Here is a 111992-nt window from a genome sequence, read left to right as displayed (position 1 = left end):
ACGGACGGTAGCGCAGACTCGCGCCGATTACGACCCGGGAGCTGTGCTGCGCACGGTTTCAGGCCGACGGCGGGTCGGCGAGGTCCCGGTACGCCGGCCGGAGTACGTCGACCAGGGGGATGTGCCGGACCCGGACCTGTGGGGAGTCCAGCACCCGCAGCAGCAACTCCGGTGGAACCGTCACGCGGCCGGGGCGTTCCCGCAGGCGGCTCAGCGAGATGGCCGGGGTGTAGAAGTCGCCGAGCCGGGAGTCGAGCGGCGCCTCCTCGACCGACAGCGGGTCGATGGTCTCGACGGGCTCCGGCAGGCCACGCAGGGCCGCCAGCAGCTCCGCGCGGTCGCGCCCGCGCCAGGCCAGCACCAGGAACGGGTCGTCGTCGAAGGCCTCCGCCAGCACGTACAGCACGGCGGAGACGTGCTTGCAGGGCTTGCCCCAGTCGGGGCAGGAGCAGTCCATGTCCAACCTGGACGGGAAGAGCGGAAGCCCCAGCTCCTCGAAGAGGTCCACGAGCTCGTGCGGCATGTCGCCGGCTAGCAGAGCGGCGCGGTACAGGGCCTGCGATCCGAGCGCGGCGAGAATCCTCGTCCACTGTGGCTCGTCGAACGCCGGGATGCCGATGGTGACCAGATACGGTTCCGGCCGCGAACCCTGCACCCGCCCGGCGACCCGGCCGGGGGTCAGCTCGAAGTCGATGACCTGGCCCTTGCGTGCGTACGCGCGGCCGCGCGCCAGCCGGCCCGCGTCGCAGGTGCGCTCGAGGATGTCGACGAAGCGGCGGGACCACCACTGCTCGCCGATCTTGCCGCGCTTGGCGCGCACGGCGATGCCGCCGTCCACGCGGATCGGCCCGGTCGTGGAGAACCAGCGTCCCTCGGGGTCGACGGGCATGTCAGCGCACCGCCGGGTCGAGCGAGAACAGCTCGCGCAGCTGGTCGGTGTCGAGATCCGTCACCCAGTCCTCGCCCGTGCCCACCGCCGCGGACGCCAGTGCCTTCTTGCGCTCGATCATCGCGTCGATCTTCTCCTCGAGGGTGCCGGTGCAGATGAACTTGCGCACCTGCACGTTGCGCGACTGTCCGATGCGGAACGCGCGGTCGGTGGCCTGGTCCTCGACGGCGGGGTTCCACCAGCGGTCGACGTGGATGACGTGGTTCGCGGCCGTCAGGTTGAGGCCCGTGCCGGCGGCCTTGAGGGAAAGCAGGAAGAGCACCGGCTCGCTGTCGTTCTGGAAGCGGTCGACCAGTTCGTCGCGCCGGGCCTTGTTGAGTCCACCATGGAGCCAGAGCACCGGCCGGTCGAGGTGCGCCGCCAGGTAGGGCTGCAGCATCGTGCCGAACTCCGCGTACTGCGTGAAGATCAGGGCCTTGTCGCCGTCCTCGATGATCTCCTCGGTGAGCTCCTCGAGCCGGGCCAGCTTGCCGGACCGGCCCGGCAGTCGGGAGCCGTCCTTGAGCAGGTGGGCGGGGTGGTTGCAGACCTGCTTGAGCTTGGTCATCGCGGCGATCACGTTGCCGCGCCGCTGGATGCCCTCGCTGTTGTCGATGACGGCCATCATGTCCTCGACCACGGCCTGGTAGAGCGTCGCCTGTTCGGCGGTGAGCGTGCACCAGACCTTCATCTCGTTCTTCTCCGGCAGGTCGGAGATGATCGACTTGTCGGTCTTGAGGCGGCGTAGCACGAACGGGCCGGTGGCGCGCTTGAGGGCGGCGGTCGCGTCGGCGTCGCCGCGCACCTCGATCGGCTCCTGGAACCTGCGCCGGAACCGCTTCGCGGGCCCGAGCAGGCCCGGGTTGCAGAACTCCATGATGGACCAGAGCTCGGCGAGGTGGTTCTCGACGGGCGTGCCGGTCAGCGCGAGCCGGGTGCGTGCCGGGATCGCCCGGACCGCCTGCGCCTGCCGGGTGCCGCTGTTCTTGATCGCCTGCGCCTCGTCGCACGTGACCCGTCCCCAGTGGACCTCACGCAGCGCCTCGAGGTCGCGCAGCGCCGTGCCGTACGTGGTGATGACCAGGTCCGCGGCGGCCACCGCGTCGCGGAAGTCCTCCTCGCGCTTGCGGGCGCCGCCGTGATGGACGTGTACCCGCAGGGCGGGCGCGAAGCGGGCCGCCTCCTTCTGCCAGTTGCTTACCAGCGACATCGGGCAGACGAGCAGGGTCGGCGCGACCGGAACCCCGGGATCCGACCGCTCGGCGAGCAGCAGCGACAACGTCTGCGCCGTCTTGCCGAGGCCCATGTCGTCGGCCAGGATGCCGCCCAGCCCGAGCCGCGCCAGGAAGTGCAGCCACGACAGGCCCCGCTCCTGGTACGGCCGGAGCGTGCCCTGGAAGCCCGGGGGCGTCGGCACCGGGCTCAGCCGCTCGGCGGCATGGCCCGAGATCAGGTCGCCGAGCGCGCCGTCCGCGTCCACCTCGACCAGCGGCAGGTCCTCCTCGCCGCCGTCGACCACCTGTTGCAGCACCTCGGCCGCGGTGAGCTCGCCCTCGCGGCGCCGGCCGACGGCCTTCAGCGCGGCCTTGAGCTGGCGGTCGTCCAGCTCGACCCATTGCCCGCGGACCCGGACCAGCGGCACCTTTAGCCGGGCCAGATCGGCCAGTTCGTCGGCGCTGACCGTGCCCTCGCCGATCACCAGGTCGATGCGGAAGTCGACAAGCTGGTCCAGGCCGAACCCGGAGTCGGCGGCGGCCTTGCCGGACGGGGTCCTGCTGCGGGTCCGGGTGGTGAGCTTCAGCCCGACCGCCTTGCGCCCCGCCCAGGCCGGCAGCTGGACGCCGAAGCCGGCGGCCTGCAACAGGGGCGCGGCCTGGCGCAGGAACTCGTGCGCCTCGCCCGTGCTCAGCGACATCCCCTCGGGCTGCGCCTGCAGCAGGGCCTCGTGCAGCGCCGGGAACAGCCGGACCGCGCGGCCCAGCCCGGCCAGCAGGGTCTCGTCGGGGCGGGCCGGCAGGCCGGGCATCCGGGTGCCGGACCAGAGACCGGCGGCGGGCAGATAGAGGCTGGGGTCTTCGGCGGACTGGAGGGCGAAGTCCAGCGCCCACCCGTCCTCGCCCGGTGGCGGTTCGGCCAGCCGGAAGCTGACCCGGATCGGCCCGTTGGCCTCGTGCGCCGCCCGCAGCCAGCCGACCAGCGGCTTCGAGAGCTCTGCCACGTCGGCGGGCCGCGCCCCGGGCAGCGCGGGGTCGGCGGCGGTGAGCGCGGCGATCCAGCGATCGGGCAGGGGAGCCTTCGGGCCGGGGCGCATGCCGACCAGCAGCCGCTCGGGCAGCACCGCCCGCGCGGCGGCGTCGACGAGCACCTCCACCGCGTCCCGCAGCGTCCGCCCGACCCCGACCCCGGAGCCCGCGGGCGGCGTGCCGTGATCGGCGGTGCCTCCGCCGGTCGACGCCGCGCGGCAGACCGGCGGCATCGCGGTGGCGAAGTCCCGGTAGGACGCGGCGTCGGCCCCGGTGAGCACCGGGCGCCACCGCGCGGCCGGCACCCCGGACTCCATCACCAGCTGCGGCAGCATCCGGCCGCGGCGGGCGAGGTCGCAGGCGTGGCCGGCCAGCACGCACAGGTAGCGCAGCGATGCCGCCGCGCTCCACGGCCCCTCCGGGTCCGGATCGGCGAGCGCGCCCAGCGCCGCGAGCGCGCTCTCGGCGGGCACCATCAGCGCCGGCGTCTCCCAGGCGCCGAGCCGGACGCCCCGCCCGGGCGCCTCGCTGCCCGTCTCCGGCGAGGGGAGCGGGCCCTTCGGGGTGCCCGGCAGGTGCAGGGTCACCCCGGCGCCGGCCGCCTTGGCCAGGGCGTCGCGAAGATCGTCCGAGGAGCCGGTCAGCGCGGCGGTCAGCGCCTCGGCCGGCACCGCGAAGGGATGCGGGCGGCGGCGGGCCCGCGAGGAGGTGGTCAGCGGGAGCTCGGGGTCCTCGGCCCAGAGGGCGAGCCTCCCGGGCGCGGACTCACCGGCGATCCACACGCCATGCACGACGAGCACTGGCACTCCGATTTCCGATCGATCTGTCGAGGTTAACGACCGGGCACCCCCGCGGCGCATGGGGCGGCCCGCCGGGCAGGGCCACGCGTGCCGAACGGGTCCCGGGGTGCCGGCCGGGAGCAGGACCAGTGACCCGCGCCGCTGACGCCCGCAGCAGGCGACACGTAGGCTTCGTGGCGTGACGGCGAATCAGGAGATCGACAGCATCCTGCAGCGCGGGGCCGACGGTGGGCGGATCACGCCCGAGGAGGCGCTGCTGCTCTACACCGACGCGCCCTTCCACGCCCTCGGCGAGGCGGCGGACGCGATCCGGCGCCGGCGTTACCCGGACGGGATCGTCACCTACCTGATCGACCGCAATATCAACTACACGAACGTGTGCGTCACGGCCTGCAAGTTCTGCGCCTTCTATCGGGCGCCGAAGCACGCCGAGGGCTGGTCGCACCCGATGGAGGAGATCCTGCACCGCTGCTCCGAGGCGATCGACCTCGGCGCCACGCAGGTGATGCTCCAGGGCGGTCACCACCCCGACTACGGCGTCGAGTATTACGAGAACCTCTTCTCCTCGGTCAAGCAGGCCTACCCGCAGCTGATGATCCACTCGATCGGCCCGAGCGAGATCCTGCACATGGCGAAGGTCTCCGGCGTCTCGATCGAGGAGGCTGTCGTCCGGATCAAGGCGGCCGGCCTCGACTCCATCGCCGGTGCGGGTGCCGAGATGCTGCCCGACCGGCCGCGCAAGGCGATCGCCCCGCTCAAGGAGTCGGGCGCCCGCTGGCTGGAGGTCATGGCCGTGGCGCACCGCAACGGCCTGAGCTCCACCGCCACGATGATGATGGGCACCGGCGAGACGAACGCCGAGCGCATCGAGCACATCCGGATGATCCGCGACGTGCAGGACCTGGCCGTGGCGAACGGCTACGTCGACTCGGCCGTCGAGGCCGAGGGCAGCGTCGGCGGCTTCCGGGCGTTCATCCCGTGGACCTACCAGCCGGAGAACAACCACCTCAAGGGCCGCACCCAGGCCACCACGATGGAATACCTCCGCTTCATCGCGGTCTCCCGGCTGTTCTTCGACAACGTCGCGCACCTGCAGGCCTCGTGGCTGACCACCGGCAAGGACGTCGGCCAGCTCGCCCTGCACCTGGGCGTCGACGACCTCGGTTCGATCATGCTCGAGGAGAACGTGATCTCCTCCGCGGGCGCGCGTCACCGGTCCAACCTGCACGAGCTGATCTGGATGATCCGCACGGCGGGCCGCGTACCGGCGCAGCGCGACACCCTCTACCGGCACCTCGCGGTGCACGCGACCGAGGCGGACGATCCCACGGACGAGCGCGTGGTCTCGCACTTCTCATCGATCGCGATGCCCGGCGGCGGCGCCGCCCGCACGCAGCTCCCGCTCGTGGACGCCTCCTAGGCGGCGGCGCCGCCACCACGGCGAAACTGAGGGGTGTCGATGGGCCGTATGACCGTCCGGATCGACCGATCGGTCAGGTGAGGGTCAGCGGAGCGTGCAGGGGCTGATTGCTCCTCGGTAACGAGCTGCGCGTGTCCCTGGCCAAGCGTGTTTGCGCTGTTACGTTGCCTGCGTAACACCGCAACAACTGAAGCGTCGCCACGACTCATGACCGTCGGCGGCGGGGTCGGACCCGACCGATGGCGGTCGTATATATAACGCACAAGGCGCGGGCGGGATGGTTATCCATCCCGCCCGTTCTGTGTGAGGTGGGCTTCAGTCCGGCGAGGGGTGGCGGGCGGGGCGCTCGGATGGTGCAGAGTAGGCAGGCGTGACGCGCGCAGACCTGGACAAGCAGCCGCATGAGGTCGCCGAGATGTTCGACGGCGTGGCCGAGCGGTACGACCTGACCAACACCGTGCTCTCCTTCGGGCAGGACCGCGGCTGGCGCCGGGCGACCCGGGCGGCGCTGGCGCTGCGCCCGGGCGAGCTGGTCCTCGACGTCGGCGCGGGCACCGGGGTCTCGACCGAGGAACTGGGCCGGTCGGGCGCCTTCGCGGTCGGCGCGGACCTGTCGACCGGGATGCTCCGGGCGGGCCGGCGCAGCGGCCGGACCGTGCCGCTGGTCGCCGGCGACGCGCTCAAGCTGCCGTTCCCCGACGAGGCGTTCGACGCGGTGACGATCTCCTTCGCCCTGCGCAACGTCGTCGACACCTCCGCGGCGCTGCGCGAACTGGCCCGGGTGACCCGGCCGGGCGGGCGCCTGGTGGTGTGCGAGTTCAGCCACCCGACCGGTGCGGCGTTCCGGAAGATCTACCTGTCCTACCTGATGCGCAGCCTGCCGGCCGTGGCGCGCGGCGTCTCGAGCAACCCGGAGGCGTACGTCTATCTCGCCGAGTCGATCCGCGCCTGGCCGGACCAGCGGGGGCTGGCGGCCCGCATCTCCGGGTCGGGCCCGTGGTCGCGGGTGGGCTGGCGCAACCTGACCGGGGGCATCGTCGCCCTGCACCGGGCCACGAAGAGCTGAAAAATGGCGTTTGCCCGGTTCCCTCCGGTGCGGGGTGTTTAGCTCGGGTGCATGACGACAATCGACTATCTTGTCGACGACTCCGATATCGACGTCCCGATCGACGACCGGGACGAGGGCGAGCGCCGGGCGCAGGAGCTGGCGCATCGTATCCGGATGGTCGCCGTCGTGGATCCGGAACACGCGCAGCGGCTGGTGGATGAGCTGATCGTCGCGTTGGACGTCGCGCTTGGCGGTACATTTTCCGAGCACCTGGACGGACCCGCCCGCGAGGCCGCGGAGCGGGTAATCCAGAAGAGCAGGAACGGGCACGGAGCGGGCATTTCACCGCTCGGAAACAGTTAGGGTTCCCTAACCCCTATTCGCTTCAATGGCCGTCTTAGACTCCGGACTGGGCTGGCTTGTGAACTGTTTCACGAGCCTGCGCTTGACGGAGGTGAGCCGTGAACGACCTCGCTACCGCAGGAGGAACCGTCGCCGACGAGGCCGACGTGATCGTTGTCGGGGCAGGGCCGGGCGGCTCCGCCGCCGCATACCACATGGCGCGGCACGGCCTGCGTGTCCTGCTGCTGGAGAAGACCGAGTTCCCGCGCGAGAAGGTGTGCGGTGACGGCCTCACTCCACGTGCGACCCGCCAGCTCATCCGGATGGGTGTGGACACTTCCGAGAAGGCCGGCTGGCTCCACAATCGCGGGCTGCGGGTCATCGGTGGCGGCGTGCGCCTCGAACTGGACTGGCCCGAGCTGGCCAGCTTCCCCGACTACGGTCTGGTTCGGACCCGTCTCGACTTCGACGACCTGCTGGCCAAGCGCGCGGTGGAAGCCGGCGCGCTGCTGCGGACCGGGGTCACCGTGACCGGCCCGGTGCTCGACGAGGACGGCTGGGCGATCGGGGTGCAGGCCAAGGTCGGCCCCGGTAAGGAACCCGTCCAGTATCGCGCGCCGCTGGTCATCGCGGCGGACGGCGTGTCCGGCAAGCTCCCGCTCGCCATGGGCCTCGCCAAGCGCGACGACCGGCCGATCGGGGTCGCCGTCCGGCGCTACTACCACTCGCCGTCCCGCGCCGACGACGACTACCTGGAGTCCTGGCTGGAGCTGCGCAGCGCGCAGGACCGCGACCGGCTGCTGCCCGGGTACGGATGGATCTTCGGGCTCGGCGACGGCCGGGTGAACGTGGGTCTCGGCATCCTCAACTCGTCGAGCGCCTTCGGCAAGACCAACTACCGCGCGATGCTCACCGACTGGCTCAACACGACACCGGCCGACTGGGGCATGCGCGGCGAGGACAATGCGGACGGCCCGATCCTCGGCGCCGCGCTGCCGATGGGCTTCAACCGGGTTCCGCACTACACGCGGGGCGTCATGCTCGTCGGGGACTCCGGCGGCATGGTCAACCCGATGAACGGCGAGGGCATCGCGTACGCGATGGAGTCGGGCGAGCTGGCCGCGGAGGTCGCCGTCCAGGCGCTCGCCCGGCCCGCCGGCGCCGACCGCGAGCGCGCGCTGCGGGCGTACCCGGCGGAGTTGAAGGATCGTTTCGGTGGGTACTACCGGCTCGGTGGTGTGTTCGTGAAGCTCATCGGCAATCCGCAGATCATGCGGATCGCCACCCGGCACGGCATGCCGCACCCGACGCTGATGCGTTTCGTGCTCAAGCTCCTGGCCAACCTGACGGATCCGCGGGACGGAGACGCGATGGACCGAATCATCAACGGTCTGACGAAGGTCGCACCCGCGGTATGAACATCAGGGCCACCCCGGTCGGAGCCACGCGAAACCGGATTAATAGTGTGAAGCGGCTAACAGTCGAGCAGGAGACGGCATGACGCTCAATCCTTACGTACCGATCGTCGGGCTGCTGATCCTCGGCGCGCTCTTTGCATTGTTCTCGGTGTCGATCGCGCCCATCGTGGGTCCCAAGCGGTACAACCGCGCCAAACTCGAGGCCTACGAGTGCGGCATCGAGCCGGCACCCCAGCCGATCGGCGGTGGCCGCTTCCCGGTCAAGTTCTACCTGACCGCGATGCTCTTCATCATCTTCGACATCGAGACCATCTTCCTCTACCCGTGGGCGGTGTCCTTCGAGGCGCTCGGCCTGTTCGGCTTCGTCGAAATGGTCCTCTTCATCGTCACCGTCTTCATCGCATACACCTACGTGTGGCGGCGCGGCGGACTCAACTGGGACTGAGAGGGGGCGGCTATGGGAATCGAAGAAAAGCTGCCGGCCGGCGTTCTGCTGACGTCTGTCGAGAAGCTCTCCAACTGGGCCCGCAAGTCGTCGTTCTGGGGCGCCACCTTCGGGCTCGCCTGCTGCGCCATCGAGATGATGGCCTCCGGCGGCCCGCACTACGACCTCGGCCGCTGGGGCATGGAGGTCTTCCGGGCCTCGCCACGCCAGGCTGACCTGATGATCGTCGCCGGCCGGGTGAGCCAGAAGATGGCGCCGGTGGTGCGGCAGATCTACGACCAGATGCCCGAGCCGCGCTCGGTCATCTCGATGGGCGTCTGCGCCTCGTCGGGCGGCATGTTCAACAACTACGCGATCGTGCAGGGCGTCGACCACATCGTGCCGGTCGACATCTACCTGCCGGGCTGCCCGCCGCGCCCCGAGATGCTGATCGACGCGATCCTCAAGATGCGCGAGAAGGTCATGGCCGCGCCGCTCGGCCCGAACGGCCGCAAGATGCTCGAGGCCCGCCGGGCCGAGGGCAAGCTGCCGATCGTCGCACCCGGCGCCATGCCGTCCTCGTACCGCGCGGACAAGGTCCGCCGGGCCGAGTGGACCCAGGCCGTCAAGGAGGGCCGCGAGGAGCAGCTGCGCATCGAGAACTGGATGAAGCTGCAGCCGCACCTTCGGGAGGATGGCAAGTGAGCATTTCGCAGAATCCTGAAGGAGCTCATCTGGGTTCGCCGGCGGAGCTTCCGGACAACCCGCAGAAGGGCATGTTCGGCATCGAGGGCACCGGCGACGTGTCCGGCTTCGGCGGCCTGGCCCGCCCGCACCCGGCCGTCGCGGGAAGCTCGCGGCCGTTCGGCGGCTACTTCGACGAGGTCTACGACGCGCTGGAGGAGGCCTACCCCGGCTTCGCCGACGCGATCGAGAAGGTCGTGGTCGACCGGGGTGAGCTGACCCTGCACATCGCGCCGGAGCGGATCGCCGAGGTCGCCCGGATCATGCGCGACGACGAGTCGCTGCGCTTCGAGCTCTGCTCGTCGGTGTCGGGCGTGGACTATCTCGCCTCCGACGCGCGCCGCCTGCACGTCTGCTACGAACTGCTGTCGATGACCTACCGCCGGCGGGTCCGCCTCGAGGTGGCCATACCGGCCGGTGGCAGCCTGCCGAGCGTGACCAGCGTCTACCCGACCGCCGACTGGCAGGAGCGGGAGGCCTACGACATGTTCGGGGTCATCTTCACCGGCCACCCCAACCTCACCCGGATTCTCATGCCGGATGACTGGGAGGGCCACCCGCAGCGCAAGGACTACCCCCTCGGCGGCGTGCCCGTCGAGTACAAGGGCGCCGAAATTCCGCCGCCGGACCAGCGGAGGGTCTACCAATGACGACATCGGGATACGCGACCGAGCGTGAGACCACCGAGGGGCGCGTCTTCAACGTCACCGGTGGTGATTGGGACACCGTCACCGGCGGCATCGACCCGCTCAGCAACGAGAAGATCGTCGTCAACATGGGTCCTCAGCACCCGTCGACGCACGGCGTGCTGCGTCTCGTCCTGGAGCTCGAAGGCGAGACGGTGACCGAGGTGCGCCCGGTCGTCGGTTACCTGCACACCGGCATCGAGAAGAGCACGGAGTACCGCAACTGGGTGCAGGGCACGACGTTCGTGACCCGCGCCGACTATCTCGCGCCGATGTTCAACGAGGCCGCGTACTGCCTGGCGGTCGAGAAGCTGCTCGGCATCACCGACGACATCACCGAGCGGGCCAACACGATCCGCGTGCTCATGATGGAGCTCAACCGGATCTCGTCGCACCTGGTCTGGATCGCCACCACGGGCATGGAACTCGGCGCGATCTCGATGATGCTGTACGGCTTCCGCGAGCGCGAGTACATCCTCGACATCTTCGAGGAGACCTCGGGCCTGCGGATGAACTCGGCGTACATCCGCCCGGGCGGCGTCGCGCAGGACATCCCCGACTCGGCGATCAAGAAGATCCGTGACTTCATCAAGTATCTGCCGAAGAAGCTCAAGGAGTACGAGGCGCTGCTCTCCGGCCAGGTCATCTGGCACGAGCGCACCAAGGGCGTCGCGGTGCTGGACGTGACGGGCTGCCTGTCGCTGGGCGTTACCGGCCCGGTGCTGCGCTCGGCCGGCCTGGCCTGGGACCTGCGCAAGACGATGCCGTACTGCGGCTACGAGACGTACAAGTTCGAGGTGCCGACCGCGCAGACCGGCGACGTCTGGGGCCGCTACCTGGTCCGGATGGCGGAGATCCGTGAGTCGCTGAAGATCGTCGAGCAGGCGCTCGACCGGCTCAAGCCCGGCCCGATCATGATCGCGGACAAGAAGATCGCGTGGCCGGCCCAGCTCGCCGTCGGCGTCGACGGCCTGGGCAACTCGCTCGAGCACGTCGCCAAGATCATGGGTCAGTCGATGGAATCGCTGATCCACCACTTCAAGCTCGTGACCGAGGGCTTCCGGGTGCCGGCGGGCCAGGTCTACGTCGGCATCGAGCACCCGCGCGGCGAGCTCGGCGTGCACGCGGTCTCCGACGGCGGCACGCATCCCTACCGCGTGCACATGCGCGACCCGAGCTTCGTGAACCTCCAGGCCATCCCCGCGATGGCGGAAGGTGCGCTGCTGGCCGACGTCATCGCCGGCGGCGCGTCCCTGGACCCCGTGATGGGTGGGTGTGACCGCTAAATGTCAGAAACCACGGTGGACTTCTCCCCGGCCGCCGCGCCACTTGCCGAGAAGCTCCTGGAACCGGCTCTGGAGATCATCGCGCGCTACCCGGTTGGGCGCGAGCGCTCGGCGCTGCTCCCGCTGCTGCACCTCGTGCAGACCGAGGAGGGGCACGTCAGCCCCCGCGGCGTCGCGTTCTGCGCCGAGATCCTGGGCATCAACAAGGCACAGGTCGGCGCGGTGGCGACCTTCTACACCATGTACAAGCGCCGGCCGACCGGCGAGTACCTGGTCAGCGTCTGCACCAACACCCTGTGCAACGTCATGGGCGGCCAGGAGGTCTACGACGGGCTCGTCGAACACCTCGGCGTCGGCCACGACGAGACCACTGCCGACGGCAAGATCACGCTGGAGCACGCCGAGTGCCTCGCGGCGTGCGACTACGCGCCGGTCGTGACGGTCAACTACGACTTCGCGATCGACAACACCACCCCGCAGGCGGCGGTCGACCTGGTCGAGCAGCTGCGCAAGGACGAGCGCCCGGCGCCGATCCGTGGCGCGCGGATCTGCTCGCTCAAGCAGATGCAGCACCAGCTGGCCGGCTTCGGCGACGAGCGCGAGGGCGCGGTCGCCGACGGCCCGGCCGGCGCGCCGACGCTGCGCGGCGTCAGCCTCGCGCAGGAGCACGGCATCGCGGTCGCGAACTTCAACATCGACGCTCCGATCACGACCACCAAGCCGGCCCGCGACGAGTCCGCCAAGGCCGTCAAGGACCCGGGACCGGCGCGGCAGAAGCCCGCGGAGACCGGCAAGGTCGCCGCCGCCGGGCGCAAGGCGGTTGGTGCGGTCAAGGCCGCGGCCGCGACGGTGGCCGACAAGGCGCCGCGCCGCACCACGGGCGGCCGCGGCAAGGCGAAGGCGGGCGAGCCGACCAGCGCCGGGGACGTCAAGGACCCGCAGGTGCGGACCGCCGAGCAGCGCAACCCGGACGCGTCGACGCCGGCGCCGGACGCGTCGAAGACGGACGCCACCCCGGTCCCGTCGAACCCCGCCGAGGCCGCCGGCGTCGCCGGCAACCAGCCCGCCGGCGACGGCAAGCCCGCCGGTGACAGCGTCGGTAACGAGGAGAAGAAGTGACCCAGCCACGGCGCGAGGTTCTCCAGAAGCTCACCCCGGTCCTCACCAAGCGCTGGCTCTCGCCGGACGCCTGGAAGATCGACACCTACGAGCGGCTCGACGGGTACGCGGCGGTCCGCAAGGCCCTGGACGTGCACCCCGACGACCTGATCACGCTCATCAAGGACTCGGGCCTGCGCGGCCGCGGCGGCGCCGGCTTCCCGACCGGGCTCAAGTGGAGCTTCATCCCGCAGGGCGACGGCAAGCCGCACTACCTCGTCATCAACGCCGACGAGGGCGAGCCGGGCACCTGCAAGGACCTGCCCCTGATGACCTACGACCCGCACTCGCTCATCGAGGGCGCGATCATCGCGTCCTACGCGATCCGGGCCAGCCGGGCGTTCATCTACATCCGCGGTGAGGCCGTGCACGCCGCGCGCCGGCTGCGCAACGCCGTCAAGGAGGCCTACGCCAAGGGCTACCTCGGCGAGAACATCCTCGGCTCCGGGTTCGACCTGGACCTCGTCGTGCACAGCGGCGCGGGTGCGTACATCTGCGGCGAGGAGACGGCGCTGCTCGACTCCCTCGAGGGCTTCCGCGGCCAGCCCCGGCTGCGCCCGCCGTTCCCCGCGGTCGCCGGCCTGTACGCGAGCCCGACGGTGGTCAACAACGTCGGCACCATCGCCAGCGTGCCGTACATCGTGCTGGGCGGCGCGGACTGGTGGAAGAGCATGGGCACGGAGAAGTCGTCCGGCCCGATGATCTACTCGCTCTCCGGCCGGATCGCCAACCCGGGCCAGTACGAGTGCGGCCTCGGCATCACCCTGCGCGAGCTGATCGAGCTCGCGGGCGGCATGAAGCCGGGCCACAACCTGAAGTTCTGGACGCCGGGCGGCTCCTCGACGCCGCTGCTGACCGCCGAGCACATCGACACCGCGATGGACTTCGAGGGCGTCGCCGCGGCCGGCTCGATCCTGGGCACGACGGCGATGCAGATCTTCTCCGACCAGGACTGCCCGGTCTACGCGACCTGGCGCTGGCTGGAGTTCTACCACCACGAGTCCTGCGGCAAGTGCACTCCGTGCCGCGAGGGCAACTACTGGATGGTGCGCACCTACCGCCGGATCCTCTCCGGCCAGGGCACCCACCAGGATCTGGACACCCTCCAGGACACCGCCGACAACATCTTCGGCCGCTCGTTCTGCGGTCTCGGTGACGGTGCCGCGACGCCGGTCATGTCGACGCTGAAGTTCTTCCGCCAGGACTACCTGGACTACATCGAGGGCCGGACCGCCCCGCGGCTGTCCGAGAAGGCCCTGGTAGGAGCGCACTGATATGACGGACGTTGCCAAGAAGACCGACCTGGTCACGCTGACCGTGGACGGCGTTGAGGTGACCGCCGCCAAGGGCGAGCTGGTCATCCGGGTCGCGGAGCGGATGGGCATCGCGATCCCGCGGTTCTGCGACCACCCGCTGCTGGCCCCGGCCGGCGCCTGCCGCCAGTGTCTGGTCGAGGTGGAGGGCCAGCGCAAGCCGGTCGCCTCCTGCACGCAGACGGTGGCACCCGGCATGGTGGTCAAGACCCAGCTCAGCTCGCCCGTCGCCGCCAAGGCGCAGGCCGGCGTGATGGAGCTGCTGCTCGCCAACCACCCGCTGGACTGCCCGACCTGCGACAAGGGCGGCGAGTGCCCGCTGCAGAACCAGGCGATGTCCAACGGCCGCTCGGACTCGCGGTTCCACGAGCACAAGCGCGAGTACGAGAAGCCGATCCACATCTCCAGCCAGGTGCTGCTGGACCGCGAGCGCTGCATCCTCTGCCAGCGCTGCACCCGCTTCTCCGAGGAGATCGCCGGGGACAAGTTCATCGACCTGATGGACCGCTCGTCCGGCGAGCAGATCAACGTCTACCGCGACGACTTCTTCGGCGGCGAGGGCTTCGGCGACGGCGACGCCGGCGAGGACCCGGGCGACGTGCCCTTCAACTCGTACTTCTCCGGGAACACCATCCAGATCTGCCCGGTCGGCGCGCTGACCGGCGAGCAGTACCGCTTCCGCGCCCGGCCGTTCGACCTGGTCTCCTCGCCGACGGCGTGCGAGCACTGCGCGGCCGGCTGCGCACAGCGCGCCGACCACCGGCGCGGCAAGGTGCTTCGGCGCCTCGCCGGCGACGACCCGGCGGTCAACGAGGAGTGGAACTGCGACAAGGGCCGGTGGGGCTTCCGGTACGCCACCGCCTTCGACCGCATCACCACCCCGCAGGTCCGCGACGCCGGCACCGGCGAGCTGCGCGAGGCCTCCTGGAGCGAGGCGCTGCTCGCCGCGGCCGAGGGACTGCAGGCCGCGAAGGCCCGGGGCGTCGGCGTGCTCACCGGCGGCCGCCTCACGGTCGAGGACGCTTACGCGTACGCGAAGTTCGCCCGGGTGGCGCTCGGCACCAACGACATCGACTTCCGGGCCCGCCCGCTGCGCGCCACGGGCTCGCCCCTCGGCACCGACGAGGAGGCGGAGTTCCTCGCCGCCTCGATCGCCGCCGGTTCGGACGTGACCTACGAGGATGTCGAGGACGCCCCCGCGGCGGTCATCGTCGGCCTCGAGCCGGAGGAGGAGTGCCCCATCCTCTTCCTGCGGCTGCGCAAGGGCCACGGCAAGAAGAGGCTCAAGGTCACGGCCGTTGCGCCGTACCTGAGCCGCGGTTTCGAGAAGCTCGGCGCGGCCCTGGTCGCGGCCGTGCCCGGTGACGAGGCCCGGCTGCTCGCCGCCGACGCGACGGTGACCGCGGCGCTCGGCGAGCCGGGCGCCCTGCTGATCGTCGGAGAGCGGCTCGCGAGCGTGCCCGGTGGCCTCTCCGCCGCCGCCGCGCTGGCCGCCCGCACCGGAGCCCGCCTCGCGTGGGTGCCCCGGCGCGCGGGCGATCGCGGCGCGGTCGACGCCGGCTGCCTGCCCAACCTGCTTCCCGGCGGCCGTCCGGTCACCGACGCGGTAGCGCGGGCCGAACTGGCCCGGGCCTGGGACGTCGAGGAGGGCGCGCTGCCCGGCGCCGTCGGCCGTGACACCGACGCGATCGTGGCGGCGGCCGCCGACGGCACGCTCGGCGCGCTGCTGGTCGCGGGCGTGGACCCGGCCGACCTGGCCGATCCGCGCCTGGCCGAGCAGGCGCTCGACAACGTGCCGTTCGTGGTCAGTCTCGAACTGCGCCAGAGCGCGGTCACCCGCCGCGCGGACGTGGTGCTGCCGATCGCGCCCGCCGCCGAGAAGCCCGGCACCTACATGGACTGGGAGGGCCGGCTGCGGACCTTCGAGGCGGTGCTCAACACCACCGCGATGACCGACGGCCGGGTGCTGGAGGCCATCGCGGCGCTGATGGACGTCGCGCTCACCACCGGCGACGTCTCCGTGATCCGCCGCGAGCTGGGCAGCATTCCGGCGAGCCGCTGCGACCGTCCGGCCGTGCCGGCCGTCGCCGCGGCCGGGCCGCCGAAGCCGGGTGCCGGCGAGGCGGTCCTCGCGTCCTGGCATCACCTGATCGACCTCGGTTCGATGCTCGACGGCGACGAGGTGCTGGCCGGGACGGCCCGCGCCCCGCTGGCGCGCATCGGCAAGGACCTCGCCGAGTCGCTCGGCGTCGCCGACGGCGACGCCGTCACGGTCGGCACCGACCGCGGTGCGATCACGCTGCCGGCGGCGATCACCGATCTGCCCCCGCAGGTGGTGTGGCTGCCCACGAACTCGCCGGGCTCGACGCTGCGTCGCAGCCTCGGCGTCACCTCGGGTGCGGTGGTCCGGCTCAGTGCCGGCAAGCCGGGTCCGATCCTCGCTCAGGGGGCGAACTCATGATGACCTCGGCGATCCTCGCCAACGCGCAGGACCCGACGCTGGAGACCTTCCAGAACGACGTCTGGTGGATCGTGCTCATCAAGCTGCTGGGTGTCTTCGTCATCCTGCTGCTGCTGACACTGTTCACGATCAACTACGAGCGCAAGGTCGTGGCCCGGATGGCGGTCCGGCCGGGCCCCAACCAGGTCGGGCCCAAGGGCTGGCTGCAGAGCCTCTCGGACGGCGTCAAGCTGCCGTTCAAGGAGGAGATCATCCCGAAGACCGCCGACAAGGTGGTCTACTTCATCGCGCCGGTGATCTCGGCGACCGTCGCGTTCACCGCGTTCTCGGTGATTCCCTTCGGGCCGGTCGTGACGATGTTCGGGCAGACGACCGCGCTTCAGCTCACCGACGTGCCGGTCTCCGTGCTCGTGCTGCTCGCCTGCTCCTCGATGGCGGTGTACGGCGTCGTGCTGGCCGGCTGGGCGTCGGGTTCGACGTACCCGCTGCTGGGCGGCCTGCGTTCGAGCGCACAGATGATCTCGTACGAGGTCGCGATGGGCCTGTCGATCGTGGCGGTCTTCATGACGGCCGGCACCATGTCGACCTCGCAGATCGTCGCGGCGCAGGCCGGCAGCGACCCGTCGACGAAGCTCGACATCCTCGGCTGGCACCCGACGCCACCGAGCTGGTACGCCGTCCTGCTGCTGCCCAGCTTCGTCATCTACTGCATCGCGGCGGTCGGCGAGACCAACCGGGCGCCGTTCGACCTGCCCGAGGCGGAGTCGGAGCTCGTCGGCGGCTTCCACACCGAGTACTCGTCGTTCAAGTTCGCGCTCTTCTTCCTCGCCGAGTACATCAACATGATCACCGTCTCGGCGTTCGCGACGACGCTGTTCCTCGGCGGCTGGCGGGCGCCCTGGCCGGTCACCGCGATCTGGGACTGGGTGGCGCACCTGCTGGGCCAGCCGGGCGGAGGCGCCAACACCGGCTGGGTCCCGCTGATCTGGTGGCTCGGCAAGGTGCTGATCCTGCTGTTCGGCTTCATCTGGCTGCGGGCCACCCTGCCCCGGATGCGCTACGACCAGTTCATGCGCTTCGGCTGGAAGGTGCTCATCCCGGTCAACCTGGTCTGGATCCTCTTCCTGGCCGGGGTCCGGGTCACCAACACCCGGGTCGACGGCGGCGCCCGCTGGGTGATCTACCTCGTCGCGGCGGTGCTGGTGCTCGGGATCGCGCTGCTCTGGCCGGCCAGCAAGAAGCCACGCGTCTACTCCATCGAGGAACAGCTGGCCGCCCGGCCACCGGGCAGCTTCCCGGTCCCGCCGATGGACCTGCAGGTGCCTCCCAGCCCACGGGCGCGCCGCGCGGTCGCCGAACGCCAGCCGGCCAAGGTCGGCGGCACGACCCCCAGCCCGGACGACACGTCAGACAAGGAGGTGTGACGTGGGAACGTTCACGGGCTCGTTCAAGGGCTTCGGGGTCACCTTCGCGCACATGTTCCGCAAGGTCATCACGACCGACTATCCGTTCTCACCGCCGAAGCCGGCGCCGCGCTACCACGGCCGGCACATCCTCAACCGGCACCCGGACGGCCTGGAGAAGTGCATCGGCTGCGAGCTGTGTGCCTGGGCCTGCCCGGCCGACGCGATCTACGTCGAGGGCGGCGACAACACCGACGAGCAGCGCTTCTCGCCCGGTGAGCGGTACGCGAGCATCTACCAGATCAACTACGCGCGCTGCATCTTCTGCGGCCTGTGCATCGAGGCCTGCCCGACCCGTTCGCTGACCATGAGCAACGAGTACGAGCTGGCCCGCGACAACCGCCAGGACCTCATCTTCACCAAGAAGGAACTCCTGGCGCCGCTGCTGCCCGGCATGGAGCAGCCGCCGCACCCGATGCGGCTCGGCGATACCGACAAGGACTACTACCTCGGTGCGCTGACCAACCCGGGCACCGCGGCCGGCGCCGAGCGGGCGCCGCTGACGCCGCCGGTCGTCAAGGACGCGCTGGGAGAGGTGGCCCGATGATCGCCATCGCGGCCGAGGCCGCCGGTCAGGTATCCACCGGCGAGGCGTGGGCCTTCTGGATCCTGGGCTCGCTTGCCGTCATCGGCGCCCTTGGCATGGTCATGGCGCGCAACGCCGTGCACTCAGCACTGTGGCTGATCGTCACCATGCTCTGCCTGGGCTTCATCTACGTGATCAACGAGGCGCCGTTCCTGGGCGCGGTGCAGATCATCGTCTACACCGGCGCGATCATGATGCTGTTCCTGTTCGTGCTGATGCTGGTCGGCCGGGACGTGTCCGACTCGTTGATCGAGACCCTGCGCGGGCAGCGGATCGCCGCCATTCTGCTGGGCATCGCCTTCGGCGTGCTGGTGGCGACGGGCCTCGCCCGCTCGCTGGGCGGCACCGAGGTGGTCGGCCTGGCCGAGGCGAACAGCGCCTCCGGCGGCAACGTGCAGGCGATCGCCAGGCTGCTGTTCACCAAGTACGTCTTCGGCTTCGAGGTCACCTCCGCGCTGCTGATCACCGCGGCCGTCGGCGCGATGGTGCTCGCGCACGTCGAGCGCGCCAAGGAAGAGATCGCCGACCAGGTCACGCGCATGAAGGCGCGCTTCCGGCCGGGCACCTATCCGGGACCGAAACCCGGCCCCGGCGTCTACGCGAACACGATGTCGGTCGCGGCGCCGGCCCGGCTGCCGGACGGCAACGGCGCCGGTAGCAGCATCTCGCCGATCCTGCCCGTGCGCGAGCTGACCGCCGGCGAGGCCGCACCGAAGAGGACAGAGAAGTGACTCCTGACTACTACCTTGTGCTGGCGACGATCCTGTTCACCATCGGCGCCGCGGGCGTTCTCGTGCGCCGCAACGCGATCGTGCTGTTCATGTGCATCGAGTTGATGCTGAACGCCGCGAATCTCGCGCTGGTGACCTTCAGCCGGATCAACGGCACGCTCGACGGCCAGATCATCTCGTTCTTCGTGATGGTGGTCGCGGCGGCCGAGGTCGTGGTCGGGCTCGCCATCATCATGTCGATCTTCCGGACGCGGCGCTCGGCCAGCGTCGACGACGCCAACCTCCTCAAGTACTAAAGGGGCCTTCACGTGGAACAGACAGTGGAGTATGCCCACGCGACGGGGCTGCTGAGCGGAATCTGGCTGCTGGTGGCCATCCCGCTCGCCAGCGCCGCGGTCCTGCTCCTGCTCGGCAGGAAGGCCGACAAGTGGGGGCACTGGCTCGGCGTCCTGGCGGTCGCCGTGCCGTTCGTCCTCGGCCTGTCGATGTTCTTCAGCCTGCGCAGCCTCGAACCCGAGGCCCGGTCCGCCCAGCAGAGCCTGTGGGACTTCATCGTGGTCGGCGGGCTGCACGTGGACTTCGGGCTGCTCTTCGACCCGTTGTCCGCCGTCTTCGTCCTGCTGATCACCGGCGTGGGCTCGCTGATCCACCTGTACGCGGTCGGCTACATGGAGAAGGACCCGGAGCGGCGTAAGTTCTTCGCCTACTTCAACCTCTTCGTCGCCGCGATGCTGCTGCTGGTCCTCGGCAACAACTACGTGATGCTCTACTTCGGCTGGGAGGGCGTCGGCCTGGCGTCGTACCTGCTGATCTCGTTCTGGTACGTCCGGCCGTCCGCGGCCACCGCCGGCAAGAAGGCGTTCCTGATGAACCGGGTCGGCGACGCCGGCCTGGCCATCGGCATCTTCATGATGTTCGCGACGCTCGGCACCACGCAGTACGACGCGGTGTTCAACGGCGTCAGCGCGCTCTCCGGCACCACGGTGCTGGTCCTCGGCATCCTGCTGCTGCTCGGCGCCGCCGGTAAGTCCGGCCAGTTCCCGCTGCAGGCCTGGCTCCCCGACGCGATGGAGGGCCCGACCCCGGTCTCGGCCCTGATCCACGCCGCGACGATGGTCACCGCCGGCGTCTACCTGATCGCCCGGTCCAACCCGGTCTTCTCGGCGAACACCACGCTGCAGACGATCGTGGTCAGCGTCGGCGCGCTCACCCTGCTGATCGGCTGCATCATCGGCGCGGCCAAGGACGACATCAAGCGGGTGCTGGCCTGGTCGACGGTCAGCCAGATCGGGTACATGTTCCTCGGCGTCGGGCTCGGCGGCGGCGCGTACTCGCTGGCCATCGTCCACCTGCTCGCGCACGGCTTCTTCAAGGCCAACATGTTCCTCGGCGCCGGCTCGGTCATGCACGGCATGCACGACCAGGTCGACATCCGGCGCTTCGGTGCGCTGCGCAAGTTCATGCCGTACACGTGGATCACCTTCATGATGGGCTGGCTCGCCATCATCGGTATCCCGCCGCTGTCCGGTTTCTACACGAAGGAGCCGATCATCGTCGCGGCCTTCGAGCGCGGCGACTGGACCTCCTGGCTGTACGGCGGGGCCGCCCTGCTGGGCGCCGGCCTGACCGCCTTCTACATGACGCGGCTCTTCATCCTGACCTTCCACGGCCCGAAGCGGTGGACCGAGGACATCCACGAGCCGCACGAGTCGCCGTTCATCATGACCATCCCGCTGATGCTGCTGGCCCTCGGCTCGGCCGTGTCCGGCATGCTGATGGTCACCAGCGTCCCGCGCTGGTTGGAGCCGGTCCTCGGCCCGGAGGTCGCGGAGCACGAGCCGGTGATGTCACACACCGTGATCACCGTCCTGTCGCTGGTGCTCACCGTCGTCGGCGCGGGCCTGGCGTACGCGCTGTTCCGCAGGGGCACCGCGCTGCAGGAGCAGCCCGCCGGAGTCGTGGTCACGGCCGCTCGCCGCAACCTCTACACCGACGCCTTCAACGAGGCGGTGTTCGAGCGACCCGGCATCTACCTGACCCGCGCGCTGGTCTTCCTGGACAACAGGGGCATCGACGGCGCGGTGAACGGCCTCGCGGCCACCGTCGGTGGCAGCTCGGGTCGCCTGCGCCGGCTGCAGACCGGCTTCGTCCGCTCGTACGCGTTGTCCATGCTCACCGGCGTAGTCCTGGTCGTCGGTGCCTTCCTCGCAATCCAGTTGGGATGGTTGGCGTGACCGACTTTCCGTTCCTGTCCATCCTGACGCTGCTCCCCCTGGTGGGCGCGGCAGTGGTGGCCTTCGTCCCGAAGACCAGGGCCCAACTGGCCAAGACGATCGCCCTGGGCTGGTCGCTGGTCGTGCTCGTGCTGAGCATCGTCATGTGGATCGCCTTCGAGGTCGGCGGCGAGCGCTTCCAGTTCCGCGAGTCGTACCAGTGGATCCCGATCTGGGACGTCCGGTTCACGTTCGCCGCGGACGGCATCGCCCTGGTGATGCTCATGCTGATCGCGATCCTGGTACCGGCGGTGATCCTGGCGTCGTGGCACGACGTCGACGAGTCCACCCGGAGCGTGCCGACGTACTTCGCCCTGCTGCTCGCCCTCGAATGCACGATGATCGGCGTCTTCGCGGCCGCCGACGTGTTCCTGTTCTACGTGTTCTTCGAGGTCATGCTCGTGCCGATGTACTTCATCATCGGCTCGTACGGCGGCGCCCGGCGGCAGTACGCGGCGGTCAAGTTCTTCCTCTACTCGCTGGTCGGCGGCCTCTTCATGCTGGCCGCGGTGATCGGCCTCTGGGTCGTCGGCGGGCACACGTTCGACTGGCAGCGGCTCAGCGACGTCTCGGCGGCGTTCGACACCAACACCGCGCGCTGGCTGTTCCTCGGCTTCTTCATCGCGTTCGCCGTCAAGGCGCCGTTCTTCCCGTTCCACACCTGGCTGCCCGACGCCGGTGTCGCGGCTCCCGCGCCCGCCGCCGCGCTCCTGGTCGGCGTGCTCGACAAGGTCGGCACCTTCGGCATCCTGCGTTACTGCCTGCCGCTGTTCCCGGAGGCGTCGCGCTGGTTCGCGCCGGCGGCCCTGGCCCTCGGCGTCATCGGCATCATCTACGCGGCGCTGCTGGCGGTCGGCCAGAACGACCTCAAGCGGCTGGTGTCCTACACGTCGATCGCCCACTTCGGCTTCATCGGCATCGGCATCTTCGCCTTCACCACCCAGGCCGGCACCGGCTCGGTGCTGTACATGGTCAACCACGGCCTCGCGACCGGCCTGCTCTTCCTGGTCGTCGGCATGTTCGTCGCCCGCCGCGGCTCGGCCCTGACCAGTGACTTCGGCGGCGCCGGCAAGCTGGTACCGGTGCTCGCGGGAATCCTGTTCTTCGCCGGTCTGGCGTCGCTGGCGCTGCCCGGCACCGCGCCGTTCATCAGCGAGTTCCTGGTGCTGATCGGCACCTTCACCGTGCACAAGACCTACGCCGTCATCGCCACCCTGGGCATCATCCTCGCCGCGGCGTACGTGCTCTGGATGGTGCAGCGCACCACGCAGGGCACGCTGAATCCGGCACTGACCGAGTACCCGGCCATGCACAAGGACATCACGCTGCGCGAGAAGATCGTGGTCGCGCCGCTGGTGCTCCTGCTGCTGATCCTGGGCTTCTACCCGAAGCCCGTCATCGATGTGATCAATCCGGCGGTCGAGGCAACCCTGCAGGACGTCGGCACGACCGATCCCGCACCGACGGCGGTCGCGAACGGAAAGGTGGCGCCGTAGCCATGGGAGACCTCAAACTGCCCGAGATCAATTACGGCGCCCTGTCGCCGATGTTGATCCTCTTCGGAGCGGCCTGCCTCGGCATCCTGCTCGAGGCGATCCTGCCTCGCCACCGCCGCAACGTGATCCAGCTGGGCCTGGCCCTGGTCGCCCTGGTCGCCGCGCTGGTCGCGGTGATCCTGTGCCGCGGCACCCGGACGCTGACCATCGGCGGCGCGGTGGCGATCGACGGCCCCACGCTGTTCCTGCAGGGCTCGATCCTGCTGCTCGGCCTCGTGGCGCTGCTGCTGATCGGCGAGCGCTCCGTCGAGACGGGCGGCGCGTTCGTCGCGCAGGCGGCGATCACCGTCGGCTCGCAGAAGGACCTGAAGCAGGCGAGCGGTGAGCCGGGCGCGACCGAGGTCTACCCGCTGGCCGTCTTCGCGCTCGGCGGCATGCTGCTGTTCGTATCGGCGAACGACCTGCTGACCATGTTCGTGGCCCTCGAGGTCTTCTCGCTCCCGCTGTACCTGCTGTGCGCGCTGGCCCGCCGCCGGCGCCTGCTCAGCCAGGAGGCGGCGCTCAAGTACTTCCTGCTGGGCTCGTACGCGTCGGCCTTCTTCCTGTTCGGTGTCGCCCTGCTGTACGGCTTCGCCGGCGCGATCGACCTCGCGGCGATCCACACGGCGGTGGCCAACCCGACCCGCAGCGAGGCGCTCCTCTTCGGCGGCCTGGCCCTGCTGTCGATCGGCCTGCTCTTCAAGTGCGCGGCGGTCCCGTTCCATGTCTGGACCCCGGACGTCTACCAGGGAGCCCCGACCTCGGTCACGGCCCTGATGGCGGCGTGCACCAAGGTGGCGGCGTTCGGCGCCCTGCTGCGCATCCTCTACGTGGCCTTCGAGGGGGTCCGCTGGAACTTCCAGCCGGTCCTGGGCGTGATCGCGGTTCTGACGATGCTGGTTGGCGCGATCCTGGCGGTGACGCAGACGGACATGAAGCGGCTGCTGGCGTACTCCTCGATCGCCAACGCGGGCTACCTGATGGTGGGCGTCCTCGCGCTCAACAAGGAGGGCCTGTCCAGCACGATGTTCTACCTGGTGGCGTACGGCTTCTCGGTGCTGGCGGCCTTCGGCATCGTCTCCCTGGTCCGCGACGCGGACGGCGAGGCGACCCACCTGTCCCGCTGGGCGGGCCTGGGCCGCAAGAGCCCACTGTTCGCCGGTGCGTTCTCGTTCATCATGCTCGCCTTCGCGGGCATCCCCCTGACCAGCGGCTTCACGAGCAAGTTCGCGGTCTTCGGCGCGGCGATCGACGGCGGGCAGACCTGGCTCGTCATCTTCGGCGTGATCACCAGCATGGTGCTGGCGTTCCCGTACCTGCGCGTGATCGTGATGGTGTGGCTCTCGGAGCCGGGCGAGACGACGCCGACGGTCTCGATCCCGGGCTTCCTGACCTCGGCCGCCCTGGTGATCGGCGTGATCGTGACCCTGGCCCTGGGCGTCGTCCCGGCGCCGCTGCTGGACCTCACCAACGACGCCGCACAGTTCGTTCGCTAACCGGCCGCTCCTCGCGGAAGGCCCCGGCCGGGAATCATCCGGCCGGGGCCGTTCTGTATCCGCTCGGCCATTCGCTCGACCGAAGATCAAATTCTGGATGTCGTGCCTGGTTGCATGGATCTGACCGTCGCTCCCGCCGAGACCGGGCGGGGGCGGCCAATCGCCTGGCGGCTCATGAGCGGCCACCCCCGCCCTGCCAGGTCCGTGCTCCCCAAACCCCCGAGGTTCTGCCGGGGAGGCGACCCGGCCGGCGGCGGCCTGATCGGCGGGAGCCGGCAGCCGAGCGGGCGCGGGAGCCTTGGTGGACATTTCAGGATCCGTACCTTGGCATAGTTTTTGACCTTGCAGTTGCCACCCCTGGGCCAGCCCTCGTCGGAGGCGTATGGCATCGTGAAAGTGTGGTGAGCATCGGTGACAGCGCGCTGACGTCGCTTGGCCTCGACATCGACCCGGCGGTCGACGCGTCGGTGTCGGCGACGCTTGCTGTTGTGGAGGATGCGCTGCGCAGCAATGTCGCCAGCGCCGATCCGCTCGTGGCCGAGGCCGCCCGGCACCTGATGGATGCCGGTGGCAAGCGGTTCCGGCCCCTGATCCTGGCCCTGGGCGCCCAGATGGGCGATCCGTCGCGGGCCGAGATCGTGCCGGCCGCGCTCGTCGTCGAGCTGACGCACCTGGCCACGCTCTACCACGACGACGTCATGGACGAGGCGACCGTGCGGCGCGGTGCGCCGAGCGCCAACGCGCGGTGGGGCAACTCGGTCGCCATTCTGATCGGCGACTACCTCTTCGCCCGGGCCGCCGACATCGCCGCCTCCCTCGGGCCGGAGGCCGTCCACCTGCAGGCGCGGACGTTCGCGCGGCTGGTGCACGGGCAGATCGCCGAGACCGTCGGCCCGCGCGGATCCGATCCGATCGAGCACCACCTGAGCGTCATCGCCGACAAGACGGCCTCGCTCATCGCAACCTCGGCCCGCTTCGGCGGGCTCTTCTCCGGGGTGACGCCCAGCCAGATCGAGGCGCTCACCGGCTACGGCGAGACGATCGGCATCGCGTTCCAGCTCTCCGACGACCTCCTCGACATCGCGTCGGAGTCGGTGCAGTCGGGCAAGACGCCCGGCACCGACCTCCGCGAGGGCGTCCCCACGCTTCCGGTGCTCTACGCGCTGGCCGACGACGACACGGACGTCGCGGCCGTGCGGCTTCGTGAGCTGCTCGCCTCCGGGCCGCTCGTCGACGACGTGCTGCACGCCGAGGCGCTCGGGCTGCTGCGGGAGTCCGCGGCGATGAAGCGGGCCCGCGAGACCGTTCGCACCTACGCGGAGGAGGCCCGGGCCCAGCTCGCTCCGCTTCCGGCGGGCTCGCCCCGCCGGGCGATGGAGTCGCTGTGCGACTTCATCGCCGACCGCACAAGCTGAGCCGACCGCACAAGCTGAGCCGACCGCACAAGCTGAGCCGACCGCACAAGCTGAGCCGACCGCACAAGCTGAGCCGACCGGCCTTGTGAGGCGGACGACACCGGTGTCTGCGAGATGCGCCTGGTGAAGTCTGCGGTCAGGCCGCCGCGGTCGTGACCGCGTGGCGGGTCAGCATTCTGCTTCCCACGACCATCGCCGCCGCCGCGCACAGCATCGCGATCCCCGCGGCCGTCCACATCACCGGGTAGCCCGCCGCGGCGGCCAGCGCGCCCAGCCCCAGCGGACCCAGGCACCCGCCCGCGTACACCCCGGTCTGCGTGATCGACGTGGCCGCCGCCGGCGCCTGCGGGTGCAGGCGGACCACCGCGAAGTTCATCAGCCCCGGCCACGCCCAGCCCAGGCCGAAGCCCAGCACCACGCCGAGGAAGAGCGTCGCCGGGCTCGGCGCCGCCATCAGGGCCAGCCCGACCGCCCCGGCGGCCAGCAGTCCCGCGATCACGGCGATCTGGTGTGCCGGGAAGCGGTCGGCCTGCCAGCCGCCGTACAGCCGGGCCACGACGCACACCGCGCCGCCCAGGGCCAGCGCCAGCCCCGCCGTTCCGGGCGCCAGCCCGCGAGCCACCGCCGAGTCGACCAGGAACGTCCCGAGCGCGTTCGCCGAGCCCGCGGCGAGCGTCGCGGCCACGCCGATCACGACCAGGGCCGCGGTGGCCCGCTCCCCGTTGCCCGCCTCCGGCCGCCTCGCCACGTCCCGCTCCGACGGTACGAGCCAGAGCGCACCCGCCGCCCCGGCCGCCGCCAGGACGAACGCCCACCGCCAGCCGACGGTCAGCGCCACCACCGGCACCGCGGCGCCCGCCAGCAGCGTGCTGACCGGGATCGCCGCCTGCTTCACGCCGAACGACAGGCCCTGCCGGCGGACCGGCACGTGCCGCGACAGGCTCGTGTTGCTCGCGAGCTGGCCCATCGCGTTCGCGCCCGCGCCGAGCGCCAGGATCGCGATGAGCGTCCACAGTGACGTCGCCGCCACCGCGATCGTCAGCAGGGACGCGGAGGCGAGCGCGATGCCGGCCCGCGCGACCGTGGTCGAGCCGTACCGCTCGACGAGCGCGCCCGCGGGCACAGAGGCAAGCGCGCTTGCCCCGAAGTACGCCGAGACCGCCAAGCCGAGCCCCGCCGGGGTGAAGTCGAGTTCGTCGCCGATCTGGACCGCGAGACCACCGACGAGGAACACCGGAACCGAGCAGGCGATCGTCGTCGTAAGCGCGCCGGTGGCCGCGCGCACCGGCCTGACCGAGTACGTGCTGGTAGCGGCGTTCTCGACGGGGGATGTCTGCGGCTCGGCCATCAATCGGAGGTTATGCCCAGCGGCGCCGAACTCGAGACGGTGAGTGTTAATGACCACACGTGCCGTAAAGATCGGTCATGGTCGACACGCTTGAGGCATTCCGTCGGGGGAAGATTATTCATATGGTGTAAGTCCCCGGCGTCGGAGGTGGCTGTGCGCGACCCCCTGGCGGAGCCGTCAGATCTCATCCGGAGCGTGTCACGCGCCCTGCGTGTGCTCGAATCGGTGGGTCGGGCCCCGCGTGGACTCACCGTGAAACAGATCGCCCGGCGGTGCGAGCTGACCGTCGCGACGACCTATCACCTCGTCCGCACCCTGGCCTACGAGGGCTACGTGATCCGCAGGGAGGACGGCACGTACATCGTCGGCCTGGAGATCGCGGATCGCTATCGCGAGCTGGTGTCGGCGTTCCGTGGCCCGCCCTCGGTCGGTGAGGCGTTGCGCCGCGCCGCGGTCGAGACCGGCTACAGCCACTACCTGGGCCGGTTCGTCGGCGGCCGGATCGCCGTCACCGCCTGCGCCGAGGGCGCCCGCTCGCCGTTCATGGACGAGATGGTGCCCGGCTTCGACGAGGGCGGTCATGCCACCGCGCTCGGCAAGGCCCTGCTCGCGACCCTGACCGCCGACCAGCGCGCCCGCTATCTGCGCGACTGGGGCATGCGGGCGTTCACCCCGGCGACGCTGACCTCGCCCGAGGCGCTCGAGGCCGACCTGGCCGCGGGGGAGCGGCGCGGGATGCAGCTGGAGATGGGCCAGTTCCGGCAGGGGCTGGCCTGTGCCGCCGTCAACGTCGTCGCCGACCGCGACATGGAACGCCGGCTCGTGCTCGCGTGTGCCCTGCCGGCCGCCGAGATGCTGACGTCCGCCCGGGTGGTCCGCGCCAAGCTGACGGCCGCCGCCCGGAACGTCGCGGAAGCACTGTCGGCGGGCGATGCCGTCACCGCGTGATCGTCCCGCGGCATGAGTGAACTGCAGGCCTAAGGCTCCTTTGAACCGCCCGACCCGAGCGCACGTAATACGGGTTGGAACGCGCGAGGGAGGTCGGCAGGCTTGGAGGATCAGGATGCCGAGCTGCTGCGCGCTCTGCAGGACGAGCACGGGGACGCTCTGTTCGCCCACGCCGTACGCCTCTCCGGAGGGGACCGGCAGCAGGCGGAGGACCTCGTGCAGGAGACGCTGCTGAGGGCCTGGCGCTATCCGGAGGTGCTCGACCCTGAGCGCGGCGGAGTCCGGTCATGGCTTTTCACCACCGCGCGCAACCTGGCGATCGACGCCTGGCGGCGCCGGTCGGTCCGGGTGGGCGAGGTGGTCACCGACATGATTCCCGAGCCACCGCCCAGCGCGGACGAGGCGGACCGGGCCGTGGAGGCCTGGACGGTCGCGGAGGCCCTGGGCCGGCTCTCATCGAGCCATCGCGAGGTCCTGGTGGAGTGCTTCTACCAGGGTCGCTCGGTGGCCGAGGCCGCCGCGAGGCTGGGGGTCCCGCCCGGCACGGTCAAGTCGCGCACGCACTACGCGCTGCGCTCTCTACGCATTGTTCTGGACGAGATGGGGGTGACGGGATGAGGTGCGACCACGAGCACGACGACGGCGCGTACGTCCTCGGTGCCCTCTCTCCCGCGGAGCGCGCCGCCTATGAACGGCATCTCGCGACGTGCTCCTTCTGCCGGGAGGCGGTGGCGGACATCGCCGTGCTGCCGGGCTTGCTCGGCCGCCTCGACCCCGCCGACTTCGAGAAGCTGCTCGCCCCCGACCTGCCGCCGCCGCCGAGCCGGCGTACCAGCGTCCCCGATCTGGTCATGGCCGCGCAGTCGACGCGGCGCCAGGAACGCAGGCGGGTCCGCTGGCGGGTACTCGGCTCGGCGCTGGCCGCCGCCTGCCTCGCGCTCGTCGTGGGCGTCGGCGCGGTGTTCTGGATGGGCCGCGCCGGCGTGCCGGACCCGTCGGTGAGCGGCCCGGCCGTGGCGATGACGCCGGCCAACGACCGGGTGCCGGTGACGGCGCACATCAACCTCGCCGGCGCCGCCGGCGGCACGAAGGTCAACCTCGTCTGCTTCTACAACCGGCGCAACGAGGAGTCGGAGCCATACACGATCCGGCTCATGGCGTACGGCCCGGACCGCGAGAGCGAGCAGCTCGGCTCGTGGGTCGCGTCGCCCGGCAAGGAGTTCACCATGTCCGGCGTCACGCACTTCAGCGGCGGCACGCTGTCCCGGCTGGCGCTGGTGCGTGACGACGACAGGACACTGCTCTCCTACGACGTCCCCTGACGGGTGTTCCCGTCAGCGTGGCGGAAGGACGGCGGCTGGTTCGGCGGTGGCGGCCGCTGAGGCGGCCGCCGTCCTCCCTCTGGTGGCCCGGGCGCCCCGGATGCCGTCCACGGTGAAGATGATCAGTGCGATCCAGACCAGCCCGAAGCCCACGAGCCGGGCCGGCGGCATCGGCTCGTGGAAGAGCAGCACCCCGCAGGCGAGCTGCAGGATCGGCGCGACGTACTGCAGGATCCCGATGCCGACAAGCGGCACCCGGTTGGTCGCGGCGGCGAAGAGCAGCAGCGGTACGGCCGTGGCGAGCCCGGAGAGCAGCATCAGGATCGTGTGCGTGGTCGAGACGTGCCCGAACTCGGCGTCGCCGGTTGCGTTGAGCCAGCCGAGGTAGCAGAGCGCGGGCACCGCGAGCACCGCCGACTCGACGAACAACCCCTCGGCGGGCGGCAGCCCGAGCCGCTTCTTGATCAGGCTGTACGACCCGAAGCTCGCGGCCAGCGCCAACGCGATGTACGGCAGATGCCCGTAGTCGACCGTCAGCACGGCCACGGCCAGACCGCCGATGCCCACGGCGGCCCACTGCCACCCTCGCAGGCGCTCGTTCTGCACGGTCACGCCCAGCAGCACGACGACGAGCGGCGTGATGAAGTATCCGAGCGCCGTCTCGACCACCCGGGACGAGTTGACGCCGTAGATGTAGGTCGCCCAGTTCGCGCCGATCAGCACCGCGGCCAGCGTGATGCCGCCGAGCAGCCGCCGGTCGCGGGCGATGCGGGCGAGGAAGCGCCAGTTGCGCATGGCGAGCAGCAGCAGGCTGATGAAGAGGACGGACCAGATCACCCGGTGGGCGAGGATCTCCAGCGGGGGCGAGGGCGCGAGCAGCTTGAAGTAGATCGGAAAGAAGCCCCACAGCACGTACGCCGTGAGGCCGTATAGATAGCCGCGCTGTTCCTCGCCCATGCACTCACCGTAAGGTCCGTGCTGGGATCGCGGTCCTTGCATATGTCCCAGCTCACGGTGCCAATCCTCCGGCCGTGGCCTGAAGATCGCACGGCGCCGGCGCGGCGCTCATTCGGCACGCGTCGCGGCCGACGCGTGCCGAGCGCTCGTCGCCGGCGCGTGCCGAGCGCTCGTCGCCGACGCGGGTCCCGCGGTGGTGTACCGCGGCTCAGTCCTCGCCGCGGTCCGGGACCAGCATGTTGAGCAGCCAGCTCACGACGCCGACCAGCAGCGCGCCGAGGACCGCGCTCGGCCAGAAGTCGTCCACGTGGAACGCCAGGCCGAACTCGCCCGCGATCCAGCTGACCAGCATGAACAGCAGGCCGTTGACGACCACGGAGATCAGGCCGAGGGTCAGCACGTACAGCCCGCAGCCGATCACCTTGATGATCGGGCGCAGGACCGCGTTCACGATGCCGAAGATCGCCGCGACGAGCAGCAGCGTGCCCACCTGGCCGCCGATGGACTCGGTGGTGAGGCGGATGCCGTCGATCACCAGTGTCGCGATCCACAGCGAGACGGCGGTGATCACCAGCCGGATGAGGATGCCCATGGCACGGGATGGTGCCATGATCAGTCCAGTCGTGCGGGAAACACTCCACGTTCTTGTCCCGGTCGTTGTCTGCCGGTTGCGACAAAAACCATCAACCGGCCCTTATCTCACGACCCTCGGCGGCCGGCCGGGCCGGCTCAGCCGCGGACCGGCGGGCCGATCAGCTGGGCCTCGATCGGGGTTTGTGACAGAGCGGCCCAGCGGACCGCCCGTCTGTTGATCACGCCGACCATGTCCGCGCGGATCTGGGTCAGCCACTTAGCCGCGTCGCCCAGGCCGAGGGCCGCGCCGACGAGGCTCGCCTCCTCCGGGCGCAGCGGCTGGACCAGCAGCAGGTCCGCCCGGGAGGCCACGTCGGCGTCGGCCGGGCTGAAGTCGTCGCGGACCACCAGCGTGGCCTGCCAGCCAGCGCCCGGGCGGTTGTCGGCGCCGACGGGGCCGATGTCGACCACGACGAGAAGGGGATGCAGCGCCGAACCCGGCGGGATCTCCACCGTCCGTCCGGGCGGGATGACCGCGATCGACTCGCCCGGCACCGCCGCACCCCGCACGAACGGCTCCCAGGCCTGCGGGCGTGCCGTCTGCACGACCACCCGGGCGCCGAGGGCCATCGCCCGCAGGGCGAACAACTGGGCGCAGCGGACGCCGCCGACCAGCAACGCCCGGGTCTGCTCGGGGCGGAACAGCCGCGCGATGACCGGCTCGCCCTTGCGGTTGCTGCCGATCATCAGGCCCGCGCTGCCGATCGGCAGCTGCAGGTCGTCGAACAGGTCGGCGCGGGCCGCCTCGAGGCCGGGCCGGCCGGGCAGTCCCGGCGTGGTGGGTATGCCCAGCGGCAGGGTGGCGGTTAGGCCGTCCAGGTGCTCGCCGTCCAGGCGCCGGGCGGTGGCCCGCTCGGCGGCCATCAGCTTGTGCAGCGCCTGCGTCGCGACCGAGAGTGAGGCGGTGTCCGGCGCCGCGAGGCGGATGGTCAGGTCGATCGCCGTCTCGGCGCCCGTCGCGGAGCGCGGCCCCGCGCCGAGCGCGACCGTCGTCGCGGCCGCGGGCAGCGCCAACATCCGCGACACCAGCCGGCGTGAGGTCTCGATCCGCAGGTCGGGCCAGCGCCGGAGCCGGAAGGTGGCCTGGGTCAGGCTGCCGACCCGCAGGCCCGGCCAGGTCTCCTGTGCCGTGCCGATGCCGTCGTCGTGTGCCAGCTCGGCGATGACCCGCAGGGCCGCGGCCTCGCCGAGGGGCCGGGCCGGGATCGGGCCGAGGCGGCGCGAGAGCTTGCGGACGAGGCCGGACAGCGCGCGCCGCAGGTCCTCCTCCGGCCACCCCTCGGCACGCAGCACCCGGACGGCCAGCAGGGCCCGGCTGTGGCCGAGCAGGCGGCCCTCAGTGAGCTGGCGGTAGGAGTTGGCCGGGGTGCCGCCGCCGGCCCGCAGCGACGGTGCGGGCGCGCCGATCAGCAGCAGCTGCACGCGGCAGGGCGGGTGCTCGCCGCCCGCGGGCGGCAGCAGGCCGGCCGGCGACGGCAGCATGGCGGTCTCCTCGGCGAGCAGGCCGTTCGGGTCGCCGAGCTCCAGCACCGCGGTGAGGCCCTGCCCGTCGACGATGACCGCGGCCGGGTCCCCGGCCAGCTCCGCCTGCTCGATGCGGGATCCCGGCGCGACGAACTCGAGCAGCGCACCCGGTGCGGTCGCCACGGATGCGGCGTGCCGCCGCCCGGCGAAGCGCATCCCGGTGTCGAGCCACTCGAACGCCCAGCGGCCGCGCAGCCGCAGCCAGGTGACCGAGAGCAGGATCACCGCGAGGAGTGCCCCGGCGCCGAGCGCTATCGGGCCGTTGATCATGCCGACAAGTAAGGCGACTGCCGCCACTTGGGTACTGACCACCTGACCGGTGCGAATACCGAACAATCGTCCATGTCGGACAGGTCGCGCACGAACCTTCGGCAGGGGCTGCCCGGCGCCGCTGAGCTCGGGGAAGCCGCGGCCACCCGCCAGATCTGCCGTCACCGTGCGCCCGCCTCTCTCTGGTCCGCCCCACCGCGCGGCCCCATCGTAGGACCCGGGTGGCCTGAGCAGGGGGCGGTGTGGATATCCACAGCTTGCCGGACGGGGCTACCGTGACTGCGTCCAAGCCTTTACCGTCGGCGACGGGAATGGATAACCGGCTGCTCAGGGGTGCCCCCCACCGCCTGGTGGAAAGAGCTAACCTGGTGGCCAAGTCACACGCCCCGGCGGCCGTCAAGCACGACCCGTCCACTCAGGACCCGGGGCGACGGACGATTCAAGGAAGCGGGGTGACGTCCGGGGTGTCCGAGACGACGAAGGCATCTGCGGAGGCTATGGCGAAGGCCGCCGCAGAGTTTGACCAGGTCAACCAGTCGTTGACGGAGATGTTGACCAAGCTCATGGGCCGGCTCTCCGTGCTGCAGACCGCGTGGGTCGGCAGCGGTGGCCGGGCGTTCGAGACGGTGAAGTCGCAGTACGAGGCGGACCTCACGAAGCTGAACCAGGCCCTGGCGGAAACCGCCGAGGCGATCAGGACATCGGGCGTCAGCTACACGAACAGTGACGAATCGGCGGCCCAGTTGGTGACCAAGTCTGGTGGCGGCGGCTACACGCTGCCCCTCTGATACCGAGCGGGGAGGATCACTTCATGAACGACGGCTTGCTGAAGGTCAACTTCGCGGCTCTGGGAGAGGCTGGTACCGACATCCAGAAGGCGGTGGCCGAGCTCGATTCGCGGCTCAGCGACCTTCAGGCCTCCGCGCGCCCGCTGGTGGACCAGTGGGAGGGCAAGGCCCAGGCGGCGTATTACGCGCGTCAGGACCAGTGGACCAAGGCGTCCACCGATCTCAAGAACATCCTGGCGGACATCCAGCGCGCGGTCGGTCAGTCCGCGCAGGACTACGCCACGACCGAGAGTAACGCGGAGAAGCGCTTCAGCTGAACCACGCGTTCTGTCGAACTTCGCGGCACGGCCGGAACGCCCGAAAGGCGCTGTTCCGGCCGTTGCCGTTTCTCCCGCCGTCCGGCTACCTTCGGTCATCGGGCGGTATCGCTGCGCAATGCCTGGCGCCCGCGGGGGCCCTTTGATCACGCAGATGGATCACTTCTTGGCTGTATGCATCCATCCGCCCATTGTGATCGCCGCCTGACCTTGTAGGTTGTACGCGTTGAGGTGGCCCGTTCGCCGCGAAGGGAGAGGTGGACGTGACCGAGTGGGAACCGGCTACGGACGCCGAGGTCGCGATGCGCAACGCCTTGCGCACAGACGACCAGGAGTCCTATTTCCGTATTCTCGCCGGGGTCGACCTGCTCTTGCCGGTCTCGGCGGACGCCCTCGCCGGCCTCGCCCCGCTCGGCTGGGGCACGTGGAGCACCGGCGGCCGCACACACGTGCTGGCTTTCACCTCCCCGTCTGCGCTGCAGGCCTGCCTGGCCGACTACACCGGCTCGGCCCGCCGGGTGGCCTACGCGGAGCTCGCCGACACCTGGCCCAACCTCGAGTGGTGGCTGGCGGTCAACCCCGGCCTGCCGATCGAGGGATACCTGCCGGCCTGGTTCGTGGCCCAGCTCTCCCGTGGTGATCTGCGCCTGCCGACCCGCGGCCCGGGCCGCGAGGGCAGCAACGCCCCGGAACGCATCCAGGACCTGCACGCGGCCGCGACCATGGCGGCGAACGCGGCGGCACAGGGTTACCAGGCGGCAGCACAGGGCTACCCGGCGGCCGCGCAGCCCGGCGGCCCCATGACCGACCGCCCGATGTCGGGTGCTCCGATGTCGGGTGCTCCGATGTCGGGCGCACCGGTGTCCGGCGTGCGCTCGTCCGGCGCTCCGATGTCCGACGGCCCGGCATCGGGCAGCCCCGCTTACGGCGGCTCTCCCTACCGCGGTCCGGCATCCAGCAGCCCCGCCTACGGCGGCGCGGCCTACGGCCCGCCTCCCGGCGGCTCGGCTCCGGGCGGCCCGCCTCCCGGCGGCTCGGCTCCGGGCGGCTCGGCTCCGGGCGGCTCGGCTCCGGGCGGCTCGGCTCCGGGCGGCTCGGCTCCGGGCGGCTCGGCTCCGGGCGGCTCGGCCCCGGCCGGCCCGGCCTACGGCCCGCCTCCCGGCGGCTCCGCCCCGGGCGGCTCGGCTCCGGCGGGCGTCGGTGGTGCGGCCCCGTCCGAGGGCGCCGCTCCCGGCGGGCGGCCCTCCGGCCCTCCGGTGCCCGCATCCGCGCCGGACCCGGCCGACGCGGCCGGAGGCTCGGTCGGTCCGGGCGGCCTGCCGCTACGCACCCCGGGCGGGGTGCTGCCAAGCGGGCTTCCCTCGCGCGTGCCCGGCACCCCGCAGGGCCCGGGCGGCGGCCGGGGCAACGGCATACCCGGCGGCCAGTTCAACGGCTTCGGCGTGCCCGACCGTGCCGGGGCGGCGCAGCCCGGCGACCTCGCGGGCGAGCCCGGCGGACCGCCGTCGCGACCCGGCGGCGAGGCCGGTGCCCCTGGCCCGGCCGGTGGAAGCGGCAATGTGCCCGCCGCCTACGCGCCGCCGCCCGTTCCGGCCGGCGGTGCCGCCCGGCCGAGCATGCCCAGCGCCCTCGACGCCCTCGCGAGCCGGACCGGCTCCGCTGGCGCCGCCGCCGCTCCCAGCGCCCTCGACGCTCTGGGCAGCCGCTCGGGCGCGGCCACGCCGGCGACGCGGGGCGGTACCTCCGGCGAGCCGCCGCTGCAGCGCCCGGACTCCCCGTTGCCCACCCGCACCCCGATGGCACAGACGCCGCCGCTGCCGGCCCACATCCCGCCGCCCCCGGCCGCCGAGGACGCTCCGCCGTCACCGGTGACCGCCGGCGACGAGCCGGCCCGGCCGCAGCTGGACGTCGACGCGCCGGGCAACGGCGCCCCCGCCGGGGCGTCGTCCGGCCAGGCGACTCCGCCGTCAGCCCGGTCCGCGTCAGCCCAGTCCGCGTCAGCCCAGTCCGCGTCAGCCCGGTCCGCGACCGCGCAGTCCGCGACCGCGCAGGCCCGGGCCACGCAGCCCCCGGCCACGGCACCGCGGGCCGGTCTCGCCCCGCCGGTCATCCCCGGCGCGGCCGGCGCGGACCGCTCCGCGGGCGCCGGCCCGGTCGTGCCCGCCGCGCTGGCGCGCCCCGCCGTCCCGCCGTCCGCCGACACCCCGGCGGCGCCCCGTCCCGAACCGGACGAGGACGACTTCGTCCCCGCGAACGAGGTTGAGCGCGACCTCATCCAGGCCGTGGACGACGGCAGCACCGACTCCTTCCTCTCCACCCTGCTGCTCGCCACGGTGCTCGTGCCCGTCGCGCCCAACTCGCGGCCCGGCAGCGCACCCGGTGAGTCCGGTTTCGCGTTCCGGACCGAGGAGACCGACGGCGAGCGGTTCCTCGTCGTCTTCACCAGCCGGGACCGGCTCGCCGAGCACTTCGCCGAGCCCGCCCGCACCGTCGCCGTGCGGTTCGTCGACCTGATCCGCAACTGGCCCGACCCGGCCTGGTCGTTCGCGGTCAACCCGACGTCGGTGATCGGCGCCAGGTACCCCGGCCCGCAGGTCATCGCCCTCGCCAGCTGGGCCGTCGAGGCCGGCCTCGGCGGCGATCCCGCCGACGCGCCCGCCGAGTCCGCCGCGACGTCGCCGCCGCGGCCCACCGAGCCCTCGGCGCCGTTGACCATCATGCAGAAGGCCGTGCCCGCCGAGCAGGTGGACTACTACCTGGAGCGCGGCTACGACCGGGTCGCCGGGTTCGTGCACCGGGCCGGCGAGGTCGAGCACCTGAACTCGCCGGGCGAGCTCTTCGCGGCGCTCGGCCTGCTCTACGACGGCTCGCCCTACCAGCCGGACGCGAAGGAGGCCTTCGTGCTCCGGTGGCCGGCACACCGCCCGAGCCTCTACCGCATCCCGTACGGCGGGCAGAGCGAGCAGGCATTGCGGGCCATGGACGGCTGGGTCATCGAGCGGCCCCCGTTCCGTGGCAACGGTTTCGCGCCCGGTGAGGGCAAGGACGTCATCGCGGAGTTCAAGGTGGACAGTGTGCGGCTGCCGCACGGCGCGGAGTTGTGGCGGATGGACGCCGACGGCGACAAGCAGATCGTCGCGATCTTCGACTGCGACGCGCCGGTGTGGCGCCGGGTCGGTGAGCAGTGATGCGCGACGGCTACGTGGTGACCTGGCACGGCCGGGAGTACGACGCGGCGCCCGACGGCGAGAACGTGCGGATCTACGCGCCCGAGCCCGCCGACGGCTTCGAGGAGGCCCGGCCCGGCCGGTACGTCCGCGTGCTCGAGCCCGGCGAGTTCACCGACCTGGTGTACGTGCGCACGACCTGTTCGTGGCGCGGCGAGCCGTTCATCGTCCTGGCCGAGGCCGACACCTGGCTTCGCCTCGAATACACGGGCGGCCGGGCGCCGATCGCGCGCGGCATGGGCCTGGAGGAGTTCGACTTCGGCGTGTACCAGGGCTGGGCGCCCGCGCACGAGGTCAGCGAGCTCTACGAGCACCGGGTCTAGCTAGGTCTTCAGCCAGCGCAGGATCTCGCCAGTGATCACGTCGGGTGCCTCCTGGTGCAGGAAGTGGCCGGCGTCGGGGATCAGGCGCCACTCGTAGGGCGCGATCACGTAGCGGCCGGAGCCCTGTGCCGTGCGCGGCAGCACCGCCGTGTCCAGGGCGCCGTGCATCTGCAGCGTCGGCGTGGTCAGCGGGCTCTGCATCAGCTTGACGAACCGGTAGCCCTGCAGCCGCAGCGCCGACCGGAACACCCAGCGGTACGCCTCGAGCGCGCAGAACGCCGCCTGCGGGATCTGCATGGCCTCCCGGCACCGGGCGACGAATTCCGCGTACTCGGGCGTCTCCTGCCATCTCGGGCTGCTCCACTGCCCGATCAGTTCGCCGACCAGGGCCGCGTCGTCCTTGGTCAGCACGTGCTCGTAGCGGGGGACCTGGAAGCGCAGCATCCCCGCGCTGGCGGCGAGCTGGCCGCGCGGGTCCGAGAAGAGCGCCGCGCGCAGCCGCAGCGGGTGCGCAGCGCCGAGCACCACGAGCCGGCTCACCATCTTGGGGTGGAAGGCCGCCGCGGCCCAGCCGATCATGCCGCCGGCGCCCGCGCCGACGATCATCGCCGAGCGCTCGCCGAGCGCCCGGATCAGGCCGGTGACGTCGGCCGCCATCGTGTAGCCGTCGTAGCCACGCGGGGGCTTGTCGCTGGCGCCGTACCCGCGCAGGTCGATCGCGACGGCCCGGAAGCCGGCGTCGGCGATCCGGGTGAGTATGTCGTGCCACGTCCACCAGAACTCGGGGAAGCCGTGCAGCAGGAGCACGAGCGGCCCGGTGCCCGCCTCGACGACGTGGAAGCGGCTGCCGTTGGCGCCGATGGAACGGTGGGTCCACGGACCCTCCGTCAGTACGCACGCCTCGTCTACCTGGGCACTCATGCGAAACAGCGTACGGGCCTAGGGGAAGTGCTGGATGGCGCCCAGGTTCACTCCGATGCCCTCGCCGCAGTAGATGCGCAGCTTCGCGGGGGTGAGCCGGGCCCGGATATGGTCACCGACGGCCAGTTTCACCCCGGTGTCCGAATACATCGCGTACGTGACGCCGTCGAAGGTGACCATGCCGTAGCAGGGACCGGAGCCGCCGCGGGTGACCGTGCCCTCGGTCCAGCCGGCGGTGCGGACGATGTCCGTCGGGGTCTTCGGGATCCCGGCGGGCCGGGACGGCGGTGCGCCGGTCGGCACCGTGCCGGGTAGCCCGCTCGGAACGGGCGCCGGGCTCGAGGTGGCCGGGGTCAGGCTGGATGACGGTGCCCGGCTGGGCGGGACCGGCACGGAGGTGCCCGGAGCCACGTTCGGGCCGGAGCACGCCGTGAGAAGGCCCAGGGCCAGGAGCGTTGCTGTGGCCGTACGGGAAAAAGCGATCATGACGCACCTCCGTGAGTGAGACCCGGTTCCGGGGCCGCGGGTTCCCGGGGGCGGTGGAAAGGGGCGACGCCCGGGGGCCGAGGCTCCCGGGCGTCGCTGTGGTGCGGGTCGGTCAGGAGAACTTGACCTTCAGGGAGGTGCCCTTCTGCTCCACGACCTTGATCTTGACGCCGACGGCCGGCAGCTTGACGCCGGCCCACGGGATCTCGTCGTAGAAGTACTTCTTGGTGTCGTCGAACGTCGACACCCCGGCCTGGCCGCGGATGTAGCTGGCCTTGCCGTCGAGGTGCAGCGTGAACGAGTCCGCCTTGGTGGTGCCGAACGGAGCGTCGTAGAGCTGGATCCGCGAGCGCCACGGGTCGCCGTCGAGGTTGTAGATCGGCGCCGGGTGGCTGTCGATGATCAGGTTACGACCCGAGCCCGGGTGCTGGTTGACGTTGTTGTCCTCGTACGCCGTGTCGCTGTACGAGATCAGCAGACCCTGTTGGTACGAGAAGTGCTCGACCCAGTCCGGCTTGGTGGTGATCCAGCCGAAGTTGTACGGGCCCGTCTTCAGGTACCTGTCGTACGAGGTGTAGGTGCGGTTGCCCGCGATGTAGAAGTTGTCGTACTCGGCGGTTCGCGAGGTGCCCTCGACGCTGAAGCCGGCGGCGGTCCAGGCCGGGGTGTCCTCGGCGCCGTCGGCGGCACCGGCGGTGCCGTTGACGGTGACGGTCAGGTCGTCGCCGAAGAAGCCGCCGGCGGAGGTGCCCGCGTCGGTGACGTAGTGCAGGCGGACCTGCACCGTCTTACCGGCGTACGCGGTCAGCGGGATGCTGATGTCCTTCCACGCGCCACCGCCGTCGCCGCCGAGAGCCGGGCGCGGCGGCGCCGCGCCGTCGACGCCGAGCGGGGCACCGTCGACCGTGCCGTCGAGCGCGGTCCAGTTGGTGCCGTCGGTGGAGGCCTCGAAGTATAGGTAGTCGTAGCCCGCTTCGATGTTGTAGCGGCCCTTGAGGTCCAGCGACGCCGAGGTGGCCCCGGTCAGGTCGACCGACTTGGTCAGCGTCGTGTTTAGGTTGTCCTTGTTGCCGGAGAAGTACTGGCTCTCGCCGGCGAACGGCGCGCCGAGCTCGGTGGTGACCTCCTTGTCGGGCAGGACCACGACCGCGGCCTGCGGCTTCTTGCTGTTGTATTCCTGCGGGCCGAGCTCGATTGTCTTCTTCTGACCCGCGACCAGGGTCTCGTGGTCGAGCCAGCCGAGGAACAGCTTGTTCCAGGCACCGATGTCGCCCGGGCGCGTGCCGAGGGGCTCGCCGGCGCCGGAGAGGCGGCTCTGTGCCATCAGGGTCCAGAACTCGCTGTTGTTGTTCTCGCCACCGGAGACGTCGTAGTCGTCCTTCAGGTCGAGGTCGTGCGCGTACTCGTGAGCGAAGACGCTCAGGCCGCCGTTCTCGGGCTGGATGGTGTAGTCGCCGATCCAGATGCCGGTGTTGCCGATCTGCGTGCCACCCGCCTTGTTGTCGGCGGGTCCGGCCGAGCCTCGCGAGTCCGCGAACGCGAACCACCGGTGCGCCCAGAGGGCGTCCTCGCCCTGCTGCGGGTCGCCGTCGGCCTGGTCACCGCCGGCGTGGACGATCTGGAAGTGGTCGATGTAGCCGTCGGACTCGTTGAAGTCGCCGTCGCCGTCGAAGTCGTAGCGGTCCCACACGTCGAAGCTCGCCATGTCGGCCTTGATCTGGGCGTCGGTGCGCCCGGCGGCCTTCTGGTCCGCGACCCACTTGTTTGCGGCGTCGGCGACGAGCGCCCACGCGTTGTGGTCGGTGCAGGGGCCGTCGATGGGGCAGTCGCGGCCGTAACGGGCCTCGTTGTAGTTGACCTTGACCCAGTCGGTGACCTTGCCGTCGACGCTGTAGCGCCCGGACGACTGGGTCTCGTAGTAGGTCTTGAGCGACTCGACGCCCTTGCCCTTACCGAAGTACATCTTCTGGAAGTGGGCCCGGTCGTAGTCGGCCTGCCACACCGTGCTGTTGTCCTTGGCGCGGTTCGGCGCCGGGATCTTGTTGTGCAGCGGTCCTTCGAAGGTCGTCGGGCCGTCCGTGAACGGGTCGCTGTCGACGTCCGGGTAGCTCGGGTGCCGGTCGTTGCCGAACTCGGCGAGGATCACGAAGATCCGGTCGGTCTTCTCGCGGCCGAGCTCGACGTACTGGTCCTGACCGCCACGGGCGACCCGGCGGTGGGTCTCGCCACCACCGCGGGTCTTGCCGACCTTCGCAACGGTGCTTCCGCCGCGCTTCTGGGTCTTGACGCTGCCCTTGAGGATGCCGTTCACGGCCTCCTCGCGCAGCTCGCGGCGCTTGTCCCCGAGCGGGTTCGGGAGGTCGTCGACCGGGGCTCTCTTGCTGGCCTTCGCCGGAGCCGGATCCACCGGGGGCGCCGCCGTCGCCGCTGCCGGGAGCATGATCCCGACGCTGGTGACCATCGCGGCGCCGAGTAGTCCAACGACTACTTTGCGCACTACGTACCTCCGTTGACGTGACCGATCGCTGGGTGCAGCGGGCGGCGGTAAACGGCCCCGTGAGTTCGGGGCTTACGTGAAGGTATGCAAATACAGCGATGTTTGGAAGCGCCTGTCGCAATTGAAAGTAGATCTTTACGCGATGTGACTCTGCGTCGATCGGGCAAAGAGGTCAGTCGAGCACGTCCAGGGCGGTCACCTCGAAGAGCTCGCCCGTTCCACAGTCGATCCGCAGCAGCGACGGCTCGGCCCGCACCTGGATCCGGGTGCCCTTGACCAATTCGCGGCCCCGATTCTCGTACAGGGCGAATTGCTTGCCGTCGTCCGTGACGAGGCCGTAGCACGGGCCGGAACCGCCGCGGTTGACGGTTCCGACGATCAGGTCGTTCTGCTGGAACGCGTCGGTCGGCTCGCTCGGCGGCGCGGTCGGCCGCGGTTGCGTCGGCAGCGGTTCCTGACCGGTTCCGCCCGGTTGGGAGCAGCCGCCGAGAAGCGTTGTCACCAGCACGATGATCAGGGCGCGGTTCATAGCCATTTTCATCGGACCTCCATAGGGGACGGGTGGTTCCCGTATGCGGCGGCGCCCGGGAAGGGACTCCCCGGGCGCCGCTTCGTGGAACGGTGGATCAGCTGATCTTGACCTTGAGGGAGGTACCGTTCACGTCGACAACCTTGATCTTCACGCCGACGGCCGGGAGCTTGACGCCGTGGTTCGGCAGCTCGGCGTAGAAGTACTTCTTGGTGTCGTCGAACAGCGGCTGCGCGGCCTGCCCCCGGATGTAGCTGGCCTTGCTGTTGATGTGCAGCGTGAACGAGTCGGCCTTCTTCAGGCTGAACGGCGCGTCGTAGACCTGGATGCGGGCGCGCCACGGCAGGCCCTCGAGGTTGTAGAACGGCGCCGGCCGGCTGTCGATGATCAGGTTACGACCCGAGCCCGGGTGGACGTTTGTGTTGTTGTCGACCTGCGAGGTGTCCCAGTAGGAGATCAGCAGACCCTCCTGGTACGCGTAGTGGTCGACGTAGTCGGGCTTCGCCGGCTGGTAACCGAAGAAGTACGGGCCCGTCTTCAGGTACTTGTCGTAGGAGACGTAGCTGCGGTGGCCCGCGATGTAGAAGTTGTCGAACTTCTTGGTCGAGGTGGCACCGACGATCGTGAACCCGCTCAGCGTCCAGGTGGTGGGACCCTCGGCGCCGTCGGCCAGCACGGTCGCGCCGTCCGCGGTGATGGTGACGTCGTCGCCGAAGAAGCCGCCCTCGGAGAGGCCGCCGTCCGTCAGGTAGTGCAGGCGGAAGGTGATCTTCTTGCCCGCGTACGCGTTCAGCGGGACCGCGATGTCGGCCCAGGCACCGGCGGTGCTGCCGGTCAGCGCGGGCGTTCCGCTGGCGTCCGTCGGGAACGCGGCGCCGTTGAGCGTGCCGTTCAGCCGGGTCCAGGTCGCGCCGTTGTCCTCCGAGGCCTCGAAGTACAGGTAGTCGTAGCCGGCCTCGATGTCGTACCGGCCCTTGAGCGTGACCGCCGCGGTGGTCTTGCCGGTCAGGTCGATGCTCTTGCTCATCGAGTTGTTCAGATCGTCGGCGTTACCGGAGAAGAACTGGCCCGCACCCGCGTAGGGCGCGCCGAGTTCGGTGGTGACCTCCTTGTCGGGCAGGACCACGACAACACCCTGTGCCTTCGCGGTGTTGTACTCCTGTGGGCCGAGGTTCAGCGTCTTGGCCTGACCGGCCACGACGGTCTCGTAGTCGAACCAGCCGAGCTGCAGCTTGTTCCAGGCGCCGAGGTCGCCCGGACGGGTGCCGATGCCCTGGTCGTTCTTGGCGCTGAGCCGGCTCTGTGCCATCAGCGTCCAGTGCTCGTTGTTGTTGTCGCCGCCACCGGAGGTGTCGTAGTCGTCCGGCAGGCCGAGGTCGTGCGTGTACTCGTGCACGAAGACGCTCAGGCCGCCGTTCTCCGGCTGGATGGTGTAGTCGCCGATCCAGATGCCGGTGCTCCCGATCTGGGTGCCGCCGAGCAGGTTGCCGGTCGGGCCGGTGCGGCCCTGGTCGGTGCCGTAGGCGTACCAGCGGTGGCTCCAGATGGCGTCCTCGCCCTGCTGCGGGTCACCGTCGGCCGCGTCGCCGCCGGCGTGGACGATCTGGAAGTGGTCGATGTAGCCGTCGGACTCGTTGAAGTCGCCGTCGCCGTCGAAGTCGTAGCGGTCGTACTGGTCGAACGACTTCATGTCGGCGGCGATGTCGGCGTCGCTGCGGCCCGCGGCCCGCTGGTCGGCGACCCACTTGTTGGCGGCGTCGCGCACCAGCGCCCACGTGTTGCTGCAGACGTTGCTGCCGCAGAGGTCGCGGCCGTAGCGGGCCTCGTTGTAGTTGACCTTGACCCAGTCGGTGACCTCGCCGTCGACGCTGTAGCGCCCGGACGACTGGCTCTCGAAGTAGGTCTTGACCGACTCGACGCCGGCGCCCTCGCCGAAGTACTGCTGGCGGTAGAAGGCGGGCGTGTAGTCCGGCTGCCAGACCGTCGAGTTGTCCACGGCGCGGTTCGGCTGCGGGATCTTGTTGTGCAGCGGACCCTCGAAGGTGGTCGGTCCGGCGACCGCCGGGTTGCTGTCCACATCGGGGTAGCTCGGGTGCCGGTCGTTGCCGAACTCGGCCAGGATCACGAAGATCCGGTCGGTCCGCTCGCGGCCGATCTCGACGTACTGGTCCTCGCCCGACTTGGGTACGGACTGGTTGGTCGCGCCCGAGCCCTGGGTGCGCCCGACCTTGACGACAGTGCTGCCGTTCTTCGTCACCGCTTTCGCCTTGCCGCTGACGACGTCCGCGACCGCGGCCTCGCGCAGGGAGCGGCGCTTGTCCTCGAGCGGGTTGGGCAGATCGTCGACCGGCGCCGAATTGGTCTTGGCGACCGGGGCGGGATCGACCGGTGGGGCTGCGCTGGCACCGGCGGGGGCCAAGACCCCGACGCTGGTGACCATCGCGGCGCCCAGCAGTCCTGCGACCACCTTGCGCACTACGTGTACCTCCGTTGACGTGACCGCACGCTGGGTGCAGCGGACGGCGGCAATCGGCCCCGGGTTCGGGACTCACGTGAACGTATGCAAATACACCGATGGCACGGAAGGGGTTGAAGACATTGATGGACGACAGTGGCCTGCTGTGGTTTTTCCATCACGCAAGCACCGGCATATGCCAGAAAGTGGACCGTCCACATGAAACAGCGGCAGACCCTACGATCCCAGGTCTGCCGCCGTTAATAGATAGTTGTCTCAGTCTTCGGACTTGCTCTCCTGCATGCCAGAGGAGATCAGATCCATCACGGCGGAGTCCTGCAGCGTCGTGACGTCGCCCAGCGACCGGTGCTCGGCCACGTCCTTGAGCAGGCGCCGCATGATCTTTCCGGACCGGGTCTTCGGCAACTCGGCCACAAGCATGATCTGACGCGGCTTCGCGATCGGGCCCAGCTTCTTGGCCACGTGGTTGCGCAGATCCTGGATCAGTTTCTCGCCGAGATCGCCGGAGGTGTCGACATTGCCGCGCGGAATTGTGAACGCCACGATCGCCTGACCCGTCGTCGGGTCGGTCGCGCCCACCACGGCCGCCTCGGCCACCGACGGGTGCGAGACCAGCGCCGACTCCACCTCGGTGGTGGAGATGTTGTGGCCCGAGATCAGCATGACGTCGTCGACCCGGCCCAGCAGCCAGAGCGCGCCGTCGTCGTCCTTCTTGGCGCCGTCCCCGGCGAAGTAGATCCACTCGTCGCCCACGCCGGCGCCCTTGCCGAAGCGCGACCAGTACGTGTCGATGAAGCGCTTGTCGTCACCCCAGATCGTGCGCAGCATCGACGGCCACGGCTCGCGCAGCACCAGGAACCCGCCGCCGCCGTTCGGCACCGACTCCGCCTCGTCGTTCACCACGTCCGCGGAGATCCCCGGCAGCGGGGTCATCGCCGAGCCGGGCTTGGACGCCGTCACCCCGGGCAGCGGCGAGATCATCATGGCGCCGGTCTCGGTCTGCCACCAGGTGTCCACGATGGGGCAGCTGTCGTGGCCGACGTGCTCGCGGTACCACATCCAGGCCTCGGGATTGATCGGCTCGCCGACGCTGCCGAGCAGGCGCAGCGACGACAGGTCGTGCTTTGCCGGGATGTCGTCGCCCCACTTCATCATCGTCCGGATGAGGGTTGGCGCGGTGTAGAGGATGCTGACCTTGTACTTGTCGACGATCTCCCAGAACCGCCCCTTGTGGGGCGTGTCCGGCGTGCCCTCGTACATGACCTGGCTGGCGCCGTTGGAGAGCGGGCCGTAGACGATGTAGGAGTGCCCGGTGACCCAGCCGATGTCGGCGGTGCACCAGTAGACGTCGCTCTCCGGCTTGATGTCGAAGACCGCGTTGAACGTGTACGACACCTGGGTCAGGTAGCCGCCGGTGGTGTGCAGGATGCCCTTCGGCTTACCGGTAGTGCCCGAGGTGTAGAGGATGAAGAGCGGGTGTTCGGCGTCGAAGGCCTGCGCCTCGTGCCGGTCGTCCGCACGCTCGACGGTCTCGTGCCACCACCGGTCCTTGTCACCCCAGGCCACGTCCTCCCCGGTACGGCGGACGACCAGCACATGCTCGATGCTCGGGCACTGCGCGACGGCCTCGTCGACGGTCGGCTTGAGGGCGGACGGCTTGCCCCGCCGGTAGCCGCCGTCGGCCGTGATGACCAGCTTGGCGTCGGCGTCCTGGATGCGGGTGGCGAGCGCGTCGACGGAGAAGCCGCCGAAGACCACGCTGTGCAGCGCGCCGATCCGGGCGCAGGCCAGCATCGCGACCGCGGCCTCCGGGATCATCGGCAGGTAGATCGCGACCCGGTCGCCGGCGGTCACGCCGAGCTCGGTGAGCGTGTTCGCCGCCTGGCTCACGCTCTTCAGCAGGTCCGCGTACGTGATCGTGCGGCTGTCGCCGGGCTCGCCCTCCCAGTGGATCGCGACCTTGTCGCCGTTGCCGGCCTCGACGTGCCGGTCCACGCAGTTGTAGGCGATGTTGAGCTCGCCGCCGACGAACCACTTGGCGAACGGGGCGTTGGACCAGTCCAGCACCTGGTCCCACTGCCGGGCCCAGCTGAGCCTGCCGGCCTGCTTCTCCCAGAACCGCAGCCGATCCCCGTCGGCCTCGTCGTACGCGTCAGCCTTGACGTTGGCGCTCGCGGCAAGCTCGGCCGGCGGCGGGAACGTGCGCGTCTCGGAGTACAGGTTCTCCAATGTCTCGCTCATGCCGGCGCTCCGCTTCGCTCCACGCCGTATCTGATTGTTCGCTCGCTCATGAGGGCGGCTCCTCTGCCGTGAACCGGTCGCTTCGCTTCGTGTGAACATTAGTTCCGCCGGGTGTGCCCGGCGAGGGGTGCAGGCTGTAGTGCCGTCTGGCCGCGCCGAATGGCGTTCGGCGCGCGCCGATCGGGCAAAACGTGATCGGTACTGCGCGAATCCTGCCACTTCTGAGCCGCTTCGCGCATCCCGTGTTTCGGGTCTTTTTCCGGCTACCGTTGCCCGGTGACTCCGGATCCGCTCGCCCCACTGCTCGCGCTCGCCGACGTCGAGCCCGCCTTCACCGCCGCCCGGGAGCGCGTCGACGCCGCGCTGCGGCATCGCTCGCTGCGCCGCAAGGGCGGCCAGGTCGCCGCCGAGGTCAGCCTGCGCGCCTCCGTCGCCAGCGCGGCCCTCGAGGACCACCGCTACGACCTGGAGGAGGTACGCGCCGGAACGGTCACCGATCCCGTGCTGCAGGGCGCCCTCCGGGTCGCCGAAGGCCTCGGCGGGCTGGTCGACCTGTGGCCCCGCGCGCCGCGCCAGGTCCTCGCCCGGTTGCACATGCTCGCGGCCAACGGCGTGGTGCCGGGCCCGGAACTCGGGCGGCTGCAGAGCGGTGCCGACCGCATCGATGCGCTGGCCACGCTCGTGGCCGGAAACGATCGGACCCCGCCGATGCTGCTCGCCGCGATCGTGCACGCCGAGCTGATCACTCTGCGGCCGTTCGCCGGCCCCTCCGGGATCGTCGCGCGGGCGGCCGCGCGGCTGACGCTCATCGGGCGTGGCTTCGACCCCCGCGGCCTCGTCGGCGTCGAGGCGGGCCACCTGGCCCGCGAGCCCGAGTACGTGGGCTCGGCGGGTGCCTACGCCACGGGTACCCCGGACGGCGTGCGGTCCTGGCTGCGGCACTACGCGGCGGCGATCTCGGCGGGCGCGGACGAGATCGCGGAGATCGGCGACGCGGTGCTCGCACCCGCGGGCGGGTAGTCGCGCCCGGTTGGTCCCCATCTGAATCGACGCCCGAAACGTCCTACCCGGCCCACGATCCGTAGGCATACTCGCGTGGTGGGAGACGAGTGGATCCGTCCGTACACCCCGGGCACCGGCCGCTGGCTCGTGATCGGCTGGGAGGCCGTCGCGCTCGGCCTGTTCGGCTGGTCGACCGTGGAGCAGTTCGGGCTGGCCGGGCCCGTCGTCCGCATCGTCGCCACCGTCATCGCGGCCTGCTGGGTGGTTGGCGGCTGGCGGATCTGCGAGATGGGGGTCTACGTCGGGCCGGGCGGGGTCCGGATCCGGGGGCTGCTGAGGTCAAGGACGCTGTGCTGGGCCGACGTCGCGCACGTCCGGTTGCACCGGCACACCCACCGCATCGGCCGGTGGGAGATCGAGGGCGGGATGACGGTCCTGATCGAGCGCAACGACGGGACGACGGTCAACACGGAGTTGTGGGCACAGGGTGTCGACTTCCACTCCCGGCCGCACGTGTTTCGCGAGGTCTACCAGGAGCTTCGCAATCGGCACCGGGCCGCGATCGCCCCGGCCTGAGCGACCGGTGTGGTCCGGGCCGTTCGGTCCGGACGTGAGGACGGCGCCTCCGAGGAGGCGCCGCCGCTTCGCACGGCCGGACCGGGTTATCAAGCGTGCACCTGGGTCGTTGTCGACAGTCCTGATGAGGTGCCGCCGCAACGTGCCTGCCGTGGCTGATCGCGCGTGGGTTCCCGGTGGCCGTACACGGATCCTGCACTGAGGTCCGCGTGTTCTTTCTACCCCGGACAGCGCTTGATCGCCAGGGTTCCGGCGGGAAAAAGTTACTTACCGTCATCCGTCAGACGCTTTGTGCAAAGGGTTTCACGGTCAGCTTCGCGCCGCCGCGCGACCTCAGGCCAGGGCGGCGCGAGTGCGGCGGTGCCGGCCGTAGATGGCCAGGCCGATCGCCACGCCGACCCCGACGCCGATCGCGGCCGCGGCGACCGGTACCGCGGGGCGTTCCCGCAGCCTGCGGCCCAGCGGGATGGGGTGGCGGAACTCCAGCACGGGCCACGAGCGTTCCACCGCGACCCTGCGCAGGGTCCGGTCCGGGTTGACCACGCTCGGATGACCGACCGCCTCCAGCAGCGGGAGGTCACTGCTCGAGTCCGAATAGGCGTAACACTCCGCTAGGTCATAACCGCGCTCGGCGGCCAGCTCGCGGACGCCCGCGACCTTGCTCGGGCCGGCCGCGTAGAACTCGACCTCGCCGCTGTAGCGCCCGTCGACGATGCCCATCCGGGTCGCGATCACGTCGTCGACGCCCAGCTGGGCGCCGATCGGACGCACCATCTCGTCGCCCGAGGCCGAGACCAGCACGACGTCGCGGCCCGCCGCCTGGTGCTCGCCGATGAGGACGGCGGCTTCGGCGTACACGTATGGGTTGATCAGCTCCTCGAGGGTCTCGGCCACGATCTGCTGCACCTGGTCGACCTTCCAGCCCTTGCAGAGCGCGGCGAGGTAGTCGCGGGTGCGCGCCATGGTCTGCTCGTCGGTGCCGCCGAGCCGGAACATCAGCTGGGCATAGGCGGATTTCACGACGTCGCGGCGGCTGATCAGCCCATCGCGGTAGAAAGGCCGTCCGAAGGCCAGCGCGCTGGACTTGGCTATGACGGTCTTGTCGAGGTCGAAGAACGCGGCACTCGGGCCCACGGGCCGAAAGTGTAGCCGCAAGGTGCATCGCAGCGGTCCGAGAGGCGCGCTGAGTGGTCACGGAAGTGCGACTCGGGATAGACGGTCACACTGGGTACTCGACGGTAGCCCGGTACTGAGGCATGCTTATGTTGCGACAGGGATTCATGTTGTCGGCTTGCTGTTGCGACGTTCCCGCAAGGATTCTCGGTGGTTGCGCCCCCCGCGATCACCGAGGCCGATTCGGCTCGACCCCCCCGGAGCCGAATCTCAGGGCGGCCCCCGACTCCCCCGTCGGGGGTCGTTCCCCATTCCGGGTCTGGCGCTCCGATCACGGTTCCTGTGCAGGTCGCGGGCTTGCCACGCCGCCACCGTCACCCTCGCCCGGGCAGTACAGCGGCCGACACGGCGTCGATCTCTTCGCCGGCGCGGTCGAGCGTCTCGGGTGATCGCGGATACAACCGTCTGTGACCGGCTGACTCCCGTACGGGCGGCGATGATCGTGGAACCGCTGGGTCGCCTGCGGACCGGATCGCGCGAGCGTCTTTGCGGTCGAAATTCTCCCCAGCCCCATCGGCGCGCCGTTGATGGGTGGGATGGTGGGCCAGAGGGGCCGTGGAGCGTGCCCACGGTGTGCGTTCACAGGCTCAGGTGCCGGGTTGCCGTGCCGATCGTGCGGGGTGCCGGCCGCCTCTGTTCCGGCCACGGGTCGCGTCGGCGACCCGATACGGAAGGGCCGCAGATGACCCATCACTACCCGCCCGCCCCGTCCGGCCTCCACCCGGACGGGCAATACGCGCCGAACCCGTACGCGGCGGTTCCGCAGCAGGGTGCGGCGTACGCGCCGAACCCGTACGCGGCGGTTCCGCAGCAGGGTTCGGCCTACGCGCCGCCACCGGCGGCCTTCGGGCAGTCTCCGGCCGGCGTCGCGCATTGGGTGCTGCCGACGGGTCGGTCCTGGCAGGCGGTCGTCGCGGGCTATGTGGCGTTGTTCGCCGTCGTGCTCTGGTTCCTCGGCCCCGTGGCGCTCGGCCTCGGTGTCTGGGCGCTCGTCAAGGCCTCGCGCGACCGCAGCCACGGCCGAGGCCGGGCCATCTTCGCGGTGGTCGTCGGGGTCCTCGCCACCGGAATGATGTTGGTGCTGGCCGCAACGTAGGGCCGACCCCTGAACGCATCGTCGGACCGCCCTGCATCGCCGCGCTCTGTCCACCGAGGACAACCGTGTTGCGGCGTGCGGCGAGATCGATTGGGGCGGCACCACCTGCTGGATCAACTCCGGCCGGACCTGGAGATCCTGGGTGCCGGGCCACCTCTGAGACAGAGGTGACCCGGCACCCAGGATCCGTTTTGTGTCCGGGGCAATACAGTGCCCGTTCGGCCGCGCGCCGATAGCAGATCAGCCGATCTGGTGGGAGTTATCCACAGGTAGGGGAGTTATCCACAGGCGCGTGCCCGCCGGTTGAGCGGGCCCGAGGCGGAGCGGAACGGTGGGTGTCCAACCGCCCGCCGCACCCGTGGAGCCGCGATGTCAGCCCGCACTTCCGTCCGAACCGGACCGCGCCTGCCGCTCGTCGTGACCGCCGACCCCGACCTCCTCGACGACCTGCTGCGCCTGGCCGCGGCGGGCGGCACGGAGGTCGACGTCGCCCCGGATCCGGTGGCGGCCCGCGCCCGCTTCGCGGCCGCCCCACTGGTGATGATCGGCGTGGACCAGGCGGCGGCCTGCCTGCGCGCCCGCCTCCCGCGCCGACCGCGAATGGTCATAGTCGGCCACACCCCGGCGGTGCCAGCCGCATGGGAGGTTGCCGAGAGCCTCGGTGCCGAACACGTCGCAGAGCTGCCGTCGGCCGAGCCCTGGCTCGTCGACCGCTTCGCCGAGCGCCCGGACGCGGCCCCACCGGGCCGGATCCTCGCCGTGATCGGCGGCCGCGGCGGCGCGGGCGCGAGCATTCTGGCGGGCGCCCTCGCGGTGACGGCGGTGCGGACCGGCCACCGCACGCTGCTGGTCGACGCCGACCCGGTCGGCGGCGGCCTCGACCTGGTGCTGGGCTGGGAGGGTGTCGACGGGCTGCGCTGGCCGGCGCTCGCGGGCGCGGGCGGCCGGGTCGACCCGCCGGCGCTGCTCACGGCGCTGCCGCACCGTGGTGACCTGGTGCTGCTGTCGTTCGCCCGCGACGAGGTGCTCGCGGTTCCCGGCGAGGCGATGGCCGCGACCCTGGACGCCGCGCGGCGCGGCCGCGACGTGATCATCGCGGACCTGCCGCGTCAGCTGGACGACGCCGCGGCGCTGGCGTTGGAGGCGGCCGACCGCGCGATCCTGATCGTGCCCGCCGAGCTGCGGGCGACCGCCGCGGCCTCCCGGGTCGCCGCGGTCGCCGGCCTGCACTGCCCGAATCTCGCCGTAGTGGTGCGCGGGCCCGCACCGGGCAGGCTCAAGGCGCGCGAGGTGGCCCGGTCCATCGGGCTGCCGCTGGCCGGATCCCTGCGGCCGGAGGCCGCGGTGTGCCGGGCGCTGGAGAAGGGCGACGCGCCGGCCGCGGACGGGCGCGGGCCGCTCGCGGAGCTGTGCAAACGACTGCTCAGGCAGCTGACGACGGACGAGCGGACCGGGGTCGCGGCATGACCGCGCCGCCGTTCATCCCGGGCACCGCTGCCGGGCCGTTTATCCCGGGCACCGCTGCCGGGCCGTTCATCCCGGGCATCACTGCCGGGCCGACTGCAGGGTCCTTCTCTGCCGGTGTGCCGGGCTCGCGCGGATCGGGGCCGGGTGGTCGGGCCGGGTCCGCCGTCGGGTCCGCCTCTGCCGGTCGGCATGCCCTGCGCGGATCGGGATCGGGCGGGCCGGCGCATCGGGGCGGGCCCGAGTCGGCCGGTGTCGCCGAGCGGGTGCGGCGGCAGTTCGCCAACGACGGGGTCGACGCCACGCCGGCCGCCGTGGTCACCGCGGTGCGTGGCGAGCCCGGCGCGGCGGTGCTCGGCGACACGGCCGTGCTGCGCCTGGCCGACCGGGTGCATGACCAGCTCATCGGGGCCGGTCCGCTGGCGCCGCTGCTCAAGGATCCGGCGGTCACCGACATCCTCGTCAACGGGACCCAGGTCTGGGTGGACCGCGGGGCCGGCCTGCGGCGCGCCGCCGTCGCCCTCGGCGGCCCCGACGACGTGCGGCGGCTGGCCCAGCGCCTCGCGGCCGCGTGCGGTCGGCGGCTGGACGACGGCCAGCCATACGCCGACGCGCGACTCCCCGACGGGACCAGGCTGCACGCGGTGCTGCCGCCGGTGGCGACCGGCGGGCCCTATCTGTCACTGCGGACGTTCCGGCAGCGGCCGTTCAGCCTCGGCGATCTCGTCGAGCACGGCACCGTGCCGCCGGCGCTGGCCCCGCTGCTCGCCGCCGTGGTCGGTGCGCGGCTCGCGTACCTGGTCACGGGCGGGACCGGCTCGGGCAAGACGACGCTGCTCGGCACGTTGCTCGCTCTGGTGCCGCACACGGAGCGGATCGTGCTGGTCGAGGACGCGGCCGAGCTGCGGCCCCTGCACCCGCATGTGGTCGCGCTGCAGGCGCGGACCGCGAACGTCGAGGGTGCGGGCGCGGTCGGCCTGACCGACCTGGTGCGGCAGGCGCTGCGGATGCGCCCCGACCGGCTCGTCGTCGGCGAGTGCCGGGGCGCCGAGATCGTCGACCTGCTCGGTGCCCTCAACACGGGGCACGACGGCGGCGCCGGGACCCTGCACGCGAACGCGCCGGCCGACGTCCCGGCCCGGCTGGAGGCGCTGGGCATGCTCGGTGGGCTGCCGCGGGCCGCGCTGCATGCGCAGGTGCTGGCCGCCCTGCAGGTCGTGCTTCAGGTGCGGCGCACGGATCAGGGCCGGATCCTCGAATCGGTCGGGGTGCTGCTGCCCGAGGGGGAGCAGCGGCTGGTCACCGTCGTGCCGGCCTGGCGGCGGGGCCGCGGTGCCGGGCCGGGCGCGGAATCGCTGGCCCGGCAGCTGGCCGAGCGCGGTGTGGCGGTGCCGCCGGTCCTTCAGGCGCGGCCGTGAGCTGGGCCGCCTGGGTGCTGGCGGCCGGGCTGCTCGCCGCGGCCGCCGCGGTGGCGGTCTGGCCCGCGCGCACGGTCGCCCGCCGGCTCAGGGCGCAGCGGCCCGCGCGGCGGTTGGGCGTGCCCAGCGTGGATCTCGGTCTGATCCGAGGGCGGGCCCGGGAGCTCGTGGATCGCCGGCCGCGGCGGGTCATGGGGGCCGCCGCCCTGTCCGGGGCGACGGCGGGATTGATCGTCGCGGGACCGGTGGCGAGCTTCGTCCTCGCGGCCTGCGGCGTGCTCGGCATGCGAGCGGCGGTGCGGCGGTCGGCGCGGCGGCGGGCGGCGGCGGCCCGGTCCCGCAGCCTCGACGAGCTCACCGCGCTGGCGGCCGACCTGCGCGCGGGCCTGGCGATGGGCGGCTCGTCCATCGCCTCGGGTTCACCCGGTTCGGCCGACCTGCGCGCGGGCCTGGCGATGGGCGGCTCATCCCTCGCCTCGGGTCCACCCGGTTCGCCGGGGGCCTCGGCGCGGGATCAGCGGCTCGCAGATCTCGCGGCGGCCGTGTGGCGGCTGGCCGAGCGCACGGGCGCACCCGCCGCGGATCTGGTCGAGCGGATCGAGGCTGACGCACGGGCGGACGACCGTTCCCGGGCGATGGCGGCCGCGCAGGCCGCCGGCGCTCAGGCCACGGCCTTGCTGCTGGCGGCGCTGCCGGTCGGCGGGATCGGGCTCGGCTACAGCGTCGGTGTCGATCCGCTGCAGGTGCTGCTGCATACGCCGCTCGGCGCGGCGTGCGCGGTCGGGGCGGTCCTATTGCAGTCAACCGGGCTGCTCTGGGCGGACCGGCTCGCGAACGGGCCGGGCCGATGACCGAACCGACGTGTGGCGCTGCCGCGCTGCTCCGTCCCGGCGGACCGGTGCGGGTGCCGTTCCGGCCGTGCTGTGCGGCCGCGCTGCTGCTCGCCGCGAAGACTCCCGGACCTGGGACGCCGGCGGGTGACCAGGCCGTGGCGTGCCCGCGCCGGGTGGCGTCGCTGCTCGAATTGGCTCCGCTGCCGGCTCCGCTGCCGGCTCCGCTGCCGGCTCCGCTGCCGGCTCCGCTGCCGGCTCCGCTGCCGGCTCCGCTGCCGGCTCCGCTCGCGGGTGAGGTCCTGCCGTGAGCGGGGCCGCCCGGCGGTTGTCGCGGCTGGACGGGGCGTCGCCGGTCTCGCCGGGCCGGGCTCCGCGGATCCTCATCGCGGTCGCCGCCGGCGCCGGGATTGCGGCGTTCATCGGGCGCTGGTGGGCGGCCGCCCTCGGTGTCGCCGCCGGGTTCGCGGTCGAGCGGTACCTGCGGCGCCGGGAGCCCGCGCAGGTGCGGGACGCGCGGCTGCGTGCCGTCGCCGACCTGCCGCTGAGCTGCGACCTCCTCGCCGCCGCGCTGCGGGCCGGTGCTCCCGTCGACCGGGCGGTGTCCGCCGTCGCCGAGGCTCTCGGCGGTCCGCTGGGGGAGCGGCTCGACCGGGTCGGCCGATCGCTCCGGCTCGGGGCCGACCCTCCGGAGGCGTGGGCGCACCTGGCCGACGTTGCCGGCGCGGACCGGCTCATCGCGTCCGCGGTGCGGTCCAGCGCCAGCGGCGGGGCCCTAGCCCGCGCGCTGACCCGGCTCGCCGACGACCTGCGCGGCGACCGGGCCGCGGCCGCCGATGCCGCCGCCCGCCGCGCCGGGGTCCTCATCGTGCTGCCGCTCGGGCTCTGCTTCCTGCCCGCCTTTGTGCTCGCCGGCCTCGTGCCGGTGGTGGTCGCCGTCCTCGGCGACGTCCTGTGACAACCCGACAAGAAGGAGATCCACGTGCGCAGACTCATCGCCCGCCTCGCCGTCCTGCGAGGCGACGAGGGCATGAACACCGCGGAGTATGCCGTCGGCACGCTCGCCGCGGTCGCGTTCGCCGGCGTCCTCTACAAGGTGCTCAGCAGCCCGAGTGTGCAGGCGGCCCTGACCGGGGTCATCAACGAGGCCCTGAAGTGAGCGGGCGCCGGTGGCCCGTCCGCCCGCGGGCGCACGGCCGCGATCGCGGGGCGTTCACCGCCGAGCTGGCGGCCGGGCTGCCGGCGCTCATGCTGCTCCTGCTCGCGGGCCTCACCGCGGTCGGCGCCGTGACGGCGAAGGGCCGGTGCGTCGACGCGGCCCGCGAGGGCGCGCTGCTCGCGGCCCGGGGTGGACCCGGCGCCGACGACGCCGCCCGGATCGCACCCGCCGGGGCACGGATCGATCTCTCCGGGGACGCGGACTCGGTGACGGTGACCGTCCGCGCGCCGGTGCCGATCCTCGGCGGCCACCTCCCGGCGATCACCGTCGGGGCATCCGCGACCGCCGCCCGGGAACCGGACGGCACGGGGCGTGGCGGAGCGGGCACGGCGGGAGTCGTCCGATGAGATCCCGGCGGCGGGATCGCCCGGCGACGGGCGGGCGAGACCGCGGTGCGGCTTCGATCTTCGTACTGGCGATCGGGCTGGTGCTGGTCGCGGCCGGGATCGCCGGGGCGGCCGTCGGCGCGGCGCGAACGGGACGGCACGTCGCCCGGACGGCGGCCGATCTCGGCGCGTTGGCCGGCGCGGCCCGAACCGTCGAGGGCCACGACGCGGCCTGCTCCCGAGCGGAGCGCTTCGTGACCGCGAACCTCGGCCGGCTGACCTTCTGCCGCCTCCAAGACCTCGACATCGTGATCGGGGTCGAGGTGACCATGACACCACTGCCCGGCCTGACCCGCCGGGCAACGGCGGCCGCACGCGCGGGCCCGATCACCGCGCCGGCCGGCTGACCCCATGATCTCGGCCGCGGACGGCCGAGCGGGTGCCCCGGATCGCGAACGCCCCGCGGACGGCCGGAGCGTCCGTGACACCGTTCGCGCCGGTGGCGGTCATCGTCGCCGATCTGCCCCACCGCTGGACGACGCCGCGCCGCTGGCCCTGAAGGCCGCGGACCAGTACCTGGATCCGATGCCGGACCCGCCGATCGGCGGGTCCGGCGCGCCGGTCTGCCGTGGCTACCGGCCGAGCCAGTCCGCCCCGAAGTCGGTGATGGAGTTCGGGGCGAGCGAGCAGGCGTTGGTGGTCAGGTCGCAGCGTGCGTCGCGTGGGGTGTCGTCGGAGTCGGCCTCGGAGAGCAGAACGTCGCCCGGCCCCAGCCAGGACGGATTCTGGCCGGGGACGGGCCAGGGCCGGACCTCGCCCCGGCTGAGGTCGAGGACGCCGAACCTGCTGCCGTCGTCCCACTCCAGCGACACGTACCGGCCGTCGGGGGAGACGGACCCGGCGAGGCTCCAGTCGTTGCAGTTGGCTGCGGTCACGGTCGCGTCGGCATCCAGCTTCTGCAGGCATCCGGTGGCGTCGTCCCGGGCCACCAACCCGCCGGCGACGGCGAACACGGAGCCGGCGCGTACCGGGATCTGCTCGCCCTTGCCGGTCCAGGGAGAGCGCCAGGCCAGGCTGGTCGCGTCGCCGGGCTTGCCGCCGAGCACCAGGACGGTGTCGGACGCCCACGCCACCTGCGTGAATCGGCCGGCCATCCGGTGGGTGACGCGGCCGGAGGCGACGTCGACCAGCTCCACCGCCGGTTCACTCTGCTGGCTCTTCTTGCCGAGCCAGGTGCTCAACGCCAGCGTCGTGCCGTCCGGGGAGACCGCGTAGCTGCCCACCTCGGGTGCGTGGTGGAGCGTGCGCCGGGTGTTGTCCGCGGCGACGAGCTCGAAGTCGACGTCGAACAGGCCGTCGCCGCCGCCGGTGCCGGCCACCGCGATGAACACGCCCGCGGGGCGCTGCGCGACCAGGTGCACCGCCTTCGAGCCGGAGAACCGGATCGGGCCGGCCTGGGTCACCAGCGTCGGTACCTTCGCGAGTTCCGGCACCAGCTCCGGATCCACCGTGTACGGGACCGGCGGCGTCACCTGCTGGCCGACGGCCAGCTGGTCGTACGTCCGCGGCTCGTGCTCCGCGAGGCCCAACCGCCACAACGGGTGCGTGCCATCCGCCTTTCCGACGGTCGGTCCGGTCGGCCCGGCCGGTCCGGGGGATACCGCCGGATGTGTGTTCCCGCTCATCGACGGGATCCCGACGGCGATGCCCACCGCGACGGCCGCGACGGCCACGCTGGAGGCCGCCGCCATCAGCCAGGTGGTGTGCCGGCCTCCGGACCCGAATCGCAGGGACTTGCGCGGTGGGGCGGTGGCCGGGTTGTGCAGTCGCGCGGCGACCGGGTCGGCACGCTCGCTCGCCTTGGTCAGCACGTTCGTCAGGCGCTGCTCGAGCTCGTCCATCACCGCGCTCCCTTCTGATCCTCGGTAACTGTGCTGTTGTGCTCCTCCAGCGCGGCCGCGAGCCGGGCGTGAGCGCGGTGAGCGCTGGACTTGACCGTTCCGGCGCTGACGCTCAGCACGCGCGCGATCTCTACCTCGCCCAGGTCGCACCAGTACCGCAGCACCACCACCTCGCGCTGCCGACGGGGCAAGGTCTGGACCAGCTCCCACAGCCACCCGTCCTCGATCGGGGCTGGACCGGCCTGCTCGGGCGGGGCCAGGCGCGGCGCGAACCGCCGAGCCACGGCCCGGCGGCGCAGCAGGCTACGCGACCGATTCACCACCGCCGTCCTGGCATACGCCATGGCGGTGTCCGGGCGTACGTCGGCCCACCGGCGATACAGCTCCTCCAACACGTCCTGTGTCACGTCCTCGGCATCGCCCAGATTCCCGACGAGCAGGTAGGCCAGCCTTGTCAGCTGCCGCCCGCTGTCGTGGAAGAAGCCGGTAAACGTGACCCGAGCTTCCTCGGGTGCATCACCTGCCACGTTCACACCCGCTCTCGTCTCCACCCTCATGCACCCCATACGCCCGAGCGGTCGATCAGGTTGACCGCCCGCCGACAATTCTCAATCTTTCATCCGCCGAAGACGGAAATCCCCGGCTGCTGTCCGCCGGTAGCGGGGACAGCAGCCGGGGATCGGCTCAGCGTCGTGGCGTCAGCCGAACAGCTTCTGGTCGAACGCCTGCTGCCAGGGCGGCGCGCAGATCTGCCAGGCGCTGTTGTACCGCTCCACGAGCGCCAGCTCCTCCTCCGACGTGCCGTGTTCGCCCTGGGCGATGCCGGGAGGGGCGACGTACGGGTCGAGGCTCACCGTGAAGCCCGCGCCGCTCATGCAGGCGACGTAGACCCGCGATGCCGCTTGAACCTCGGGGCTGGCCAAGGCGGCGCGCTGCGCCTCCTCAACCTTGGCGCGTCCCTCGGCTCCGCCCGACGCCTCGAAGTCGATCTGTGTGCTGCAGTCGTTCACGGCCTGCGTCCAGATCTCCTTCTCCTGGTCCGTCATGCCGGCCAGCAGCGCGTTGTTGGGATCCTCGGCCACGGCCTTCCTGTTCTGCACGGCGATTTCCGCAAGGACGTCGCCGTTGAAATCCTCCGGCGGGATGATGCTGAAGGCGTCCGCGACATCGTCATGCGTCAGGGTGGCGTCGTAGCTGAGGCTCTTGCCCTGCACACAGGCGCCAACCTTCAGGTTGGTCTTCCGGTACGTGTTGAGCAGTTGTTTGGCCTGTGCCAGCGAGTCCGTTGATGTGGCGGCGAACGCGTTGCCCACCAACTGTCCCGCGATCAGAGTCGCGGTGATTCCGAAAACGACTACGGCGTTACGAATTCTCATCTTCGACAATCCCCCGGTCAGCTCGTGACTTTCAGCTTGGCGCTGGACGCGCCGTAGATCGGCCGGTCCCACAGGCCCTTGAGGTAGGTCCGGTCAGACTGATTGATCTTGATGCAGCCTTGGGATTTGTAATTTCTCTCCGCCCAGCTCCCGCCGTTACCGCCCTGCGAGTGGATGAACAGCTCCGTGCGGTTGGTCCCGTCGCTGCACCTCTTGTTGCCCAGACTCCACACCGAACCCTTGACGACATCGCTGTCCGTCTGGTGGTTCCGCTCGTAGCGCGCCGGGTAGTCCCCGTTCGGCAGCCAACCATGGTTGGTGCGGCACGAGTCGGACGACCCGTCGCCCGATCCGGCCTTCAGCTTCACCCTGTGACGGGTCGCCATCAGCGTCGACCCGCAGTAGGCCGCACCCGTGTAGTACGCGTAGAGGGTGCCGTACGGTGCGTCCCCCTTGTTGAACGTGAAGCTCGGTTTTGCCTTGGTGCTCTGGCAGGTCGCCGTGACCTCATCGGTGTAGGCGTGGGCCTGTGTGATCTCTGCCGTTCCCATTGTCAGACCCAGTAGGGCCGCCACCAGATAGGCGGTTCCTAGTCGTGACGCGCGCAATTTCCCCCCCGTTATCCCGTAAGTGAGATGGATTTCATCCGCTCGTGGATGCGGTGCTCGGCAGCGACGCCGCATTAGCCAATGGGTTTGTGTCAAATGGCCGAACATGCCGAACGGCATGACGACGAAATCCAGCGGGGCGCACCTGTCGGTCGCCTTCGCCTCAAAGCTTTTGGCCGCCAAGACCGAAGCCGGCTCACGCCGGCACTGAACGCTCCTGACGTCTCGCCTTGCTAAAAGGTTCCTCCGTCTCGTCGGCATGACTCGCCCGCATTAGGGCGCACTGCTCCCCATTGACGCGCATGAGTTGACCGCGCCGATGAAGAGCACTGTAGATCTTCAGATCGTGCCTCGTGGCCCCGACCGAACAAAGCCGTATACTTTGGACACTCTGCATCCGCAGCGAACGGCCACGATGCTGGGCCGGCCCGCCGCACGGTCTGCCTGACCCCAACGCCTCAAACGTTCATGGTCACGGCACTAGCTTTCGACGGGTGGGAGGCTGCCGAGGAGTGCGTCCAGGACGGCGACGGCGCCGTTCTTGTCCAGCGGGTTGTTGCCGTTGCCGCACTTCGGCGACTGCACGCACGACGGGCATCCCGCCTCGCACCCGCACGACGCGATCGCCTCCCGGGTCGCCGACAGCCAGGCGGCCGCCGTCCCGTACGCGCGTTCCGCGAAGCCCGCCCCGCCCGGATGCCCGTCGTACACGAACACCGTCGGCGCCTCGGTGTCCGCGTGGTTCGCCGTCGACAGGCCGCCGATGTCCCAGCGGTCGCAGGTAGCCATCAGCGGCAGCAGCCCGATCGCCGCGTGTTCCGCCGCGTGCAGCGACCCGGGCACGTCCGGCGCCTGCACCCCGGACGCCGCCAGCAACCCCGGGGAGACCGTGAACCAGACCGCCACCGTGCGCAGCTCGCGGGGCGGTAGGTCCAGCGGCCGGGTGTCGATCACCTCGCCCGAGCCGATGCGGCGTCGCTGGTACGAGACCACCTGGTTGGTCACGTCCACCTCGCCGAGGAACAGGCCGACCGGGCCGGCGTCCACGTACTCGCGGACCGACACCACCGACAGCTCCGTCACGTCGCGGGCGTGTGTCGACCAGTCCGGCTCGGCCGCGCGGACCAGCGCCACCGCGTCCTCCAGGTCGAGGTCGTCCACCACATAGGAGGCGCCCTGGTGCAGGTAGACCGCACCCGTGTGCAGCATCACGTGGGACGAGCCCTGGTCCACCGTGCCGAGCAGGCGGCCGGTCGCCGACTCGACCACCGACACCGGGGTGCCGCCCGTGCCGCGCAGGTCGACCTCCGGTCTGCCCCGGTGCGTCCAGTACCATCCCGACGGGCGACGGCGCAGCGCACCCGACGCCGTCAGCGCCTCGGCAGCCGCCCGCGCGGGGTCGCCGCCGAACAGCTCGAGGTCCGCCTCCGTCAGCGGCGCCTCGGACGCCGCGCGGCAGAGCTGCGGGCCCAGCACGTACGGGTTGGCCGGGTCCATGACCGTCGCCTCGACCGGGCGGCCGAACAGCGCCTCCGGGTGGTGGACCAGATAGGTGTCCAGCGGATCGTCGCGGGCCACCAGCACCGCCAACGCCTCGCCGCCCGAGCGGCCGGCGCGGCCCGCCTGCTGCCAGAGTGACGCCCTCGTGCCCGGGTAGCCGCAGATCAGCACGGCGTCCAGGCCCACCAGGTCGACGCCGAGTTCCAGCGCGTTCGTCGAGGCCAGCGCCAGCAGGTCGCCCGAGAGCAGGGCCCGTTCGATGGCTCGCCGGTCCTCCTTCAGGTAGCCCGCGCGGTACGCCGCCACCCGCTCTCCCAGGCCCGGTACCGCCTCGTCGAGGCCCCGCCGGGTCATGGCCGCGACGACCTCCGCGCCGCGCCGGGAACGGACGAACGCCAGCGTCCGGATGCCGGCCACGACCGCGTCCGTCAGCAGATCGGCGGTCTCCCGCAGCGCCGAGCGGCGTACGGGCGGCATCTCGATCTCCAGGTTCTCCAGGGACGGGGGCAGCAGCGGCGGCTCCCACAGCACGAACGTCACCGCACCGCGCGGCGACGCGTCCTCGGTCACCGGCGCCACCGGCAGCCCGGTCAGCCGGGATGCCGCGTCGCCCGGGTCGCCCGAGGTCGCCGACGCCAGGATGAACGTCGGGTCGCCGCCGTAGCCGGCCGTCACCCGGCGCAGGCGGCGCAGGACGTGCGCCACGTGCGAGCCGAAGACGCCCCGGTAGGCGTGGCATTCGTCGATCACCACGTACGAGAGCCGGCGCAGGAAGGTGGCCCAGCGGGCGTGCCCCGGCAGCAGCGCGTGGTGCAGCATGTCCGGGTTCGTCAGCACGAACCTCGAGTGCCGGCGGATCCATTCGCGCTCCTCGCGCGGCGTGTCACCGTCGTATGTGGCCGTCCGCACCCCGTCGAGGCCCAGCCGGGCGAGCGCGCGAGACTGGTCCGCCGCCAGGGCCTTGGTCGGCGACAGATACAGCACCGTCGCTCGCGGGTCGTCCAGCAATTTGCTCAAAGCGGGCATTTGGTACGCCATCGACTTGCCCGAAGCGGTGCCCGTGGCCAGGACGACGTGGCCACCCTCGTGCGCCAGCGTCGCCGCCGCGGCCTGGTGCTCCCACGGCTCCGCGATGCCCAGGCCCTCGTACGCGGAGATCAGCGCCGGCGCCGCCCAGCCCGGCCACGGGGCCGTACGCCCTGGTCGAGCGGGTTCCCGCCGCACGTGGGTGACCGGCGAATCACCCGCCGGGGCGACGGCGTGTGCACGCAGCCGGTGCAGCAGTTCGGCGGGTCCGAGCCCGGGAGTCGCGCCGCGTGCGGCCGGAATGCCCGGGACGGTCGTGGTCACAATCTGCACTGTGACACCGCTATGGCCCGAACCTCAAACGGGTACGACGGAGGTGCCGACGCGCCGGTCCCGGAGCGGCGGTGGTTAGATTCGCTGTGGAGATCGGCTGCCTGAAGGCTTGCCCCCGAGGGAGGAGGACCGATGGAGCTGTCGCTGACGACCCGGGCTGTCGGCGAGCACACGGTGCTCGACGTCGGCGGTGAGGTCGATGTGTACACCGCGCCCCGCCTGCGTGAGCGCCTCGTCGAGTTGGTCGACGGCGGCTCGCGCAACGTGGTCGTGGATCTCGCGCGCGTCGACTTCCTCGACTCCACCGGCCTCGGTGTGCTGGTCGGAGCGTTGAAGCGGCTGCGGGCCGCGAACGGTACGTTCGGCCTGGTCTGCTCGAAGGAGCCGCTGCTCAAGATCTTCCGGATCACCGCGCTCGACCAGGTGTTCCCGATCTTCCCCTCCGTCGAGGCGGCCATCTCGACGTCGGCCGGAGATGGCGACGACATCCACCCGTCGGCGTGATGGCAACGGTTCGGCTGTCGTTCTCTCCCGCGCCGGTGCATGTCCGCACCGCCCGGCTGGTCGGCGTGGCGGTGGCCCGGCGGGCGGGGGTCGCCGAGGAGCTCCTCGATGAGGTCCGGCTGGCGATCGGCGAGGCCTGCACCCGCGCGGTCGCCCTGCACCGCCAGTACAACCTGCCGGACCTGGTCATGGTGGAGATGTCCGACTCCGACGCGTACACGGTCCGGGTCGTGGACCGCGCGCCGATCGAGGCGAGCGTCGGGCTGGCCAAGCTGCCGCCCGACGAGTTGGCCGACGAGTCGCTGACCGATGAGGCGCTGACCACCGGCGTCGGCTTCGCGCTGCTTGCCGGCTTCGTGGACGACCTGCAGGTGCGCCCGGTCGACGAGGGCGCCGGCACCGAGGTCTGCATGGTCTGGCCGGTACACCGCCGCTGACCGCGAATGACAGGGTCCGCGCGGGTGAAATTTCCGCGGAGATCCGCACTTGGCGCGGGGCCGGGTGACACCGGACAAGGGAGCGGAGCCTAGGCCGTAACCGATTCCGGCGCCAACCACTAACACAGCGGTAAACATCACCACGACACGGCCGGATCCGGGTGTGACCACTGACACGTCTGGCCGATACAGTACGCCGGTAATCAGCTACTGCTCCCTGGTCCCGCGTCCGCGGGCCCGGGTGTCGTCTCCCCGAGCAGGGAGTGCGCCCGCGGTTTCGTCCGCTGTCGGGTGCGTTCGGCGTACAGGAGGACATGGATGTCCGGGACCTCCGTATACCTCGCCGCGGAAAGCGGCGGGGTGTCCCTCAGCAGTGAAAACGTCACCTACGTCATCGTCGCGATCGCCTTCGCGCTGGTGGCGTTGGCCTTCGCTGCTGTTTTCGTCAAGACGGTGCTCGCTGCCGGCCGCGGCACGACCAACATGCAAGACATCGCGGGGGCGGTGCAGGAAGGCGCGTCCGCGTACCTGTTCCGGCAGTTCAAGACCCTCGCCATCTTCGTGGTGATCGCGGTCGTGCTGCTGTTCCTTCTGCCGGTGCACAACACCGACAGTGAAATGGCGGTGAAGATCGGCCGGTCGCTGTTCTTCATCGTCGGTGCGGTCTTCAGTTCGTTCATCGGCGGCGCGGGCATGGCGCTGGCCACGCGGGCCAACCTGCGGGTCGCCGCGGCGGCCGGCGAGGCCGGCGGCCGTGAGAAGGCGATGGGCATCGCGTTCAAGACCGGTGGCGTGGTCGGCTTCCTCACCGTGGGCCTCGGCCTCTTCGGTGCCGCGCTGGTCGTGCTGATCTACCGCGGCGACGCACCGACCGTGCTCGAGGGCTTCGGCTTCGGCGCCGCGCTGCTGGCCATGTTCATGCGGGTCGGCGGCGGCATCTTCACCAAGGCCGCCGACGTCGGCGCCGACCTGGTCGGCAAGGTCGAGCAGGGCATCCCGGAGGATGACGCGCGTAACCCCGCGACGATCGCCGACAACGTGGGCGACAACGTCGGCGACTGCGCAGGCATGGCGGCCGACCTCTTCGAGTCGTACGCGGTCACGCTTGTCGCGGCCCTGATCCTCGGCCAGGCGGCATTCGGCCAGGACGGCATGATCTTCCCGCTGATCGTCTCGACGGTCGGCGTGGTCATCGCGATCGTCGGCGTCTTCATCACCCGGCTGCGGGCCTCGGACAAGAACGGCCTCACCGCCATCAACCGGGCGTTCTACATCTCGGCCGTGCTCTCCGCCGTCACCGTGGCGATCGTCAGCTTCGTCTACCTGCCGAACAGCTTCGCCGGGTTCGACAACGCCGCCAGCATCGACCCGCTCGTGGTCGCCAGCGGGCGCAACCCGCAGTGGGTCGCGATCGGTGCCGTCGTCATCGGCATCGTGCTGGCCGCCGCCATCCAGGCACTGACCGGCTACTTCACCGAGACCGAGAAGCGCCCGGTGCAGGACATCGGCAAGTCGTCGCAGACCGGCGCGGCCACCGTCGTGCTGGCCGGCATCAGCGTCGGCCTCGAGTCGGCCGTCTACTCGGCGCTCCTCGTCGGCGCCGGCGTCTTCGGCGCGTACCTGCTCGGCGGCACGTCGATCACGCTGTCGCTGTTCGCGGTCGCGCTGGCCGGCACCGGCCTGCTGACCACGGTCGGCGTCATCGTCGCGATGGACACCTTCGGCCCGATCTCGGACAACGCGCAGGGCATCGCGGAGATGTCCGGCGACATCGACGAGAACGGCGCGCGGATCCTGACCGAGCTCGACGCGGTCGGCAACACCACCAAGGCGATCACCAAGGGCATCGCGATCGCCACGGCCGTGCTGGCCGCGACGGCGCTGTTCGGCTCCTACACGAACACCCTGAGGTCGTCGCTGGCGGACGCGGGCCTCTCGGCCGAGCAGATCGGCGCGGAGGTCCTCGGACTGCTGAACATCTCGAACCCGCGCAACCTGGTCGGCCTGCTGATCGGCTGCGCGGTGGTGTTCCTCTTCTCCGGCCTGGCGATCAACGCCGTCTCCCGCTCCGCGGGCGCGGTCGTGATGGAGGTACGCCGCCAGTTCCGCGAGTTCCCGGGCATCATGGAGCGCACCCAGCGCCCCGAGTACGGCAAGGTCGTCGACATCTGCACCCGGGACGCCCAGCGCGAGCTGCTCACCCCCGGTCTGCTCGCCATCCTGGCGCCGATCGCGGTGGGCTTCGGCCTGGGCGCCGGCGCGCTGGCCTCCTACCTGGCCGGTGCGATCGGCGCGGGCACCCTGATGGCCGTCTTCCTGGCCAACTCGGGTGGCGCGTGGGACAACGCCAAGAAGCTCGTCGAGGACGGCGCATACGGTGGCAAGGGCTCTGAGGCGCACGCCGCGACGGTCATCGGTGACACGGTGGGTGACCCGTTCAAGGACACCGCCGGCCCGGCCATCAACCCGCTGCTCAAGGTGATGAACCTGGTGTCGTTGTTGATCGCACCGGCCGTGGTGACCCTCACCATCGGCGATGATCAGAACAATGCGGCGCGGATCACTCTCGCGGTCGTGGCGGCGCTGATCGTCGCGGGTGCGGTCATCTGGAGCAAGCGCAAGCCCATCTCCATGGGCGAGGACACCCCGGCCGCGGAGAACCACTCGGAGCGCATCAGCGCCTGATCGGATCGACGCGTCAGGAGGGCGCCCGGCACTCGCCGGGTGCCCTCCGCCGCGTGATGGCCGTACGCTGCAAACCATGCGCACGGCCCGCTTCGCATCCTCACTCATCGTTCTTTCGCTCGTCGTGACACTGGGTGGTTGCGCCGGCGGTCCCGCACCCCGCGCCTGGGCCGCCTCGGTCTGCACGGTGCTGTCGCCCTGGCGCAGCGAGATCGGCACCCTGGCGACCCGTACCCAGCAACAGATGACCGCCGAGACGACGCCGGCACAGGCCAAGGAGAACCTCATGCGGCTCTTCGGCGGCGCGGAGTCGGCCAGCGAGAAGGCCCGGGCCGGCGTGCAGCGGGCCGGCGTGCCCGACGTCGACGAGGGCAAGGAGGTCGCGGACGGCTTCACCGCGTCACTCGGTGCGATGCGCGACGCGTACGGGCGGGCCAAGACGGGGGTCGAGGCGCTCGCGACCAGCCCGTCCAAGGACTTCTACGCCAAGGTCGCGTCGGTGGTGGAGGTCCTGAACACCGAGTACAGAGAGAGCGAGCTGGACACCAGCCGGCTGGACTCCGAGGAGCTCAAGAAGGCGTTCGACGAAGCGCCGGAATGCCGATGACGGAGTGCCGCTGACCATGGCCGAGCCCGGGTGGCCGCTGATTCCGCGCGAGGTGCTGCCCGCGCCGGTTCAGCCCGCCCAGCGGGGCCGCCGTCGCACGGTCACCACGGTTCCGGCCGGACGGCAGTTGTCGATCTTCGGGGTCGAGGCGGCGGACCCGTCGCTGTTCGACCTGGTCGGCCTGCTGGCCGGCCCCGGCCGGCTGGGCCGGATGGGCGGTACGGCGCGCGTCTCGGTCCGCGTCGACGCCGCCTGGCGGGTGCACGTGCTGGTGGACGAGCTGGTCTCGCGCGGCCTGGTGGTCAACTGGGCGCCGGTGGCCGGCGACGAGCCGGACGAGCCAGTGGCCGAACTCACGGTCGAGCCGGTGGAGCAGACGATCGCCCCCGACGGGCCGCACGTGCCCCCGGCGGAACTCCCCGAGGAGGACGTCGCGGAGGCGCCGGTAGGTAAGAAGGAGAACGCGGAGCCCCGTACCGTCGCCTTCGAGGTCCGGACCGCGTTCAGCAGCAGGTTGAACGCCCTCGCCCGGGCCTGGCCGCCGGCCGCCGACAAGCTCTTCCTCGGCGGGCCGCGGCTGCGGCTCTGGGTCGCGGCGGCGGGCGAACCGCGGCCTCAGGGATACGCACTTGGTCTGGATCCCGACGGTTTTCTTGACAGGGCGACCGACGCCGCGCTGACCCGGGCCGGGCTCGCGGGCACGATCCAGGCCGGTCCGGCGTACGTGATCGCAGGTCACAGGCGTCTCGCGCGTCTCGCGGAGCTGGTCGGCGAGCGGCCCGCGGCGGCGCCCGAAAGGCTCTGGCCGGGCGGCGCGGGTGCATGATCTTCCCCGATTGTGTACGACACGACGCCATGTTCCCGGTGTACGGTGTCGCCGTCGGACGCATGCGGTGGCCGGACCGTTACCATCCGACTTCTGCATGCCCGGGGAATGTGAGCTCGTCCGGCGCGTTACGTTGAACGTCCGCACGTCCGTCGTCCGCGACGGGCCGCCGAGCGACCGAAAAGTATGGGAGTGCCGTGCCGGAGAAAGCCAGGACGACCCGTCTGGTCATCGTCGAGTCCCCGTCGAAGGCCAAGACGATCGCCGGCTACCTGGGGCCCGACTACTTTGTCGAGGCCTCCTTCGGGCATGTCCGTGACCTGCCGCGCAACGCCGCCGACGTGCCCGCCAAGTACAAGGGCGAGCCGTGGGCGCGGCTCGGCGTCGACGTCGACAACGGCTTCCAGGCGCTCTACGTCGTCTCCTCCGACCGCAAGCAGCAGATCGCCAAGCTGACCAAGCTGGCCAAGGAAGTCGACGAGATCCTGCTCGCGACGGATGAGGACCGCGAGGGCGAGGCCATCGCCTGGCACCTGGTCGAGACGATCAAGCCCAAGGTCCCGATCAAGCGGATGGTCTTCCACGAGATCACCAAGTCGGCCATCCAGGCCGCCGTCGCCAACCCGCGCGAGATCGACCGGGACCTGGTCGACGCGCAGGAGGCCCGGCGCATCCTGGACCGCCTCTACGGCTACGAGGTCAGCCCCGTCCTGTGGAAGAAGGTGATGCCCCGCCTGTCCGCCGGGCGCGTCCAGTCCGTGGCGACTCGAATCGTGGTCGAGCGCGAGCGGCAGCGGATGGCGTTCCGCTCCGCGGAGTACTGGGACATCAACGCCCAGCTCTCGGTGCAGGGCAAGGTCGAGGGCACCCGCAACTTCCAGGCGACGCTCATCGCGCTGGACGGCGACCGGATCGCCACCGGCCGCGACTTCGAGCCGACGACCGGCCGGGTCAAGCCCGGCGCCGGCGTCGTGCACCTCGACGGCGACGGGGCCCGCGGGCTCGCCGCGCGCCTCGAGGACCGGCCGTTCACGGTCACCCGGGTCGAGGAGAAGCCCTACCGGCGCCGGCCGTACGCGCCGTTCATCACCTCGACGCTGCAGCAGGAGGCCGCCCGCAAGATGCGCTTCTCCTCGTCGCAGACGATGCGCACGGCCCAGCGGCTGTACGAGAACGGCTACATCACCTACATGCGTACGGACTCGGTGAACCTCTCCGAGACCGCCATCACCGCCGCCCGCCGCCAGATCGCCGACCTGTACGGCCCGAACAACGTGCCGCCGCAGCCGCGCCGCTACACCGGCAAGGTCAAGAACGCGCAGGAGGCGCACGAGGCGATCCGCCCCGCGGGCGACAACTTCCGCACCCCCGGCGAGGTCGCCGGCGAGCTCTCGGCCGACGAGTTCAAGCTCTACGAGCTGATCTGGCGCCGCACGGTGGCCTCGCAGATGACCGACGCCGTCGGTAACTCCGTCTCGGTGCGCATCCGCGCGGTCTCCACCGCCGGCGAGGAGGCCGACTTCGGCGCCAGCGGCAAGACGATCACCGACCCCGGCTTCCTGCGTGCCTACGTCGAGTCGTCCGACGACGAGAACGCCGAGGCCGAGGACACCGAGCACCGCCTGCCGAACCTGGCCAAGGACCAGCCGCTGACGGCCGAGGAGCTCAACGCGGTCGGCCACCACACCTCGCCGCCCGCCCGCTACACCGAGGCCTCGCTGGTCAAGGCCCTGGAGGAGCTGGGCATCGGCCGCCCGTCGACGTACGAGTCGATCATGCGGACGATCCAGGACCGGGGGTACGTGGAGAAGCGCGGCCAGGCGCTGATCCCGTCGTTCATCGCGTTCGCGGTCGTCGGCCTGCTCGAGGGGCACTACCCGCGGCTGGTCGACTACAACTTCACCGCCGCGATGGAGACCCAGCTCGACGACATCGCCGGCGGCGACCACGCGGCGCTGGACTTCCTCACCTCCTTCTACTTCGGCAGCGACCTGGGCGCGGACGACTCGATCGCCAAGGCCGGCGGCCTGAAGAAGATGGTGACCGAGAACCTCAGCGAGATCGACGCCCGCGCGGTCAACTCGATTCCGCTCTTCAAGGACGACTCGGGCCGCAACGTGGTGGTCCGCGTGGGCCGCTACGGGCCCTACCTGCAGCGGGCCCTGCCCGATGCCACCGAGGACGCGCCGGAGGACCGGGTCTCGATCCCCGAGGGGGTCGCGCCCGACGAGCTGACCGTCGAGAAGGTCAACGAGCTCTTCCTCGGCGGCGGCGGCGAGCGCAGCCTGGGCGACGACCCGGCGACCGGCGAGCCGGTGCAGCTCAAGTCCGGCCGATACGGCCCGTACGTCTCCAGCGGCGAGCGTAAGTCCTCGCTGTTCAAGACCCAGGCGCCGGACACGCTGACCCTGGAGCAGGCGCTGCGGCTGCTGGAGCTGCCGCGCACGGTCGGCAAGGACCCGGAGGGTGTGGAGATCCTCGCGGCCAACGGGCGTTACGGGCCGTACGTGAAGCGCGGCGACGACTTCCGCTCGCTGGACAGCGAGGACAAGCTCTTCACCGTCACCCTGGACGAGGCGCTCGCGCTGCTCGCCGCCCCGAAGCACCGGCAGCGCCGCGCCGCGGCCCCGCCGCTGCGCGAGATGGGCCCGGACCCGGTCACCGAGAAGCCGATGGTGATCAAGGAGGGCCGCTTCGGTCCGTACGTGACGGACGGGGAGTTCAACGCCTCGCTGCGCCGCGGGCAGACGCCCGAGGAGCTGACCGTCGAGCAGGCGTCCGAGATGCTCGCCGAGAAGCGCGCGAAGGGACCGGCGCCGCGCAAGAAGGCGGCCGCGAAGAAGGCACCGGCGAAGAAGGCGGCCTCCTCCGCCGAGGGCACGCCGGCGAAGAAGACGGCCGCGAAGAAGGCCCCGGCCAAGAAGGCCGCCGCGAAGAAGGCCACCCCGGTCAAGCGGGCCGCCAACGCCTCCCCAGCGGCGAAGAAGGCCACGCCGGCGAAGGCCCGGGCCAACGCCGAGTAGTCCTGTGGACGGGCCTGTGGATAACTTTCCTCAGGCCCCGAGGACCCGGTCGAGGTATGCGTTGGTGAAGACCCGTCCGGGGTCCAGCTGGTCGCGGACGGCCAGGAAGTCGTCGAACCTCGGGTACGCGCTACGCAGCGAGTCCGCGTCCCGGTAGTGCAGTTTGCCCCAGTGCGGGCGCCCGCCCAGCGGCTCGCAGACCGCCTCGAAGGCCCGGAAGTACGGCTCGTACGGGCTGCCGCTGAACTGGTGCACGGCGACGTAGGCGGAGTCGCGCCCGTAGCCGTGCGACAGCCAGGCGTCGTCCGGGCCGGTGAACCGCACCTCGACCGGGAACTGCACCTTGAACGGCAGCTTCTCGATGATCCGCGGCAGCACCGACAGCACCTCGGGCAGGCACTCGCGGGGGATCTCGTACTCCATCTCGGTGAAGTGGACCCGGCGCGGCGTACAGAAGACCCGGTCGGAGCGGTCGGTGTAGGTCCGGGCCGTCAGGGCGCGGGCGGAGACCGCGCTGATCGCCGGCACGGCGGCGGGGATCGCCCGGCCCAGCCGGCATGCGCCCTGGAAGACGGTGTTCGCCAGGAACTCGTCGTCGAGCCAGCCGCGGAACCTCGACAGCGGACGGTCCGACACCGGCACCCTGTTGTTGCGCTTGAGCTGGGCCCGGTCGGTGTACGGGTACCAGTAGAACTCGAGGTGGTCGTTGCCCGCGATCTGTTCGTCCAGCCCGGCGAGCACCTCGGCCAGCGGCAGCGGCCGCTCGTCGGCGAGCAGCGTGAACGCCTCGACGCAGCGCAGGGTCACCTCGACCAGGACGCCGAGGGCGCCGATGCCGAGCCGCGCGGCGTGGAAGAGCGGTGAGGTCGAGTCGATCCGCTGCACCAGCCCGGCGCCCGTGACCAGCGTTAGCGACTCCACACAGGAGGCCATCGTCGAGTGATCGCGGCCGCTGCCGTGCGTGCCGGTGGAGATCGCCCCGGCGACGGTCTGCTGGTCGATATCGCCCAGATAGGGCATCGCCAAGCCGTTGTCCGCGAGGATCTGGTTCAGCCGGTGCAGCGGCATTCCGGCCTGTACCGTGACCAGATTTCCGGATATCTCCACCAACTCGCCCATGCGGTGCAGCAGGAGCCGGCGGTCGTCGGCCACCGCGATCGCGGTGAACGAGTGTCCGCTGCCGACGGCCTTGATTTTCTGTCCGGTGGCGGACGCCTCCTTGACGAGCGCCGCCACCTCGTCAACGCTGCCAGGGGTCAGCACCTCGACGGCGACGGACTGCTGGTTGCCGCCCCAATTGAGCCAGTGACGCGCGGCTACGGGGGGTGAATTGTCACTGGTCATTACGGCTGAGTCCTCCCGACGAGCGGACAGTCGCACAAAACCGGGAATGCCGGGTGTCGTCGGCGTCCCGTCGATGCTTCTCGCTCGTTGATCCGAGTAACGTTCCGATTATCACTGCTGAGAGGGAGTGGCGACGCGTGTCGACACCAACCGTCACCACCGGACCACTGCGCCGGGTTCCGGTGCAGGGCAGAAGCGTTGCCCGGGTCCAGCGCATGCTCGACGCCTGCGCGGAGCTCGTGGACGAGGTCGGGTACGAAGGCCTGACCACGACCCTGCTCGCCGAGCGGGCCGAGGTCGCCATCGGCTCGGTCTACCAGTTCTTCCCCGACAAGCGGGCCATCGTCCAGGCCCTCGCCATGCGCAATATGGACGCGTACCTGCAGAGTCTGTCGGCACGCTTCGCCAACGAGACGTTCGCCCACTGGTGGGACGGCGTGGACGCGGCGATAGACGCCTACATTCACATGCACCGCAGCGTGCCGGGCTTCCGGACGCTGCACTTCGGCGACGTGGTCGACCTGCACCTGCTCGACGCCGAACGCGACAACAACGCGGTCATCGCCGACCGGCTCGCCGAGCTGCTGGTCGACCAGTTCCAGCTGATGGACCGCGCGCGGCTGCGCTTCGCGCTGCTGATCGCGGTCGAGGCGTCGGATGCGCTGATCAAGCTGGCGTTCCGGCGCGACGTGACGGGCGACGAGGCCGTTCTCACCGAGGCCAAGGCGCTGATCAGGGAATACCTGCACCGCCACGTTCCCGCGTGAGGTCCTAACCGAGGAACGCATGTCCCTCTCCCCGGTACGTCGGGGTCGGCGTGGCCGTGTCGCCGTCGACGAGGTGCACCTCGTTGACGTGCTCGCACAGCTCGCCGGCCTTGGCGTGGCGGAACCACACCCGGTCGCCGGGCCGCAACCGTTCGGCCGCGGCGCCGATCAGCGGCGTCTGCACCTCGCCGGCGCCCTCGTCGCCCCGTAGGCGCAGGCCTTCGGGCAGCCACGGCATCGGCTGGCGCGACGGTCCGGTCGGCCCGGAGGCGATCCAGCCGCCGCCGAGCACGGTCGCGATCCGCGGCGCGGGGCGGCGGACCACCGAGAGTGCGAAGAACGCCGACGGCGTGGGCTGCCAGTTACGGTACGTGTCGAAGAGGGTCGGACCGTAGAGTCCGGAGCCGGCGGCGATCTCGGTGACCGACGGGTCCGCGGCGGTCGCCGCCACGCTGCCGGTGCCGCCGCCGTTCACGAACTCGAGCTCGACGTGCTCGCGGACGGCACGTACCGCGGCCATCCGGCGCTTGAGCAGCTCGGGCAGCGAACGGCGCTGCATCATCCGGATGCCCCGGGCCAGCACGGCCTGGCCGCGTGGCTTGTCGCCGAGGCCGGCGATCTGCGCCTCGTAGGCCATCATGCCGACCAGCCGGAAGCCCTGCCGCTTGACCAGCTTGGCGGCGAGCGCCCCGGCCTGGGCCGCGGAGTGGACCGGCGAGCGCCGGACCCCGACGTGCAACGGCCCGGCGGGGCGCCAGGAGGCGTCCAGCTCCAGGCAGATGCGCACGTCGGGGCGCTGCCCCGGCGCGGCGACGTCGTCGACCAGGTCCAGGTGCGCGGGGTCGTCGACCATGATGGCGATCGCGGCGGCCAGCTGCGGATCCGCGGCCAGCTGCGCGATCGCGGTCCGGTCGACGCTCGGGTACGCGACCAGCACGTCGTCCGTGACGCCGCTGCGTACCAGCCAGATCGCCTCCGGCAGCGTGTATGCCATCACGCCGGACCAGCCGGGACGGGCGAGTACGCGCTCGAGCAGGGCGCGGACCCGTACCGACTTGCTGGCGACCCGGATCGGCTTGCCGGCCGAACGCACCGACAACGCGGCGGCGTTCGCGTCGAAGGCGGCCAGATCGACCACGGCGAGCGGCGTTTCCAGCCGTCTGGTCGCGCGGTCGAGGCGTTCGTGCAGCGCACTGCGTTCGACGATCACGCCAGCAACCTAACCGTTGACGCGCGTATGCGAAACACCTTCATTTTCGCGCCACCCGGATGAGCGCAACCGCGGTGAGCTGCTGCCGCCCGTTAGAGTGCTTCGAGCAGTGACCACGGGGAGGTAAGGCCATCGACACCGAAACGAGTACGGCGCGCAAGGAGGCAGGTCCGGTAGACCTGTCCGGCGCGGCTGCACTGCGTTCCGTCCTGCGGATCCGTCCGTTTCGGCGGCTCTGGCTGGTGCTCAGCGTGGCCTCGTTCGGCGACTGGATCGGCACGCTCGCCACCGCCCTGTTCGCCTCTCAACAGGTGACCGGCAGCGTGGCACAGGGCAGCGCGTTCAGCAGCACGATCGCGATCCGCCTGCTGCCGGCCCTGCTGCTCGGCCCGATCGCGGGCGTGTTCGCCGACCGGTTCGACCGGCGGTACACGATGGTCATCTGCGACATTCTGCGCTTCTTCGTCTACGGCTCGATTCCCGTCGTTGCGCTCCTCAGCGACTCCGGCGGCCTGGTCGTCACCTGGGCGGTCATCGCCACCTTCATCGGCGAGACGATCACCCTGCTGTGGATCCCGGCCAAGGAGGCCGCGGTTCCCAACCTGATCCCCGCGGCCCGCCTCGAGGTCTCCAACCAGCTCACCCTGATCACCACGTACGGCATCACGCCGATCCTCGCCGCGCTCGCCCTGGCCGCGCTGGACGGCGTCGTCCGCGGGCCGATCGGCGGGCTGCCCGACTGGGCCGAGCCGGTGCAGATCGCGCTCTGGATCAACGCGTTCTCCCGGGCCGCCACCGCGGCGGTGGTCTTCTTCGGCATCAAGGAGATCAGCGCCGGCCACCGGGAGCGGCGGGAGAAGGCCGCCGAGACCAGCATGTTCCGCCAGTTCGTCGAGGGCTGGAAGTACATCGGCGGCACCCCGTTCGTGCGCGGCCTGGTGCTCGGCATCTTCGGCGCGTTCGCGGGTGCCGGGATCGTCATCGGCACCGCCCGCTTCTTCACCGCCTCGCTGGGCGCCGGTGACGCCGCCTTCTACCTGCTCTTCGCGACGCTCTTCATCGGCCTCGCGATGGGCATCGGCCTGGGCCCGATGGTCGTCAAGGAGCTGTCCCGGCGCCGCTGGTTCGGCATGAGCATCGTGCTCGCCAGCGGCGCGGTCGGTTTCCTGTCCGTGGCGTTCCACCTGTCCATGGCGCTCTTCGGCGCGCTCTTCGTCGGCGCCGGCGCCGGCATGGCGTTCCTGGCCGGGGTCACCCTGCTCGGCGGCCAGGTCGACGACGAGGTACGCGGCCGGGTCTTCTCCGTGGTGCAGATCGGTGCCCGGCTCGTCCTGCTGCTGGCCATCTCGCTCGCCGGCCTCCTGGTCGGCCTCGGCAGCTCCCGCACCATCTCGGCGGGCAGCGTCTCCGTCGACATCTCGTCGACCCGAATCCTGCTGCTGGTCGCCGGCGTCATCGGCGTCTGGACCGGCGTCAGCGCGTTCCGGCAGATGGATGACAAGCGTGGCGTGCCGGTCCTGGCCGACCTGTGGAGCTCGATCCGCGGCCGTCCCCTTTCCGCCGCCGAGGAGTTCACCCGGCAGGGGATCTTCGTGGTCTTCGAGGGCGGCGAGGGTGCCGGCAAGTCCACGCAGGTCAACCGGCTCTCGGAGGCGCTGCTCAAGGCGGGCCACGACGTCGTCGTCACCCGCGAACCGGGCGCGACCGACATGGGCTCCCGCATCCGCAGCCTGGTGCTCTCCAACGGCGAGGGCGCGGACGCGCCGTCGCCGCGCGCCGAGGCGCTGCTCTACGCCGCGGACCGCGCACACCACGTGGCCACCGTCGTGCGCCCGGCCCTCGGGCGCGGCGCGGTCGTGGTCAGCGACCGGTACGTGGACTCGTCGCTGGCGTACCAGGGCGCCGGCCGCACGCTGCCGGTACAGGAGATCTCCTGGCTGTCGTCCTGGGCGACCGGCGGGCTCAAGCCCGACCTGGTCGTGCTGCTCGACGTGGATCCGTCCGTGGGCCTCGGCCGGGTCGACACCCGCGGCGTCGGCCCGGACCGGCTGGAGAGCGAGTCCCGCTCCTTCCACGAGCGGGTGCGCTACGCGTTCCTGGACCTGGCGTCGGCGGACCCGAAGCGGTATCTCGTGCTGGACGCGGCGCGGCCGGCGGACGAGATCGCCGACGTGGTGGCGACGCGGATCAACGGGCTGCTCAGCTCGGGGGACGACAGCCACCCGGCGCCGGCGTCGACGGCGGTTCCGCCGGGGCCCGACCTGAACGCGCCGGACCTGACGGAGGCCGCGGCGCCGCCGCGCGCCGACCCGGACGAGACGATGGTGATTCGTCCTGGCTCTTCCGTTCCCGGGCCGGACGAGACGATGGTGATTCGTCCTGGCTCCTCCGTTCCTGGGCCCGACGAGACGATGGTGGTCCTGCCGGGTGCCGGGCCGGACGAGACGATGATCGTGCGTCCCGCCACCTCTGTTCCCGGGCCGGACGAGACCATGGTGATTCGCCCTGGCTCCTCCGTTCCCGGGCCCGACGAGACGATGGTGGTCCTGCCGGGTGCCGGACCGGACGAGACGATGGTCGTGCGTCCCGCCACCTCTGCTTCCGAGGCGGACGAGACGATGGTCGTGCCGACCGGTTCGCCCGACTCCTCCGAGGGCGGTGCCGACGACGAGCGGGACGCTCACCCCGACTCCGTGGACGAGGCGGTGACGGAGGACCGGGCCGCCGCCGGGGACGACGAGCCGCCGCAGGTGGGCACCAGGCCGTGAGCGAGCGAGAATCGACGCCATGAGTGTGTTCGCGGACCTGGTCGGGCAGGACGAGGCCGTCGAGACGATGCGCCGGGCCGCCGCGGCCGCCGCCCGGATCGTCGCCGGTGACACCGTCGCGGCGAACGGCGCCATGACCCACGCCTGGATCTTCACCGGGCCGCCGGGTTCGGGCCGCTCCGTCGCCGCCCGCGCGCTGGCCGCGGCGCTGGAGTGCGAGCGCGAGGGCACCGGCTGCGGCGAGTGCCACGGCTGCCACACCGTGCTCGGCGGCACCCACGCCGACGTGCGCTTCGTGGTTCCGGAAGGCCTCTCGATCGGCGTGAACGAGATGCGGGCGCTGGTGCTCCGCGCCGGCACCGCTCCCTCCGGCGGGCGGTGGCAGGCGGTGGTGATCGAGGACGCCGACCGGCTCACCGAGGCGGCCGGAAACGCGCTGCTCAAGGCCATCGAGGAGCCGCCACCGCGTACGGTGTTCCTGCTCTGCACCCCGTCGACGCACCCGGACGACATCTCGGTGACCATCCGGTCGCGGTGCCGGGTCGTACCGTTGCGGCAGCCACCCGCTGAGGCCGTCGCCGAGGTTCTCGTGCGGCGCGACGGGGTCGCCTCAGACGTCGCCGCCTGGGCCGCGGCCGCCGCGCAGGGTCACGTCGGCCGCGCCAAGCGGCTCGCGAACGACCCGGATGCGCGCAGCCGCCGCGAGGCGGTGCTCGCCGTGCCGCGCCGGCTGACCGGCGTCGGCGCGTGCTTCGATGCCGCGTCCGCGCTGATCGAGGCCGCGGAGGCGGAGGCGGCAACGGCGTTCGCGGAGAACGACACCACGGAACGCGCGGCGCTGGAACAGGCCCTGGGCGCCGGCGGTACGGGCCGGGGCGCGGCGGGCGCGATGCGCGGCGCGGCCGGGCAGATCAAGGACCTGGAGAAGCGGCAGAAGTCCCGCGCGACCCGCTCGCAGCGCGACGCCCTGGACCGTGCTCTGGTAGACCTCGCCGGCTTCTACCGCGACGTGCTGGTGACCAACCTGCGCGCTCCGGTCGCGGTCGTGCACACCGACACCGCGGCGTCGTCGTCGGCCGCGGCCGGCAAATGGACGCCGGAAAGCACCCTGCGCCGGCTGGAAGCGGTCCTGGCCTGCCGCGACGCCATCGAGCAGAACGTGAAGCCGAGGATCGCCGTCGAGGCGATGATGCTCAACCTCTGGCGCGGGTAATCCACAGGGGACGAAGAAGGGCTGCGCGCGGGTCACCCGACCGGGTACGGTTCGGTGTCGCACCGCGACCATGGCGGCACGCCCGGTAAGGAGCCTGCGGATGCCCCGCGAGATCGACGAGGCATGGATCGACGAGGCGATCGAACGCTACCGCCGCCTCGACGTGCTGCGGGCCGAGTTCGAGAAGGCGGTCGCCGGGCACGTGGTCTCGGTGCACTCGCCGGACGACTCGGTCGAGGTTCTGGTGACCGCGGCGGGCGAGATCACCGACGTGCGCATCCGCGGCAGCCTGCAACACCGCAGCGCCGCCGAACTGGCCCGGGAGGTGCAGGCGGTGGTGACGACCGCGACGGAGGCGGCGCGCTGGGCGCGGCAGAAGCTGCACGACGAGGTCTTCGGTGCGTTCCGATCGCTGGGGGAGCGCTGACATGGAGAAGCTCGCCGAGCGCCTGGAGTCCCTCGCGGACGCGCTGACCACAGTGGATCGCTCGCTGCCGGCCTACGGTTCGTCGCCGGGCGCGTTCGGCGCGGATGACGAGGGCGTCCCGGGCCGCCTGGGCCGCCTGCTGCACGAACGCTGGACGGCCGTGCTCGCCGCCCGGTCCCGCGAGGCCGCCGACGCGGCGGCCGGGCTGACCACCCTGGCGGCCGACGTCCGCATGGTCGCCAGAAGCTACGCGGAGACGGACGACGAGGCCGGGCGCCGCATCCGGCGGGGGATCTGATGGACCGGCTGGATCGCGTCCTGCCCACGGCGGCCCCGCTGCTGTGCCGGGTCGACGAGCTCCTGGCGGCCGGCGGCGCACCCGCGGACCACCACGTCTGGGCAGAGCTCCGCCGGGTGCGCCTGCTGCCCGGCGACGCGGCCCGCAGCGTGGCGGTGCTGAGGCCGGAGGAGCTGCTCGAAGCGGCTCCGAGCCTGCGCGGGAACGCCCGGGCCTATGCGGCGCTCGCGACGTCCCTGCCCGGGCCGGGCGAGTGGACCGGTGCGGCCGCGGAGGCCTACGACGTCGTCCGGCGGCGCACCGCGGGGCACCTCAGCGGTGGCGAGGAGAGCCTGGACGCACGGCTGGAGGCCTCGGCCGACCTCGCGGACGGGCTCGTCGCCTGGATGCGCGGATCACGCGACGCGGTGGCGGACGCGCTGGCGCGGGCGCTGAGCTCGACCGAGGCGGTGCTCCTCGCGGAGAGCAAGGCCGATCTGTCCTCGTCCCGCGAGCTCGACGCGGCGGCGGAGGTCGGTGCGCTGGTGCTACGGGCGGTGGCGGACGGCTGCGCGACCGGCGCGGACCTGCTGCGCGACTCGGCCGACCTCGAGACGACCGACCTATGAGGACGGCGACGGCGCCGTACCCGGAAATCCGGTTCCGAGTGCGGCGCCGTGACCCTCTCCTGCACCCCCCGCAGGCGTACGTCACACTCAACCCCTCCGACCGGCCTTTGTCGCCGGGGTGGGCCGGGAATCGGCCGCTCGGTCGAAGTAGGACGGTACCTGCGGGGTAGCCGGGTCGAGCCGTAGGTCGGCACCTTTCGGCTCGACGGCCATATCGAAGTCGGTCAGCGTCGTGAACGCCCCCGCATGCCGAACAACAGGGCTCCGGTGCCGGCGATCAGCAGGGCCAGGCCGGTCAGCGCGATCACGTCGACCCGTGGACCGGTGATCGGAAGGCCGCCGCCGATGCCGTCGACGCTGCCGTCGGAAGGGTCGCCGCCGATCGGTTCGGGAGAGACCGCGGCCGCCTCGAGCAGCCCCATCTCGAAGTCCAGGATGACGCCGCCCTTGCCGTTCCCGTACGCCTTGCGGTCCGGGCCCTTGGTGATCGCGATGCGGATCGCGGTCGCCTTGGCGGCGATGGCGTGGCCGGAGGTGGCCTGGCGAACGTCGCCCAGCGAGATCCTGACCCGCGTGCCGGGCGTGGCGGCCGGCGCGGACTCGGTGGGCGGCTCGTCGACCGCCGGCAGGCCGGTCAGGCCCGGTACCCCCGGCACCGCCGGCACCGGAACCGGCGCCGCGGACGTGAGCTTGCCGAGCTTCGGCAGACCGCTGAGCAGCCCCGGCTTGTCGGCCTTCGTCTTGGGCCTGCGCCGCTCGGCCGTTCCCGCCGCGTCGCCCTGCTCCGAACCGCCCGGGCCGTCCGCTTCCACGCTGCCCGAGCGCTGGCTCACGGAACTGCCGCCATCGTCCTGACCGTCGTCGGCGTCGTCGTCAGTTCCCCGGCCGTCGTCGCCCTCGTCCAGCACCAGCTCGACGTTGTCGCCGGCCGTGTCCAGCCGCGCGGTCTCGATGCCCTCGCCGGAGACCTCCAGCACCGCCGGCAGGTAGCGGATCTCGCCGCCACCGCTTGTCGACATCGCGGCCAGCAGCGAAGGCGCCTTGATCACCTTGATCCGCACGGCGCCGCCGAACACCTCGGCGTCGCCGCCGGCGATGGAGGCCGAGGCCACGGTCCGCGCGGACGACCCGCGCCGCTCGATGCCCGTCGTGCTCAGGCTCGAGACCCTCCCGGGTACGCGGATCAGCGCGTCGTCGCCGTCCTCGAGCAGCCCGGCGCGGCTCAACCCGGCCCCCGCCCGGGTCGCCTCGCCGGCGGTGGCCCCGCAGGCCATGCCGGCGTCCCACCGGGCGTGCGCGGTCAGTTCGCCGCGACCGAGGCTGAAGGGGCCGACCTCGGTGGCGTCGATGGCACGCCGGGCGGGCTCCTGGTGGCTCGGCGGGGCCGTCTGCTGCAGGATCTCGGTGAGGTTCTTCCGGTTCGCCGATCCGCCGTTGAGTATTCGGCTGAGCGCCGCGGCGTTGACGGCCGACTGGGCGACCATGGCGGACTTGGCCTCGCCGATCCCGATGTTCGTGATCGGTTTGTCGTTGCGGCCTGCGGGACCGAGGTCGAGTTTCCCGATCCGCAGGAGTTCGGCGCCGGACTGGGCGGCGTACCGTTCGGCCTGCTCGCAGGGCGCCGGCGCGGCGGCGGCGGGCAGCGGCACAAGCAGCGCCCCCACCAGCCCGAATGCGGCGGCACTTGTCCGTTTTCTGGTCGTTCGCGAAGCGGCCCGGACGGGCTCGGCCGGTGTTGGATCAACCCGTGCTGGCACGGCGGGCATCATGAAAAGGTCCTCCCCCAAGGATTGCCGCAAAGAGCGACGTCTACGGGATGGCCCAACGAGAGTCGATTCTGTGGGTTGCGCGGATCTATGCAGTTCTGCGCCACTTCGCACCACGGGTCCGTCGCCGTAGGGTGTGTTCATGGGCATGCTGTGCGCGGTCAGCTTCAACAGGTACGGCCGCCTCTACTACCTCGACCCGGGCGAGTTCTCGCCCCAGGTGGGCGACCGCGTGCTGGTCCCGACCGACGACGGGCCCGAGGTGGCGGAGTGCGTCTGGGCGGCGCAATGGGTCAGCGAGGACACCGACGGGTTTCCCAAGGTCGTCGGCCTGGCGGAGGACCGTGACCTGCGGCGCGACGAGATGCTGCGCAAACGCAAGGCCGAAGCCAAGGTCGCCGCCAAGAAGCTGATCAAGGCGCACGAACTCCCGATGAAGGTCGTGGCCGTCGACCACGTCCTGGAGCAGGGAGGAGCGGGCGGCGCGCGAACGACGATCTACTTCACGGCGCCGCACCGGGTCGACTTCCGCTCCCTGGTCCGGGACCTGGGAGCGACCCTGCGCTGCCGGGTCGAGCTGCGCCAGCTGTCGGCCCGCGACTCGGCCCGCGTGCAGGGCGGAATCGGCTCCTGCGGCCGGGACCTGTGCTGCGCGACCTTCCTGACGGATTTCGAACCCGTGACGATCCGCATGGCCAAGGACCAGGACCTGCCCCTGAACCCGCTACGCATCTCGGGCGCGTGCGGCCGCCTGATGTGCTGCCTCAAGTACGAACATCCCCTGTACCAGAAGTTTCAGGCCGCGGCGCCGGCGGTGGGCAGCCGCGTCACGACCCCGGACGGGGACGGCCGGGTGGTCGCACACAGCGTCCCGAAGGACGCGGTGGTGGTCCGGATGGACGCCGACGGCTCCCGCTGCGCGTGCAGCAGGGCATCGGTCTGCGCCCCCCGCCAGGCCCACGAGGAGCACTACAACTGATCCGGGCCGCCCTTGTCGAAGCCGGCGCCGGCCGCGGTGTCCAGGGACGTCGGGGCCGCCGGGCGGTCCACGACGACGGGCGGCTCGATCAGGTGCGGGTTCAGGGGCTCCTGCGGCCGTAGCCACGAGCTGTCCGGGGCGGCGTCCGGGTCCGCGACCCACTGGCGGCAGATCTTGTCGACGCCGATCGCGTACACGGTCAGTGTGCCGTCCGCGGCGATGTGCATCCGGAGGAAGCTCTTGGCGTCCTCGATGCCCTGGCCCGCGAAGAGCTCGTTGACGTTCACGTCGAAGCGGCTCGCGACCAGCAGGTAGAGCGACAGCAGCGCGGTGGCCAGGTAGGCGATCAGCGGCCCGTAGAGCACCGCCGCCACCACCGGCGGCCCCGGCCACGCCCACTCGTGGAACGGCAACCGCAGCCAGACCCACGTGCCGCCGGCCGCGAGCGCGAGCTGCGCGAACCCGTGCAGCAGACCGATGATCCAATGCCGGGAATGCGCCGCGGCGTTGGCGCTCGGCGGCTGGGCGAACAGCACCGTACCGGCCAGGACCAGGAACATCATGATCACCAGCGGAATGCTGAACAACCGCTGAAGCGTCCCGCCCTGGCCGGCCGCGCCCGACATCGCGAGCATCGTGAGCGTCTGGATGATGCCGAGCATCGTCGCGAAGCCCGGATTGCGCATCGGCACCCTGCGGAACACGCCCCAGCTCATCCGCCTGGAGTCCGCGGCGCTCGGGAAGCGGGAGACCAGCGAATACCTCCGGCTCCGGCTCGCGCTGCGGGTCAGCGTCTCCCGGGGCGGCACCGTGAGCGTCTCCGGCAGGTTGTGCGTCGCCGCTAGGTACGCCCCGCCACCCCCGCACGTGATCAGCTCGCGGTCCTCGCCCGTGTAGCGCGCGTAGTGGTGCAGGTCGCCGGAGAGGAGCACCCGCACGTGCGCCCCGGTCGGTGCGAGGATCGTGCGGATGAAGTAGTCGATCGCGTCGTACACCTCGGGCTTCTTCGCGGCCTTGACCCAGGTCGGCGACGGCGTCATCAGGATGACCCGGTCCTCGGGGCCCAGATCGCGGGCCGCGTCCTCGAAATAGACCAGCTGCGGATCGTCGATGTAGGCCCCGAACTGCTCGTCGATCGCGAACATCCACCAGTTGGCGGGCAGCTCCACCGCGAAGTACGACCGGCTCTGCTGGGTGCGCCAACCGCCGATGTGCCCATCCTTGCGGCGGGCGAAGAGGCGGAGGAAGGCGGTAAGCCCGTCGTACCAATCGTGGTTGCCGGGCAAGGCGAAGAGGGTGGGTCGCGGCCCGTCGGCCGGCGGCTCGGGCAGGGCCGCGCGGTACGGGCCCTTGGTGCGGTTCTCGTAGCCGTCGCCGTTGGCGAGCGGATAGACCTGATCGCCGCCCATGAGCAGCAGCTGGCCGCGCGGCAGGACCCGGCCGTCGATCTCAAGCCGCGGCTGCGCCAGCAGGTAGGCGACGGAGTAGGTCGCGTGGAAGCCGTCGCCGAGGTCGGCGACGTAGTCGAACCACAGCTCGCCGTCGATGCCGGGGTGCGCGAAGGAGTCGGCGGACAGGGCGTTCTGCAGCTCGCGCTTGTCCAGATATGCGCCGAAGAGGATCGCCATCAGCGTGCGGAGACCGGTGTTGAGCAGCAGTAACGGGGCCAGCCACCCCACCGGGCGCTGTGGCGTGAAACCGAGCTGTTGCGGATCCATGCTCACCGGCCGTTGCGCCACGGAGGGCTCGGCCTCCGCCGGCCGCTGGCGCGGGGTTTGGTCGCTCACGACAGGCAGACTAGTCCGGGGCGTGCCGGCGGGTCCGGTTCTGGCGCGCCACAACCGGACCCACTGGGGCTTACGTCCGCCGATGCCGTACACTCAGTGACCGTTGCCGCCTTAGCTCAGTCGGCTAGAGCGACGCACTCGTAATGCGTAGGTCGACGGTTCGATTCCGTCAGGCGGCTCCAATCCGAAAGGGCTGGTCAGACCCGGTTTTCGCCGGGCTTGACCAGCCCTTTCGTCGTCCTCCGCAAGATCTAGGGTGTCCGGGAGGGTGTAGGCGGGATTTTCAGCAGCGCCGAACCCATGCGCTGCGTAGCGAGCCGGGCCAGCTCGCTGGCCACGTGGACGTACCGCCTCGTCACCCGAACGTCGGAATGCCCGAGGATCTCCTGCACCACCTCGATCGGCACGCCGAGCAGGATCAGGATCGACGCCGCCGTGTGCCGGCCGTCGTGCAGCCGGGTCGCGGGCACGCCGGCCAGGGCGAGCAGCGCCTTCCACTCCTGATGGTCGTGCTTCGGGTCGATCGGCTGCCCGTCCGGCCGGCTGAAGACGAGGTCGTGGTCCTGCCAGACCTCCTCGGCGACGATGCGCTCGATGTCCTGGGCGATCTGGTGCCGGCGTAGCAGCTCCACCAGCTGGTCCGGCATCGGCACGGTGCGCTTCGACTTGCCCTTCGGCGTCTTGAACACCAGCCCGGTACGCCGGTCCGCGGTCGCAGGCTTCGACAGGTCCAGGACGGCCGTCTCGCCGGTCTTCAGCGACAGGTGCCGCTGCGGGCAGTTGCCTCCCCGGACGCGGCCGCACGGGCTGTCGCCGCAGCCGTGCTCGAACGCCCGGCGGCGCAGCTGCCACCAGACGCGCATCTCGCCGCGCTCGAGGTCCAGGTACGACCAGCGCAGGCCGAGCGCCTCGCCCTGGCGCAGGCCGAGCGCCAACCCGACGGCCCAGCGCGTCCCGTTGCGACGGTCGCCGGTGACCGCGAGCACGGACTCGGCGGCGGGCTGCGTCAGCGCCGTCTGCTCGACGGCCTCGGCGGTCGGCGGGTCGATCATCTGCGCGACGTTGCGAGGGACGAGGCCGCGGCGGTAGGCGACCTCCAGAGCGCGGTTGATGACCCGGTGCATCTTCAGCTGGGTGGACTGCGCCTTCCCGGCGTGGGTCATTTTCAGGTAGACCTCGTCCAGGTGGCCCGGCAGCAGCTTGCCCAAGCGCTGCCCGCCGGCGACGGGGAAGAACCAGTGGACGCACAGCGAGCGGTAGTCCCGGATCGTCCCGGGGTCGCAGCGCCGCGGCGCGATCGTGTCCAGGTAGGTCGTCATCCACTGCTCGACGGTCGGCGGCCGGCCGCGCTCCACCGCGGCGCCGGCACGCTTCTGCTCAAGCAGCTCGTCGACGACCGTCTCGACTTCGGCCTCGGTGGCGCGCTTGACGTGCCGCTGGCGGGTGGTGCCATCAGGCCGGGTCACGGACACCCAGGCGTGCCACTTGCCGTCGTCGCCCTCGCTGATCGTCGGGTATCTCCTACGGGGCATCACGGCCTCCTGTCAGCCGGCGTCGTTCTCCGCTCGCTCGGCGGCGCGCGCGTCGGCGGCGACGGTACCGGCGAGCATCTGCAACGACTTGCGGATGAACTCGCGCTCGGAATCGGGGGTGTTCGGGTCGGTCAGGCGCCGCAGGATGATGCGCATATCGCGGGGGAGTGGCGGCTCGGGCGTGGCCGTCGGCGCGGAGTCGGTCATGCCGAGCACGCGTAGGGCTTCCTCGATGCTGGCGCCGGTGGCCTGGCAGAAGGCGCGCACCTGCGGCAGCTTCGGAAGGCTTCGACCTTCGGCGGAGCGCCACCGGTGGAAGGTGCTGGTCGCGACACCGCTGACGCGCTGGATGTCGCGGTCGCTCATGCCGCCGTCGCGCGCATGGCGCAGGGCCCGGTCGACGAAGCCGGCGAAGTTTGCCCGGGCCACGGCCGGGTCGATCGGTGCTGCTGCCACGACGTCACGGTAAGTCCCGTTTGCGGGACGGTTGTCCCGTGGACGGGAACGCTCCCGCGTGTGCATACGCCCGTTAGGCCTGCGGGTATACAGCTTCTGTTTCAGGTTCCGCTTCTCTGCATGGCGTTGCATGCCTTACAAGTTAGCTTCGTCGATACCCCTTCCGAATCGTCCGAAAGGATGAGGTGCGCCGTGCATGCAGACACGCTACCGTGACTGCATGCACGCAGACGCATCGCCTAGCAACGGCGCAGACGGGAACACGGCGGTGCCGGACGGTCGGCCCGACCAGATGGCATACAAGGTCCCCCACGCAGCCAAGGTCCTCGACCTCAGCGCGCGAACGGTGTGGCAGCTCGTCAAGGACGGCGAGATCGAGTCGATCAAGATCGGCACCTCCCGCCGCATCCCCCGCGCTGCGCTCGAGGCGTTCGTCAACCGCTGCCGGGACGCGGCATGACCACCGGCCCAGACCGACTCCTGACGCCCGGCGAGGTCGCCCATCTGTTCCGAGTCGACCCGAAGACCGTGACGCGGTGGGCCGTGGCGGGCCACATCTCCTCGATCCGCACGCCGGGCGGCCACCGCCGGTTCAAGGAATCCGAGGTCCGCGCGCTGCTGGACGGCGGCCCGTCCTGACCAGACCGAAACCGCGGCCGCAGACGCCGAAGCCGCCCAGCGGGCCGAAGCCCGGAAAGCCGCTCGGTAGCGGTCGCTGAACCAAAAGCGGGCCGCCCGGCTCGACCCCGGACAGCCCGCGCACCGGATTACCAACCCATCAAGAAAGGCCATCCGATGCCTGATCAGAACCTACCCGCCACCAAGCCCGCGAGCGAGCTCCAGGTCGGCGACTGGGTCGGCGAGGAGGTCACCGGCCTCGACCGCGACAGCGCCGAGATCGTGACCCTGTACCCGTTCGTGCCCGACGACAGCCGCGCCCGCGTCCTGATCGCCTACGTCCAGGCCGACACCCGGACGCCGTACACGACGGTGTTCTACGCCGAGGACCAGGTGCGGGTGCTGACCGCCGAGGAGATCGCCGCGGTCCGCGAGCGCGGCGAGCGTGCCAAGAGGATCGCCGACATCCGGGCACTCGCCACCTTCCTGGAGGGGCACCCCGAGGTGCCCATGGTCCCGTCGGGGATGCGCGTGCAGGTCGACCTGCACGATTCGGAAGGACTTCGGACCGTCCGTGACCTCGGCGCCCGGTTCGGCCGGCAGCCGGAGGAGCGCCTCGACGACCGGACCGTCGTTAATTGGTCCTTCGGCGGATCCGAGCTCGCCGTGATCGCTTGGCACCTGGACGGCCGCCCCGCCGAGCCCGGCACGACGTGCGAGGACCTGAGCGACCCCGACCCGACCGGCCTGGCCTACACCCGCGCCGACACCGAGGACGACCCGACGCCCGTCTCGCCCGCCCGCGTGCCGCTGCACACCGGCGCCGTGGTCGACGGCGGCCAGCTGGTCGACGAGACGCCGCCGGTCCACCTCGAAGGCGCGGGAGCCAGGACTGCGTGCGACCTGCGCATCATCCGGCTGCCGGCGGGCCAGAGCTGGACCAACGACCACGCCACGGTCACCTGCAAGGCCTGCATCGACAGGATGCCGTTCTGATGGCCGCCGGCCGGTGCCGCTATCGCGCGCTCGCCGACACCCTCGCGCACCTCGACGGCGTGGTGCTCACCGAGGAGTTGCCGCGCTGCGACGGGCCCCAGGAGTTCGAGGCGAAGCTCGTCCGCGAGGACGAGGGCTTCGGTGTCGAGCTGCACACCAACGTCTGCCTCGGCCACGACGTCGTGATCGGCCTGGCCGAGGGCTACGTCGGCTCCCGCAGGCTCCAGCCTCCCTCCACCTCCTGACCACCTGGGCTCGGCGACGCCTTCCCCGGCCGCCGATCCCCGACCGCCTGGCCCGCGCGGGCTGCGACCCCGCGCGCGGCCGGGCACCCCGGTCCGGGGCCGCGCGAGCTGAGGGGGTGCGCGCGGCCCCGGACCACTCAATCCAGCACCTGCTCGCATGAGGGACATAGACGATGACCAGCACACTGAGCCGGCACGACGCCGGCGAAGCAACCGAGAACCTCACCCACACCCTGCCGCCCGCCCTGATCCGGCCGTACATCACCGGCGAGCAGCCGCTCTACCGGCCCGGCGGGCCCGTCACCGGCAGCCGCACCGTCCGTCTCGCGGATGGCGAGACGCGGATCCAGCCGAGCCAGCTCGCACGGCTCACGGCCAGCAACACCCTGCTCCTGCCGACCGACACCCCGCCGCACGAGGCCCGCCACGCGGCACCGACCGTCGACCCGCAGCCCGACGGCTACGAGCGCCCGGACCGGTATCGCGGCACGCGCCGCAACACCGATCCGGCGTGGGTGTGGGCGTCGATCGGCGCGGGGTCGCTCCTGGCGGGCGAGTTCCTCGCCGGCTTGGTCGTGCTGGCGGTGGCGCGGTGACGGCCGAGATGCGGCACGCCGCGGACCGCCCCGCCGAGCGGACGACGGCCGAGGTTCGGGCCGCGACCCTCGCCGAGCTCGCGAAGGACCGCGAGCAGCTCCTCGCCGAGCTGCGCGCCGCCGCGCCTGGTGCGAAGCCGGGGAAGCCGCGCTGGCAAGTCTTCCGCCAGTCCTCGCGCGGCACCGAGTACCCGGTCTGCAAGCACCGGTTCGGCTGGGTCGCCGAGCGGTGCGCGCGCCGCCAGACCCGCGACGAGTTCGAGCTCGCCGTCCGCTACGTCGCGCGGAGGGCTGAGGCGTGAGAACCGAGATCATCGACGGCCACGTGGTCGACGTCATCCACCGCGAGCTGTCCGACTTCGAGCAGATCGACATCGCCGCCACCCTGCTCGAACAGGGCGTCCACGTCGTGCCCGTGCTCGACGTCTACCGAGTCCTGCACCTGTGGGCGCAGACGCCGGTGACCACCGAGCAGGAGGTGCGGGCGCTGGCCGCCTTCGCTGAGCGCACCGACTGTCGGATCGCCTGGCACGAGGCGGGGACGCGGTGAGCGCGACCGAAACGGTCGACGCGATCGTCGCCGAACTCACCCGCGACGAGGCGAAGATCCTCGCCCACTACGCAGCTGGCGAACCGCTCGACCTGATCCCACAGAACGCCGAGGTCAAGCGCGCCGAGGTCGACCGTGTCGTCATGGAGATCGCGAACTTCAACATCCCCCACGCACGCACGATCGCCCTGGCCTGGCAGCGGAAGAACAAACCCGCGGCGCCCAACGCGGCGCCGGCCACGGTGGCCGCCACAGCGACTCGGCCGGACGCGATCGCCGACCTGATCAACCGGGCCACCACGTCCGACGTGCCGCGGCTGGTACGGCTCGCCGACAAGGTTCAGGATCTGGTCGACCAGCTCGAGGGGCAGCTGCGGGAGTACGAGCGCGGCAAGGAACTGCGCGCCGAGGCCGAGAAGCTGGAGCGGCGCCTGGCGGAGATCAAGCAGGCGCTCACGCCGAAGCGGTCCGCGTCGGCCGAATCGGCATCGATGGCATCCGCGCCGGACAGCAAGGCGGTACGCGCGTGGGCTGCGGCGAACGGTGTCGACTGCCCCGAACGGGGCCGCGTTCCCGCCGGGGTGCTCGCCGCGTACGCCGAGGCGGGTGTCTGATGACCGCGCCGAGGAAGGCAGACCTTCCAGCAACCCTCACCGTCGAGTTCCCGTGCGAGCGGCGATGCCAGGCGGAGTTCGACCTGGAGGGCATCCAGATCCGGTTCACGCTCGGCCAGATGCTCGCCACGACGGGCCGCGCCCACGACAAGGCCCACGCCGGCGAACCGGTGCGGGTCTTCCGCTACCAGGACGCGATCCTCGTGCGAGCGGCGGTGGCCGATGTCTGAGCAGGTCGTCCGCGAGCTGGCGGTGCGGCGATGAGCCGCCAGGATCCCGGGGCCACGACTGGGCAGATGCCGTACGAGCTGAGCCGCTGCACCTGCGGCTGCCTGTCCAGCCTGCACAAGCTCACGGACGCCGGCGAGCGGGCGACGTGCTCGAACTCCAACTGCGGCTGCCGCCGCTTCACCGAGGCGGTGAGCGCCTGATGTTCAGCTTTTCAGCCCGATGGCGGGAGACGCCGGCCGAGCCGCCCGTCCCGGCGCCCGACGCCGTCGGCGCCGAGCTTGCCGAGCTGCGCGAGAGCGCCCTGCTGGATCTGACCGAGCGGCACCACGCCGCCATGGAGGAGATCGACGGCCTGCTGAAGGCCGAGCTGGCTCGCGGCCGTGACGGGCGTGACGCCCGGTTGTTCAACGCGTTGCTGGACGTGCGGAACGCGTTGGCGCCGGGCTCGCTGATCCTGCCGCTGCGGCCGTCGGTGCCGGTCATCCCGGGGAATGCGTCGTGAGCAAGGTCGCGAGCGAACACACGCTGGCCATCGACGGCCGCCGAGTCCTCGCCTCATGCATCGGCGCGTCCTGGGCCATCTCCTGCTACGAGGCGGATTGCAACGCCACGGTGGTCGGCTACCGGGGCCGCGACCAAGCGGTCAAGGGCGGCATGGCGCACCTGATGTGGCACGTCCACGGCAAGCCCACCTGCCGGGACTGCGGCGCGTGGCTCTCGCACCGGACGGCGAGGCGCTGCCGTAAGGGCGCCTGCGAGGCGACATCGTGAACGCCTACGCGCTGCTCTGGCAGCTGATCAAACACGTGCTGCACGGTCGTGGCCGCGACGAGGTCTTCCTGGCGGTCTACCGCGACCCTCTGGCCGGGCCGGTAACGGGCGAGCTCGACGACTTCTCCTGGGAGGGCGACCAGGACCGCTTCTGCGTCCTCTCGGCCACCGACAAGGACGGCCGGTCGTGAGCGCCAAAAAGGACTGCTGCGTGGGCGAGCCGGGCGGCGGCGACCCGCACGGCCTGCACAGCTGGGACTGCCCGGAGTACCTGGCGTTCGTCGAGCGGTTGGAGGCCCGGCGGGCCGAGCCCGTACCGGCCGTCCGGTCCGACCTGCCGCCCACCGGGTCCACCTCGGCCCAGCTGCGCCAGGCCCAGGCAGCGTTCGCCGCGTCCCAGGCCGACCTGACCCGCGTCGTGGCGGAGCGCGACGAGCTGAAGCTCGCTCTCGCCGCCGCGCTCGACGACCGCGACTGGGCGGACCGCATGCGCGCGGACGGCGACGTCCAGGCCGTCGCCGACGCGAACGACCTGCTCCGCGCCGAACTGGCGTCCGCCCGCACGGAGCTGGCGCTACTTCGCACCCGACTTCACACCCAGCTTCACACCACCGAGGAAGAGGCCGATGTCTAACTGGAAGCGCAGCTCGCTCTGCGGCAACACGACGTGCGTCGAGGTGCTCAAGCACAGCGACGGCACGGTCCGGCTCCGCGACTCCAAGCACCCGCTGCGGGAGCCGCTGAACTTCAGCGCCGAGGAGTGGGCCGACTTCATCGCGGGCGCCGTGGCCGGGGAGTTCGGCGGCGGCGACGAGGACCCGCACCACGTCATCGAGTTCCGAACCAACGGCTGGACGATCAAACACCCACTGTCCTGCCGCCCTCGCCTGTTCGACTGCGAGGTCAACCGGGTCGCCGATGAGTGCCTGACCGAGCCGCCCGCCTCGCTGGGGCGGTTCGTGTGCAGCGTCGTCGCCGGTCGGTTCGTGCTCGGTGAGCGCCGGCCGGACGGCGAGCCGTGAGCGCCCCGGAGGAGACGCCGGCCGACCGGCCTGAGCCGGTCTGCGAGCGGCACGGCTGCAAGCACCCGCTCAGCGACCACGACACGGCGGAGGAGAACAGGGTCCGGCCGTGCCGGGCCTGCCGCTGCCCGGCCTACTCCGGCTGGGCCAGGCAGCGCGGCCGGGCGGGCCGCGATGAGTAGCCGGTCGCACGGGCGCCCCACCCCGTCGCGGGGCGCCCGGGTCGAGCAGCGCAAGGCGACGCGGCCCGCACCGGAGAGCACCGACACCACGCCGATGCGAATCCCCGACGCCGTGCGCGCGCTGTCGACCGAGACCAGCCCGAGCCTCAACCAGCCGTGGCCAGCCAGCCCGAACCGGCAGCAGCGCCGCGCCGAGCAGCGCAAGCGGAAGGGAGCCCGTCGTGGCTGACCGCATCGAGCGTCTGAAGTGGCGCATCGCCGACCTGATCAACCGGCTCTTCTACCGTCGCCAGTGCTGGTCGGACCTGGTCGACTGGGTACTCGACGACGCGCCGATCCGCGACAAGGGCGTGCGCGGCGCGCTCCCGTGGAGCCCGATCAGCGTGTCGTGCCGTCTTGACGCCGCGTCCGCTGGTCGCTGCTACTGCGGGAAGCTCGGCTCCGACGGCACGGTGCTGCGCCCCGGCGAGAGAGTCTGCGTGACGCGAATGCCTGGCCGCGAGAACGACCGGCTGTGCTCCCGGCCGGACGGCCACGGCGGCATGCATCGGTGCGGCGTAGTCGAGTGGGGGCGGGTCGATGGCTGATGTCATCTCGCTGCACAGGCCCACCCGCACCCCGGCCGAGCTGGATCTGCCGCCGTGCCGCAACGCGTGGGGACCGCTCGAATGCCCCCACGCGGGTCGCTGGCCGGGCCCGCACGTGTGCTGGACGTGGAGTGGATGGCCGCACATCTGCCGGTGCCTTCGGTGCCACACCGGCGTCCACCTCCCGATCGGAGGCCAGGCGTGACCAGCATGCGCAAGCTCAACCGGCGGCTACTCCGCTGGGACCGCTACGCCCACCGGACCTACTGGAACCCGCGCGTGACCCGACCGCGCTGGATGGGGCGCGCCTCCATCGCCTTCGGGCACCGCCGCGCCTGGGACGCGCGCGAAAAGGAGCAGGAGCGCCGGTTCTGGGACGAGACCCCGGAGGTCTGGCTCGGCGGACCAGCGGGCGAGGCGGCCCTGATCGCCGGCGTCTGCGCGCCCTGCTTCGACTGCGGCCTGCCGGACACGTACGACGGCCAAGGCGACGGCATCGGCTCGTGTGAGTGCCCGCGCTGCGAGCGGTGCGGGTCCGGGCCCGGCTGCGATTGCCGGTGGGACGACGACAACTTCGCGTGCCCGTGCGGCGGTGGCTGCTGGGACGACAGGCCGGACGACGACGGGCCGCCGATGGAGACCGTCACGGCGTTCCAGGATGCGGGGCTGCTGTGACCGTACGCATCATGCTCCGCTGCACCGGCCGCGACGACGTCGTCCTCACCCTCGAACCCGGCAGGTACGCCCGGGTGAACCTGGAGCACGGACCCGAGCGGCCGATCATCGCGGTCAGCGCGTTGCTCCTCGAGGACGCCACGGGCGACGTCACCCCAGCCGGGCTGCACATCGACGAGCAGCTGCCGGCCGTCACCGAGCAACTCGGCCTGATCGGAGGTGCCCGGTGAGCGTCGCCACCGAACCGGCTGTCCACCTCACCCCTCGCCGGCAGCAGACGCTCCAGCTCGTCGCCGACGGATACACCGACCGCGAGATCGCCGACCAACTGGACATCGGCGAGCGCACCGCCATCACGCACGTCCGGGAGCTCCGCTGGCTGCTCGGCGCCCGCAACCGGGCGCACGCCGTGGCGCTCGGCTACGAGCTCGGGCTACTCGGAGGTGCCCGGTGACGAGCAGCAAGACCGCACGCCGCCGCCGGGTCATCAACCGCTGGAGCTCCGACTGCTGGCTGTGCGGCCTGCCCATCGACCTGGCCTTGGCATCACCGGCGCCGGGCTCGTTCTCGATCGACCACGTCACGCCGCAGGCGTACGGAGGCAGCGACAGGCTGCCCAACCTGCGTCCGGCGCACCGGTCGTGCAACGCGGCCCGTGGACACCGCTACGTCTCGCAGCGGCCGAGGCTGCGACTGCTCGGGGGTGCCCGGTGATCGAGCACCTGAGCTGGCTTAGCGAGCAGGCCGCGGAAGGGCGCCGCGTCGACACCGACGAGCTGTGGACCCTGCTCTACCTCCGTCTCGGCGAGAACCGGCCGCTCACCGACCGGATCTGGCGCGCCTGGGTCACCAAGCCTGAAGGTCTCGGCCGGCCGGGAGGTGCCCGGTGAGCGCGCCGCAGAGCCCTCGCGAGCTGCGTGAGGAGATCCTCCGCAAGCACGCCCGCACCGGCCCTAACGGGAACGTGTCGCGTTGCTATCCGCCGCCCGGCCGAAGCGGTGCGGCGAAGGTCATCTTCCGTACCAAGGGGGCCGCCGAGCGTGCCGAGAAGGAGCTCACCGAGAGGACCGAGACGCTCCACATGAGGCCGTACCCGTGCAGCCATGCGGACCACTGGCACCTCAGCAAGATGGGCGCGACGTCATGACCGGGCCGACGGCGATACGCGGGCTCAAGGGCTGGCCGTGAGCCCCCGGCAGTTCGGCAAAGTCGACGTCTCGGTGAGCTGGTCGCCCTGCGGCAGCTGCCCACACCGGCACCCGTCGACCGCGCCCTGCCCGCCGCCGTCCGGCGTCTGGCTGGTGCTCGCCTTCTGCCACCGCTGCAAACCCAAGGGCGGCCAGTACTGCTCGCGGCACGGCGGCCACCGCGTCCCGCAACCAGAGCCCGCCGAAGCGCACCACACGCTGCCTGACGACCAGGAAGAGCACCGCCGGCGGGCCGGCGAGAAGGAGGGCGCCTGACCTGTCCCGCGACTCGAGACCTCGACGTACAAGAGCCAATCACCACCGCACCGGAGGATCCTCGCGTGACCTCAACAACCCACGAGCTCGGCGCCACCGCCGGCGCCTGGAACGCCGTGATCCGGCGCGCCCGGATCGGCCGCGAACGCAAGGCGGCCGCCCTCGTGGTGTCCAGCTACGCCCGCGCCGACGGCACCCGCATCCACTGCGGCGTAGCCCGCCTCGCCGTCGACCTGGAGGTCTCGTACAGCACCGCCCGCCGCTACCTCGCATGGCTCCGCGACGTCGGCCTCATCGAGTTGGTCCGCGCCGGGAACCGCCACCGGCAGCTCTCCGACGAGTACCGGCTGATCCTCGGCGCGGACGTCATGGAACACCTGGACGTGCTCAACCCGGCCCAGCACAAGAAGCTCACCGACGACATGCGCGAGGCCAACCGGAGCGGATCGCGGGAGCGGACGCAACGCGCCACCAAGGCAGCTCTGCGCTCACCCAGGATGAGCGCAGACGAGAGCTCGGTTCTGCGCTCATCCAGAGTGAGCGCAGAAGACGCCGAATCGGCCGAACCTCTGCGCTCACCCAAGGCGAGCGCAGAGACGGGAGTTCTGCGCTCATCTGAGGCCAGTTCTGCGCTCACCCAGGATGAGCGGCCATCTCTCCGCTACATCTCCCCGAGTAGTTCTATCTCCCCGAAACCTTCTGACGATGAAGACCCTGGAGCGCAACTCACGCGGGCGGCGCCCGCTGCCCGCGAAGAGCCTTCCCCTGTCGTCGAGATTTTCCCGGGCGCCTCCACCCACCCGCCGCACATGCCGCCGCCGCGCAGGGTCAGCCGGGCCGAGCAAGCCATCGCCGACGCCACCGCCCGCCGCGCGCAACGCCGCGCTGAGCACCTCGCCCAACTCGCCGCCGAGCAGTCCACGACCACGGAGGTGTCCTGATGCCCACGCCGAGACCGCACGCGCCCCGCGCGCACACCTGCCGCCCCCGCCCGGCCGAGGCCCGGCCATGACCGACCTGCGCGACCAGCTCGCCGTCGACGAACTCGCCCGCATCGCCGTGCATCTCGCCGCGCGCGTCCGCGACGAAGACCCTGAGGCCAACGGCCGCTGGCTCGCCACCGTGCTGCCCAGCCCCGACGACTGGTTCCGGCTCGCGTTCATTCTCGCCGCGGCCATTCCCGTGGACCGGTCCTGGAACCAACTCACCGGCTGGGCACTCCTGCAGCCCGGCGCCGGCTCCGACGAGGACCGACCGCGCCTGAAGCGCTCCCGGCACACCGACGTCAGGCCGTGCGGCACCGCAGCGGCCGCCAGGCGCCACCGCTACCACGGCGAGGCGCTCTGCGACCTGTGCCGGGTCACCGAACAGGCCCGCGACCGGGAGCGCCGGCGTATTCGCGCTGGCAACCCGACACCCGAACGGAGGGCCGCATGAGCCGCCCGTACCTGAGCCCCCGCCAGCGCGACTGCGTACGCCTCGCCGCCGCCGGGCTCGAACAGCGCCACATCGCCGACCGCCTCGGCCTGAAGTTCGGCACCGTGCGCATTCACCTCACCGACGCCCGCAAGCTCCTCGGCGCCCGCAACACCGCACATGCCGCCGCCCTGGCCGTGCACCACGGCATCGTCACCGCCGAACACCTGGAGCTGCCGTGACCGCCGGCTGGGTCAGACGCGCGCCCCAAGACGCGCACCGCTGCGACCCGCCGCAGAACTCCCTGGGCGACCCCTCCGGCCGCCGCGACGACCTCTGGCGCTGCGACTGCGGCGACCTCTGGCGCATCGGCCGAGCCTGCGCAGCCTGCGAGTACTACGGCTACGGCAACCACGGCGGCCAGCACCGGGTCGGTAACGCCTGGCGCCCGGCAACCCTCTCGCAGCGGATCGGCGTGCGGATGCGGCGGTGGCGGCGATGACCACCCTGGCCGACTTCATCGACGAACTCCTCGTCCTCTGGCCCGCACTCCCCACCGCCCTCGCCCGCGACGCCGGCATCCAAACCGGCGAACGCGTGACCACATCCGAGAACGTCCACACCGTCCCGCTGAACGTCGACGTCGCCGCCGTCCTCGTCGACCTCCACCGCGAAATCCCGGACTGGGCGCGCTGGGCCGCCGAAACCGCCGGAGAGACCCCAACAGCCTCCGGCGGCATCCCCGGGCATCTCCGGCGGATCCAAGCGCTTCATGATCGCCTCAGCGGCCTCGGACGCACCCGCGACGCCGAACGCCTCGCCACCACCGTGCATGCATGGCTCACCGCCTGCCGCCGGGCCCTCGGCCTCAACCGCCCCGACCGGCCATTCGGCGAACACTGCCCACGCCACGACCAGCCCCTCACCGCCCTGGTCCTGCCCGGCGACCACGGCCACCTCCGCTACACCAGGACCGATCGCCACGGCCACCCCATCGACGCCCACATCGTGTGGTCCCGCATCGAGATCGTCTGCTGCCGGCACTGCGACGCCATGTGGACACCCGAGCGGTACATGCTCCTCGGCCGGCTCATCCGCCAAGCCAACCGCGACCGCGAGCACCAGGCCGCCGAGGAGACCGGCGATGCCGCGTAGCAACCCCGACCACCTCGTCGACGCCCGAGACGCCGCCGCGTACGTCGCACGCCTCCGCGGCCGACCATGCGCGCCCGGCACCATCCGATCCGCCGCCAGCCGCCACCACATCGGCCGCCACGGCCGCCGCGGCCGCTGCACCCTCTACGACCTACGCGAGATACACCGATGGGTGACAGGCTGTGACGCCGAGCGGCCCGACGAATAGGCTGTCGCCTCGTGCCTTGTTTCGTGCTGAAGTGCCAGAACAACCCAGAAGAGATCTTCCTGGTACGCGAAGAACCACGAGTTGAGACCGCCGTCTGCCGAAGCCACCACGAGCTCCTGGCCGAAGGCGCAGAGTGGACCTTCGACCCAGAGTCCCGGCGGATCATCATGGGCAACGACCTGCTCGGGACGGGCGAGTACGTGGTCAGTACGCGACCCATGTCGATCCAGTGGAACAGGGCCGACCCGCCGGGCGTCAAGCGGCTGAATCTCGAGGTACGTCGGCGCGGCAGCGGCACCAGCGAACGGCTCGAACTGGTCCTCTCCGACGACGCCCGTGACGGAATCAGGAGCCTTCTCGGCGACTGACTTGACACCGCCTGACAAGGCCGCAACACTTTGATCATGCGGACCGCACTCTGCCCGCGACTGTAGGCCCCCGCACCCCCGTGGCGGGGGCTTCGTCATGCCCGCGGCCGAGGGCCCTAGTCAGGCGTCCGCACCTCTGCGGGAATCAGATGGAGAGTGTCGCCGTCCGCGGCCTGGTCGCGGCGCATCACCGCGAAGTGCTGACCGCCGAACGAGATGTCGCCGCCGGCGTAGCGCTCGGGGATGTAGAGGGTGCCCATCTTCTGCGGCTTCCCGCCGGTGAGGATGAGATCCAGTCGGAAGCTCAGTCTGTGATCCATGACGGTGATGGTTGAGGCGAGAGCAGCGAACGCAACGGACCGCGCGTCCGCCTCCCAGCGCAGACTCCATCGCCTACCGGGGGAAGGCATGTCCGCACGGTGGGCAGGACGCAAGGGCAGGGCATGGCGTGAGCTCTGCACCCAGGTCTACGCCGACCCCGCCGAGACCCACTGCATCAGGTGCGGCAAGGCCGTTGACAAGGACATGCGAGGCACCGCACCCCACTCACGCAGCGTGGACCACATCATCGCCATCGACCTCGGCGGGGCCAGGCTGAGCAGGGACAACGTTGCGCTCGCCCACTTCGGATGCAACTCACGCCATGGTGCAAACGTGCGATGGGCCAAGCACAGGGGCACACCCATGGTGGGCACCCGCATGATCGTCGACGTCGACCCTCACTCGCTGTGACGGGTAGGGGGTTCGAAATGACCAAAACGGACATTGCCTGACCCCACGCTACTACCTCCCAAATATCCCCCCGCTTCGAAATCAGGAGGCCGCGGTGGGTGACTTCGGACCACGCGGACAGCGCCTCTGGAACGACCTGAACGGCACGGACGCGGCCCCGGCCGAGCGGGTGCTCATCGAGGAAGCCGCGCGCCTCGCTGACCGCCTGGACGTACTGGACCGGGTGCTCACCACCGGCGGGGACTGGCTGAGTTTCGAGCCGGTGACCCCGGACGGCACGGTCGTCCGGGTCGTGATCACGAACGTGCTCGCCGAGGCCCGCCAGCAGCAGGCGACGCTCAAGCAGCTGCTCGCCGAACTCCGCCAATCCCGTGCCGTCGGCAAACCGATGGGCAGAACCGCACCAGCCACGGGCGAGGGGGTGCCGCCGGGTGTTGCAGACTTCGGCGCCTTCGCCGCTACTCGGAGCCCGAAAGCCACGGGTTGAGCTCTACCCGCCCCACGAGCGGACGTACGGCCCGGCCACGGTCGACCTGACCCGGCGCGCCGGGCAGGACCTGGACGACTGGCAGGGCGACTCGGTCGACCTCATGCTCGGGCTGCGCGCCGACGACAAGTGGGCGTGCCCGGAGTTCGCCGAGTGGGTGTCCAGGCAGAACGGCAAGGGCGGCATCGGCGAGGCTCGGGTGCTGGCGGGCTTGTTCATCGTCCACGAGAAGCTGATGCTCTGGTCGGCGCACGAGGTCAAGACCGCCCTCGAAGCGTTCCGCCGGGTCGAGGATCTGCTGTACGGGCTCGGCCATCCGGGCGGCAAGAACCTGATCATCGTCGAGAACATGCCGGTGCAGGTCCGCAACGCGGCCGGCCAGCTGGTGACCGAGCTGCGCGACGTGCCGATCAAGGTGTCGAACACCAACGGCAAGGAGTCGTTCGAGCGGCTCGACACCCGGCAGCGGCTGATGTTCATCGCCCGGTCGAAGGGGTCGGGCCGCGGCTTCTCCGGCGACCTGAACGTGATCGATGAGGCGTTCGCGTACACGCTGGAGCAGCAGGCGGCGCTCATGCCGACGCTGTCCGCACGGCGCAACCCCCAGCTGGTCTACCTGTCGTCGCCGCCGCTGGACGGCGAGTCCGGCGACGTGATGTACAACCTGCGGGAGCGTGCGGAGGCCGGCGGCGACGAGGGCCTGGGCTACCGGGATTGGGGCCTGGCCGGGCACCTGTCGAACCTGCGGGTGATCGACCTCGGCGACCGGCGGAACTGGGCGAACGCCAACCCGGCGCTCGGCGGCCGCATCTCCGAGGAGTCCGTGGCCCGGGAGTTCCGCGCCATGTCGTCGGAGGACTTCGCCCGCGAGCGCCTCGGCATCTGGCCGCGGCGGATCGGCGGGGCCGGCGGGGTGATCGACGCCCAGCTGTGGGCGCAGCTGATCGACGAAGCATCCCGGCGCGATGGCGACGTGGCCCTGGCCGTCGACGTGACGCCGCTGCGGGATCACGCGTCGATCGCGATGTACGGGCTGCGTGAGGACGGCCTCGGCCACGTCCAGGTGGTGACGTACGGCGAGGGCGTGGACTGGGTCGTCGGGAAGCTCATCGAGCTGAAGGCCGTGCTCGATCCGGTCGCGATCGGCCTGGACCCGAAGGGTGGCGCGGCGTCGCTGCTCGGCGAGCTCGAGGTGGTCGGGATCCGGCCGCCGGCGGAGGCGGAGTTCCCGGCCCGCGGCGACCTGGCGCTCCCGGCGGTGCACGAGGTGGCGCAGGCGACGGGCCAGTTCATCGACGCGGTCCGGGAGAAGAAGCTTCGGCACATCGGCCAGACCGAGCTGACCAGCGCGACCGCGAACGCGAAGACCAGGCCGCTGGCGGACGCGGTGGCATGGGGCCGCAAGCAGAGCGACGTGGACATCTCGCCGCTCGTCTCGGCGACGTTGGCGCGGTGGGCGTACGTGACTCGGATCGGCGCGAAACCGAAGGCGCAGGAGCTGACCGGCTCCCTGATGGCGTGAGGAGCTGGCCATGACGACCATGACGCTGAACGCGGCGGTGGACCGCATCAACGAGCGGGCCGGCCAGGTGGACTGGCGGCGGGTGTTCCTGGTCGCCCTGATGGTGCTGCCCTTCCTGCTCTTCTACGTCGCCCGGCTGGTCGTACGCGCGGTCGGCTGGGTGCTGGCCTGGCTGTGGGCGGCGGGCATGGAGGGCTGGGCCGCCGCCGGGCCGAAGGCCGGTGCGCCGTGAGGCGTAGCGACGTTTTCGGGATCCTCCTGCCTCTTCTTTTGGTGCTTGCGATCTGCGGCATGGCCATGCACGTCACCGGCCAGGACAACGCCTGCCCGACCGAGATCGACTGGATCGGGAGGTGCAAGCCGTGAGCTACGAGCTGATAGTGCGGCAGCACGACACCGGAGTCGAGCTGCTCGGCGAGGCCCCCGAGCGGCTCCGGATCGCCCGGGAGCTGCTCGACGACGCCGACCCGGCCGTGTTGGTCAAGGTCAACGACCGGGGCGACATCATGTTCACCCTGACCAACGCCGTGCTCTGGTACCGGCGCGTCGGCCTGGTCGACGGCGACCACCGGGTCATCGAGTTCGAGCGGACGGCCTGAAATGGGTCTGCTCGAGCGGATCCAGGCGCGGCGCCGCGGGGAGCACCTGAGCCGGGCGTGGCCGGTCGGCAAGGGCGAGTTGATCGCCCCCGACTACGCCTACGGCCACGACCAGTCCGAGTTCAGCCCGGAGGAGTACGGCGACTACGCCGCCACCAGCAACGACATCTACACCGTCGTGGCGCAGCGGGCCCGGCTCATGTCCGGCATCCAGCTGCGGTTCTACCGCGGCCGCAGCTCCGACAAGGTCGAGGTCACCGACCACCCCGCGGCCAACCTGTTCAGCTACGTCAACCCGTTCTGGACGGGCGAACGCCTCGCCCGCATGGACGAGATGTGCATGGGCCTGTGGGGCGAGACGTTCTGGGCCCTCGAGGGCCCCAAGGGCGCGCCGAAAGAGATCTGGTGGCTGAAGCCCTCGAGGGTGCGGCCGGTGCCGCACGAGACCGGCTACATCCAGGAGTTCGCCTACCACTCCGTATCCGGCGAGATCCTGAAGTTCAAGCCGCACGAGATCGTCTGGCAGCGATACCCGAACCCGATCGACGAGTTCTCGCCCCTGTCGCCGCTGGCCGCGGCCCGGCTCGCCGCCGACACAAGCACCGCGATGGCGAAGTCCAACCAGCAGCTGTTCCGCCAGGGCATGCAGATCGCCGGGATCATCGTCCCGCCAGCCGACAAGGTGACGTTCAGCCAGGACCAGGCGACGGACCTGGAACGGGCGCTGGAGAAGCGGCTGACCGGGGCGGACAAGGCACACCGGTGGGCGGTCCTGCGGTACGAGGCGCAGTTCAAGCAGATGTCGATGTCGCCGAAGGACGCGGAGTTCGTCGCCGGCCTGGGCCTGTCGTTCCGCGCTGTCTGCCGCGCTTACGGCATGCAGTCCACGCTCCTCAACGACGTAGAGAACGCGACGCTGGCCAACGCGTCGGCGTTCGAGCGGATCGAGTGGACCCGCGCGCTGAAGCCGGACGCCGAGTTCAAGGCCGCGGAGATCCGCGAGCAGTACCTGCCGCGGTTCCGCGGGACGGGCCGGCCGGACTGGTGCGAGTACGACCTGTCGTCGGTGCCGTCACTTCAGGAGTCGGCGACGGAGTCGTGGACGCGCGAGGCACAGGCCATCGACCGTGGCGCGATCACGATCAACGAGTGGCGCAAGGGCAAGGGCATGCCGCCGGTGGCCTGGGGCGACCAGCCGTACATGCCGGTCAACAAGGCCCCGGTCGGCCCGGACGGGCAGCTGCAACTCCCGGCGCCGGCGGCCGGCGAGAAGCTGCCGGACGACGAGGTCAACCCGGCGAACCAGCCGCCGCAGTCCACCGGCGAGAAGGCCGCGGTCCTCGACCACCTGTCCGCGCGCCGGCTGTTGGCGTCGTTCACACCGATCAACGGAGCGAAGCTATGACCATCCACCGCGCGCTCGGGTTCGTGGACCGGTCCGCGCTGTCCGACGACTCGCCGCTGCGGGTGGTCATGGCCAGCGAGGGCCGCCAGGCCGACGGCATCGACCTGCGCATGTCCGGCGCCCGCCTGGAGCGGTACCGCGGCAACCCGGTCCTCGGCTACGGCCACAGCTACTGGGGTCGGATGAATCTGCCGATCGGTCGCGTCGACCCCGACTCGATTGCCGTCGAGGGCAAGCAGATCGTCGGCCGCCTCGAGTTCGACGAGGACGACGAGTTCGCCCGCCAGGTCGAGCGCAAGCTGCGCAAGAAGTTCCTGAATGCGGTCTCGATCGGCTTCGACGTGACCGAGTGGGAGTCGGAGAACGACAACTACTACCGCGGCGGCGTCGCCACCGGCTGGGAGCTGACCGAGCTGTCGGTGGTGCCGGTCCCGATGGACGCGGCCGCCCTGGTCACCTCCGGTCGCGGCCTGGACCTCGCCGACCCGGACCTGCTCGCCGCGGTGCGCTCCATCTCCGAGGACGAGTTCTCGCGGCTGCTGGTGCGGCTGACCGCGCTCGGCAACGTGGCCGCCGGCAAGCCTCCGTTCGTCGAGCCGATCGACGACCCCGACCCTGAGCCGCCGGCCACCGGCGTGCCCACCGACACCGCGCGAGGGCTCCTCGACGCGTTCACCTTCACGAAGGAGAGTCATGCCTGACCTCACCATCGAGGAGCTGGGGACTGAGGTCCGGCAGCGCCTCGACGCCATCAACGAGCACGTCTCGTCCAGCACGTCGGACGAGAAGCTGCGCCAGCTCATGACCGAGGCGATCGAGGGCCTGAAGGACGACGAGGAGTTCGTCCGCAAGATCCGCTTCGGTGCCGGGCCCGCCGACACGCAGCTCGTCGGCACGAAGTACGCCCGGTGGGGCCTCAGCGTCTCCGACGTCGAGTTCCTGCACGACCTGATGACCAGCCAGCAGGGAACGCAGCGCAAGGGCGGCGGCGTGCACCCTGGCCCGTCGGAGGAGCTGACCCGCACCTTCGACTCGATCTCGGCGGCCCGGTACCTGTCCGCCGACAAGATCCAGGCGATGGACCGCAAGGCCATCGACGACATGTTCCCGCGGATCCCCCTGGCCGAGTTCCACGGCCAGGACCGCGAGCTGGCCCGGGCGGGCAAGTACGAGCTGACCGGCGCCTACCAGCGGGCCATCCGCGCGATGGACACCGCCGAGTCGGGTTTCGGCTCCCAGCTGGTCGGGGCGCAGTACGTGCACGACCTGTGGGACGCCCCGCGCAAGCTCGGCCGGATCTTCCCGCTGATCGACAGCTTCGAGATGACCGACCCGACGGCGTACCTGCCGGTCGAGGTCGACATCCCGGAGATGCTGTACGTCACGGAGAACACAGCGAACAACTCGTCGGACTACACCACGGTCAAGACCGGCAGCCAGCGGGTTCAGGTCGACGCGAAGAAATTCATCATCCACCAGATGTGGTCGGGTGAGATGGAGGAGGACTCCATCATCCCGTTCATTCCCTTCTTGCGCCGGCAGGCGGCGCTGTCGGTGGCGCACTACTCGGACTCGCTGGTCCTGAACGGCGACACCACGAACGCGGCGACCGGCAACATCAACCTCGACGACGCCGACCCGGCCGACACCAAGCACTACCTGGCGTTCGACGGCATCCGGCACGCCGCCCTGGTCGACAACACCGCGAACGGTGTCAGCGTCGCCGGGGCGATCACCCTGTCGCAGCTCAACAACCTGCGCGCCCTGATGATCGACACGACCCGGCTGGTCGACTGGGGGCACCCGACCAACTCGGACGACCTGGTCTACGTGTCGGACCCGTTCACCGCGGACAAGATCGCGATGTTCGACGAGTACCTGACCGTCGACAAGTACGGCCCGCAGGCCACCGTCTTCAACGGCGAGGCCGGCCGGATCCTCGGCCACCGGCACATCAGCTCCATCGCGATGTCGCTGACCGAGGCCGACGGCAAGGTGTCCACGACCGGCGGCAACAACATCAAGGGCCAGGTCGCCGCGGTCAACACCCGCGGCTACAAGGTCGGGTGGAGGCGCAGGGTGATGGTCGAGACCGAGCGTCTGCCCGGCCGCGACCAGACCCGCATCGTCTACTCGCTGCGTCTGGGCATGGGCCGGTTCACGCCGACCGGTGCCGCGTCGGGCATCGAGTCGACCGCGAACGCCTACAACATCAGCGTCTGACCCCACATCCGCTCCGAGGCAGGGCCGAACCCGTACTGGGTCCGGCCCTGCCGGCTTGAGGAGGCACCGTGCAGATCGACCGCACCATCGCCAAGGGCCAGCTCGTCCCCCTGGTCTTCATGCAGGACGCCCTCGCCGCGTCGCAGACCGACGTGCAGCTGCTCATCGCCGAGGTCGCCTCGGCGGCCAGCAACGCCATCGACGGGTACGTCATGCCGTTTGCCGGCGAGATCGTCGGCGTCACCGCCCGGCTGTCCGCCGCGGCGACGGCCGGCACGCTGACCGTCGGGCCGACGGTCAACGGCACCGAGAAGACCGACCCGACCCTGTCGATCACCACCGCCGTGTCGGCGTCGGACACCGCGGTGCGCGGCACGTCGACGTTCGTGGCCGGGGATCTGATCGGCGCCGAGATCACCACCGGTGGCACCTGGGACGGCACCACCGCCGACCTCGGCGTCGTTGTGTGGGTGCTGCTCTACCTGGACGGAATCTGATCGTGGACCCCTACCAGGTGCAGCACCGCTACGCGGCGTACCGCGACGGCCAGCAGATCGGCCCGTGGGCCGAGGGCGACCAGGTCGAGCTCTCTACCGCGGACGCCGAGTGGGTGAACCGGGACTCGCCCGGCACTCTGCTCGCCGCCGGCGGTGTCATCAAGGCCGTAGCCGACGGGCCCGCGCGGCAGAAGCCCGCCGGCGCGAACCGGCAGCACCGCGGCAGCCCGAACAGGGGGAAGTGATGTCCGACGCCGCTATCAAGGCCGTGTCGGCCACCGCCGACATCACCACCGCCGACGCCTACCTGCACTGCGCCGTCCTCACCGGCGGCTCGGACGCGGCCACCGCGGTCATCCGCGCCGGCGGCTCCGGCGGCGTCATCGTGCTGACGCTAAAGGCCGCCACGGCGACCACGGTGTCGACCGGTCAGCTCGGCCCGGCGTTCTGCGAGAACGGCATCCACGTCACCCTGACCGGGACGGCCCCGGCCTTCACCGCCACCTTCGAGTGAGGTGATGTCGTGGCGGTCATCAACGGGTACGCCACGGTGGCCGAGCTCCGCGAGCACTTCGGCGACGCCAACAACCAGCTGACCACCGTCCTGCTCGAGCGGGCGATCAACGCCACCAGCCGGGCCATCGACAAGCACACCGGCCGCCGCTTCTGGCAGGACGCCACCGCACAGTCGAAGGTGTTCCGGGTCGACGACGCGTACGAGGCCGACGTCGACGACATCTCCACCACCGACGGCCTGATCGTCGCCACCGACAGCACCGGCGACGGCACCTTCGCCACCACCTGGGCGGCGAGCGACTACCAACTGGAGCCGCTCAACGCCGACACCGAAGAGGTCGCACACGCCTGGTGGCGGATCGTCGCCGTCGACCGGTACACCTTCCCGGTCCACGCCCGCCGGACCACGCTGCGGGTCACCGCACAGTTCGGCTGGTCGGCGATCCCCGACGACGTCAACGAGGCGTGCCTGATCCGCGCCGCGGCGCTCTTCAAGCGCAAGGAAGCGATCTTCGGCGTGGCCGGCTTCAACGGCTTCGGCGAGGTCCGCATCGGCCGCAACGACCACGACGTGGTCTCGCTGCTCCACCCGTTCGTCAAGATCCGAGTGGGGGCGGTCTGAGTGGCGTCGCTGACCGCGGTCCGCGCCGCCGTCAAGACCACCCTCGAGGCGGCGATCCCGAGCCTGCGCGTGTACGACAAGGTTCCCGGGATCGCCCAGGTGCCGGCCGCCGTCGTCGAGCCGGTCACCGCCGACTTCCTCGTCGCGATGGGCCGAGGAACCGACACCTGGCAGTTCAACCTCCACGTCCTGGTCGCCGACGCCGAGGAGTCCCTCGGCCAGGCCCAGCTCGACGAGTACGTCTCCGGCGCCGGGACCAAGTCCATCCGTGCGGCGGTCTTCGCCGCCAGGACTCTCGGCCTGTCGAACACCGACGCGCACATCGCCGCGGTCACCGCGTACGGCGGCCAGTTCGAGTCGGCCGACATCGCTCACATCGGCGCCACTCTGCGCCTCGTCGTCCACACCAAGGGATCGGAGTGAACTCGTGCCCGAGAGCATGATCAAGTTTTGCAAGAAGGACGACGGGAAAGCCGCCATCGGCACCGGCAAGCGACCGATCGAATTCTGCCGCGCCCACTACGTCGAGGTCTACGGCGACCAGTTCCAGGCCTGGAACGTGATCATCCCGCACAAGGCGATGGGCATCGACCCCGAGGACATGGCCATCGCCTGCGCCAAGACCGGCGAGGACATCTCCGCCGGAACGGTGTGGCTCGACCCGGTCGAGACGAGCATCGCCGCGCTGGTCTACGGCGGCCTGATCGAGGCCATCCCCGCCAAGTCGGCCCCGGCCAAGGCCGGCAAGACCGAGGCCTGAGATGGGCTCCTACGCCGCGAACAACATCACGACGTGGTTCAGCGGCCACGACATGACCGGCCAGCTGAACAGCACCGCCCTGGCCCTGTCCTACGACGCCCTGGACGCCACCGTCTACCAGCCCGCCACGGTGACCAACCCGTCCCGCGTCCGCGTGGCCGGCCACGAGGACGCCAAGCTGGACGAGGCCGGCTTCTGGGAGGCCGGTGACGGCCTGATCGACCCGACCGCGTTCGCTGCTCTCGGCGGCGGCTCGCAGGTCGTCTCCGCGTCGAACGACGGCGCCGAATCGTCGGTCGCCTACCTGTTCCGGGCCCGACAGTTCAACTACGAGATCTTCGGCCAGGTCGGCGAGCTGATCCCGTTCCGGCTGACCTGCCAGTCGGCACGCGGCACCGGCTTGGCGTCGGTGTCCGCGGTCCGGGGCCGGGTCCTCAAGACGAGGGCCGACGTGTCCGGCACCGGCGCGACCGGCACCGCCTACCAGCTCGGCGCGGTCTCGGCCGGCCAGTACCTGTACGCCGCCCTGCACGTCTTCTCCGCCGGCACGACCATCACCGCCGTGCTCGAGTCCGACAGCGACAACACGTTCGCCAGCGCGACCACGCAGGCGACGTTCTCGGCCATCACCGCGGTCGGCGGGACCTGGGCCACCCGGGTGGCCGGGCCGATCACCGACACCTGGTACCGGCTGCGCATCACGGCCTGCACCGGAACCTTCTCCATCGCCTGCACCGCGGGCATCAGGTAAGGAGCACCCATGTCCGCATACGCCCTGACCGACTGCCGGGTGGAAATCAACTCGGTGGTGGTGTCCGCGTTCTGCACCGGCGTCACCCTGCCGATGGAGTACGAGGCCCTCGAGGACACCGCCTTCGGTGACACCAGCCGGTCGCGGATCGCCGGCCTCGGCGACTCCACGCTGTCGGCGCAGTTCAACCAGGACCACGCCGCGTCAGCCACGGACGTCACGCTGTACACCGCACACGCCACCCGAGCGCCTGTCGTCGTCAAGGTCCGCCCGACCACCGCGGCGATCGGAGCCACCAACCCTGAGTACGTCGGCTCCTACCTGCCGAACCAGCACAACCCGTTCGGGAACTCGGTCGGCGAGCTCGCGAAGACGCAGATCTCCTGGCCACTGTCCGACGCCGACGGCATCGCCCGGAACACGTCCTGATGAGCCTCACCGCCAGCATCACCGGCCGCGCCGAGCTGCGCCGCCTCGCCGCGCAGATCAAAGCCGTCGGCGACAAGGGCATGGCCCGGGAGATGTCCGCCGCGCTGCGCAAGGCGGGCAAGCCGGTGGCGGAGTCAGTGCGGCGTGAGGCCATCGCCGCGATGCCGGCACGGGGCGGCTACCGGGCTGAGATCACGCGGTCGCTGAAGTTCCGGGTGGCGCAGCGGACCGGCGCCCGCACGGCGTCGCTGACGCTGACGACGTACGCGGACGGCACGAAAGAGCGGCGCGACATCCGCGCACTCGACGACGGCCGGCTGCGACACCCGGTGTACGGCCGGTCGCGGCGGATCAAACGCGGCCCCCGCGCGGGTACGGCGCAGCCGAACCCGTGGTCGATGACCAGGATCCGGGCGGGGTTCCACCGCCGCGGGACCGACGGCGCGGCTGACGAGGCCGCCCGCGAGATCGGGAAGGTCCTGGACGACTTCGCGTCCAGGCTGCTGAAGGGCTGAAGTCGTTGAGATCCCGTTCCCTGTTGAAGCCGTTCCGGTTCCGGTTCACCGACGAGGCCGACGTTGCCCGCTTCGGTGACCGCTGGTACGTCTACGACGAGACCGCCATCGTGCGGATGCCGGCCCGCCAGCAGGCGCGGCTGGAAGCCGCGTTGGGCGGCCTGAAGCTGGTGCGCGTCATGACGGAGTTCGCCGAGGACGGCGTCATGGGCCGGCTCGCCGCGACCTGGATCGGCGTGCACCTGGCGGCACCGGACCTTGCGGGCGACTTCGACAAGTACGAACCGCTGGTCTTCCTGGTGCACTTCGAGCAGATCCTCGACGAGCCGCAGGAGGACGTCGCGGTCCCTTTGGACCCGACGCCTTCGGAGAGTTCGCCGACCTCGCCGACGACGGTGTAGCCCGGCTTCTGGCCCGGGTGGAGCCGTTCTTCACCTTCGAAGCGGGCATCCCACCGCACCGCCTGGGCGACCTGACCGTCGGTCAGATACGTGCACACCTCGACTACTTCACCGCGAGGAAGGAGAGTCGAGATGGCCGGTGACGACCGGAAGATCAACCTCGATCTCTTCGCCCGGGACAACACGAAGTCCGGCACCGACTCCGCGGCGCGGAACCTCGACAAGTACGGCAAGGCCGCCGACGAGAGCGCCAAGCGCGTCGAGAAGCTCAACCGCGAGTCGGACCTGCTCGAGCGGGAGATGGAATCTCTGGCCCGGGCCTTCGCCGACACCGAGGACGCCGCCGAGCGTGCGGACCTGTCGAAGGGGATCCGCGCCCTCGAGGCCGACCTGCGCAAGATCAGCAAGAGCAAGGGCATCCTCGAGGGGATCATCCCGGAGGAGCCGGACGAGGACACCTCGAAGGGTTTCGGCCGCAAGCTGATCAGCAACATCGGCGCCGGCATCACCGACGCCGGCATGTCGGTCGCTACCAAGGCCGGCGCCTCGGTCGGTCCCGTCGTCGGCGGCGCGATCGCCGCGGCGGCCGCGCCGCTGATCGCCTCCTCCCTCGCCGGGGCCATCATCGGCGGCGCCGGTATCGGCGGTGTCGTGGGCGGCCTCATGGTCGCGCGCAAGGACCCGCGGGTCGCCGGCGAGATCAAGGCCCTCAGTGACGGCCTGAAAGACCGGCTGACGAGCGCCGCCGACGGTTTCGTGCAGCCCGCCATCGAGGGCGTCGGCATCATCCGCAAGGCCCTCGACACCATCAACGTCGAGGAGATCTTCGCCGACTCCAAGGAGTATGTGGTCCCGCTCGCCGAGGGCGTCGGCACGGCGCTCGAGGGGCTCGGTGACGGCCTTGAGGACCTGGTCGCGAACGCCGGGCCGGTCATCGACTCGATCGCCGACGGGATCGGCAAGATCGGCACGGAGGTCGGCGAGGGCCTGTCCAGCCTGGCCGACAACGCCGAAAGTGCGGCGGATGGCCTGGACACGGTGTTCACCTCGCTGGGTCACCTGACGGACATTTCGTTCGGGACGATCAACGGCCTGATGGAGCTGAACGAGCAACTGCAGGGCACGACCCTCGAAGCCGGCGCGGGGCTCAAGGCGGTCAACCAGCTCCTCAGCGACGGCAGTGGCACCCTCGGCCACTACAAAGTCGGCACCGACGCCGCTGCCGACGGCATCGGCAAGGTGGGCGAGGCCGCTACGGCGGCCAAGGACCCGCTCGACACATTCATCCAGCAGCTGCACGACTCGGTCGAGGCGGGTCAGAGCCTGTACGACTCGGAGACCGACGTCGCGGAGGCCCTCGACAAGGCGCGCGAGGCGGCGGAGAAGAACGGGAAGACCACCGACGCCAACACCGAGAAGGGCCGCGCCAACCGGGAGGCGCTCAGCACCCTGGCGACCCAGTTGCGGGACAACTACACCAAGTACGTCGAGCTGAACGGAGCCAGCGGGCAGGCGAACGTTGTCGCCGAGCAGAACCGCCAGGCGTTCATCCGGACCGCGACCCAGTTCGGCAAAACCAAGGCCGAGGCCGAGAAGCTTGCCGACGAGATCCTTGGCATCCCGAAGACCGCGGGCACCCGGGCGGTCTGGGAGGACACGAAGGCCGAGAAGGAGATGCGCGCGTACATCGCGCTGCTGAAGAAGATCCCGGCGCACAAGCGGACGGTCGTCGAGACCGCCCGGATCGTCACCGGTTCTACCGGGTCGAGTTCCGCGCTGGACTCCGCGCTCCGCAAGAACGCCCGGGCGGAGGGCGGCCCGGTCCGCAAGGGCGAGGCGTACCTGGTCGGCGAGAAGCGCGCCGAGGTGTTCGTCCCGGACCGTGACGGGCAGATTATTCCGAGCGTCCAGGACTACGCGCGCGGCGGCCGCATGGGCGGCAGCTCGCCCGTCGCCGGCGTACAGACGGTCCGCCACGTCTTCGACGTGACCGGCGCCGAGACCAAACACCTGGCCTGGCTCCGGGAGATGTTCCGCACCGGGCAGCTGCCGTGAGCGCCGTCGGCACGCCGTTCGAGCCCGTGGTGCGGATCTACCCCGGCGGCAACCCGGTCGACCAGGAGAACTGGCCCGCCGGCGTCGACATCACCACGTCGGTGCGCCGGCCGGGCTCCCAGGGCGGTCAGCCGATCACCTACTCGGGTGGCCGGCCCGACGAGGCCGCGTCGGCGGACGCCGGGAAGATGAACCTGACCCTGGACGATGCCGCCGGCGACTTCTCGACCGCCAACCCCAACGGCCGCTTCTACGGGCTGCTACGCCGGGGCACGCCGATCACCCTGGCCGTGCGGTCGGGCGTCGACGACTTCAGCCGCACCGTGGCCGGCGGGCTCGGCACGTCGTCGGGCGGCGCCTCCTGGGCCTCCGCGGCGATCTGGTCGACCGACGGCACCAGCGCGCAGGCCGCGTTCCCGGCCGCTAACGCCGCCACGGCGCCGCGCCTGGCCGACGCGAACATGCGCGACTTCGACGCCTACATGACGGTGTGGCCGACCGTCGCCGCTACCGGCTCCGACCTCGTCTACGGGCTCATGGCCCGGGCCGATTCGACCGGCGCGGAGCTGCTCATCTTCGCCGTCTGCTTCAACACCGGCGGGGCGGTCCAGGCCAAAATCTTCCGGATCTACTCCGGTGGCCTCGTCGTCCTCTCCTCGGTCACCCTGGCCGCCACCTACGTGGCGAACGACAAGTTCCGCGTGCACGCCCAGGGCGTCGGCGAGGATCTGCGCCTGCGCGTGTGGAAGCCCGCCGACCCAGACAACCCGGAGGACGACGAGCCGGACACGTGGAGCACGACGACCACCGACACGGTCCTCGCCGACGCGCGGATCTACAGCACCAGCGGCCTGTACTTCTGGCGCACCAACGGGAACACCAACCCGGGGACGGTGAACTTCAAGGTCGCGGACCTGTCGTACGAGGCCATCGAGTTCACCGGCTCGGTCATCTCGTGGCCGGTGCGGTGGGACAAGAGCGGCCGCGACTGCTGGGCGCCGATCCAGGCCGCCGGGATCCTGCGGCGGATCCGGCAGAACTCGACCGCGCTGCGGTCGCCGCTGTACCGACAGCTGTCCGGCTACTCACCGATCGGCTACTGGCCCCTCGAAGACGAGT

Annotated in this window: 127 protein-coding genes and 1 tRNA gene (1 of these 128 cut by a window edge); 103 read left to right on the top strand and 25 right to left on the bottom strand. The window is 71.1% G+C overall.

The features are described from left to right. Positions 1-58: 58 nt before the first annotated feature. On the bottom strand, positions 59-889 hold the full coding sequence (locus AB0B58_RS15250) for an SWIM zinc finger family protein (RefSeq protein ID WP_360223546.1): 831 nt from the start codon (positions 887-889) through the stop codon (positions 59-61). A 1-nt stretch (position 890) separates the two neighbouring features. After that, positions 891-3971, bottom strand: coding sequence for a DEAD/DEAH box helicase (locus AB0B58_RS15245; RefSeq protein ID WP_360223544.1), 3081 nt, complete (start codon positions 3969-3971; stop codon positions 891-893). Positions 3972-4149: 178 nt separating this feature from the next. Between AB0B58_RS15245 and mqnC the strand changes: the two genes are divergently transcribed. The 19 genes from mqnC (at position 4150) to AB0B58_RS15150 (ending at position 25770) form a co-directional block, all read left to right on the top strand. Further along, positions 4150-5391 (top strand): cyclic dehypoxanthinyl futalosine synthase, encoded by a 1242-nt coding sequence (mqnC, locus tag AB0B58_RS15240; RefSeq protein ID WP_360223542.1) that lies wholly within the window; start codon positions 4150-4152, stop codon positions 5389-5391. Between the two features lie 370 nt (positions 5392-5761). Beyond that, entirely contained in the window at positions 5762-6457 is a 696-nt protein-coding gene (locus AB0B58_RS15235) for a demethylmenaquinone methyltransferase (RefSeq protein ID WP_360223540.1), read from the top strand. A gap of 51 nt (positions 6458-6508) precedes the next feature. Continuing rightward, positions 6509-6802 carry a hypothetical protein gene (locus AB0B58_RS15230; RefSeq protein ID WP_360223538.1) on the top strand — a complete coding sequence of 98 codons (294 nt, stop codon included), beginning with the start codon at positions 6509-6511 and terminating at the stop codon, positions 6800-6802. A gap of 98 nt (positions 6803-6900) precedes the next feature. Further along, positions 6901-8199, top strand: a complete 1299-nt coding sequence (locus AB0B58_RS15225; RefSeq protein ID WP_360223536.1) for a geranylgeranyl reductase family protein — start codon at positions 6901-6903, stop codon at positions 8197-8199. Positions 8200-8278: 79 nt separating this feature from the next. Next, positions 8279-8644 (top strand): NADH-quinone oxidoreductase subunit A, encoded by a 366-nt coding sequence (locus AB0B58_RS15220; RefSeq protein WP_023357563.1) that lies wholly within the window; start codon positions 8279-8281, stop codon positions 8642-8644. A gap of 12 nt (positions 8645-8656) precedes the next feature. Next, entirely contained in the window at positions 8657-9328 is a 672-nt protein-coding gene (locus tag AB0B58_RS15215; RefSeq protein WP_360223531.1) for an NADH-quinone oxidoreductase subunit B family protein, read from the top strand. Beyond that, complete coding sequence (locus tag AB0B58_RS15210; RefSeq protein WP_360223528.1) at positions 9325-10017, top strand: NADH-quinone oxidoreductase subunit C; 693 nt, start codon at positions 9325-9327, stop codon at positions 10015-10017. The genes AB0B58_RS15215 and AB0B58_RS15210 overlap by 4 nt, the downstream gene beginning before the upstream one ends. Next, entirely contained in the window at positions 10014-11339 is a 1326-nt protein-coding gene (locus AB0B58_RS15205; RefSeq protein ID WP_360223525.1) for an NADH-quinone oxidoreductase subunit D, read from the top strand. Before AB0B58_RS15210 ends, AB0B58_RS15205 begins: the two co-directional genes overlap by 4 nt. Further along, a complete protein-coding gene (nuoE, locus tag AB0B58_RS15200; protein ID WP_360223522.1) occupies positions 11340-12458 on the top strand; it encodes an NADH-quinone oxidoreductase subunit NuoE in 1119 nt (372 codons plus the stop codon). It begins immediately after the preceding gene. Then, positions 12455-13771 (top strand): NADH-quinone oxidoreductase subunit NuoF, encoded by a 1317-nt coding sequence (nuoF, locus tag AB0B58_RS15195; protein ID WP_360223519.1) that lies wholly within the window; start codon positions 12455-12457, stop codon positions 13769-13771. The genes nuoE and nuoF overlap by 4 nt, the downstream gene beginning before the upstream one ends. 1 nt (position 13772) lies before the next feature. Beyond that, positions 13773-16271 carry an NADH-quinone oxidoreductase subunit G gene (locus AB0B58_RS15190; RefSeq protein WP_360223516.1) on the top strand — a complete coding sequence of 833 codons (2499 nt, stop codon included), beginning with the start codon at positions 13773-13775 and terminating at the stop codon, positions 16269-16271. Beyond that, positions 16271-17695 carry an NADH-quinone oxidoreductase subunit NuoH gene (gene nuoH, locus AB0B58_RS15185; RefSeq protein ID WP_360223678.1) on the top strand — a complete coding sequence of 475 codons (1425 nt, stop codon included), beginning with the start codon at positions 16271-16273 and terminating at the stop codon, positions 17693-17695. The genes AB0B58_RS15190 and nuoH overlap by 1 nt, the downstream gene beginning before the upstream one ends. Before the next feature lies 1 nt (position 17696). Further along, entirely contained in the window at positions 17697-18281 is a 585-nt protein-coding gene (gene nuoI / locus AB0B58_RS15180) for an NADH-quinone oxidoreductase subunit NuoI (protein WP_360223513.1), read from the top strand. Then, complete coding sequence (locus AB0B58_RS15175; RefSeq protein ID WP_360223510.1) at positions 18278-19051, top strand: NADH-quinone oxidoreductase subunit J; 774 nt, start codon at positions 18278-18280, stop codon at positions 19049-19051. The genes nuoI and AB0B58_RS15175 overlap by 4 nt, the downstream gene beginning before the upstream one ends. Next, entirely contained in the window at positions 19048-19347 is a 300-nt protein-coding gene (gene nuoK / locus AB0B58_RS15170) for an NADH-quinone oxidoreductase subunit NuoK (protein WP_184998052.1), read from the top strand. The genes AB0B58_RS15175 and nuoK overlap by 4 nt, the downstream gene beginning before the upstream one ends. Positions 19348-19359: 12 nt before the next feature. After that, positions 19360-21285, top strand: coding sequence for an NADH-quinone oxidoreductase subunit L (nuoL, locus tag AB0B58_RS15165; protein WP_360223507.1), 1926 nt, complete (start codon positions 19360-19362; stop codon positions 21283-21285). After that, positions 21282-22820 (top strand): NADH-quinone oxidoreductase subunit M, encoded by a 1539-nt coding sequence (locus tag AB0B58_RS15160; RefSeq protein WP_360223504.1) that lies wholly within the window; start codon positions 21282-21284, stop codon positions 22818-22820. Before nuoL ends, AB0B58_RS15160 begins: the two co-directional genes overlap by 4 nt. Before the next feature lie 2 nt (positions 22821-22822). Continuing rightward, on the top strand, positions 22823-24355 hold the full coding sequence (nuoN, locus tag AB0B58_RS15155; protein WP_360223501.1) for an NADH-quinone oxidoreductase subunit NuoN: 1533 nt from the start codon (positions 22823-22825) through the stop codon (positions 24353-24355). A 422-nt stretch (positions 24356-24777) separates the two neighbouring features. Next, a complete protein-coding gene (locus AB0B58_RS15150; RefSeq protein ID WP_360223676.1) occupies positions 24778-25770 on the top strand; it encodes a polyprenyl synthetase family protein in 993 nt (330 codons plus the stop codon). A gap of 136 nt (positions 25771-25906) precedes the next feature. Here the strand turns inward: AB0B58_RS15150 and AB0B58_RS15145 are convergent, their stop codons facing one another. Continuing rightward, on the bottom strand, positions 25907-27118 hold the full coding sequence (locus AB0B58_RS15145; RefSeq protein ID WP_360223498.1) for an MFS transporter: 1212 nt from the start codon (positions 27116-27118) through the stop codon (positions 25907-25909). Positions 27119-27271: 153 nt separating this feature from the next. On the opposite strand from AB0B58_RS15145, the gene AB0B58_RS15140 reads away from it, so the two are divergent. The 3 genes from AB0B58_RS15140 (at position 27272) to AB0B58_RS15130 (ending at position 29388) form a co-directional block, all read left to right on the top strand. Continuing rightward, positions 27272-28066 carry an IclR family transcriptional regulator C-terminal domain-containing protein gene (locus tag AB0B58_RS15140; RefSeq protein WP_360223496.1) on the top strand — a complete coding sequence of 265 codons (795 nt, stop codon included), beginning with the start codon at positions 27272-27274 and terminating at the stop codon, positions 28064-28066. A gap of 102 nt (positions 28067-28168) precedes the next feature. Then, entirely contained in the window at positions 28169-28684 is a 516-nt protein-coding gene (locus AB0B58_RS15135) for a sigma-70 family RNA polymerase sigma factor (RefSeq protein WP_360223493.1), read from the top strand. After that, on the top strand, positions 28681-29388 hold the full coding sequence (locus tag AB0B58_RS15130; RefSeq protein ID WP_360223490.1) for a zf-HC2 domain-containing protein: 708 nt from the start codon (positions 28681-28683) through the stop codon (positions 29386-29388). Before AB0B58_RS15135 ends, AB0B58_RS15130 begins: the two co-directional genes overlap by 4 nt. A 12-nt stretch (positions 29389-29400) precedes the next feature. Here AB0B58_RS15130 and rarD read toward each other — a convergent pair whose 3' ends face one another. The 3 genes from rarD to eccE form a co-directional block, all read right to left on the bottom strand. Beyond that, on the bottom strand, positions 29401-30345 hold the full coding sequence (gene rarD / locus AB0B58_RS15125; RefSeq protein ID WP_360223487.1) for an EamA family transporter RarD: 945 nt from the start codon (positions 30343-30345) through the stop codon (positions 29401-29403). A 208-nt stretch (positions 30346-30553) separates the two neighbouring features. After that, positions 30554-30937 (bottom strand): phage holin family protein, encoded by a 384-nt coding sequence (locus tag AB0B58_RS15120; protein WP_360223484.1) that lies wholly within the window; start codon positions 30935-30937, stop codon positions 30554-30556. Between the two features lie 137 nt (positions 30938-31074). Continuing rightward, positions 31075-32937 (bottom strand): type VII secretion protein EccE, encoded by a 1863-nt coding sequence (gene eccE / locus AB0B58_RS15115; RefSeq protein WP_360223481.1) that lies wholly within the window; start codon positions 32935-32937, stop codon positions 31075-31077. A 299-nt stretch (positions 32938-33236) separates the two neighbouring features. Here eccE and AB0B58_RS15110 point away from each other — a divergent pair, with 299 nt between their 5' ends. The 4 genes from AB0B58_RS15110 (at position 33237) to AB0B58_RS15095 (ending at position 37427) form a co-directional block, all read left to right on the top strand. Beyond that, positions 33237-33560: a WXG100 family type VII secretion target gene (locus AB0B58_RS15110; RefSeq protein WP_360223478.1), complete on the top strand. Its 324-nt coding sequence runs from the start codon at positions 33237-33239 to the stop codon at positions 33558-33560. A gap of 23 nt (positions 33561-33583) precedes the next feature. Continuing rightward, a complete protein-coding gene (locus AB0B58_RS15105; protein ID WP_360223476.1) occupies positions 33584-33877 on the top strand; it encodes a WXG100 family type VII secretion target in 294 nt (97 codons plus the stop codon). 263 nt (positions 33878-34140) lie between these two features. Continuing rightward, positions 34141-37065: an SseB family protein gene (locus AB0B58_RS15100; protein WP_360223473.1), complete on the top strand. Its 2925-nt coding sequence runs from the start codon at positions 34141-34143 to the stop codon at positions 37063-37065. After that, the gene (locus tag AB0B58_RS15095; protein WP_360223470.1) at positions 37062-37427 is read left to right on the top strand and encodes a hypothetical protein; all 366 of its coding nucleotides are present in this window, start codon (positions 37062-37064) and stop codon (positions 37425-37427) included. The genes AB0B58_RS15100 and AB0B58_RS15095 overlap by 4 nt, the downstream gene beginning before the upstream one ends. Here AB0B58_RS15095 and AB0B58_RS15090 read toward each other — a convergent pair whose 3' ends face one another. The 6 genes from AB0B58_RS15090 to acs form a co-directional block, all read right to left on the bottom strand. Then, the gene (locus AB0B58_RS15090; RefSeq protein WP_360223467.1) at positions 37428-38348 is read right to left on the bottom strand and encodes an alpha/beta hydrolase; all 921 of its coding nucleotides are present in this window, start codon (positions 38346-38348) and stop codon (positions 37428-37430) included. It abuts the gene before it with no gap. 18 nt (positions 38349-38366) lie between these two features. Beyond that, positions 38367-38834: a hypothetical protein gene (locus AB0B58_RS15085; protein ID WP_360223464.1), complete on the bottom strand. Its 468-nt coding sequence runs from the start codon at positions 38832-38834 to the stop codon at positions 38367-38369. Positions 38835-38946: 112 nt separating this feature from the next. Beyond that, a complete protein-coding gene (locus AB0B58_RS15080) occupies positions 38947-41331 on the bottom strand; it encodes an immune inhibitor A domain-containing protein (protein WP_360223462.1) in 2385 nt (794 codons plus the stop codon). A gap of 172 nt (positions 41332-41503) precedes the next feature. Beyond that, positions 41504-41866 carry a hypothetical protein gene (locus AB0B58_RS15075; RefSeq protein WP_360223459.1) on the bottom strand — a complete coding sequence of 121 codons (363 nt, stop codon included), beginning with the start codon at positions 41864-41866 and terminating at the stop codon, positions 41504-41506. Between the two features lie 91 nt (positions 41867-41957). Further along, the gene (locus AB0B58_RS15070; RefSeq protein WP_360223674.1) at positions 41958-44300 is read right to left on the bottom strand and encodes an immune inhibitor A domain-containing protein; all 2343 of its coding nucleotides are present in this window, start codon (positions 44298-44300) and stop codon (positions 41958-41960) included. A 291-nt stretch (positions 44301-44591) separates the two neighbouring features. Further along, positions 44592-46577, bottom strand: coding sequence for an acetate--CoA ligase (gene acs, locus AB0B58_RS15065; RefSeq protein WP_360223456.1), 1986 nt, complete (start codon positions 46575-46577; stop codon positions 44592-44594). 276 nt (positions 46578-46853) lie between these two features. Between acs and AB0B58_RS15060 the strand changes: the two genes are divergently transcribed. Then, positions 46854-47597: an oxidoreductase gene (locus tag AB0B58_RS15060; protein ID WP_360223453.1), complete on the top strand. Its 744-nt coding sequence runs from the start codon at positions 46854-46856 to the stop codon at positions 47595-47597. Between the two features lie 78 nt (positions 47598-47675). After that, positions 47676-48155, top strand: a complete 480-nt coding sequence (locus tag AB0B58_RS15055; protein ID WP_360223450.1) for a PH domain-containing protein — start codon at positions 47676-47678, stop codon at positions 48153-48155. 333 nt (positions 48156-48488) lie between these two features. Here AB0B58_RS15055 and AB0B58_RS15050 read toward each other — a convergent pair whose 3' ends face one another. Continuing rightward, positions 48489-49289 (bottom strand): HAD-IB family hydrolase, encoded by an 801-nt coding sequence (locus AB0B58_RS15050; protein ID WP_360223446.1) that lies wholly within the window; start codon positions 49287-49289, stop codon positions 48489-48491. Positions 49290-50010: 721 nt separating this feature from the next. Here AB0B58_RS15050 and AB0B58_RS15045 point away from each other — a divergent pair. From AB0B58_RS15045 to AB0B58_RS15005, 9 genes are all read left to right on the top strand, one after another. Then, complete coding sequence (locus tag AB0B58_RS15045; protein WP_360223443.1) at positions 50011-50424, top strand: DUF4190 domain-containing protein; 414 nt, start codon at positions 50011-50013, stop codon at positions 50422-50424. Between the two features lie 417 nt (positions 50425-50841). Then, a complete protein-coding gene (gene ssd, locus AB0B58_RS15040) occupies positions 50842-51891 on the top strand; it encodes a septum site-determining protein Ssd (RefSeq protein ID WP_360223672.1) in 1050 nt (349 codons plus the stop codon). A 263-nt stretch (positions 51892-52154) separates the two neighbouring features. Next, entirely contained in the window at positions 52155-53306 is a 1152-nt protein-coding gene (locus tag AB0B58_RS15035) for a TadA family conjugal transfer-associated ATPase (protein WP_360223440.1), read from the top strand. After that, positions 53303-54157, top strand: coding sequence for a hypothetical protein (locus AB0B58_RS15030; protein WP_360223437.1), 855 nt, complete (start codon positions 53303-53305; stop codon positions 54155-54157). The genes AB0B58_RS15035 and AB0B58_RS15030 overlap by 4 nt, the downstream gene beginning before the upstream one ends. Next, positions 54154-54447, top strand: a complete 294-nt coding sequence (locus AB0B58_RS15025; protein WP_360223434.1) for a hypothetical protein — start codon at positions 54154-54156, stop codon at positions 54445-54447. Before AB0B58_RS15030 ends, AB0B58_RS15025 begins: the two co-directional genes overlap by 4 nt. Positions 54448-54464: 17 nt before the next feature. Next, positions 54465-55094 carry a type II secretion system F family protein gene (locus AB0B58_RS15020; protein WP_360223670.1) on the top strand — a complete coding sequence of 210 codons (630 nt, stop codon included), beginning with the start codon at positions 54465-54467 and terminating at the stop codon, positions 55092-55094. Between the two features lie 18 nt (positions 55095-55112). Beyond that, on the top strand, positions 55113-55295 hold the full coding sequence (locus AB0B58_RS15015) for a DUF4244 domain-containing protein (RefSeq protein WP_360223668.1): 183 nt from the start codon (positions 55113-55115) through the stop codon (positions 55293-55295). Further along, positions 55292-55702, top strand: a complete 411-nt coding sequence (locus AB0B58_RS15010; RefSeq protein ID WP_360223431.1) for a TadE family type IV pilus minor pilin — start codon at positions 55292-55294, stop codon at positions 55700-55702. Before AB0B58_RS15015 ends, AB0B58_RS15010 begins: the two co-directional genes overlap by 4 nt. Continuing rightward, a complete protein-coding gene (locus AB0B58_RS15005; protein ID WP_360223428.1) occupies positions 55699-56088 on the top strand; it encodes an Rv3654c family TadE-like protein in 390 nt (129 codons plus the stop codon). Before AB0B58_RS15010 ends, AB0B58_RS15005 begins: the two co-directional genes overlap by 4 nt. Positions 56089-56313: 225 nt before the next feature. On the opposite strand, the gene AB0B58_RS15000 is transcribed toward AB0B58_RS15005, so the two are convergent. From AB0B58_RS15000 to AB0B58_RS14980, 5 genes are all read right to left on the bottom strand, one after another. Further along, positions 56314-57582: a hypothetical protein gene (locus AB0B58_RS15000; RefSeq protein ID WP_360223425.1), complete on the bottom strand. Its 1269-nt coding sequence runs from the start codon at positions 57580-57582 to the stop codon at positions 56314-56316. Further along, positions 57582-58115, bottom strand: coding sequence for a sigma-70 family RNA polymerase sigma factor (locus AB0B58_RS14995; RefSeq protein WP_360223422.1), 534 nt, complete (start codon positions 58113-58115; stop codon positions 57582-57584). Before AB0B58_RS14995 ends, AB0B58_RS15000 begins: the two co-directional genes overlap by 1 nt. Positions 58116-58280: 165 nt before the next feature. Next, on the bottom strand, positions 58281-58895 hold the full coding sequence (locus tag AB0B58_RS14990; RefSeq protein WP_360223419.1) for a hypothetical protein: 615 nt from the start codon (positions 58893-58895) through the stop codon (positions 58281-58283). A gap of 80 nt (positions 58896-58975) precedes the next feature. After that, positions 58976-59749, bottom strand: a complete 774-nt coding sequence (locus tag AB0B58_RS14985) for a hypothetical protein (RefSeq protein WP_360223416.1) — start codon at positions 59747-59749, stop codon at positions 58976-58978. Positions 59750-60046: 297 nt separating this feature from the next. Further along, positions 60047-62416: a DEAD/DEAH box helicase gene (locus AB0B58_RS14980; RefSeq protein WP_360223413.1), complete on the bottom strand. Its 2370-nt coding sequence runs from the start codon at positions 62414-62416 to the stop codon at positions 60047-60049. A 141-nt stretch (positions 62417-62557) separates the two neighbouring features. Between AB0B58_RS14980 and AB0B58_RS14975 the strand changes: the two genes are divergently transcribed. The 6 genes from AB0B58_RS14975 to topA all read left to right on the top strand — a co-directional run bounded on the left by AB0B58_RS14975 (position 62558) and on the right by topA (position 70507). Next, entirely contained in the window at positions 62558-62929 is a 372-nt protein-coding gene (locus tag AB0B58_RS14975; protein WP_360223410.1) for an STAS domain-containing protein, read from the top strand. Further along, the gene (locus tag AB0B58_RS14970; protein ID WP_360223407.1) at positions 62926-63366 is read left to right on the top strand and encodes an ATP-binding protein; all 441 of its coding nucleotides are present in this window, start codon (positions 62926-62928) and stop codon (positions 63364-63366) included. Before AB0B58_RS14975 ends, AB0B58_RS14970 begins: the two co-directional genes overlap by 4 nt. A gap of 318 nt (positions 63367-63684) precedes the next feature. Then, entirely contained in the window at positions 63685-66051 is a 2367-nt protein-coding gene (locus tag AB0B58_RS14965) for a sodium-translocating pyrophosphatase (protein ID WP_360223404.1), read from the top strand. A 76-nt stretch (positions 66052-66127) separates the two neighbouring features. Further along, positions 66128-66658 carry a hypothetical protein gene (locus AB0B58_RS14960; protein WP_360223401.1) on the top strand — a complete coding sequence of 177 codons (531 nt, stop codon included), beginning with the start codon at positions 66128-66130 and terminating at the stop codon, positions 66656-66658. A gap of 16 nt (positions 66659-66674) precedes the next feature. After that, positions 66675-67484, top strand: coding sequence for a hypothetical protein (locus tag AB0B58_RS14955; RefSeq protein ID WP_360223398.1), 810 nt, complete (start codon positions 66675-66677; stop codon positions 67482-67484). 197 nt (positions 67485-67681) lie between these two features. Next, positions 67682-70507: a type I DNA topoisomerase gene (gene topA, locus AB0B58_RS14950; RefSeq protein ID WP_360223395.1), complete on the top strand. Its 2826-nt coding sequence runs from the start codon at positions 67682-67684 to the stop codon at positions 70505-70507. Between the two features lie 30 nt (positions 70508-70537). On the opposite strand, the gene AB0B58_RS14945 is transcribed toward topA, so the two are convergent. Next, positions 70538-71851, bottom strand: coding sequence for a D-arabinono-1,4-lactone oxidase (locus AB0B58_RS14945; protein WP_360223392.1), 1314 nt, complete (start codon positions 71849-71851; stop codon positions 70538-70540). A 137-nt stretch (positions 71852-71988) separates the two neighbouring features. Between AB0B58_RS14945 and AB0B58_RS14940 the strand changes: the two genes are divergently transcribed. Then, positions 71989-72618, top strand: coding sequence for a TetR/AcrR family transcriptional regulator (locus tag AB0B58_RS14940; protein WP_184998019.1), 630 nt, complete (start codon positions 71989-71991; stop codon positions 72616-72618). 4 nt (positions 72619-72622) lie between these two features. Here the strand turns inward: AB0B58_RS14940 and AB0B58_RS14935 are convergent, their stop codons facing one another. Next, positions 72623-73828, bottom strand: a complete 1206-nt coding sequence (locus tag AB0B58_RS14935; RefSeq protein WP_360223389.1) for an amino acid deaminase/aldolase — start codon at positions 73826-73828, stop codon at positions 72623-72625. Between the two features lie 242 nt (positions 73829-74070). Here AB0B58_RS14935 and tmk point away from each other — a divergent pair, with 242 nt between their 5' ends. The 5 genes from tmk to AB0B58_RS14910 all read left to right on the top strand — a co-directional run bounded on the left by tmk (position 74071) and on the right by AB0B58_RS14910 (position 79142). After that, entirely contained in the window at positions 74071-76596 is a 2526-nt protein-coding gene (gene tmk, locus AB0B58_RS14930; RefSeq protein WP_360223386.1) for a dTMP kinase, read from the top strand. A 19-nt stretch (positions 76597-76615) separates the two neighbouring features. Beyond that, on the top strand, positions 76616-77809 hold the full coding sequence (locus AB0B58_RS14925; protein WP_360223383.1) for a DNA polymerase III subunit delta': 1194 nt from the start codon (positions 76616-76618) through the stop codon (positions 77807-77809). Positions 77810-77909: 100 nt separating this feature from the next. Continuing rightward, the gene (locus AB0B58_RS14920) at positions 77910-78236 is read left to right on the top strand and encodes a YbaB/EbfC family nucleoid-associated protein (protein ID WP_360223379.1); all 327 of its coding nucleotides are present in this window, start codon (positions 77910-77912) and stop codon (positions 78234-78236) included. Between the two features lies 1 nt (position 78237). Next, the gene (locus tag AB0B58_RS14915; protein WP_360223376.1) at positions 78238-78534 is read left to right on the top strand and encodes a hypothetical protein; all 297 of its coding nucleotides are present in this window, start codon (positions 78238-78240) and stop codon (positions 78532-78534) included. Further along, on the top strand, positions 78534-79142 hold the full coding sequence (locus AB0B58_RS14910; RefSeq protein WP_360223373.1) for a hypothetical protein: 609 nt from the start codon (positions 78534-78536) through the stop codon (positions 79140-79142). Before AB0B58_RS14915 ends, AB0B58_RS14910 begins: the two co-directional genes overlap by 1 nt. Positions 79143-79366: 224 nt before the next feature. Here the strand turns inward: AB0B58_RS14910 and AB0B58_RS14905 are convergent, their stop codons facing one another. Next, positions 79367-80806, bottom strand: a complete 1440-nt coding sequence (locus AB0B58_RS14905; protein WP_360223370.1) for a hypothetical protein — start codon at positions 80804-80806, stop codon at positions 79367-79369. A gap of 244 nt (positions 80807-81050) precedes the next feature. On the opposite strand from AB0B58_RS14905, the gene ricT reads away from it, so the two are divergent. Further along, positions 81051-81887 (top strand): regulatory iron-sulfur-containing complex subunit RicT, encoded by an 837-nt coding sequence (gene ricT / locus AB0B58_RS14900; RefSeq protein WP_360223367.1) that lies wholly within the window; start codon positions 81051-81053, stop codon positions 81885-81887. Here ricT and AB0B58_RS14895 read toward each other — a convergent pair. Then, on the bottom strand, positions 81878-83674 hold the full coding sequence (locus AB0B58_RS14895) for a metallophosphoesterase (RefSeq protein ID WP_360223364.1): 1797 nt from the start codon (positions 83672-83674) through the stop codon (positions 81878-81880). The genes ricT and AB0B58_RS14895 overlap by 10 nt on opposite strands. 105 nt (positions 83675-83779) lie before the next feature. On the opposite strand from AB0B58_RS14895, the gene AB0B58_RS14890 reads away from it, so the two are divergent. Then, positions 83780-83856 (top strand) — tRNA-Thr (locus AB0B58_RS14890). Positions 83857-83925: 69 nt separating this feature from the next. Here AB0B58_RS14890 and AB0B58_RS14885 read toward each other — a convergent pair. Both AB0B58_RS14885 and AB0B58_RS14880 read right to left on the bottom strand, forming a co-directional pair. Beyond that, complete coding sequence (locus tag AB0B58_RS14885) at positions 83926-85206, bottom strand: site-specific integrase (RefSeq protein WP_360223361.1); 1281 nt, start codon at positions 85204-85206, stop codon at positions 83926-83928. Between the two features lie 12 nt (positions 85207-85218). After that, positions 85219-85794, bottom strand: a complete 576-nt coding sequence (locus tag AB0B58_RS14880; protein ID WP_360223358.1) for a hypothetical protein — start codon at positions 85792-85794, stop codon at positions 85219-85221. A gap of 88 nt (positions 85795-85882) precedes the next feature. Between AB0B58_RS14880 and AB0B58_RS14875 the strand changes: the two genes are divergently transcribed. From AB0B58_RS14875 to AB0B58_RS14720, 32 genes are all read left to right on the top strand, one after another. Beyond that, a complete protein-coding gene (locus AB0B58_RS14875; protein ID WP_360223355.1) occupies positions 85883-86122 on the top strand; it encodes a helix-turn-helix domain-containing protein in 240 nt (79 codons plus the stop codon). Further along, positions 86119-86301: a BldC family transcriptional regulator gene (locus AB0B58_RS14870; protein WP_360223352.1), complete on the top strand. Its 183-nt coding sequence runs from the start codon at positions 86119-86121 to the stop codon at positions 86299-86301. The genes AB0B58_RS14875 and AB0B58_RS14870 overlap by 4 nt, the downstream gene beginning before the upstream one ends. A gap of 156 nt (positions 86302-86457) precedes the next feature. Then, on the top strand, positions 86458-87276 hold the full coding sequence (locus tag AB0B58_RS14865) for a hypothetical protein (RefSeq protein ID WP_360223349.1): 819 nt from the start codon (positions 86458-86460) through the stop codon (positions 87274-87276). After that, a complete protein-coding gene (locus tag AB0B58_RS14860; protein WP_360223346.1) occupies positions 87276-87521 on the top strand; it encodes a hypothetical protein in 246 nt (81 codons plus the stop codon). The genes AB0B58_RS14865 and AB0B58_RS14860 overlap by 1 nt, the downstream gene beginning before the upstream one ends. 173 nt (positions 87522-87694) lie before the next feature. Then, positions 87695-88117, top strand: coding sequence for a hypothetical protein (locus AB0B58_RS14855; protein ID WP_360223343.1), 423 nt, complete (start codon positions 87695-87697; stop codon positions 88115-88117). Beyond that, positions 88114-88419: a hypothetical protein gene (locus tag AB0B58_RS14850; protein WP_360223340.1), complete on the top strand. Its 306-nt coding sequence runs from the start codon at positions 88114-88116 to the stop codon at positions 88417-88419. The genes AB0B58_RS14855 and AB0B58_RS14850 overlap by 4 nt, the downstream gene beginning before the upstream one ends. Then, positions 88416-88667, top strand: a complete 252-nt coding sequence (locus tag AB0B58_RS14845) for a hypothetical protein (RefSeq protein WP_360223337.1) — start codon at positions 88416-88418, stop codon at positions 88665-88667. The genes AB0B58_RS14850 and AB0B58_RS14845 overlap by 4 nt, the downstream gene beginning before the upstream one ends. Next, positions 88664-89281: a histone-like nucleoid-structuring protein Lsr2 gene (locus AB0B58_RS14840; protein ID WP_360223334.1), complete on the top strand. Its 618-nt coding sequence runs from the start codon at positions 88664-88666 to the stop codon at positions 89279-89281. Before AB0B58_RS14845 ends, AB0B58_RS14840 begins: the two co-directional genes overlap by 4 nt. Continuing rightward, positions 89281-89511: a hypothetical protein gene (locus tag AB0B58_RS14835; protein WP_360223331.1), complete on the top strand. Its 231-nt coding sequence runs from the start codon at positions 89281-89283 to the stop codon at positions 89509-89511. Before AB0B58_RS14840 ends, AB0B58_RS14835 begins: the two co-directional genes overlap by 1 nt. Positions 89512-89541: 30 nt before the next feature. Beyond that, positions 89542-89712, top strand: coding sequence for a hypothetical protein (locus AB0B58_RS14830; protein ID WP_360223328.1), 171 nt, complete (start codon positions 89542-89544; stop codon positions 89710-89712). Then, a complete protein-coding gene (locus tag AB0B58_RS14825) occupies positions 89712-90014 on the top strand; it encodes a hypothetical protein (protein WP_360223325.1) in 303 nt (100 codons plus the stop codon). Before AB0B58_RS14830 ends, AB0B58_RS14825 begins: the two co-directional genes overlap by 1 nt. Next, a complete protein-coding gene (locus AB0B58_RS14820) occupies positions 90011-90283 on the top strand; it encodes a hypothetical protein (RefSeq protein ID WP_360223322.1) in 273 nt (90 codons plus the stop codon). Before AB0B58_RS14825 ends, AB0B58_RS14820 begins: the two co-directional genes overlap by 4 nt. Next, positions 90280-90474 carry a hypothetical protein gene (locus tag AB0B58_RS14815; protein ID WP_360223319.1) on the top strand — a complete coding sequence of 65 codons (195 nt, stop codon included), beginning with the start codon at positions 90280-90282 and terminating at the stop codon, positions 90472-90474. The genes AB0B58_RS14820 and AB0B58_RS14815 overlap by 4 nt, the downstream gene beginning before the upstream one ends. Then, the gene (locus AB0B58_RS14810; protein WP_360223316.1) at positions 90471-90917 is read left to right on the top strand and encodes a hypothetical protein; all 447 of its coding nucleotides are present in this window, start codon (positions 90471-90473) and stop codon (positions 90915-90917) included. Before AB0B58_RS14815 ends, AB0B58_RS14810 begins: the two co-directional genes overlap by 4 nt. Continuing rightward, on the top strand, positions 90910-91305 hold the full coding sequence (locus AB0B58_RS14805) for a DUF6085 family protein (RefSeq protein WP_360223313.1): 396 nt from the start codon (positions 90910-90912) through the stop codon (positions 91303-91305). Before AB0B58_RS14810 ends, AB0B58_RS14805 begins: the two co-directional genes overlap by 8 nt. Then, entirely contained in the window at positions 91302-91487 is a 186-nt protein-coding gene (locus tag AB0B58_RS14800; RefSeq protein WP_360223310.1) for a hypothetical protein, read from the top strand. Before AB0B58_RS14805 ends, AB0B58_RS14800 begins: the two co-directional genes overlap by 4 nt. Beyond that, the gene (locus AB0B58_RS14795) at positions 91480-91716 is read left to right on the top strand and encodes a hypothetical protein (protein WP_360223307.1); all 237 of its coding nucleotides are present in this window, start codon (positions 91480-91482) and stop codon (positions 91714-91716) included. Before AB0B58_RS14800 ends, AB0B58_RS14795 begins: the two co-directional genes overlap by 8 nt. Further along, a complete protein-coding gene (locus AB0B58_RS14790; protein WP_360223304.1) occupies positions 91709-92074 on the top strand; it encodes a hypothetical protein in 366 nt (121 codons plus the stop codon). Before AB0B58_RS14795 ends, AB0B58_RS14790 begins: the two co-directional genes overlap by 8 nt. A 201-nt stretch (positions 92075-92275) precedes the next feature. Continuing rightward, entirely contained in the window at positions 92276-92749 is a 474-nt protein-coding gene (locus AB0B58_RS14785; RefSeq protein ID WP_360223301.1) for a hypothetical protein, read from the top strand. After that, positions 92746-92979, top strand: a complete 234-nt coding sequence (locus tag AB0B58_RS14780; RefSeq protein ID WP_360223298.1) for a hypothetical protein — start codon at positions 92746-92748, stop codon at positions 92977-92979. The genes AB0B58_RS14785 and AB0B58_RS14780 overlap by 4 nt, the downstream gene beginning before the upstream one ends. After that, positions 92976-93203 (top strand): helix-turn-helix transcriptional regulator, encoded by a 228-nt coding sequence (locus AB0B58_RS14775; RefSeq protein ID WP_360223295.1) that lies wholly within the window; start codon positions 92976-92978, stop codon positions 93201-93203. The genes AB0B58_RS14780 and AB0B58_RS14775 overlap by 4 nt, the downstream gene beginning before the upstream one ends. Next, positions 93200-93463: an HNH endonuclease gene (locus tag AB0B58_RS14770; protein WP_360223292.1), complete on the top strand. Its 264-nt coding sequence runs from the start codon at positions 93200-93202 to the stop codon at positions 93461-93463. Before AB0B58_RS14775 ends, AB0B58_RS14770 begins: the two co-directional genes overlap by 4 nt. Further along, positions 93460-93639, top strand: a complete 180-nt coding sequence (locus tag AB0B58_RS14765) for a hypothetical protein (RefSeq protein WP_360223289.1) — start codon at positions 93460-93462, stop codon at positions 93637-93639. Before AB0B58_RS14770 ends, AB0B58_RS14765 begins: the two co-directional genes overlap by 4 nt. After that, the gene (locus AB0B58_RS14760) at positions 93636-93896 is read left to right on the top strand and encodes a hypothetical protein (RefSeq protein ID WP_360223286.1); all 261 of its coding nucleotides are present in this window, start codon (positions 93636-93638) and stop codon (positions 93894-93896) included. The genes AB0B58_RS14765 and AB0B58_RS14760 overlap by 4 nt, the downstream gene beginning before the upstream one ends. 37 nt (positions 93897-93933) lie before the next feature. Further along, on the top strand, positions 93934-94212 hold the full coding sequence (locus tag AB0B58_RS14755; protein WP_360223283.1) for a hypothetical protein: 279 nt from the start codon (positions 93934-93936) through the stop codon (positions 94210-94212). 65 nt (positions 94213-94277) lie between these two features. Beyond that, entirely contained in the window at positions 94278-95153 is an 876-nt protein-coding gene (locus tag AB0B58_RS14750) for a helix-turn-helix domain-containing protein (RefSeq protein WP_360223280.1), read from the top strand. 67 nt (positions 95154-95220) lie between these two features. Next, on the top strand, positions 95221-95649 hold the full coding sequence (locus tag AB0B58_RS14745; protein WP_360223277.1) for a hypothetical protein: 429 nt from the start codon (positions 95221-95223) through the stop codon (positions 95647-95649). After that, the gene (locus AB0B58_RS14740; RefSeq protein ID WP_360223274.1) at positions 95646-95870 is read left to right on the top strand and encodes a helix-turn-helix transcriptional regulator; all 225 of its coding nucleotides are present in this window, start codon (positions 95646-95648) and stop codon (positions 95868-95870) included. The genes AB0B58_RS14745 and AB0B58_RS14740 overlap by 4 nt, the downstream gene beginning before the upstream one ends. Beyond that, positions 95867-96130, top strand: coding sequence for a hypothetical protein (locus AB0B58_RS14735; protein ID WP_360223271.1), 264 nt, complete (start codon positions 95867-95869; stop codon positions 96128-96130). Before AB0B58_RS14740 ends, AB0B58_RS14735 begins: the two co-directional genes overlap by 4 nt. Further along, entirely contained in the window at positions 96127-96783 is a 657-nt protein-coding gene (locus tag AB0B58_RS14730; protein WP_360223268.1) for a hypothetical protein, read from the top strand. Before AB0B58_RS14735 ends, AB0B58_RS14730 begins: the two co-directional genes overlap by 4 nt. Then, positions 96773-96991: a hypothetical protein gene (locus AB0B58_RS14725; protein WP_360223265.1), complete on the top strand. Its 219-nt coding sequence runs from the start codon at positions 96773-96775 to the stop codon at positions 96989-96991. The genes AB0B58_RS14730 and AB0B58_RS14725 overlap by 11 nt, the downstream gene beginning before the upstream one ends. Before the next feature lie 11 nt (positions 96992-97002). Further along, the gene (locus AB0B58_RS14720; RefSeq protein ID WP_360223262.1) at positions 97003-97359 is read left to right on the top strand and encodes a hypothetical protein; all 357 of its coding nucleotides are present in this window, start codon (positions 97003-97005) and stop codon (positions 97357-97359) included. Between the two features lie 116 nt (positions 97360-97475). Here AB0B58_RS14720 and AB0B58_RS14715 read toward each other — a convergent pair whose 3' ends face one another. Further along, positions 97476-97679, bottom strand: a complete 204-nt coding sequence (locus AB0B58_RS14715; protein WP_360223259.1) for a hypothetical protein — start codon at positions 97677-97679, stop codon at positions 97476-97478. Between AB0B58_RS14715 and AB0B58_RS14710 the strand changes: the two genes are divergently transcribed. From AB0B58_RS14710 to AB0B58_RS14615, 20 genes are all read left to right on the top strand, one after another. Continuing rightward, positions 97678-98091: an HNH endonuclease gene (locus AB0B58_RS14710; RefSeq protein ID WP_360223256.1), complete on the top strand. Its 414-nt coding sequence runs from the start codon at positions 97678-97680 to the stop codon at positions 98089-98091. The genes AB0B58_RS14715 and AB0B58_RS14710 overlap by 2 nt on opposite strands. Before the next feature lie 94 nt (positions 98092-98185). Beyond that, complete coding sequence (locus AB0B58_RS14705; RefSeq protein ID WP_360223253.1) at positions 98186-98578, top strand: hypothetical protein; 393 nt, start codon at positions 98186-98188, stop codon at positions 98576-98578. After that, positions 98523-100100 carry a terminase gene (locus tag AB0B58_RS14700; protein WP_360223250.1) on the top strand — a complete coding sequence of 526 codons (1578 nt, stop codon included), beginning with the start codon at positions 98523-98525 and terminating at the stop codon, positions 100098-100100. The genes AB0B58_RS14705 and AB0B58_RS14700 overlap by 56 nt, the downstream gene beginning before the upstream one ends. A 10-nt stretch (positions 100101-100110) precedes the next feature. Beyond that, positions 100111-100332: a hypothetical protein gene (locus AB0B58_RS14695; protein ID WP_360223247.1), complete on the top strand. Its 222-nt coding sequence runs from the start codon at positions 100111-100113 to the stop codon at positions 100330-100332. Positions 100333-100462: 130 nt separating this feature from the next. After that, positions 100463-100699 carry a hypothetical protein gene (locus AB0B58_RS14690; protein ID WP_360223244.1) on the top strand — a complete coding sequence of 79 codons (237 nt, stop codon included), beginning with the start codon at positions 100463-100465 and terminating at the stop codon, positions 100697-100699. A 1-nt stretch (position 100700) separates the two neighbouring features. Then, positions 100701-102104 carry a phage portal protein gene (locus tag AB0B58_RS14685; protein WP_360223241.1) on the top strand — a complete coding sequence of 468 codons (1404 nt, stop codon included), beginning with the start codon at positions 100701-100703 and terminating at the stop codon, positions 102102-102104. Then, entirely contained in the window at positions 102101-102805 is a 705-nt protein-coding gene (locus AB0B58_RS14680; protein ID WP_360223238.1) for an HK97 family phage prohead protease, read from the top strand. The genes AB0B58_RS14685 and AB0B58_RS14680 overlap by 4 nt, the downstream gene beginning before the upstream one ends. After that, the gene (locus tag AB0B58_RS14675; protein WP_360223235.1) at positions 102798-104327 is read left to right on the top strand and encodes a hypothetical protein; all 1530 of its coding nucleotides are present in this window, start codon (positions 102798-102800) and stop codon (positions 104325-104327) included. Before AB0B58_RS14680 ends, AB0B58_RS14675 begins: the two co-directional genes overlap by 8 nt. A gap of 68 nt (positions 104328-104395) precedes the next feature. Continuing rightward, positions 104396-104824: a hypothetical protein gene (locus AB0B58_RS14670; protein WP_360223232.1), complete on the top strand. Its 429-nt coding sequence runs from the start codon at positions 104396-104398 to the stop codon at positions 104822-104824. 2 nt (positions 104825-104826) lie between these two features. Beyond that, a complete protein-coding gene (locus tag AB0B58_RS14665) occupies positions 104827-105069 on the top strand; it encodes a hypothetical protein (RefSeq protein ID WP_360223229.1) in 243 nt (80 codons plus the stop codon). Then, on the top strand, positions 105069-105338 hold the full coding sequence (locus tag AB0B58_RS14660; RefSeq protein WP_360223226.1) for a hypothetical protein: 270 nt from the start codon (positions 105069-105071) through the stop codon (positions 105336-105338). Before AB0B58_RS14665 ends, AB0B58_RS14660 begins: the two co-directional genes overlap by 1 nt. Positions 105339-105347: 9 nt before the next feature. Beyond that, positions 105348-105962: a hypothetical protein gene (locus AB0B58_RS14655; RefSeq protein WP_360223223.1), complete on the top strand. Its 615-nt coding sequence runs from the start codon at positions 105348-105350 to the stop codon at positions 105960-105962. After that, positions 105963-106385: a hypothetical protein gene (locus tag AB0B58_RS14650; protein WP_360223220.1), complete on the top strand. Its 423-nt coding sequence runs from the start codon at positions 105963-105965 to the stop codon at positions 106383-106385. A gap of 4 nt (positions 106386-106389) precedes the next feature. After that, a complete protein-coding gene (locus AB0B58_RS14645; RefSeq protein WP_360223217.1) occupies positions 106390-106722 on the top strand; it encodes a hypothetical protein in 333 nt (110 codons plus the stop codon). 1 nt (position 106723) lies between these two features. Next, positions 106724-107473, top strand: a complete 750-nt coding sequence (locus AB0B58_RS14640; protein WP_360223214.1) for a hypothetical protein — start codon at positions 106724-106726, stop codon at positions 107471-107473. Between the two features lie 9 nt (positions 107474-107482). Next, a complete protein-coding gene (locus tag AB0B58_RS14635) occupies positions 107483-107902 on the top strand; it encodes a radical SAM protein (RefSeq protein ID WP_360223211.1) in 420 nt (139 codons plus the stop codon). After that, on the top strand, positions 107902-108417 hold the full coding sequence (locus AB0B58_RS14630; RefSeq protein WP_360223208.1) for a hypothetical protein: 516 nt from the start codon (positions 107902-107904) through the stop codon (positions 108415-108417). The genes AB0B58_RS14635 and AB0B58_RS14630 overlap by 1 nt, the downstream gene beginning before the upstream one ends. 23 nt (positions 108418-108440) lie before the next feature. Then, complete coding sequence (locus AB0B58_RS14625; RefSeq protein WP_360223205.1) at positions 108441-108818, top strand: hypothetical protein; 378 nt, start codon at positions 108441-108443, stop codon at positions 108816-108818. 132 nt (positions 108819-108950) lie between these two features. Next, positions 108951-110873, top strand: coding sequence for a hypothetical protein (locus AB0B58_RS14620; protein WP_360223202.1), 1923 nt, complete (start codon positions 108951-108953; stop codon positions 110871-110873). Next, on the top strand, positions 110870-111992 hold the start of the coding sequence (locus tag AB0B58_RS14615) for a hypothetical protein (protein ID WP_360223199.1). It continues 1634 nt past the right edge of the window; the window shows 1123 of its 2757 coding nt (coding positions 1-1123); the start codon lies at positions 110870-110872; its stop codon lies beyond the right edge, outside the window. Before AB0B58_RS14620 ends, AB0B58_RS14615 begins: the two co-directional genes overlap by 4 nt.

The sequence above is a fragment of the Actinoplanes sp. NPDC049118 genome (assembly GCF_040648555.1).
In the GTDB taxonomy this organism is placed as follows: Bacteria; Actinomycetota; Actinomycetes; order Mycobacteriales; family Micromonosporaceae; genus Actinoplanes.
Note: the sequence above shows the minus strand (reverse complement) of the source record. Positions and strands in the feature narration are given on the sequence as shown.

Bases quoted from the DNA above. Each gene is read 5' to 3' on its own strand.
- AB0B58_RS14660 (WP_360223226.1), top strand. From the start codon at position 105,069: ATGTCCGACGCCGCTATCAAGGCCGTGTCGGCCACCGCCGACATCACC.
- AB0B58_RS14855 (WP_360223343.1), top strand. From the start codon at position 87,695: ATGACCAGCACACTGAGCCGGCACGACGCCGGCGAAGCAACCGAGAAC.
- AB0B58_RS14880 (WP_360223358.1), bottom strand. From the start codon at position 85,794: ATGCAACGCCATGCAGAGAAGCGGAACCTGAAACAGAAGCTGTATACC.
- AB0B58_RS14685 (WP_360223241.1), top strand. From the start codon at position 100,701: ATGGGTCTGCTCGAGCGGATCCAGGCGCGGCGCCGCGGGGAGCACCTG.
- AB0B58_RS15085 (WP_360223464.1), bottom strand. From the start codon at position 38,834: ATGATCGCTTTTTCCCGTACGGCCACAGCAACGCTCCTGGCCCTGGGC.
- AB0B58_RS15230 (WP_360223538.1), top strand. From the start codon at position 6,509: ATGACGACAATCGACTATCTTGTCGACGACTCCGATATCGACGTCCCG.
- rarD (WP_360223487.1), bottom strand. From the start codon at position 30,345: ATGGGCGAGGAACAGCGCGGCTATCTATACGGCCTCACGGCGTACGTG.
- AB0B58_RS14865 (WP_360223349.1), top strand. From the start codon at position 86,458: ATGCCTGATCAGAACCTACCCGCCACCAAGCCCGCGAGCGAGCTCCAG.
- AB0B58_RS14725 (WP_360223265.1), top strand. From the start codon at position 96,773: ATGCCGCGTAGCAACCCCGACCACCTCGTCGACGCCCGAGACGCCGCC.
- AB0B58_RS15025 (WP_360223434.1), top strand. From the start codon at position 54,154: ATGACCGAACCGACGTGTGGCGCTGCCGCGCTGCTCCGTCCCGGCGGA.
- AB0B58_RS14825 (WP_360223325.1), top strand. From the start codon at position 89,712: ATGTTCAGCTTTTCAGCCCGATGGCGGGAGACGCCGGCCGAGCCGCCC.
- AB0B58_RS15215 (WP_360223531.1), top strand. From the start codon at position 8,657: ATGGGAATCGAAGAAAAGCTGCCGGCCGGCGTTCTGCTGACGTCTGTC.
- AB0B58_RS14910 (WP_360223373.1), top strand. From the start codon at position 78,534: ATGGACCGGCTGGATCGCGTCCTGCCCACGGCGGCCCCGCTGCTGTGC.
- AB0B58_RS14830 (WP_360223328.1), top strand. From the start codon at position 89,542: ATGAGCCGCCAGGATCCCGGGGCCACGACTGGGCAGATGCCGTACGAG.
- AB0B58_RS15005 (WP_360223428.1), top strand. From the start codon at position 55,699: ATGAGATCCCGGCGGCGGGATCGCCCGGCGACGGGCGGGCGAGACCGC.
- nuoH (WP_360223678.1), top strand. From the start codon at position 16,271: ATGACCTCGGCGATCCTCGCCAACGCGCAGGACCCGACGCTGGAGACC.
- AB0B58_RS15000 (WP_360223425.1), bottom strand. From the start codon at position 57,582: ATGGACGAGCTCGAGCAGCGCCTGACGAACGTGCTGACCAAGGCGAGC.
- AB0B58_RS14680 (WP_360223238.1), top strand. From the start codon at position 102,101: ATGACCATCCACCGCGCGCTCGGGTTCGTGGACCGGTCCGCGCTGTCC.
- AB0B58_RS14975 (WP_360223410.1), top strand. From the start codon at position 62,558: ATGGAGCTGTCGCTGACGACCCGGGCTGTCGGCGAGCACACGGTGCTC.
- AB0B58_RS14695 (WP_360223247.1), top strand. From the start codon at position 100,111: ATGACGACCATGACGCTGAACGCGGCGGTGGACCGCATCAACGAGCGG.
- AB0B58_RS14925 (WP_360223383.1), top strand. From the start codon at position 76,616: ATGAGTGTGTTCGCGGACCTGGTCGGGCAGGACGAGGCCGTCGAGACG.
- AB0B58_RS15130 (WP_360223490.1), top strand. From the start codon at position 28,681: ATGAGGTGCGACCACGAGCACGACGACGGCGCGTACGTCCTCGGTGCC.
- AB0B58_RS14740 (WP_360223274.1), top strand. From the start codon at position 95,646: ATGAGCCGCCCGTACCTGAGCCCCCGCCAGCGCGACTGCGTACGCCTC.
- AB0B58_RS14620 (WP_360223202.1), top strand. From the start codon at position 108,951: ATGGCCGGTGACGACCGGAAGATCAACCTCGATCTCTTCGCCCGGGAC.
- AB0B58_RS14805 (WP_360223313.1), top strand. From the start codon at position 90,910: ATGTCTAACTGGAAGCGCAGCTCGCTCTGCGGCAACACGACGTGCGTC.
- AB0B58_RS14640 (WP_360223214.1), top strand. From the start codon at position 106,724: ATGGGCTCCTACGCCGCGAACAACATCACGACGTGGTTCAGCGGCCAC.
- AB0B58_RS15250 (WP_360223546.1), bottom strand. From the start codon at position 889: ATGCCCGTCGACCCCGAGGGACGCTGGTTCTCCACGACCGGGCCGATC.
- AB0B58_RS14795 (WP_360223307.1), top strand. From the start codon at position 91,480: ATGAGTAGCCGGTCGCACGGGCGCCCCACCCCGTCGCGGGGCGCCCGG.
- AB0B58_RS14960 (WP_360223401.1), top strand. From the start codon at position 66,128: ATGCGCACGGCCCGCTTCGCATCCTCACTCATCGTTCTTTCGCTCGTC.
- AB0B58_RS14955 (WP_360223398.1), top strand. From the start codon at position 66,675: ATGGCCGAGCCCGGGTGGCCGCTGATTCCGCGCGAGGTGCTGCCCGCG.
- AB0B58_RS15105 (WP_360223476.1), top strand. From the start codon at position 33,584: ATGAACGACGGCTTGCTGAAGGTCAACTTCGCGGCTCTGGGAGAGGCT.
- AB0B58_RS14920 (WP_360223379.1), top strand. From the start codon at position 77,910: ATGCCCCGCGAGATCGACGAGGCATGGATCGACGAGGCGATCGAACGC.
- AB0B58_RS15175 (WP_360223510.1), top strand. From the start codon at position 18,278: ATGATCGCCATCGCGGCCGAGGCCGCCGGTCAGGTATCCACCGGCGAG.
- AB0B58_RS14835 (WP_360223331.1), top strand. From the start codon at position 89,281: ATGACCGCGCCGAGGAAGGCAGACCTTCCAGCAACCCTCACCGTCGAG.
- AB0B58_RS14710 (WP_360223256.1), top strand. From the start codon at position 97,678: ATGACGGTGATGGTTGAGGCGAGAGCAGCGAACGCAACGGACCGCGCG.
- AB0B58_RS14875 (WP_360223355.1), top strand. From the start codon at position 85,883: ATGCACGCAGACGCATCGCCTAGCAACGGCGCAGACGGGAACACGGCG.
- nuoN (WP_360223501.1), top strand. From the start codon at position 22,823: ATGGGAGACCTCAAACTGCCCGAGATCAATTACGGCGCCCTGTCGCCG.
- AB0B58_RS15090 (WP_360223467.1), bottom strand. From the start codon at position 38,348: ATGAGTGCCCAGGTAGACGAGGCGTGCGTACTGACGGAGGGTCCGTGG.
- AB0B58_RS15145 (WP_360223498.1), bottom strand. From the start codon at position 27,118: ATGGCCGAGCCGCAGACATCCCCCGTCGAGAACGCCGCTACCAGCACG.
- AB0B58_RS14715 (WP_360223259.1), bottom strand. From the start codon at position 97,679: ATGGATCACAGACTGAGCTTCCGACTGGATCTCATCCTCACCGGCGGG.
- AB0B58_RS14965 (WP_360223404.1), top strand. From the start codon at position 63,685: ATGTCCGGGACCTCCGTATACCTCGCCGCGGAAAGCGGCGGGGTGTCC.
- nuoE (WP_360223522.1), top strand. From the start codon at position 11,340: ATGTCAGAAACCACGGTGGACTTCTCCCCGGCCGCCGCGCCACTTGCC.
- AB0B58_RS14630 (WP_360223208.1), top strand. From the start codon at position 107,902: ATGAGCCTCACCGCCAGCATCACCGGCCGCGCCGAGCTGCGCCGCCTC.
- ricT (WP_360223367.1), top strand. From the start codon at position 81,051: ATGGGCATGCTGTGCGCGGTCAGCTTCAACAGGTACGGCCGCCTCTAC.
- AB0B58_RS14870 (WP_360223352.1), top strand. From the start codon at position 86,119: ATGACCACCGGCCCAGACCGACTCCTGACGCCCGGCGAGGTCGCCCAT.
- AB0B58_RS14860 (WP_360223346.1), top strand. From the start codon at position 87,276: ATGGCCGCCGGCCGGTGCCGCTATCGCGCGCTCGCCGACACCCTCGCG.
- AB0B58_RS14730 (WP_360223268.1), top strand. From the start codon at position 96,127: ATGACCACCCTGGCCGACTTCATCGACGAACTCCTCGTCCTCTGGCCC.
- AB0B58_RS15070 (WP_360223674.1), bottom strand. From the start codon at position 44,300: ATGGTCACCAGCGTCGGGGTCTTGGCCCCCGCCGGTGCCAGCGCAGCC.
- acs (WP_360223456.1), bottom strand. From the start codon at position 46,577: ATGAGCGAGACATTGGAGAACCTGTACTCCGAGACGCGCACGTTCCCG.
- AB0B58_RS15190 (WP_360223516.1), top strand. From the start codon at position 13,773: ATGACGGACGTTGCCAAGAAGACCGACCTGGTCACGCTGACCGTGGAC.
- AB0B58_RS15120 (WP_360223484.1), bottom strand. From the start codon at position 30,937: ATGGGCATCCTCATCCGGCTGGTGATCACCGCCGTCTCGCTGTGGATC.
- AB0B58_RS15045 (WP_360223443.1), top strand. From the start codon at position 50,011: ATGACCCATCACTACCCGCCCGCCCCGTCCGGCCTCCACCCGGACGGG.
- AB0B58_RS14945 (WP_360223392.1), bottom strand. From the start codon at position 71,851: ATGACCAGTGACAATTCACCCCCCGTAGCCGCGCGTCACTGGCTCAAT.
- AB0B58_RS14745 (WP_360223277.1), top strand. From the start codon at position 95,221: ATGACCGACCTGCGCGACCAGCTCGCCGTCGACGAACTCGCCCGCATC.
- AB0B58_RS15220 (WP_023357563.1), top strand. From the start codon at position 8,279: ATGACGCTCAATCCTTACGTACCGATCGTCGGGCTGCTGATCCTCGGC.
- AB0B58_RS15205 (WP_360223525.1), top strand. From the start codon at position 10,014: ATGACGACATCGGGATACGCGACCGAGCGTGAGACCACCGAGGGGCGC.
- AB0B58_RS14635 (WP_360223211.1), top strand. From the start codon at position 107,483: ATGTCCGCATACGCCCTGACCGACTGCCGGGTGGAAATCAACTCGGTG.
- AB0B58_RS14915 (WP_360223376.1), top strand. From the start codon at position 78,238: ATGGAGAAGCTCGCCGAGCGCCTGGAGTCCCTCGCGGACGCGCTGACC.
- AB0B58_RS15075 (WP_360223459.1), bottom strand. From the start codon at position 41,866: ATGGCTATGAACCGCGCCCTGATCATCGTGCTGGTGACAACGCTTCTC.
- AB0B58_RS14675 (WP_360223235.1), top strand. From the start codon at position 102,798: ATGCCTGACCTCACCATCGAGGAGCTGGGGACTGAGGTCCGGCAGCGC.
- AB0B58_RS14885 (WP_360223361.1), bottom strand. From the start codon at position 85,206: ATGCCCCGTAGGAGATACCCGACGATCAGCGAGGGCGACGACGGCAAG.